The sequence below is a fragment of the Streptomyces sp. NPDC047880 genome (genome assembly GCF_040706515.1).
Lineage (GTDB): Bacteria > Actinomycetota > Actinomycetes > Streptomycetales > Streptomycetaceae > Streptomyces.
Genome location: NZ_JBEZOK010000030.1, coordinates 1 through 111,599 on the forward strand (window position 1 = coordinate 1; position 111,599 = coordinate 111,599).

Annotated in this window: 92 protein-coding genes and 1 riboswitch; of the genes, 29 read left to right on the forward strand and 63 right to left on the reverse strand. The window is 72.0% G+C overall.

The features are described 5' to 3' along the window. Positions 1–406 precede the first annotated feature (406 nt). Positions 407–856, forward strand: a complete 450-nt coding sequence (locus AB0937_RS32950; RefSeq protein ID WP_234850737.1) for a PTS glucose transporter subunit IIA — start codon at positions 407–409, stop codon at positions 854–856. Positions 857–936: 80 nt separating this feature from the next. Continuing rightward, positions 937–2,607 carry a phosphoenolpyruvate--protein phosphotransferase gene (ptsP, locus tag AB0937_RS32955; RefSeq protein WP_366716977.1) on the forward strand — a complete coding sequence of 557 codons (1,671 nt, stop codon included), beginning with the start codon at positions 937–939 and terminating at the stop codon, positions 2,605–2,607. 67 nt (positions 2,608–2,674) lie between these two features. Here ptsP and AB0937_RS32960 read toward each other — a convergent pair whose 3' ends face one another. Both AB0937_RS32960 and AB0937_RS32965 read right to left on the reverse strand, forming a co-directional pair. Then, positions 2,675–3,565: a hypothetical protein gene (locus tag AB0937_RS32960; RefSeq protein ID WP_366716979.1), complete on the reverse strand. Its 891-nt coding sequence runs from the start codon at positions 3,563–3,565 to the stop codon at positions 2,675–2,677. Positions 3,566–3,720: 155 nt separating this feature from the next. Then, the gene (locus tag AB0937_RS32965; RefSeq protein WP_366716981.1) at positions 3,721–5,688 is read right to left on the reverse strand and encodes an acetoacetate--CoA ligase; all 1,968 of its coding nucleotides are present in this window, start codon (positions 5,686–5,688) and stop codon (positions 3,721–3,723) included. Between the two features lie 211 nt (positions 5,689–5,899). On the opposite strand from AB0937_RS32965, the gene AB0937_RS32970 reads away from it, so the two are divergent. Beyond that, positions 5,900–8,266, forward strand: a complete 2,367-nt coding sequence (locus tag AB0937_RS32970; protein ID WP_366716983.1) for a TIM-barrel domain-containing protein — start codon at positions 5,900–5,902, stop codon at positions 8,264–8,266. Between the two features lie 94 nt (positions 8,267–8,360). Here AB0937_RS32970 and AB0937_RS32975 read toward each other — a convergent pair whose 3' ends face one another. Both AB0937_RS32975 and AB0937_RS32980 read right to left on the reverse strand, forming a co-directional pair. Further along, positions 8,361–8,897, reverse strand: coding sequence for an NUDIX domain-containing protein (locus tag AB0937_RS32975; protein WP_366716985.1), 537 nt, complete (start codon positions 8,895–8,897; stop codon positions 8,361–8,363). Between the two features lie 47 nt (positions 8,898–8,944). Then, a complete protein-coding gene (locus AB0937_RS32980; RefSeq protein ID WP_366716987.1) occupies positions 8,945–9,754 on the reverse strand; it encodes a M15 family metallopeptidase in 810 nt (269 codons plus the stop codon). Between the two features lie 672 nt (positions 9,755–10,426). On the opposite strand from AB0937_RS32980, the gene AB0937_RS32985 reads away from it, so the two are divergent. Both AB0937_RS32985 and glpK read left to right on the forward strand, forming a co-directional pair. Continuing rightward, positions 10,427–11,221 carry an MIP/aquaporin family protein gene (locus tag AB0937_RS32985; protein ID WP_366716989.1) on the forward strand — a complete coding sequence of 265 codons (795 nt, stop codon included), beginning with the start codon at positions 10,427–10,429 and terminating at the stop codon, positions 11,219–11,221. Between the two features lie 19 nt (positions 11,222–11,240). Next, entirely contained in the window at positions 11,241–12,761 is a 1,521-nt protein-coding gene (gene glpK / locus AB0937_RS32990; RefSeq protein ID WP_366716991.1) for a glycerol kinase GlpK, read from the forward strand. An 81-nt stretch (positions 12,762–12,842) separates the two neighbouring features. Here glpK and AB0937_RS32995 read toward each other — a convergent pair whose 3' ends face one another. Genes AB0937_RS32995 through AB0937_RS33015 form a run of 5 tightly spaced genes read right to left on the reverse strand, consistent with a single transcriptional unit; the run spans position 12,843 to position 21,074 of the window. Then, positions 12,843–13,448: an ATP/GTP-binding protein gene (locus AB0937_RS32995; RefSeq protein WP_361119493.1), complete on the reverse strand. Its 606-nt coding sequence runs from the start codon at positions 13,446–13,448 to the stop codon at positions 12,843–12,845. Further along, positions 13,429–17,127: a hydantoinase B/oxoprolinase family protein gene (locus tag AB0937_RS33000; RefSeq protein ID WP_366716994.1), complete on the reverse strand. Its 3,699-nt coding sequence runs from the start codon at positions 17,125–17,127 to the stop codon at positions 13,429–13,431. The genes AB0937_RS32995 and AB0937_RS33000 overlap by 20 nt, the downstream gene beginning before the upstream one ends. Before the next feature lie 24 nt (positions 17,128–17,151). Next, on the reverse strand, positions 17,152–17,547 hold the full coding sequence (locus tag AB0937_RS33005) for a DUF742 domain-containing protein (protein ID WP_366716996.1): 396 nt from the start codon (positions 17,545–17,547) through the stop codon (positions 17,152–17,154). Positions 17,548–17,556: 9 nt separating this feature from the next. Next, positions 17,557–17,991 (reverse strand): roadblock/LC7 domain-containing protein, encoded by a 435-nt coding sequence (locus AB0937_RS33010; RefSeq protein ID WP_102910026.1) that lies wholly within the window; start codon positions 17,989–17,991, stop codon positions 17,557–17,559. Beyond that, on the reverse strand, positions 17,988–21,074 hold the full coding sequence (locus AB0937_RS33015; protein WP_366716998.1) for a nitrate- and nitrite sensing domain-containing protein: 3,087 nt from the start codon (positions 21,072–21,074) through the stop codon (positions 17,988–17,990). Before AB0937_RS33015 ends, AB0937_RS33010 begins: the two co-directional genes overlap by 4 nt. A 401-nt stretch (positions 21,075–21,475) precedes the next feature. Between AB0937_RS33015 and AB0937_RS33020 the strand changes: the two genes are divergently transcribed. After that, positions 21,476–22,057 carry a hypothetical protein gene (locus tag AB0937_RS33020; RefSeq protein WP_366717132.1) on the forward strand — a complete coding sequence of 194 codons (582 nt, stop codon included), beginning with the start codon at positions 21,476–21,478 and terminating at the stop codon, positions 22,055–22,057. A gap of 242 nt (positions 22,058–22,299) precedes the next feature. Beyond that, a complete protein-coding gene (locus AB0937_RS33025) occupies positions 22,300–23,859 on the forward strand; it encodes an amino acid permease (RefSeq protein WP_366717000.1) in 1,560 nt (519 codons plus the stop codon). Between the two features lie 115 nt (positions 23,860–23,974). On the opposite strand, the gene AB0937_RS33030 is transcribed toward AB0937_RS33025, so the two are convergent. From AB0937_RS33030 to AB0937_RS33045, 4 genes are all read right to left on the reverse strand, one after another. Continuing rightward, positions 23,975–28,606: a hypothetical protein gene (locus tag AB0937_RS33030; RefSeq protein WP_366717002.1), complete on the reverse strand. Its 4,632-nt coding sequence runs from the start codon at positions 28,604–28,606 to the stop codon at positions 23,975–23,977. A 46-nt stretch (positions 28,607–28,652) separates the two neighbouring features. Continuing rightward, a complete protein-coding gene (locus AB0937_RS33035; RefSeq protein WP_366717004.1) occupies positions 28,653–29,534 on the reverse strand; it encodes a hypothetical protein in 882 nt (293 codons plus the stop codon). Between the two features lie 31 nt (positions 29,535–29,565). Continuing rightward, a complete protein-coding gene (locus tag AB0937_RS33040; RefSeq protein ID WP_366717006.1) occupies positions 29,566–31,092 on the reverse strand; it encodes a hypothetical protein in 1,527 nt (508 codons plus the stop codon). A 99-nt stretch (positions 31,093–31,191) separates the two neighbouring features. Continuing rightward, the gene (locus tag AB0937_RS33045) at positions 31,192–31,887 is read right to left on the reverse strand and encodes a GntR family transcriptional regulator (RefSeq protein WP_366717008.1); all 696 of its coding nucleotides are present in this window, start codon (positions 31,885–31,887) and stop codon (positions 31,192–31,194) included. Between the two features lie 184 nt (positions 31,888–32,071). On the opposite strand from AB0937_RS33045, the gene AB0937_RS33050 reads away from it, so the two are divergent. The 5 genes from AB0937_RS33050 to AB0937_RS33070 are packed head-to-tail and all read left to right on the forward strand — an operon-like array spanning position 32,072 to position 36,457. Beyond that, the gene (locus AB0937_RS33050; protein ID WP_366717010.1) at positions 32,072–33,373 is read left to right on the forward strand and encodes an MFS transporter; all 1,302 of its coding nucleotides are present in this window, start codon (positions 32,072–32,074) and stop codon (positions 33,371–33,373) included. After that, complete coding sequence (locus AB0937_RS33055) at positions 33,370–34,203, forward strand: putative hydro-lyase (RefSeq protein WP_366717012.1); 834 nt, start codon at positions 33,370–33,372, stop codon at positions 34,201–34,203. Before AB0937_RS33050 ends, AB0937_RS33055 begins: the two co-directional genes overlap by 4 nt. Before the next feature lie 15 nt (positions 34,204–34,218). Beyond that, on the forward strand, positions 34,219–34,977 hold the full coding sequence (locus AB0937_RS33060) for a 5-oxoprolinase subunit PxpA (RefSeq protein WP_366717014.1): 759 nt from the start codon (positions 34,219–34,221) through the stop codon (positions 34,975–34,977). Then, positions 34,974–35,591: an allophanate hydrolase subunit 1 gene (locus tag AB0937_RS33065; protein ID WP_366717016.1), complete on the forward strand. Its 618-nt coding sequence runs from the start codon at positions 34,974–34,976 to the stop codon at positions 35,589–35,591. Before AB0937_RS33060 ends, AB0937_RS33065 begins: the two co-directional genes overlap by 4 nt. Beyond that, entirely contained in the window at positions 35,588–36,457 is an 870-nt protein-coding gene (locus AB0937_RS33070; RefSeq protein WP_366717018.1) for a biotin-dependent carboxyltransferase family protein, read from the forward strand. Before AB0937_RS33065 ends, AB0937_RS33070 begins: the two co-directional genes overlap by 4 nt. Before the next feature lie 204 nt (positions 36,458–36,661). On the opposite strand, the gene AB0937_RS33075 is transcribed toward AB0937_RS33070, so the two are convergent. From AB0937_RS33075 to AB0937_RS33095, 5 genes are all read right to left on the reverse strand, one after another. After that, the gene (locus AB0937_RS33075) at positions 36,662–37,567 is read right to left on the reverse strand and encodes an SGNH/GDSL hydrolase family protein (protein WP_366717020.1); all 906 of its coding nucleotides are present in this window, start codon (positions 37,565–37,567) and stop codon (positions 36,662–36,664) included. Further along, positions 37,564–38,757 carry a glycosyltransferase gene (locus tag AB0937_RS33080; protein WP_366717022.1) on the reverse strand — a complete coding sequence of 398 codons (1,194 nt, stop codon included), beginning with the start codon at positions 38,755–38,757 and terminating at the stop codon, positions 37,564–37,566. Before AB0937_RS33080 ends, AB0937_RS33075 begins: the two co-directional genes overlap by 4 nt. Next, the gene (locus tag AB0937_RS33085) at positions 38,754–39,881 is read right to left on the reverse strand and encodes a glycosyltransferase family 1 protein (protein ID WP_366717024.1); all 1,128 of its coding nucleotides are present in this window, start codon (positions 39,879–39,881) and stop codon (positions 38,754–38,756) included. Before AB0937_RS33085 ends, AB0937_RS33080 begins: the two co-directional genes overlap by 4 nt. A gap of 186 nt (positions 39,882–40,067) precedes the next feature. Next, entirely contained in the window at positions 40,068–41,486 is a 1,419-nt protein-coding gene (locus tag AB0937_RS33090; protein ID WP_366717026.1) for a HEAT repeat domain-containing protein, read from the reverse strand. Positions 41,487–41,786: 300 nt separating this feature from the next. Then, positions 41,787–42,179 (reverse strand): ankyrin repeat domain-containing protein, encoded by a 393-nt coding sequence (locus tag AB0937_RS33095; RefSeq protein ID WP_366717028.1) that lies wholly within the window; start codon positions 42,177–42,179, stop codon positions 41,787–41,789. A gap of 298 nt (positions 42,180–42,477) precedes the next feature. Between AB0937_RS33095 and AB0937_RS33100 the strand changes: the two genes are divergently transcribed. Next, the gene (locus AB0937_RS33100) at positions 42,478–42,672 is read left to right on the forward strand and encodes a hypothetical protein (protein WP_030843336.1); all 195 of its coding nucleotides are present in this window, start codon (positions 42,478–42,480) and stop codon (positions 42,670–42,672) included. Between the two features lie 52 nt (positions 42,673–42,724). Next, the gene (locus tag AB0937_RS33105) at positions 42,725–44,560 is read left to right on the forward strand and encodes a hypothetical protein (RefSeq protein ID WP_366717031.1); all 1,836 of its coding nucleotides are present in this window, start codon (positions 42,725–42,727) and stop codon (positions 44,558–44,560) included. A 61-nt stretch (positions 44,561–44,621) separates the two neighbouring features. Here AB0937_RS33105 and AB0937_RS33110 read toward each other — a convergent pair whose 3' ends face one another. Beyond that, on the reverse strand, positions 44,622–46,121 hold the full coding sequence (locus tag AB0937_RS33110) for a PLP-dependent aminotransferase family protein (RefSeq protein ID WP_366717033.1): 1,500 nt from the start codon (positions 46,119–46,121) through the stop codon (positions 44,622–44,624). Between the two features lie 101 nt (positions 46,122–46,222). Here AB0937_RS33110 and AB0937_RS33115 point away from each other — a divergent pair, with 101 nt between their 5' ends. From AB0937_RS33115 to AB0937_RS33130, 4 genes are all read left to right on the forward strand, one after another. Further along, a complete protein-coding gene (locus tag AB0937_RS33115) occupies positions 46,223–46,876 on the forward strand; it encodes a hypothetical protein (RefSeq protein ID WP_366717035.1) in 654 nt (217 codons plus the stop codon). Continuing rightward, positions 46,873–47,643, forward strand: coding sequence for a glycerophosphodiester phosphodiesterase (locus AB0937_RS33120; RefSeq protein WP_366717037.1), 771 nt, complete (start codon positions 46,873–46,875; stop codon positions 47,641–47,643). Before AB0937_RS33115 ends, AB0937_RS33120 begins: the two co-directional genes overlap by 4 nt. Before the next feature lie 48 nt (positions 47,644–47,691). Next, positions 47,692–49,038 (forward strand): MFS transporter, encoded by a 1,347-nt coding sequence (locus AB0937_RS33125; RefSeq protein WP_366717039.1) that lies wholly within the window; start codon positions 47,692–47,694, stop codon positions 49,036–49,038. A 266-nt stretch (positions 49,039–49,304) separates the two neighbouring features. After that, positions 49,305–49,679, forward strand: a complete 375-nt coding sequence (locus AB0937_RS33130; protein ID WP_030247095.1) for an RNA polymerase-binding protein RbpA — start codon at positions 49,305–49,307, stop codon at positions 49,677–49,679. 118 nt (positions 49,680–49,797) lie between these two features. Here the strand turns inward: AB0937_RS33130 and fxsA are convergent, their stop codons facing one another. The 4 genes from fxsA to AB0937_RS33150 all read right to left on the reverse strand — a co-directional run bounded on the left by fxsA (position 49,798) and on the right by AB0937_RS33150 (position 54,034). Continuing rightward, the gene (gene fxsA / locus AB0937_RS33135) at positions 49,798–50,373 is read right to left on the reverse strand and encodes an FxsA family membrane protein (RefSeq protein WP_366717041.1); all 576 of its coding nucleotides are present in this window, start codon (positions 50,371–50,373) and stop codon (positions 49,798–49,800) included. 88 nt (positions 50,374–50,461) lie between these two features. Continuing rightward, positions 50,462–51,265: a polyprenol monophosphomannose synthase gene (locus AB0937_RS33140; protein WP_366717043.1), complete on the reverse strand. Its 804-nt coding sequence runs from the start codon at positions 51,263–51,265 to the stop codon at positions 50,462–50,464. 535 nt (positions 51,266–51,800) lie between these two features. Then, on the reverse strand, positions 51,801–53,402 hold the full coding sequence (locus AB0937_RS33145) for an amidohydrolase (RefSeq protein WP_366717045.1): 1,602 nt from the start codon (positions 53,400–53,402) through the stop codon (positions 51,801–51,803). A 191-nt stretch (positions 53,403–53,593) separates the two neighbouring features. Then, positions 53,594–54,034, reverse strand: coding sequence for an Lrp/AsnC family transcriptional regulator (locus tag AB0937_RS33150; RefSeq protein WP_366717047.1), 441 nt, complete (start codon positions 54,032–54,034; stop codon positions 53,594–53,596). 203 nt (positions 54,035–54,237) lie between these two features. Between AB0937_RS33150 and AB0937_RS33155 the strand changes: the two genes are divergently transcribed. Next, positions 54,238–54,672 carry a hypothetical protein gene (locus AB0937_RS33155; protein WP_366717049.1) on the forward strand — a complete coding sequence of 145 codons (435 nt, stop codon included), beginning with the start codon at positions 54,238–54,240 and terminating at the stop codon, positions 54,670–54,672. Positions 54,673–55,049: 377 nt separating this feature from the next. On the opposite strand, the gene AB0937_RS33160 is transcribed toward AB0937_RS33155, so the two are convergent. Next, a complete protein-coding gene (locus AB0937_RS33160; RefSeq protein ID WP_366717051.1) occupies positions 55,050–56,222 on the reverse strand; it encodes an acyl-CoA dehydrogenase family protein in 1,173 nt (390 codons plus the stop codon). A 331-nt stretch (positions 56,223–56,553) separates the two neighbouring features. On the opposite strand from AB0937_RS33160, the gene AB0937_RS33165 reads away from it, so the two are divergent. Then, on the forward strand, positions 56,554–57,819 hold the full coding sequence (locus AB0937_RS33165; RefSeq protein ID WP_366717053.1) for a glycoside hydrolase family 18 protein: 1,266 nt from the start codon (positions 56,554–56,556) through the stop codon (positions 57,817–57,819). Positions 57,820–57,867: 48 nt separating this feature from the next. Here AB0937_RS33165 and AB0937_RS33170 read toward each other — a convergent pair whose 3' ends face one another. The 3 genes from AB0937_RS33170 to AB0937_RS33180 form a co-directional block, all read right to left on the reverse strand. Beyond that, positions 57,868–58,524, reverse strand: a complete 657-nt coding sequence (locus AB0937_RS33170) for a TetR/AcrR family transcriptional regulator (protein WP_366717055.1) — start codon at positions 58,522–58,524, stop codon at positions 57,868–57,870. A 75-nt stretch (positions 58,525–58,599) separates the two neighbouring features. Further along, positions 58,600–58,740, reverse strand: a complete 141-nt coding sequence (locus tag AB0937_RS33175; RefSeq protein ID WP_366717057.1) for an SCO1431 family membrane protein — start codon at positions 58,738–58,740, stop codon at positions 58,600–58,602. Between the two features lie 89 nt (positions 58,741–58,829). Next, positions 58,830–60,209 (reverse strand): peptidase C39 family protein, encoded by a 1,380-nt coding sequence (locus AB0937_RS33180; RefSeq protein WP_366717059.1) that lies wholly within the window; start codon positions 60,207–60,209, stop codon positions 58,830–58,832. Between the two features lie 222 nt (positions 60,210–60,431). Between AB0937_RS33180 and AB0937_RS33185 the strand changes: the two genes are divergently transcribed. Both AB0937_RS33185 and AB0937_RS33190 read left to right on the forward strand, forming a co-directional pair. Next, entirely contained in the window at positions 60,432–61,088 is a 657-nt protein-coding gene (locus AB0937_RS33185; protein WP_366717061.1) for a hypothetical protein, read from the forward strand. Positions 61,089–61,517: 429 nt separating this feature from the next. Then, a complete protein-coding gene (locus tag AB0937_RS33190; RefSeq protein WP_366717063.1) occupies positions 61,518–63,374 on the forward strand; it encodes an AAA family ATPase in 1,857 nt (618 codons plus the stop codon). 145 nt (positions 63,375–63,519) lie between these two features. Here AB0937_RS33190 and AB0937_RS33195 read toward each other — a convergent pair whose 3' ends face one another. The 10 genes from AB0937_RS33195 to AB0937_RS33240 form a co-directional block, all read right to left on the reverse strand. Then, a complete protein-coding gene (locus tag AB0937_RS33195; protein WP_366717065.1) occupies positions 63,520–64,596 on the reverse strand; it encodes a hemolysin family protein in 1,077 nt (358 codons plus the stop codon). Then, positions 64,593–65,927: a hemolysin family protein gene (locus AB0937_RS33200; protein ID WP_366717067.1), complete on the reverse strand. Its 1,335-nt coding sequence runs from the start codon at positions 65,925–65,927 to the stop codon at positions 64,593–64,595. The genes AB0937_RS33195 and AB0937_RS33200 overlap by 4 nt, the downstream gene beginning before the upstream one ends. A 248-nt stretch (positions 65,928–66,175) precedes the next feature. Then, the gene (locus AB0937_RS33205; RefSeq protein ID WP_366717069.1) at positions 66,176–66,631 is read right to left on the reverse strand and encodes a PH domain-containing protein; all 456 of its coding nucleotides are present in this window, start codon (positions 66,629–66,631) and stop codon (positions 66,176–66,178) included. A gap of 14 nt (positions 66,632–66,645) precedes the next feature. Then, a complete protein-coding gene (hisG, locus tag AB0937_RS33210; protein WP_185009028.1) occupies positions 66,646–67,494 on the reverse strand; it encodes an ATP phosphoribosyltransferase in 849 nt (282 codons plus the stop codon). A gap of 45 nt (positions 67,495–67,539) precedes the next feature. Beyond that, a complete protein-coding gene (locus AB0937_RS33215) occupies positions 67,540–67,812 on the reverse strand; it encodes a phosphoribosyl-ATP diphosphatase (RefSeq protein WP_019983911.1) in 273 nt (90 codons plus the stop codon). A 34-nt stretch (positions 67,813–67,846) separates the two neighbouring features. After that, the gene (gene ribH, locus AB0937_RS33220; RefSeq protein ID WP_185009030.1) at positions 67,847–68,332 is read right to left on the reverse strand and encodes a 6,7-dimethyl-8-ribityllumazine synthase; all 486 of its coding nucleotides are present in this window, start codon (positions 68,330–68,332) and stop codon (positions 67,847–67,849) included. Positions 68,333–68,352: 20 nt separating this feature from the next. Next, a complete protein-coding gene (locus tag AB0937_RS33225; protein ID WP_366717072.1) occupies positions 68,353–69,642 on the reverse strand; it encodes a bifunctional 3,4-dihydroxy-2-butanone-4-phosphate synthase/GTP cyclohydrolase II in 1,290 nt (429 codons plus the stop codon). Then, on the reverse strand, positions 69,639–70,280 hold the full coding sequence (locus AB0937_RS33230; RefSeq protein ID WP_366717074.1) for a nicotinamide mononucleotide transporter family protein: 642 nt from the start codon (positions 70,278–70,280) through the stop codon (positions 69,639–69,641). The genes AB0937_RS33225 and AB0937_RS33230 overlap by 4 nt, the downstream gene beginning before the upstream one ends. Then, complete coding sequence (locus AB0937_RS33235; protein ID WP_366717076.1) at positions 70,277–70,885, reverse strand: riboflavin synthase; 609 nt, start codon at positions 70,883–70,885, stop codon at positions 70,277–70,279. The genes AB0937_RS33230 and AB0937_RS33235 overlap by 4 nt, the downstream gene beginning before the upstream one ends. A 145-nt stretch (positions 70,886–71,030) precedes the next feature. Continuing rightward, positions 71,031–71,161, reverse strand: a riboswitch (FMN riboswitch). A gap of 268 nt (positions 71,162–71,429) precedes the next feature. Next, the gene (locus AB0937_RS33240) at positions 71,430–72,659 is read right to left on the reverse strand and encodes an ROK family transcriptional regulator (protein WP_366717078.1); all 1,230 of its coding nucleotides are present in this window, start codon (positions 72,657–72,659) and stop codon (positions 71,430–71,432) included. Positions 72,660–72,794: 135 nt separating this feature from the next. On the opposite strand from AB0937_RS33240, the gene AB0937_RS33245 reads away from it, so the two are divergent. Together AB0937_RS33245 and AB0937_RS33250 are read left to right on the forward strand one after the other, a co-directional pair. Further along, a complete protein-coding gene (locus AB0937_RS33245; RefSeq protein ID WP_366717080.1) occupies positions 72,795–74,000 on the forward strand; it encodes an MFS transporter in 1,206 nt (401 codons plus the stop codon). Positions 74,001–74,101: 101 nt separating this feature from the next. Further along, positions 74,102–75,499 carry a solute carrier family 23 protein gene (locus AB0937_RS33250; RefSeq protein ID WP_366717082.1) on the forward strand — a complete coding sequence of 466 codons (1,398 nt, stop codon included), beginning with the start codon at positions 74,102–74,104 and terminating at the stop codon, positions 75,497–75,499. Here the strand turns inward: AB0937_RS33250 and AB0937_RS33255 are convergent. Further along, positions 75,460–76,608 carry a glycoside hydrolase family 6 protein gene (locus tag AB0937_RS33255; RefSeq protein ID WP_366717134.1) on the reverse strand — a complete coding sequence of 383 codons (1,149 nt, stop codon included), beginning with the start codon at positions 76,606–76,608 and terminating at the stop codon, positions 75,460–75,462. The genes AB0937_RS33250 and AB0937_RS33255 overlap by 40 nt on opposite strands. Before the next feature lie 175 nt (positions 76,609–76,783). On the opposite strand from AB0937_RS33255, the gene AB0937_RS33260 reads away from it, so the two are divergent. Then, a complete protein-coding gene (locus AB0937_RS33260) occupies positions 76,784–77,494 on the forward strand; it encodes a DUF5995 family protein (RefSeq protein WP_366717084.1) in 711 nt (236 codons plus the stop codon). 4 nt (positions 77,495–77,498) lie between these two features. Here the strand turns inward: AB0937_RS33260 and AB0937_RS33265 are convergent, their stop codons facing one another. After that, positions 77,499–79,196 (reverse strand): NAD(P)/FAD-dependent oxidoreductase, encoded by a 1,698-nt coding sequence (locus tag AB0937_RS33265; protein ID WP_366717086.1) that lies wholly within the window; start codon positions 79,194–79,196, stop codon positions 77,499–77,501. Between the two features lie 47 nt (positions 79,197–79,243). Further along, complete coding sequence (locus AB0937_RS33270) at positions 79,244–80,032, reverse strand: carbon-nitrogen hydrolase family protein (protein WP_366717088.1); 789 nt, start codon at positions 80,030–80,032, stop codon at positions 79,244–79,246. A 317-nt stretch (positions 80,033–80,349) separates the two neighbouring features. Here AB0937_RS33270 and AB0937_RS33275 point away from each other — a divergent pair, with 317 nt between their 5' ends. Continuing rightward, a complete protein-coding gene (locus AB0937_RS33275; RefSeq protein ID WP_366717090.1) occupies positions 80,350–80,886 on the forward strand; it encodes a Repetin in 537 nt (178 codons plus the stop codon). Here the strand turns inward: AB0937_RS33275 and AB0937_RS33280 are convergent. The 7 genes from AB0937_RS33280 to rpe all read right to left on the reverse strand — a co-directional run bounded on the left by AB0937_RS33280 (position 80,855) and on the right by rpe (position 88,312). Then, positions 80,855–82,051 (reverse strand): MFS transporter, encoded by a 1,197-nt coding sequence (locus AB0937_RS33280; RefSeq protein ID WP_366717092.1) that lies wholly within the window; start codon positions 82,049–82,051, stop codon positions 80,855–80,857. The two genes, AB0937_RS33275 and AB0937_RS33280, sit on opposite strands and share 32 nt — an antisense overlap. A gap of 136 nt (positions 82,052–82,187) precedes the next feature. Further along, positions 82,188–82,640 carry an Lrp/AsnC family transcriptional regulator gene (locus tag AB0937_RS33285; RefSeq protein WP_352101059.1) on the reverse strand — a complete coding sequence of 151 codons (453 nt, stop codon included), beginning with the start codon at positions 82,638–82,640 and terminating at the stop codon, positions 82,188–82,190. Positions 82,641–82,650: 10 nt separating this feature from the next. Next, the gene (locus AB0937_RS33290) at positions 82,651–84,120 is read right to left on the reverse strand and encodes an amino acid permease (RefSeq protein WP_366717095.1); all 1,470 of its coding nucleotides are present in this window, start codon (positions 84,118–84,120) and stop codon (positions 82,651–82,653) included. Between the two features lie 454 nt (positions 84,121–84,574). Next, positions 84,575–86,017 (reverse strand): GuaB1 family IMP dehydrogenase-related protein, encoded by a 1,443-nt coding sequence (locus AB0937_RS33295; protein ID WP_366717097.1) that lies wholly within the window; start codon positions 86,015–86,017, stop codon positions 84,575–84,577. 108 nt (positions 86,018–86,125) lie between these two features. After that, positions 86,126–86,479, reverse strand: a complete 354-nt coding sequence (locus AB0937_RS33300; RefSeq protein ID WP_366717136.1) for a barstar family protein — start codon at positions 86,477–86,479, stop codon at positions 86,126–86,128. Between the two features lie 24 nt (positions 86,480–86,503). Then, positions 86,504–87,547 carry a sugar-binding domain-containing protein gene (locus AB0937_RS33305; RefSeq protein ID WP_366717099.1) on the reverse strand — a complete coding sequence of 348 codons (1,044 nt, stop codon included), beginning with the start codon at positions 87,545–87,547 and terminating at the stop codon, positions 86,504–86,506. Between the two features lie 78 nt (positions 87,548–87,625). After that, positions 87,626–88,312, reverse strand: a complete 687-nt coding sequence (gene rpe / locus AB0937_RS33310) for a ribulose-phosphate 3-epimerase (RefSeq protein ID WP_366717101.1) — start codon at positions 88,310–88,312, stop codon at positions 87,626–87,628. A gap of 131 nt (positions 88,313–88,443) precedes the next feature. On the opposite strand from rpe, the gene AB0937_RS33315 reads away from it, so the two are divergent. Beyond that, entirely contained in the window at positions 88,444–90,585 is a 2,142-nt protein-coding gene (locus AB0937_RS33315) for an MMPL family transporter (RefSeq protein ID WP_366717103.1), read from the forward strand. Here AB0937_RS33315 and AB0937_RS33320 read toward each other — a convergent pair. Together AB0937_RS33320 and fmt are read right to left on the reverse strand one after the other, a co-directional pair. After that, the gene (locus tag AB0937_RS33320) at positions 90,566–91,984 is read right to left on the reverse strand and encodes a transcription antitermination factor NusB (RefSeq protein WP_366717105.1); all 1,419 of its coding nucleotides are present in this window, start codon (positions 91,982–91,984) and stop codon (positions 90,566–90,568) included. The two genes, AB0937_RS33315 and AB0937_RS33320, sit on opposite strands and share 20 nt — an antisense overlap. Positions 91,985–92,093: 109 nt before the next feature. Further along, positions 92,094–93,026: a methionyl-tRNA formyltransferase gene (gene fmt / locus AB0937_RS33325; RefSeq protein ID WP_366717107.1), complete on the reverse strand. Its 933-nt coding sequence runs from the start codon at positions 93,024–93,026 to the stop codon at positions 92,094–92,096. A 354-nt stretch (positions 93,027–93,380) separates the two neighbouring features. On the opposite strand from fmt, the gene AB0937_RS33330 reads away from it, so the two are divergent. Further along, complete coding sequence (locus AB0937_RS33330; RefSeq protein ID WP_366717109.1) at positions 93,381–93,926, forward strand: hypothetical protein; 546 nt, start codon at positions 93,381–93,383, stop codon at positions 93,924–93,926. A gap of 247 nt (positions 93,927–94,173) precedes the next feature. Here the strand turns inward: AB0937_RS33330 and AB0937_RS33335 are convergent, their stop codons facing one another. The 14 genes from AB0937_RS33335 to pyrR all read right to left on the reverse strand — a co-directional run bounded on the left by AB0937_RS33335 (position 94,174) and on the right by pyrR (position 110,763). Beyond that, entirely contained in the window at positions 94,174–96,339 is a 2,166-nt protein-coding gene (locus AB0937_RS33335) for a primosomal protein N' (protein WP_366717111.1), read from the reverse strand. Positions 96,340–96,444: 105 nt separating this feature from the next. Beyond that, the gene (gene metK, locus AB0937_RS33340) at positions 96,445–97,653 is read right to left on the reverse strand and encodes a methionine adenosyltransferase (protein WP_366717113.1); all 1,209 of its coding nucleotides are present in this window, start codon (positions 97,651–97,653) and stop codon (positions 96,445–96,447) included. Between the two features lie 236 nt (positions 97,654–97,889). Further along, a complete protein-coding gene (gene coaBC / locus AB0937_RS33345) occupies positions 97,890–99,092 on the reverse strand; it encodes a bifunctional phosphopantothenoylcysteine decarboxylase/phosphopantothenate--cysteine ligase CoaBC (protein ID WP_366717115.1) in 1,203 nt (400 codons plus the stop codon). Positions 99,093–99,206: 114 nt separating this feature from the next. Further along, on the reverse strand, positions 99,207–99,479 hold the full coding sequence (gene rpoZ, locus AB0937_RS33350; protein ID WP_003988945.1) for a DNA-directed RNA polymerase subunit omega: 273 nt from the start codon (positions 99,477–99,479) through the stop codon (positions 99,207–99,209). A 68-nt stretch (positions 99,480–99,547) separates the two neighbouring features. Continuing rightward, positions 99,548–100,141, reverse strand: coding sequence for a guanylate kinase (gene gmk / locus AB0937_RS33355; protein ID WP_051814725.1), 594 nt, complete (start codon positions 100,139–100,141; stop codon positions 99,548–99,550). Positions 100,142–100,199: 58 nt separating this feature from the next. Further along, positions 100,200–100,523, reverse strand: a complete 324-nt coding sequence (locus AB0937_RS33360) for an integration host factor (RefSeq protein WP_003977346.1) — start codon at positions 100,521–100,523, stop codon at positions 100,200–100,202. 277 nt (positions 100,524–100,800) lie between these two features. After that, positions 100,801–101,646 (reverse strand): orotidine-5'-phosphate decarboxylase, encoded by an 846-nt coding sequence (gene pyrF, locus AB0937_RS33365; protein WP_366717118.1) that lies wholly within the window; start codon positions 101,644–101,646, stop codon positions 100,801–100,803. Next, positions 101,643–102,749 carry a quinone-dependent dihydroorotate dehydrogenase gene (locus AB0937_RS33370; protein WP_366717120.1) on the reverse strand — a complete coding sequence of 369 codons (1,107 nt, stop codon included), beginning with the start codon at positions 102,747–102,749 and terminating at the stop codon, positions 101,643–101,645. The genes pyrF and AB0937_RS33370 overlap by 4 nt, the downstream gene beginning before the upstream one ends. Before the next feature lie 70 nt (positions 102,750–102,819). Further along, positions 102,820–106,128, reverse strand: coding sequence for a carbamoyl-phosphate synthase large subunit (gene carB, locus AB0937_RS33375; protein WP_366717122.1), 3,309 nt, complete (start codon positions 106,126–106,128; stop codon positions 102,820–102,822). Beyond that, positions 106,121–107,263, reverse strand: a complete 1,143-nt coding sequence (gene carA / locus AB0937_RS33380; RefSeq protein ID WP_366717125.1) for a glutamine-hydrolyzing carbamoyl-phosphate synthase small subunit — start codon at positions 107,261–107,263, stop codon at positions 106,121–106,123. The genes carB and carA overlap by 8 nt, the downstream gene beginning before the upstream one ends. Beyond that, the gene (locus AB0937_RS33385) at positions 107,260–107,829 is read right to left on the reverse strand and encodes a hypothetical protein (protein WP_366717127.1); all 570 of its coding nucleotides are present in this window, start codon (positions 107,827–107,829) and stop codon (positions 107,260–107,262) included. Before AB0937_RS33385 ends, carA begins: the two co-directional genes overlap by 4 nt. Then, positions 107,826–109,112, reverse strand: coding sequence for a dihydroorotase (locus tag AB0937_RS33390; RefSeq protein ID WP_234845091.1), 1,287 nt, complete (start codon positions 109,110–109,112; stop codon positions 107,826–107,828). Before AB0937_RS33390 ends, AB0937_RS33385 begins: the two co-directional genes overlap by 4 nt. 5 nt (positions 109,113–109,117) lie before the next feature. After that, complete coding sequence (locus AB0937_RS33395; RefSeq protein WP_031138961.1) at positions 109,118–110,095, reverse strand: aspartate carbamoyltransferase catalytic subunit; 978 nt, start codon at positions 110,093–110,095, stop codon at positions 109,118–109,120. A 101-nt stretch (positions 110,096–110,196) separates the two neighbouring features. Beyond that, on the reverse strand, positions 110,197–110,763 hold the full coding sequence (pyrR, locus tag AB0937_RS33400) for a bifunctional pyr operon transcriptional regulator/uracil phosphoribosyltransferase PyrR (RefSeq protein WP_366717130.1): 567 nt from the start codon (positions 110,761–110,763) through the stop codon (positions 110,197–110,199). Positions 110,764–111,029: 266 nt separating this feature from the next. On the opposite strand from pyrR, the gene bldD reads away from it, so the two are divergent. Beyond that, the gene (gene bldD / locus AB0937_RS33405; protein ID WP_018570201.1) at positions 111,030–111,533 is read left to right on the forward strand and encodes a transcriptional regulator BldD; all 504 of its coding nucleotides are present in this window, start codon (positions 111,030–111,032) and stop codon (positions 111,531–111,533) included. Positions 111,534–111,599: the final 66 nt, after the last annotated feature.

The following is a 111,599-nucleotide window of genomic DNA, read 5'->3' on the forward strand; positions in this document are numbered from 1 at the left end:
GGCGTTGACTTTTGGCACGCTGTTGAGTTCTCAAGGAACGGTCGCTTCCTTTGTACTCACCCTCTCGGGCTTTCCTCCGGGCGCTTCCCTTCGGTGCTCCAAACTCTATCAGTGTTTTTCCGGCCCTCCGACCACCGTCCTGCAGGCATGCAGAAGGCGACCCAGAGATAGGATCTGACAAGTTGGTTGCTGCCCGGCCGGCACGCGAGTGCGTCGCTCAGCCCCAGGCAGGAGTACGACTGTACACGCGGCCTCGGAGCCGGTGCAAATCACTTTGGGGTATGGTCTAGACCACTTCGGAGTGCTCGCGCGGAACCGGCACTTCAGGTGACATACGCTGCTGAACAGTGTGCCGCCCGGTGCCACAGGGGCGGCCATATCGATCTCCACCCCTGGGAGGCTTCCCATGACCACCGTGACGTCCCCGCTCGCAGGACGCGCCATCGGACTGGCAGCAGTGCCGGATCCGGTCTTCTCCGGGGCCATGGTCGGCCCGGGCACCGCGATCGACCCCGTACGTGAGCCCTCCGAGGCCGTCTCACCCGTGGACGGCGTCATCGTTTCCCTGCACCCGCACGCGTTCGTCGTCGTCGACGAACACGGACACGGCGTGCTCACCCACCTCGGTATCGACACCGTGCAGCTCAACGGCGAGGGCTTCGAGCTGCTCGTGAACAAGGGCGACACCGTCCGGCGCGGTCAGGGTGTCGTCCGCTGGAACCCGGCGGCCGTCGAGGCCGCCGGCAAGTCCGCGATCTGCCCGGTCGTAGCGCTGGAGGCCACGGCCGAGGCCCTCTCCGATCTTCGCGACAACGGCGATGTGAAGGCCGGCGACAGTCTCTTCCTCTGGAAGTGACTCCTGTGCCGTCCTGTGAGACGGCGAGTACGACAACCACCGCGGCGGCGGCGGCCGCCGCTCTATCGGAGACGGGTGAGATGGAGACAACGCTGCGAGGCGTCGGCGTGAGCCACGGTGTGGCCATCGGCGAGGTTCGGCACATGGGAACGGCGGTGCTCGAGCCGCCCGCGAAGCAGATACCGGCGGAGGAAGCGGAGCGCGAACAGGGGCGCGCCCGCAAGGCCGTCGAGGCGGTGGCGGCGGACCTGATGGCGCGGGGCAACCTGGCCGGCGGGGAAGCCCAGGCGGTGCTCGAGGCGCAGGCCATGATGGCCCAGGACCCCGAGCTGATGGCCGATGTGGAGCGGCGGATCGCCGTCGGCAGCACGGCGGAGCGCGGAGTGTACGACGCGTTCGCCTCTTACCGCGAGCTGCTGGCGGGAGCCGGTGAGTACCTCGCCGGACGCGTCGCCGACCTCGACGACGTGCGGAACCGGATCGTCGCCCGTCTGCTGGGCGTGCCGATGCCGGGCGTCCCCGACAGCGACGAGCCCTACGTTCTGGTCGCCCGTGACCTCGCGCCGGCCGACACCGCGCTGCTCGACCCGACCCTGGTGCTCGGCTTCGTCACCGAGGAGGGCGGGCCGACCAGCCACAGCGCGATCCTGGCCCGGGCGCTCGGGGTACCGGCCGTGGTGGCGCTGCCGGGTGCCGGTGAGCTCGCCGAGGGCACGATGATCGCCGTCGACGGCAGCACGGGAGAGATCTTCGTGGAGCCGAGCGACGAGAAGAAGGCACAGCTCGAAGCGGCGGCTGCCGAGCGGAAGGCCGCGTTGGCGGCCTCAACCGGCCCCGGTGCCACGGCGGACGGTCACAAGGTGCCGCTGCTCGCGAACATCGGCGGCCCCGCTGATGTAGCGGCCGCCGTCGAGGCGGGTGCCGAGGGAGTCGGTCTCTTCCGTACCGAGTTCCTCTTCCTGGACGACAGCAAGCAGGCGCCTTCCGAGGAGAAGCAGGTCGCCGCGTACCGGCAGGTGCTCGAGGCGTTCCCCGAGGGGCGTGTCGTGGTGCGGGTGCTGGACGCGGGTGCGGACAAGCCGCTCGACTTCCTCACGCCGGCCGATGAGCCGAACCCTGCGCTCGGTGTGCGGGGTCTGCGGACGCTGCTCGACCACCCGGAGGTGCTGCGCACCCAGCTGACCGCGCTCGCGAAGGCGGCCGAAGGGCTGCCGGTCTACCTCGAGGTCATGGCCCCGATGGTGGCGGACCGTACGGACGCCCGGGCTTTCGCGGACGCCTGCCGTGAGGCCGGGCTGCGGGCGAAGTTCGGCGCGATGGTGGAGATCCCGTCCGCCGCGCTGCGGGCCCGCTCGATCCTTCAGGAGGTCGAGTTCCTGTCGCTGGGCACGAACGACCTCGCCCAGTACACCTTCGCCGCCGACCGTCAGGTGGGTGCGGTGTCCCGTCTGCAGGATCCCTGGCAGCCTGCCCTGCTCGACCTGGTGGAGCTGTCCGCCGAGGCAGCCAAGGCCGAGGGCAAGAGCTGTGGCGTCTGCGGTGAGGCCGCGTCCGACCCGCTGCTCGCGTGTGTACTGACCGGTCTGGGTGTCACCTCTCTCTCGATGGGTGCCGCGTCGATTCCCTACGTCCGGGCGACGCTGGCGAAGTACACGCTGGCGCAGTGCGAGCGTGCCGCCGCGGCGGCACGGGCGACGGACAGCGCCGAGGAAGCGCGCAGCGCGGCGCAGGCGGTGTTGTCGGGCGAGTAGGCCTGGCCGGTCCGTCGGCGATTGCCCGGGAGGGGCGCTCCACTGTGGTGGGGCGCCCCTCGCGCGTTCAGTGCCGGTGTCCCTGAGCCGGGTTCTCCTCCCCCAGATCGGGCGGCGCGCAGTAGTCGACGTTGGATTCGGGGGCGATCAGGTCGCCGGATTCGACGTCGGTGCAGTAGGCGTCGAAGACCTCTCCCGCGGTGAGGGGTTCAAGACCGTAGGCGCGCACGCGCCAGCCGTAGACACGGTCGGGTGTGCCGGGGGCGGTGGCGCGGATGACGAGTCCTCCGGGGCCTTCGGTGGCCAGGCCGAGGGCCAGGACCGTGGTGAACTCGAGGGCTTCGGTCTCGTCCAGTTCCAGGCCGGCTCCGTCGTCGGTGATGTGGAGGGCGGCGACGAGGGGTTCGGGTGAGCCGGTGACACTGCAGACGAGGTGGCGATGGCCCGGTGGTGCCGTGTCGAGGATGCGGACGAGGAGTTCCGCGGCTCGGGTGAAGGCGGCGCGTCCGATGTCCTCGCCGCAGGAGGTGCAGGCGCCCAGGCGGGCGAGGAGGGTGCTGGCGTACTCCCAGGTGGCATGCCGGACGGCCTCGTCCACGAGGGCCGGGAGGAGGTCGGCCAGCGGGCGGCCGTCGTAGGGAAGGGTGGGGCCTGTCGCCGCGATCTGCGCGGTGAAGCGGGATCGGCTCGACGGTTCGTCGGGGTCCAGGTCCTTGCGGGTGCAGAACTCTGCGTACTCCTCGGGGTCGAAGAGCGCCACGGTGGTGTGGCTGCCTTGCAGCGCCCTGGTCCTGAGGAGGGCCTCCACCTGTTTCAGATAGGTCGCGTGGTCGTGGAAGGTGAAGCTGCGGTAGCGCCGCATGGCCCGGAAGTCGTGCTCGTCGGCCAGCAGGCCGATGGTGCCGGTCATTTCGCGGTGCAGGACGCGTCGCATGGTCCGGTGGTCGGTGTGCGTCATCGTTCCCCCTGTGCACGGTCGATCAATGTTCACTCACAGTAATCGCCACCGCTGACAGTGAGGTCAGGGTCGGTGATCGCGCGGGGGATTGCTGACGGAGAGCGCAGGTCACAGGGAGGATGCGCCGTGACCTGCGCTCTGAGGGGCGAGCGGCGTCAGGAGCGTTTGCGGGCCAGATCCTCGTAGAAGTTCAGCAGGCCCAGGTCGTCGATGGAGCCGGGGTTGACCGCCTTCTCCAGGGGGGTGCCTTGGAGGAGGCGTTTGACGGGGACCTCGATGCGCTTGCCGGTGAGGGTGTGCGGGACGCCGGGTACTTCGATGATCTCGTCGGGGACGTGGCGCGGTGACAGTTGTTCGCGGATCGTCTGCTTGATGCGGTTCAGCAGGGTCTCGTCGAGGACTGCTCCGGGGGTCAGGTGCACGAAGAGGGGCATCCAGTAACCGCCGTCCGGCTGCTCGATACCGATGACGAGGGACTCCTTGATCTCGGGGAGGCGTTCGACGGCTTCGTAGATGTCGGCGGATCCCATGCGGACGCCCTGGCGGTTGAGCGTGGAGTCGGAGCGGCCGTGGATGACGACGGATCCGCGGGACGTGAGGGTGATCCAGTCGCCGTGCCGCCATACGCCTGGGTAGGTGTCGAAGTAGCTGTCGTGGTAGCGACTGCCGTCGGGGTCGTTCCAGAAGTGGATGGGCATCGACGGCATGGGGTTGGTGACCACGAGTTCGCCGACCTCGTCGACGAGGGGGCTGCCGCTGGGGTCCCAGGACTGCAGGTCGGTGCCGAGGCAGGGGGCCTGGAGCTCGCCGACGTGGACCGGGAGGGTCGGTACGGCTCCGGCGAAACAGGAGCACACGTCGGTGCCGCCGCTGACGGAGGCGATCCACAGGTCGTCGCGGACCTCGTCGTGGAGCCAGCGGAATCCGTCGGGGGGCAGGGGCGAGCCGGTGGTGGCGACACACTGCACGGAGGAGAGGTCGAAGTCCCGGGACGGGTGCACGTCGGCCTTGCGGCAGGCCATGACGTAGGCGGCGGAGGTGCCGTAGAGAGTGGCTTTCGTGCGTTCGGCGATTCGCCACTGTGCGCCGGTGTCGGGGTAGCCGGGGCTGCCGTCGTAGAGGACGATCGTGGTGCCCGTCAGCAGGCCGGAGACGAGGAAGTTCCACATCATCCAGCCGGTCGAGGTGTACCAGAAGAAGCGGTCCTCGGGGCCGAGGTCGCAGTGCAGGCCGAGTTGCTTGAGGTGCTCGACGAGGATGCCGCCCTGGGACTGGACGATGGCCTTGGGCAGGCCGGTCGTGCCGGAGGAGTAGAGCACCCACAGCGGGTGGTCGAAGGGCACCTGCTCGTAGACGGGGTCCGCGTCGGAGGAGGTGAGGGCCGACCACTCCAGGGCGCCCGCGGGGGGCTCGGTGCCGAGGAGCGGGATGTGGATCACGGCGCGCAGGGTGGGCAGTTCCCGGCGCAGTTCGGCGACCACCTCGCGTCGGTCGTGCTCCTTGCCGCCGTAGCGGTAGCCGTCGACTGTGAAGAGCACGACGGGTTCGACCTGCTGGAAGCGGTCGAGGACGCTGCGGGCGCCGAAGTCGGGCGCGCAGGAGGTCCAGACGCCGCCGACCGCGGCCGTGGCGATGAGCGCGACCACCGCCTGCGGGACGTTCGGGAGGTAACCGCTGACGCGGTCGCCGGGGCGCACGCCGAGGGCGCGCAGTTCGGCTGCCAGTGAGCCGACCTGGCGGCGCAGCTCGGCCCAGGTGACGGGGCGTGGTTCGTGGGTCTCGTCGACGTGCAGGAGGGCCGGTTCGTCGGCGCGGGTGGCGGCCGCGCGCAGGGCGTGTTCGGCGTAGTTCAGGGTCGCTCCGGGAAACCACTCGGCGCCCGGCATCGAGCGGTCACCGAGCACGCGCGCGCAGGGGTGCGAGAAACGGACGTCGAACCACTCGGTGACGGCTTTCCAGAAGGTGTCCAGCTCGTCGACGGACCAGCGTTGCAGGGCCGCGTAGCCGCCTTCGGCGGGGGCGCCGTGGTGCTCGGCGGCCCAGGCCTGGAACCTGGTGATCCGGGCGCGGGCGATGCGCTCGGGGTCGGGCTGCCAGAGCGGCTGGGGACTAACGGTCGACATGGTCGGCTCCCGGACTGTGCGCGTCGTGTGCGTCCTCCGCGCACGGGCTGGGGTGTGCGCGTGAGCGGCTGGCACGGACAATGCCATGTGATCGACTTCGCCACCAGGGCGCGCCCCACATAGTCCGTGTCGTGAAGATGTGGTCTTGGCACGGGTGAACGGCAGTTGAACGACACGCCCGCGCTGGGCCGTGAGTGGCAGGGTGAGCAGCATGAACGGTCGTGACCTGGTGCGTTCGATGAAAGCGGTGGCTTCGGTGGGGGCGGCGCAGGGTGTGCGTACCGTACGAGCAGCGTGGCGCAGGCGCCGGGCCGACGCCACCGGGCTGCCGGCGCGCGGGGCCGAGCGGGCACGGGTGCCAGGGCCCGTGGCGGACGTGGAGCCGCAGCCGGGGGGTGGTGTCGTCCGGTTCAGCCGGTCGGAGCTGCGGATCCTGGTCGCGGTGAACGGGGCCGTGTTCTGGGGGTGGGACGGAGCGGGGCCCGAGCCGTCCTACGCGCTGGCCGGCCGTGCTCCGGAGCCGGATCCGCGGGCGGTCCTGGAGCCGGACAAGGACGGCGGCTGGCGTGTGGTGGCCGAGCGGGTGACCGTAGTGGTCTCGCGGCACGGCGCGGTGGAGGTGCGGACTCCGGGTGGTGTGACTCTGCGGCGTGATCTGCCGCCGCGGTGGTGGGAGCCGGTCGGCGGCGGCCTTTCGAGGTGGATGCAGCGGTCGGAGGTGGGCGCGGACGCGCGGTTCTTCGGGCTCGGGGGGCGTAGCTCGGGTCCCCGGCTGCCGGACGGAACGTACCGGCTGTGGAACACCGATCCCGGCCGTGCGTTCGCGTCGGAGACCGACCCCTTGTACATCACGATGCCGGTGCAGGTGGTGGTGTCCGACGGCGGTACGCATCTGGTGTTCCACGACAACGCGTGGGACGGCACGGTGACGCTGCGGGAGGGCGAGGAGGGTGGGGGTTCCGGGCACGACCGGGTCGGGACGAGCGAGCTGCGGATGGACGGAGGCCCGCTGCGCTGCTGGGTGATGGTGGGCACGCCCGCGCGCGTGCTGCTCGCCTGGGCGTCGCTCACGGGGGCTCCGGCGCTGCCGCCCGCGTGGGCGCTCGGGCACCATCACGCGCGGTGGGGGTTCGGCAGCGAGCAGGAGGTCCGGCGGATCGTCGCGGGCTACGTTGAGCGCGGTTTGCCGCTGGATGCCGTGCACCTGGACATCGACCACCTCGATGCGCATCAGGTGTTCACCGTCGACCATGACCGATTTCCCAAGCTGCCGGTCCTGGCCGAGGAGCTCGGGCGGGACGGGGTCCGGCTGGTGTCGATCGTCCCCCCGGCCGTGAAGGCCCTGCCGGGGGGCGCGGTGTACGACGCCGGGGTGGCCGCGGACGCGTTCGTGCGGGACGCCGCCGGGGAGGTGGTGGAGGGTGTCCTGTGGCCCGGGGAGGTGGTCTGGCCCGACTTCACGCACGCGCGCGTGCGGGAGTGGTGGGGCGGTCTGTACGAGGAGCGGCTCGCGCAGGGCTTCTCGGGTTTCTGGCACGACATGAACGAGCCCACGTCGTTCACCGCCTTCGGTGAGTCGACGCTGCCGCGTTCGGCCCGGCACTCCCTGGAGGGGTGGGGCGGTGATCATCGTGAGGCGCACAACGTGTACGCGCTGTGCATGGCCAGGGCGGGCTTCGAGGGGGTGCGCCGGCTCGCGCCCGAGGAACGGCCGTTCCTGTTCTCCCGTTCCGGGTGGGCCGGGATGCAGCGCTACGGAGGGACGTGGTCGGGGGACGTGGCCACCGGCTGGCCCGGGCTGCGGGCGTCCTTGGCGCTGGTGACAGGGCTCGGGCTGTGCGGTGTCCCGTACTCGGGGCCGGACATCGGGGGTTTCGACGGGGATCCGTCGCCGGAGCTGTATCTGCGCTGGTTCCAGCTGGGCGCGTATCTGCCGCTGTTCCGTACGCACGCGAGTCTGCGGGCGGGTCGCAGGGAGCCCTGGGAGTTCGGTCGCGAGGTGTTGCAGCACGCGCGCGTGGCGCTCGTCGAACGCCAGCGGCTGCTGCCGTACTTCATGACGCTGGCGCATCTGGCGCGGCGTACGGGAGCGCCCTATGTGCGGCCCGTGTGGTGGGGGGCGCCCGAGGATCGGTTGCTGCGCGACTGCGAGGACGCCTTCCTCCTGGGTGACGGCCTGCTGGTGGCACCGGTGCTGGACCCGGGCGCCGTCCGACGTGCCGTGCGGCTGCCACGGGGGCGCTGGTACGACGTCGCGACGCAGCAGGCGTACGAGGGGCCGGGGCAGGTGCTGGTCGACGCGCCGCTGTCGCGGATCCCGGTGTTCGCGCGCGCGGGTGCCGTGCTTCCGGTACGCGGGGAGGACGGGGGGCTGGAGCTGGAGGTGTGGGCGCCCGCCCGGGGACGGACCGGGGGCGGGCTGGTCGTGCCGGACGGGGGCGAGGGGTGGGACGAGCCGGAGATCGAGCGCTACACCGCTCGGTGGATGGGCTCCCGGGTGGTCGTCGAGCGGGAGGGTGAGGACGGCGGGGGCACGCCGCTCTACCCGGTGCGCGTCCGAGGGATCCGGGAGCCCTGAGCTGTCCGGCCGGGGAGGGACCAGCTCCGGGGGAAGCGAGCGACGAGCCACCTGGCCCAGGAGAGATGAGCTCCGTGGGCCGGGAGGGACGAGCTCACATGTAGCGGCCCTCGAACCACGCGCGTGCGGCCAGGGTGTGCAGGGGGAAGGCGAGTTCCTCGGGCCTGCGCAGGAGCGTCCAGCCTTCCGTCTCGTCCGTGGCGGTCGAGGGGGGCAGGCCCTCGGCCGGGCGTTCCGGGAGGAGGCCGAACAGCAGGAGGTGTCCGTCCGGGGAGCTCATCGCGTCGGCGAGCCGGACGTCACGGCCGGCCGCGTCGATGCCGGTCTCCTCGCGGAGTTCGCGTATGACGGCCTGCCGCCAGTCCTCCCGGTCGTCGATGTAGCCGCCGGGCAGCGCGATGCTCCCGCGCGCGGGAGGGATGGTTCGGGTGATGACGACCAGGGCGGTGCCCTTGGTGTCGTACACGGGCTGCAGGGCCACTGCGACCGGCAGCGGGTTGCGGTAGGCCACGGCCCCGCACACCTGGCAGGTGCGGGGCCAGCCGGTGATGCCCTCTCCGTAGGGCGCACCGCAGCTCGAACAGTGTGAGTTCGGCACGGAGTTGGAAGCGGAGTGCTGAGATTCGGACACGCGGCGGACTGTAGCCGATCACGCAGAGGGCGCCGTGGCCAGGCTGCTCAGTGGGCGCCGGTGAGCGACGTGCGGGACACAGGGAAGTCGAAGTAGGTGTCCGGATAGGCCTCTGGTTTGAAGGTGTAGTGCCACCACTCCTCCGCCAGGTTCACGAAGCCGAGGCCTTCCAACGTGCTCTTGAGCAGCAGCCTGTTGGCGCGCTGTCGGCCCTGGACGCGAGGGTCGAGGGTGTGCGAGAGAGTGTCGAAGCAGTCGAAGCCGGTCCCCATGTCGACCGAGTTGTCCGGGAACCGCTCGCCCTTGGGCGCGAAGCACGGCACCAGGGGCTCCCTCTGGTGGTAGGGCCGGGTCGGCTTCGCCGGGAGCCTGACGAGTGTGACGTCCAGGGTCGAGCCGCGGCTGTGGCCGGATTTCGCCGCGATGTAGCCGTCTGCGAACAGTCGCGTCTTGTCGACGTTCGGGTAGAACTCGGCCTTCATCGCCTGGTCGCCGAGGTCCTCGGCCCAGCGGACGAAGTGGTCCACCGCGGGCTGGGGCCGGTAACAGTCGTACACCTTGAGGGTGTAGCCCTTGCGCAGGAGCTTGCGCTGGGCCTTGTGGAGGGCTTCGGCGGCGGGTCGGGTGAGGATGCAGAGGGGCTGCCTGTAGCCGTCGATGCGCTCGCCCACGAAGTTGTGCGGGGTGACGTAGCGCATCTCCTGAATGATCGTCGGGTCCACGCTTCTCAGTGCCACGAAGTCCTTCGGTGCCTTGGGATCGGTGCCGGCGTGGGCGGTCGGGGTGAGGGCGGTCGACGCCGGCAGGAGGGCGACCGCGGTGAGCAGAGCACGTGCCACGGTGGTGAGTCGTGTCATGTACCTGCGTCTACCAGGAGCGCGGACGCCAAGGGAAGGAGCCGCGCGCGAAGGGGCCGATGGCGCCAAGCCTCGCGGGCGCACGTGCGGGAGAGCGGGGCGTGCCCATGCGGGTGCTCCATAAACGCTGGGTCATGGCCCCGCCGATCTCCTGCGGTTGAGAAACCGCCAGGTCAGGTGGATGCTGGACACTAGCAAGCGAGGAGTCAGGCACAGCTGGGCTCTGGCCCCGGGCGGGGCTCGGCGCGCGCCGGACACCATCAGCCAAGCCTCGCGTGGCGGGCCCGCGCGAGTCCGACCAGATCTGAACAACGACCCGACCGGGCGCCGCCGTGGCCGAGCAAACCGGCCCGTCGGTCCGGCGCGAGCTCGGTGACCGTCCGACGCCAACCGTTGCGGTCGGCTACCTTGACGCCCTTGGGGTGCCGGTGAACACTTCCGGTGTCAGTCGACATCGCCGTACATAGTCGGCGCATTCCGGCACAGCGGCGCGAAAGTGCGCCTGCGCCAAGGCCCTCTCCCTCACGGGCGATCCGGCTGCGACGGCACGCTCGTCACGGATGCCGGGCGGGGCGCGGGATCTCCCTGCCTTCGGCTGAAGTAGCCACGGGATACGCACCCTGCAGGTGAGGACCGGGGCGGATCGCCCCGGGCCAAGGCTGAGGAGCAGCCATGACTAACGGAGATATTTTCTTCGGCGAGATGATCGGCACGGCGATTCTGATCCTGTTCGGTGCCGGTGTGTGTGCCGCCGTCACCCTCAGATTCTCGAAAGCACGGGCCTCCGGGTGGATCGTGATCGCGTTCGGCTGGGGCTTCGCCGTGCTGGCCGGCGCGTACACCGCCGCTCCCCTTTCCGGAGGGGTCATCAACCCTGCCGTCACCTTCGGCCTGGCCGTCGACACCGGCGTGTGGAGCAAGGTCTGGGTGTACCTCCTGGGCCAGATCACCGGCGCCATGATCGGGGCCGTCCTGTGCTACCTCGTGTACTACGCCCAGTTCGCGGCCAACGTGCGGAAGACGGGCACCACGGAGGGCACGGCGGACGAACCGATTCCGACGCTCGGGATCTTCTCGACCGTCCCGGAGATCCGGAACCCGATCGCCAACCTGATGACGGAGATCCTCGCCACCATCGCTCTGGTGTTGCCCATCCTGGCCCTGGTCGGGCAGGACAGGCACGTGGAGGGCATCGGCATCGGCCTGATTCCCGGGGGCGGCGGCATCTACGGATCCGGTATCGCGATCCTGCTGGTGTCCTTGCTGGTCGTCGGTATCGGCCTGTCCCTGGGTGGGCCCACCGGGTACGCCATCAACCCGGCGCGCGACCTCGGTCCGCGCATCATCCACGCCATCCTGCCGATCCCGAACAAGGGCACGTCCGACTGGGGCTACTCATGGATCCCCGTCGTCGGTCCACTGATCGGCGGCCTGCTCGGTGGCGTCATCTACAACGCAGCCTTCTGATCCAGCCGAAGGGGTAGCCATGACGGACAACTCCGCGAAGTACGTCGCAGCCATCGACCAGGGCACCACGTCGAGCCGCTGCATCGTCTTCAGCCAGGACGGCGCGATCGTCGCCGTGGACCAGCGCGAGCACCGCCAGATCTTCCCGAAGCCCGGCTGGGTGGAGCACGACGCCACCGAGATCTGGTCGAAGGTGCAGGCGGTGGTGGCGGGAGCGCTCGCCAAGGCCGGTCTGAGGGCCGACCAGCTGAGCGCGATGGGCATCACCAACCAGCGCGAGACGACCCTCCTGTGGGACCGGGCGACCGGCAAGCCGGTGCACAACGCCATCGTCTGGCAGGACACGCGGACGGCGGCGCTCTGCAACCAGCTGGGCGGCTCGGACGGGCAGGACCGCTTCCGCGAGCAGACGGGTCTGCCGCTGGCGACCTACTTCTCCGGGCCCAAGGCGGCCTGGCTGCTCGACAACGTGCCCGACCTGCGGGCCCGGGCCGAACGCGGCGAGATCGCCTTCGGCACGATGGACTCCTGGCTGATCTGGAACCTCACGGGCGGCACGGACGGCGGGCAGCACGTCACCGACGTGACCAACGCCGGGCGCACCATGCTGATGAACCTGGAGACCCTGCAGTGGGACTCCTCGATCCTCTCGGCGATGAACGTCCCCGAGGCCATGCTGCCCGAGATCCGGTCCTCCTCCGAGGTGTACGGCACCGCCGTGGGCCAGCTCGCCGGGGTCCCCGTGGCCTCCGCGCTGGGCGACCAGCAGGCCGCCGTGTTCGGCCAGGCCTGCTACGACGTGGGCACCGCGAAGAACACGTACGGCACGGGCAGCTTCCTGCTGCTCAACACCGGCAACCGCCCGGTGCCGTCGAAGAGCGGTCTGCTGACGACCATGGGGTACAAGATCGGCACTGAAGCGCCGGTCTACTGCCTGGAGGGCGCGATCGCCATCACGGGCGCGCTCGTCCAGTGGTTCCGGGACCAGCTCGGCATCATCCGGACGGCCGACGAGATCGAGCCCCTTGCGGCGAGCGTCGAGGACAACGGCGGCTCGTACATCGTGCCGGCGTTCTCCGGCCTGTTCGCGCCGTACTGGCGCTCCGACGCGCGTGGCGTGATCACCGGACTCACCAGGTACGTCACGAAGGCGCACCTCGCGCGCGCGGTGCTGGAGGCGACGAGCTGGCAGACCCGCGAGGTCGTGGACGCCATGTACCAGGACTCCGGGGTGCACATCACGACCCTCAAGGTCGACGGCGGCATGACGAAGAACAACCTGCTGATGCAGCACCAGTCGGACGTGCTCGACGTGCCGGTGGTGCGGCCCAAGGTCTCCGAGACGACCTGCCTGGGTGCCGCGTACGCGGCCGGTCTGGCCACCGGCGTGTGGAACGACACGGACGAGCTCAAGGCCCACTGGCAGAAGGACGTCGAGTGGACGCCGAACATGGAGGCGTCGGTACGGGACCGCGAGTACCACAACTGGCGCAAGGCCGTGGAGAAGAGCTTCGGCTGGGAGGAGGGCGGCGACAGCTGACCACGCGCGCGTGGAGCGTCGTTTCCGGATGCGGCACGTACCCCGTTCGGCGGTACGGGCCGCTCCGGTCGTCCGGGGGCGTCAGCCGGTCACGGCCTCACGGCGGTCCGCCGCGTACGCCATGGCGTGCTGGACGACACCGATGAGTGCTTCCTTGACCGATTCGCGGTCGCGGGCGTCGCACATCATGAGCGGCACACCCTCGTCCAGGTCGAGAGCCTGGCGGACGTCGTCGACGGGGTAGCGGGGGGCGCCCTCGAAGCAGTTGACGCCGACGAGGAAGGGGATGGAGCGCCGCTCGAAGTAGTCGACCGCGGCGAAACAGTCCTCCAGGCGGCGGGTGTCGGCGAGGACGACGGCTCCGAGGGCGCCTTCGGAGAGTTCGTCCCACATGAACCAGAACCGCTCCTGCCCGGGCGTGCCGAAGAGGTACAGCACCAGGTCCTCGCGCAGGGTGATCCGGCCGAAGTCCATGGCCACGGTCGTCGTGTGCTTGCCTTCCACCCCGCTGGTGTCGTCGACCGGGCGGCCGGCCTCCGTGAGCAGTTCCTCGGTGCGCAGCGGCCTGATCTCGCTGACCGCGCCGACGAGCGTGGTCTTGCCCACGCCGAAGCCGCCGGCCACGAGGATCTTGAGCGTGACGGGCTCGACCGGAGGCTTGCCGCGCTCAGAACGCCCGAAGATCATCGATTTCTTCTCCTGCTTGATGGGGGTCGGGCGACTGCGGGCCGTAGCCTCCGCCGCCCGGGGTTTCGATGACGAGTACGTCGCCGGTGACGAGGTCCGCGGAGTCGCTGCCTCCCAGTTCGGTCACCGTGCCGTCGGTGTGCTCCACCCGGTTGGCGCCGAGAGCGCCCGGCTCGCCGCCCGCCATGCCGTACGGGGCGACCCGGCGGTGCTGGGACAGGGTGGAGACAGTCATGGGTTCGAGGAAGCGGATCCGGCGGACGGCGCCGTCCCCGCCGTGCCACCGGCCGGCGCCGCCGCTGCCGCGCCGGACGGCGAACTCCTCGAGGCGCACGGGCAGTCGCCACTCCAGGACCTCGGGGTCGGTGAGGCGGGAGTTGGTCATGTGGGTCTGGACGACGGGTGCGCCGGGGAAGCCGTCGCCCGCGCCGGAACCGGAGGCGACGGTTTCGTAGTACTGGTGGCGCTCGTTGCCGAAGGTGACGTTGTTCATGGTCCCGGAGCCCTCGGCCTGCACGCCGAGCGCCGCGTACAGGGCACCGGTGACGGCCTGGGAGGTTTCCACGTTGCCCGCGACGACGGCGGCGGGCGGCTCGGGGGCGAGCAGGGAGCCGGGTGGGACGACGATGCTCAAGGGGCGCAGACAGCCGTCGTTGAGGGGGATGTCGTCGGCGACCAGGGTGCGGAAGACGTAGAGGACGGCCGCGTTGACGACCGAGAAGGGCGCGTTGAAGTTGGTCGGCAGCTGCGCGGACGTGCCGGTGAAGTCAATGGTCGCGGCGCGGCGTCCGCGGTCCACGCGCACGGCCACGCGGATGACGGCACCCGAGTCGGTCTCGTAGGCGTACTCCCCGTCGTCGAGGGCGTCGATGACGCGGCGTACAGCTTCTTCGGCGTTGTCCTGCACATGCCTCATGTAGGCCTGGACGACGTCGAGGCCGTAGTCCTCGATCATGCGGCCGACCTCGTCGACGCCCTTGCGGTTGGCGGCGATCTGGGCGCGCAGATCGGCGAGGTTGGTCTGCGGATTGCGTGAGGGGTGGGGCGCCTCGGTGAGGAGGCGGAGGGTCTCCGCCTCACGGAAGCGGCCGTTCTCGGCGAGCAGCCAGTTGTCGAAGAGGACGCCTTCCTCCTCGATGGTGCGGCTGCCCGCGGGCATGGAGCCGGGCGCGATGCCGCCGATCTCGGCGTGGTGACCACGCGAGGCGACGTAGAAGAGGATCTTCGGATCCCGCTCTTCGCGCTCCCGATCATCACTCTCCGTGCCGGTTGCCGGTGTCGTGTCGAAGACCGGCGTGATCACGGTGACGTCCGGCAAGTGGGTGCCGCCGTGGTACGGGTCGTTGACGGCATAGGTGTCGCCCGGGCGCATGCGGGGGCCGCGCCGGCGGATGACCTCCTTGACGCTGGTGCCCATGGAGCCCAGGTGGACGGGGATGTGCGGGGCGTTGGCCACCAGATTTCCGTCCGGGTCGAAGAGGGCGCAGGAGAAGTCCAGGCGCTCCTTGATGTTGACGGACTGGGCGGTGGATTCGAGGCGGGCGCCCATCTGCTCGGCGATCGACATGAAGAGGTTGTTGAAGACCTCAAGCAGAACTGGGTCGACTCTCGTGTCGAGTTCGGAACTCTGCGTAATCGCGGTGCGTTCCATGACCAGATGCCCGTCGTCGGTCGCCGCGGCCCGCCAGCCGTCGTCGACGATGGTGGTGGAGCCGGCTTCGGTGATGATCGCCGGGCCGGTGACGGTGTCGCCGGGGGGAAGCTCCTCGCGGCGGTGGAGGGGCACCTCGCGCCAGGTGCCGCCCGTGTGGAGGCGGACGGTCCGGGGCGCTGCCGAGCCGTGGCCGGAGCCGCGTGGGGGCGTTGCGCCGGAGGCGGCTTCGTAGGGGGCGAGAGCGGACAGATCGGGGGGTGCGGTGATGCCGGTGGCTTCGACGGAGAGGGCTTCGACGACGATCGGGCGGTCGAGCGTGAAGGAGTACGTGGCGCGATGACGTTCTTCGAAGGCGTGCCGCATCGCGCCGGGCTCGGTCAGCTCGACGGTGAGGGTGGTGTCGGTGCCGTCGTAGCGGAGCTCCGCGCGGCGGGTGATCGCGATGTGCTCCTCGGGGACGTCCTCGGCGAGGAGTTCGGCGCGGGCCGCCGCTTCCAGGTCCTCGGCGGTCTTGTGGACGCCGGGCATCGAGGCGGGTTCGAGGAGGGCTTCGACGGACTGCTCGCGCATGGCGGTGGTGTCGGCGAGGCCGATGCCGAGTGCGGACAGGACCCCGGCCATCGGGGGCACGAGAACGGTGCGGATGCCGAGGGAGTCCGCGACCATGCAGGCGTGCTGGCCGCCCGCGCCACCGAACGTGGTGAGGGCGTAACGGGTGACGTCGTGGCCCTTCTGCACGGAGATCCGTTTCACGGCGGACGCGATGTTGGCGACGGCGATCTGCAGGTATCCCTCCGCGACCTGTTCCGGCGTGCGGTCGTCGCCGGTCCGCTCGCCGATCTCGCGGGCGAGAGCGGTGAAGCGGTCCCGGACGAGTGTCTCATCGAGGGGCTCGTCGCCGCTCGGGCCGAACACGTGCGGGAAGTGGGCGGGCTGGATGCGGCCGAGCATGACGTTGGCGTCGGTGACGGCGAGCGGCCCGCCGCCGCGGTAGCAAGCGGGCCCCGGCTCCGCGCCCGCCGAGTCCGGCCCTACGCGGTAGCGGGAGCCGTCGAAGTGCAGGACCGACCCGCCGCCGGCGGCGACGGTGTGGATGTCGAGCATGGGGGCGCGCAGCCGGACGCCGGCGATCTTGCTGGTGAAGACCCGCTCGTAGGTGCCGGCGAAGTGGGAGACGTCGGTGGAGGTGCCGCCCATGTCGAAGCCGATGACCCGGTCGAATCCGGCGAGCTGGGACATGCGGGCCATGCCGACGATGCCGCCGGCCGGCCCGGACAGGATGGCGTCCTTCCCGCGGAACGTCCCGGCCTCGGTGAGGCCGCCGTTGGACTGCATGAACATCAGCCGTACGCCTTCGAGCTCGTCGGCGACGTGGCGGACGTAGCGGCGCAGCACGGGCGAGAGGTAGGCGTCGACGACGGCGGTGTCCCCGCGGGGCACGAGCTTCATCAGGGGGCTGGTCTCGCTGGAGAGCGAGATCTGCGGGAAGCCGATGCGGGCGGCGAGCTCTCCGACGGCCTGTTCGTGGGCCGGGTGGAGGTGGCTGTGCATGCAGACCACGGCGACGGCGCGGATCCCGTCGTCGTACGCCTCCCGGAGGGGCCCGGTGAGGGCGTCCAGATCGGGGGCGCGCAGGACGGTGCCGTCGGCGGCGATGCGCTCGTCGATCTCGACGACCCGTTGGTACAGCAGCTCGGGCAGCTCGATGCGGCGGGCGAAGATGCTCGGGCGGTTCTGGTAGGCGATGCGCAGGGCGTCGCGGAAACCCCGGGTGATGAGCAGGAGGGTGCGCTCCCCCTTGCGCTCCAGGAGGGCGTTGGTGGCGACGGTGGTCCCCATGCGCACGCTGTCGACGGGGTCGCCGGAGCCGGCCAGCAGGGTGCGGACGCCCTCCACCGCGGCGTCGGCGTAGCGTGCGGGGTTGTCCGAGAGCAGCTTGTGCGTGAGCAGCCGGCCGTCCGGGCGACGGGCGACGACGTCGGTGAAGGTGCCGCCTCGGTCCACCCAGAACTGCCAGCCAGTCACGTCAGTACCCCGCTTCCGCGCTGCTCACAGCGCCCGGAGGCCGTTGATCACGTCGCGCAGAATACTCTCGTCCGGCAGCTCGGCAGGGGGTACGGGCCGGTTCACATGGACGAATTCCGCGTCCACGAGATCTCCGACCAGGACCCGTACCACTCCGATCGGCAGGTCGAGTTCCGCCGCGAGTTCGGCGACCGACTGCGGGATGTCACGGCACAGTTCGACGATGTCCACGTGCTCCGGGGAGAGCATGTGGTCGGTTTCCGGATCGTCCGCCTGCGGTTCCGCGACCACGACCGCGATCAGGTCCAGGCGGTGCTGGCCCTGGCTGCTGGTGCGGCCGCGGGTCATGGCGTACGGGCGGACGACCGGTCCGGCCTCGTCGTCGAACCAGTGGCTTCTTCCCTGACCGTCAGCGCTCATGTCATCCCACTACCCGCCTGCGGGCAGATCGGTGCGCGGTGCGGCGGCCAGATGCACGCCCACCCGCTTCACCAGGAGCGTCATCTCGTAGGCGACCTGGCCGACGTCCGAGTCGGCGTCCGAGAGGACGGCGAGGCAACTGCCGTCGCCGGCCGCCGTCACGAACAGGAAGGCGTCGTCGAGCTCGACGACCGTCTGGCGGACGTTGCCGGCCTCGAAGTGGCGTCCCACGCCCTTGGCGAGGCTGTGGAACCCGGAGGCGACGGCAGCGAGGTGCTCGCTGTCCTCCCGGGTCAGGTCCTTGGACACGCCCGTCGGCAAACCGTCGCCGGAGAGCACGAGGGCCTTGCGGATGCTCGCGACACGGTCCACCAGATCGTCGAGGAGCCAGTTCAGCTCCCCCTTGCTGGTCGCGGTGTGGCCGGTCGCCTTCGGTGCGGTCATCGACCGTCCCCCTCTGTCGTTCCTTGTGGTGCTGCGCCGGTGTGGGCGGCATCGCCCGCGGCGTTCTCCTCACGGCCGCGCTGCCAGCCACGCTGGAGCGATGCCATGCGGCTGCGTACTTCCGCCGCGTCGCGTTCGACGGGCTCGGCCGTGCCCGCGCCGGACGGCGCGGAGCTCCGCTTCAGCTGCGGGGCCAGGTTGGCCTGCCGGACGCGCCGGGGCAGCGGCGCGGTGCCGGAAGCGGGTTGTGTCGCGGAGCCGGTTCCCCGGGGCGCGTCGCCGGGCCCGGTCTCCTGGTTCGAGGCGCCGCCGGTGGTGGCCTGCGCGGAGCCGGGGCGCTGGTCCGGCCGGGCCGGGCCGCTGGCGGCGATCTCCGCGCGGCGGGTCCGCCTCGGCAGGGCGGACGGCTCCGACCGGTCGCCGGCGCCGCCGGAGGGGGCCGGGGACTCCGTCTGGTCCCGCTGGTCCTCGTTGCGGCCCACAGCGCCGATGCCACGGCGGGCAGGGTCCGTCCCGCGACGGCGGGCCGGCAGCGGCGGCGGTGCCTCCGGCAGGGCTTCGCCCCGACGGCTGCCGGCCGAAGGGCTCTCGGTGCGGCCCCTGGCCGGAACGGCGGGCGCGGGTTCGGGCCCTGACCGGCCGGGGTCCCGGCTGGTGGTGGGCTCCTCGCCCCGGCGGCGTGACGGGAGCGCGGAGGTGGGGCCCACGTCCGTTCGGCCGGTGGCCGGGGTGGTGCCCTCGTCCGTCCTGCCCCGCCGTGGGCGCTGCTCGGTCACCGGGCGTCCATGGGAGCTGACCAGCTTGGGGGTGTTGCGGCGGGGAAGTGCGAGCGGGTCGCTCAGCTCGGCGCCGCCGCCGGTCCGGTTCCCTGCGCTGCGGGCGTCGGCGGGCTGCCGGCGCGCATCGGTGCGGCGGCCTGCGGACTCGTCCGGGTCACGGGTGAGGGAGTGGCGGTGGCGGAACAGGCCGCCGTGTTCACTGTCCTCGTCCTCGATGGCGCCCGGGAAGTCTTCCACGGTGCCGAGGTCGACGGGGGCCTCCAGCTCGACCGGGCCGTCCAGCAGGGAGGCGGGCAGACCGGGGCGCTGCGCGGGCGCGTGGGACAGTGCGGCGCGGCGGCTGTCCTGCGGCTCCTTCTCCGGGGCGAGCTGGGGGCGGTCGAGGCGGAATCCGATGCCGTTGGTGTCCGGGACGTCGTCGGTGAGCAGCGTGTCGGGGATGAAGACCACGGCGGTGGTGCCGCCGTACGGGGAGGGCTGGAGGGAGACCCTGACGTTCTGGCGCTGGGCGAGCCGGCTGACCACGAACAGGCCGAGACGGTCGGTGTCGGACAGTTCGAACTCCGGTGTCTCGGCGAGCCGGAGGTTGGCGTCCAGGAGCGCCTCCGCGGCCATGCCGAGACCACGGTCGTGGATCTCCAGGGTGAAGCCGTTGGCGACCCGCTCACCGAGGACCTGGACGGCCGTGTGGGGCGGGGAGAAGACCGTGGCGTTCTCCAGGAGCTCGGCCACGAGATGCGTGATGTCAGCGACGGCCGGGCCGGTGATGGCGTTGCGGGGAAGGCGGCGGACCTCGATGCGCTCGTAGTCCTCGACCTCTGCGACGGCGGCGCGTACGACGTCCATGAGCTGTACGGGTTTGCGCCACTGGCGGGAGGGTGCGGCACCGGAGAGGATCACAAGGCCCTCGGCGTGCCGGCGCATGCGCGTGGTCAGGTGGTCGAGGCGGAACAGGTCGGCGAGTTCCTCGGTGTCCTCGGTCCGGCGCTCCATGGCGTCGAGCAGGGTGAGCTGCTTGTGGAGGAGGACCTGGCTGCGGCGCGCGAGGTTGACGAAGACCTCGGATACGCCGGCGCGCAGTTCGGCCTGCTTGACGGCGGCTTCGACGGCCGCGCGCTGCAGGGTGTTGAGGGCCTGGCCGACCTCGCCCATCTCGTTCTTGTCGTATTCGAGGCGCGGGACCTCGGTCTCGACGTCGACCTGTTCGCCCGCGGAGAGGCGGCGCATGACGCTGGGCAGGCGCACTCCGGACGCTTCGTGGGCGTCCAGGCGCAGTTGCCGCAGATCGCGGATCAGGGTGCGGCCGACGCGTACGGAGAGGAAGAGGGACAGCAGGAGCGCGATCAGGCCGAGAGCCCCGGCGATGACGGCCTCGGCGATGACGCCGACGGCCACGGGGTGGACGCGGTCCTGGTAGCGGTCGTTGGCCTGGTCGTTGAGAGTGCCGAGCTCGTCGAGCACGTTGCCGGCGGCGCTGTCCCAGCTCTTGGCGGAGACGCCGCGGGGGGTGCCGGCGCCGGAGGAGACGGCTGCTTCCTCGGCCACGCGCAAGGGGGCGGAGGAGGCGTTCTTCCAGAAGCTCTGGTAGCGGTCGCGCTCGGCCACGGGCAGCAGCGGCAGGTTGACGTCGTACATCAGGGTGCGCTGGGCCACGAGGTCGGAGATGTCCCGCTCCTCGGAGTGGGAGATCCTGCCGACGATCAGGGCGGAGCCGAGGAGGGCGTCCTCCCGGGAGAGCAGCTCGCGGGCGCGGGCGAGATTGACCAGGGCGCGGTACTGCTTGTCCAGTTCGATGTTGTCGACGACGTGCAGGTTGGCGAGCAGGACGTAGCAGGGGTCGACGAGCCGGTTGTAGAGGTCCAGGGCCTGGGCGCGGTTGACGGTGCCGTCCTCGACGCTGCGGCGCAGCGACTCGATGCCGTCGAAGCCGTCCAGGACGGCGGTGAGCCGCTCGTCGGTGTCCGCGCCCATCGCGTCCCGCACATCGGGGTTCCGGGCGTTGTCGCGGATGCCGCTGATGGCCTCGTCGGTGGCGGTACGGCTGCGCCGGAGCGCGGCGAGGCCGTCGGAGGAGCGGGGGTCTGCGAGGTGGACGAGGGTCTGGCGGCGTTCTTCCTGGAGGACGCGGACGGTGTCCTCGATGGGGTAGCCGATCTTCTCCACCACGGACGACACGTTGAACAGGTCGGCCGCCTCGCGTCCCGTGAGCACGGTGGCGAAGGTCCAGATCGCGGTCAGGGACACAAGCGGCACGAGAAGCAGCGCCACGATCTTCCGGCGGACGGACTTCCCGCGAAAGCGCATGGCCTCCCCCTGCTCGGACCCCCTGCTACCGGGGGTACACATGTGCGTCAACAAACGGCGCGAGCCTACTACCGACCCACAGGGAACTCGAAGACCGGTCCGGAACCTGAACTTCCGCGCCAGCCACGAGGCATGGCGAGTTGTCCGGGCATTACGGGAGTTGTCTCCCCGTAATCGATGGTGGCGACGCGACCCAACACCCGAACGCTGTTCGGGCGGTTGGCTGAAACTTTTCGATTTCCGGGAATCTTCGTGAGCGGTCGTTCGTCCTTCTCCACGGGAAACGGGGGCGGAATCGGCCACAGGAGCCGCGATGCGCACCTGGGCGGCGTAAGACAGCGCAAGCCGGGCAGCCACTGGGGAGCACGGGTCTTCGGATGCGAGCGAGCGGTCTGCTGGCGGTGGGGAGTGACACGGTGATGGGCACGGCGGAACGGCGCGGTGCGCCCAGGACGGGTGGGGCGCAGCTGACGGGGCATCGGGACCTCGGAGCCAGCGGACGCGACACCCCCGAGGCAGGGACGGAGCCCCCGGGACAGGAGAGCAAGTTTCCGGCTCACCGGGCGGGTCACGGCGCTCGCGAGCAGCAGCACTACCGGCCCCTGTGGGTCGAGGAGCCCGCGCGGCGGCGGCGCTTGCCGGATCCGGTGCGGTCGGCGGCCGTGCGGGCGGTTCTCCTCATAGCCGTGACTCTGCTCCAGGCCATGGTGGCCTTCCTGTGCACGATGGCCGGGTCCTGGCTGGCATTCCCCATGGTGATCAGCAGCGTGGTCAGCACGATCGCGGCCACGTGGGGAGCGCTCGACGTGTGGGTGACCCGCCAGGTCTGGAACCAGCGCCACGGCGTGGTGTCCATGCCGAGCAGTACCGCGCGGGCCTTGCGGCGAGAGCGGCGCCGGACCCGGCGGCAGGAGCGTGCCGCCGAGCGCGCACAGGGGCGGATACGCCGGCGGGGTGGGACCGGGCAGTTGTCCCACTCGTGAGACATGGCGGCTGGGTACGGGGTGAAGAACATCGCCCCGCGGCCTGTGGCTGGGTCAGGCCTGGGTGTGCCGGGCGGGCGAGCCGCCCTCCTTCGAGGAGACAGTCGCGCGCGGCGGGCGAGCGGCTCGGCGGCATGGCCGCGATCAAGTGAGACGAAGCACATCTGGCGCAACACCCGCCTCGCCCCTCAGGGTTGGTTCAACTGATCGAACCCGCCTGAGCAACCCAGCGAGGAACCGCCATGAGAACAACCCCGCAGTCCACCGCCCCAGACGGCCGGGACGACGCCGAACTCACCGAGTTCGGCTACAGACCCGAGCTGAAACGCACGCTCGGCAACTTCCACACCTTCGCCGCGGGGATCAGCTACATCTCGATCCTGACCGGCACCTTCCAGTTGTTCTACTTCGGCTACGGCAGCGGCGGCCCGGCCTACTGGTGGTCGTGGCCGATGGTCTTCGTCGGGCAGTTCATGGTCGCCCTCTGCTTCGCGGAGCTCGCCGCCCGCTATCCCGTGGCGGGTTCCGTCTACAACTGGTCGAAGAAGATAGGCAATCCACATCTGGGCTGGCTCGCCGGCTGGATGATGCTGATCGCCTCGATCGTCTCCATATCGGCCGTCGCGCTGGCCTACCAGCTGACGCTGCCGCAGATCTCGTCGTTCTTCCAGTTCGTGGGGGACGGCACCGGTACGTACGACGTGGCGACCAACGCGGTCATCCTGGCCGCGGTGTTGATCCTGTTCACGACTCTCGTGAACGCCTTCGGCGTCAAGTTGATGGCACGGATCAACACGGCGGGCGTGTTCATCGAGTTGATCGCCACCGTCGTATTGATCATCCTGTTCGCGGTCCACATCACGCGCGGTCCGCAGGTCGTCCTGGAGACGCACGGCACCGGCGCGGGCTACGGAAACGGCTACCTCGGCGCCTTCCTGGTGGCCTCGCTGGCCTCGGCGTACGTCATGTACGGCTTCGACACGGCCGCGTCGCTGGGTGAGGAGTCCCTGGACCCGACCCGGAACGCGCCGCGCGCCATCATCCGGGCGATCGTGGCCTCCTTCGTCCTGGGTGGCCTCATCCTGCTCCTCGCGCTGATGAGCGTGTCCAGCCTGAAGGGCGAGAAGCTGTCCACGGACGGCCTGCAGTACATCGTGCTGGACGTGCTCGGCCCGACGGCCGGCAAGGCGATGCTGTGGTGCGTGCTGATCGCGGTGACCGTGTGCGCCCTGGCCGTGCACACGGCGGCGGTCCGGCTGGCGTTCGCGATGGCCCGCGACAACAACCTGCCGGCGTCCTCGAAACTGGCCCGGTGCCACCCGCGGTTCCAGACGCCGGTCCTGCCGACCGTGATCATCGGGATCCTGGCGCTGGCGATACTGGTGGTCAACATCCGCCAGCCGCAGATCTTCACCGTCGTCACCAGCATCGGCATCATCATGATCTACCTTGCCTACCTGGGGGTCACGGTGCCGTTGCTGGTCGCGCGGCTGCGCGGGAAGTGGCAGCCTGCGGAGGGGGGCCGGTTCTCCCTGGGCCGGTGGGGCCTTCCGGTCAACATCCTCGCGGTCCTGTGGGGCGCGGCCATGACCCTCAACCTGATCTGGCCGAGGTCCGCCGTCTACAACGCCGCGGCCCCCTACCACTGGTACCTGCGCTGGGGCGCGGTCCTGTTCGTCGCCGTCATCGCGGGCGGCGGCTTCGCCTACTACTGGTTCGTCCAGCGGCACCGGACGGGCGTACTCGCGGAGCACCGTTCCGAGGCGCCGGCCACCGCGCCCGTCGCACCGGCGGCCGACTGAAGGCTGACGGGAACCATGAGGACACCTGAGTCCGGCCACGTCGTCATCGGCGGCACCGCGGGCGACGTCGTGGCGGCCCGGGTTTCCCAGGACCCTTCCAGGAGGACGCCGCGGGCTAGGAGACCGGGCGTTTGTACATCCTGGTGGCCGTGATCTCGCTGTGGACCGCCTCCCCCGCCTGGGGCTGCTGCGGCAGGCCCGGGCGGAGGTGCTCCTCGACGCTGATGTACTTGAGGCCCGCCCTCAGGTCGGCGTCGTTGCGCATGCGGATGACCAGGGGGAACTCGGCCAGCGCGGTGGTGTCGAACAGGCCCGTGGTGTACAGGAGCTGCACCCCGAGGGCGTCCGACACCGCCCGCTGGAGTTCCAGCAGGTACGTGGCGTTGGCGCGGCCGATGGGGTTGTCGAGGAACAGCGTGCCGGCGTGCCGGTGCTTGTCGCGGCCCCGGTCGTTCGACCGCAGGGCGGCCATCGTGCAGTACAGGGCGATGGCGGCGGTGAGGAGCTGCCCGCCGGAGAAGACGTCGCCCATCTGCCCGACGGGGACCCGCTCGGCGCGCAGCACCGCGTCCGGCTTGAGGATCTCGACGGCGACGCCCTTGGGCTGGAGAGCGGCGGCGACGCCCCGCAGCAGCAGGGACATGCCGTCGCGGCGCAGGTCGGAGTTCTTCTTGACGGCGGCGCGGGTCGCCTCGTCGATGACCTCGCCGAGTCGCTCGGTGAGGGTGGCCTGGTCGGGTTCCTCGAAGCGGATGCGGAGGAACTCCTGCCCCGACCACTCGCCGAGACCCTCCGGGAGACGGGAGAGCCGCTGGGCGGAGCGCAGGGTGGCCAGGGCCGACTCGACCAGGCCGCGCAGACGGTCCACGATCGAGTCGCGGTTGCGTTCCAGCTGCTCCAGTTCGTCGGTGAGGACGCGCAGGCGGGGTGCGAAGGCGTCCGCCCACTTCTGGGCGTGCTCGGGCAGTGCGGAGGCGGGCAGTTCGCGGATCTGCTGCCGGGCCGGGGTGCGGACCTGCTCGTAGCGGGTGGAGTTGGCGTGCCGGACGAGGATGTCGCTCGCCTCGCGGACGGCGGCCTCGGCGGCGGACAGGTCGGCGGCGCAGCCGCGCAGGGAGCGCCGGGCCTCGGCGGCCGCCTGGCGGGCCTCCTCCGGGCTGCCGGCATAGGGCTCGGGCTCCTCGTGCTCCTCGTCCGTGGCGTGCTCGCGCAGCAGGTCGCGGAGCATGGCGGCGATCTCGTCGAAGCCGCTCGCCGCGTCCTCGGCGGCACGGTGGGCGTCGAGGAGTTCGGCATGCGCCTCGCGTGCCTGCTCCAGCGCCTCGGTGCGGGAGGCGAGTTCGGCCGTGGCGGAGCGCAGCAGGGTCTGCGCGTGTTCGGTGTCGCGCGGCTCAAGGTCCTCGGGGAGGTCCGTGTGGGTCGCGGCGTCGTCGGCGGGAGCGAGGCGTTCGGCCTCGCCGCGCAGCCGCCCGAGCTGCTCGCTCGCGGTCGACATCCGCGTCTCCAGAAGCTGCACCAGCTCCTCGGCGCGGGCGGCGGCGGCCTGGCGGCTGGGGCCGTCGGAGCCGTCAGGTGATTCGAGGAGCTGCTCCGCGCGGGTGCGGACCTTGTTGCTCAGCCGGTCCAGTTCCGCTCGGGCCGCGCTCTCGTCGCTCTCCGCGCGGGCCTGCTCGGCGCGCAGGTCGGCACCCACGCCGACCTTCTCGTACAGCTGGGACGCGGCCCGGTAGGCCTCGCGCAGCGCGGGCAGGGAGGCTTTGGGCGTCCGCTCCTCGTCCTCGGGTACGTCGTCGGGGGCGCCCGCGATCTCGGAGCGCTCGGCGCGCAGGGCACGGGCGGTGCGGCGGGTGTCGTCCGCGGCGCGCTGGGCGGCGCGCCGGTCCTCGTCGGCGGCCCGGGCCCGTTCCAGGCAGGCCTGGGCGCTCGCCTCGGACTCGGCCGCCTCGTCGGCCAGGTCGCGCAGTTTCACCTGCCAGCCCGCCCGCTCGCGCAGCCGGAAGGCGAGCCCGGCGAGGGCGTCGGCGGAGCGGCGGGCCTTCTGCGCTGCTTCCTGCCGCTCGTCCCGGAGGCGCGCGGCCTCGGCGGCGACCTCGTCGGCCTCGGCCCGGACGGTGCGGGCCTCGGCGAGTTCGGCCTCCGACTCCTCGGCGAAGTCGCGGGTGTCGTGAGCCGCACGGGCCAGTTCGGTCAGCCGGCCGGCGGGGCAGCCGGTGCGCCAGGAAGCGAGCCGGGCGGCCAGCTCGCGGTCCTTGCCGAGCCGGGCGGCGAGCCTGCGGATCTCCTCGTCCCGCTCGGTCGCCCGGGCGCGCAGCGCCTGCCGCTCCTCGTCGGCGGCGTGCTCGTCGTGCATGGCCGGGTTCGGCGGGACCAGGAACACGTCGCCGCTGTCGGTGTCCGGAGCAGGCGTCGGGGCGAGCAGGGCGGCGGCGGTGCCGACCGCCACGGCGGAGCGGGGCAGCAGCGCCGCGTCACCGAGGGCCTCCCGGGCGCGTGCGTGGGAGTCCGGGTCGGTGATGATCACGCCGTCGACCAGCTCGGGCCGGGCGGCCAGCACGCGCGCGTGGTCGGCCGGGTCGACGGCCTGGGCGAGGTAGCGCCAGCCGGGCAGCGCGGGGATGCCGTGCTCGCCGAGGAACTCGACCGTGGCCAGGACGTCCGGTCCGGGCGGCAGGAGTCCGCCGTCGCCGAGTGCGCCGAGGATCCGGGAGTCGTCCGCGGCGGCCGTGCGCAGGTCGAACAGCTGCCGTTCGGCGGAGGAGACGGCGTCGTCGAGCAGGTCGCGCAGCTCGTCGGCGAAGCGGTCGAGTTCTTCGGCGGTGAGTCCCTGCGCGCCGGCGGCCGGCTGCGCGGTGGGCTCACCGTCCGTGTCGTGGCGGGGCTGGGGAATGCCCGGGCGGGCCTGAGGGGTCAGGCTGAGCAGTTCCGCCAGCCGCTCCTCCCCCGCCAGCGCCTCGGCGGTGCGGCGCTCGGCCTCGTAGGACCGCTCCGCCGCCGTGGCCGCGTCGGCCGCGCGGGCCGCGGTCAGTTCCGCGCGGGACTCGGCGGACGCGGCTTCACGGGCCTGCTCCGTGGCGCGGCGGGACGCCTCGCGGGCCGCGTCCCAGGCGGCGACGGCGGTCTTCTCGGCGTCGCTGGCGGCCAGGGCCGCGCGGGCCGGGTCGGCGTCGGGTGCGGAGTCGTCGAGCCAGCCTGCGCGGACCGCCTCGGCGGTCTCCTGCTCGACCTCGGCGAGGCGCTGCTTGAGGTGCCCGATCTCGCTGCGGGCGCGCTGGGCCTGGGTGGCGGCGGCGGTGGAGTCCCGGTAGGCCGCGTCGCTGACCTCCTGGAGGGCGGCGGAGCGCTCCTCCTCCTCGTTGGCGTGGCTCTCCGCCTTCTCCGCGGCCGCGTGCAGGGCCCGTACGAGGTCGACGGCGGCCTTGGAGCGGGCGGCCAGGGCGGGTGCGGCGTCGCGCTCGGCCTCCTGGATGGCGGCGGACACGCGGGTGACGCGGTCGGAGGCGGCGCGGTGGCGCAGTACGGCCTCGGCGGCCTGCCACGCCGAGTACAGGGTGCGGGCGTCGGCGAGTTCGCGCTTCTGCGCGGCGGCGGACTTCTCGGCTCCGGCGAGCGCCAGCGAGGCGTGCCGGTAGGCGAGTTCGGCGGCGATCAGCGCACTGCGCTCGCGGGCCGACTCGGCGTGGGTGACGGCGTACGCGGCGGCGGTGACGCGCTGGGCGAGGTCGGCGGCCCGGGCCCGCTCCTGCACGCCGCGCGCGGACAGCCTGCGTGCCAGGGTCCGGGTACGGCGTTCGGCTGCGGCGTGGATGTCCCGCGCGCGTGAGCGGGTCCCGGCGGCCTCGACGATCCGCCCGAGGAGGTCGGCGGACCCGGCGGTGAAGTCGCGTTCGGCGATCAGCTCGGCGCGCCGGCCCAGCTTGTTGCCGAAGCCGCTGACCAGGTCGGCGAGCCCGTCGGTGTCACGGGTGTCGGTGACGGCGCGCAGCAGCAGGTCGGTGAAGTCGGAGTCCTTCTTGACGGCGAAGAGCCCTGCCGCCTCGCCCTCGTCGGCGTTCATCTCGCGCTGGTAGCGGAAGAGTTCGGGGTCGAGGCCGAGGTCGCCGAGGTGCTCGATCCAGCGGTCGTGGGTCTCCTCCCAGTGCACCTCCAGGTGCGGGTAGGTCTTGCCCGCCTCCGTGAGGGCGTCGCGGAAACCCTTCATGGTGCGGCGCCGCCCGCGGGCACTGGACTGACCCTCGGCCGGGGCCCGTACGGCGGTCGCCTCGGCCACGGGGAGGTTGTCGAGGCTCAGTCCGGGGCCGGGGCGGAAGGAGTACCAGGCCTCGGCGAACTTCCTCGGGTCGTTGGAGACCTGCCGTCCGCGCCACTCGCTGACCTTGCCGACGACGACGCACTCGCCGGTCAGCACGTGCTGCCACTCCAGTGCGACGTGTCCGCAGTCGTCGGCGAGCAGGAACTTGCGCAGCACGCCGGAGCTGGCGCCGCCGAGGGTGTTGCGGTGGCCCGGCAGCATCACGGAGAAGATCAGCTTGAGCAGCACCGACTTGCCGCCGCCGTTCTCCAGGAAGAGCACGCCGGCGGGCGCGGGCCGGCGCGGCGGGCCGACCGGCTCCTCCTCGAAGAACTCCGCCTGCGTGGGCGCGGGGTCGGGCACGACCTCGCCCACGCCCCGCAGGTCTAGCACGGTGTCGGCGTAGCGCGCACCGGCGGGACCGATCGAGTAGAGACGGACCCGGGACAGCTCGTACATGGCGGACTCTCGTAAGTCTTCGTGAAGTTCGTGAAGTGGGGGTGGTTCAGGAGGAGTGGAAGGGCAGCCCGGCGTCGGCGACCAGTTCCAGGTCGTCGCTCTCCTCGGCGGGCAGCAGCGTCGGCGTGCCGTCGGTGACCGGGACGACGCCCAGGTCCAGCAGCTCCGCCAGGGCGGCGCTGCCGGCCATGTCGCGGACCTGGAGCTGGTAGCGCGCGGTCGTGCGGTACGTGCCGCCGTGGTCGTCGCCGGTGCGCTGCAGGAAGCCGGACTCGGTGAGGAACGCGGCGGCCTTGGCGACGATGCCGGTGGTCGAACCGGCCAGGCGGCGGGCGTCCTTGGTGGCGCCGGTCACGCTGCGCCGCACCCAGATCCGCCAGGCTGCCTCGAGTCCGGGGGCGTCGGTGGCCGGGTCGGTGTTCTCGCCCTGCTCCTCGGCGCGCTCCTCCAGCCGGCGGCAGGCCTGCCGGACGAAGGCGTCGACGCCGTTGACCGTGACCCGGCCGATGTAGCCGTCGTCGGCGAGGTCCTCGGGGCGTGGGAACGCCATGGCTGCGACGGCGAGATGGGCGAGCCCGTGCAGGAACCGGTCGCCGCCGTCGGCGGACGTACGACGCGCGTAGTCACCCATGCGGACGGCGAACACCGAGTCCTCGGCGGCGGTCACGGCCATGCCCGCGCGCGGGGACACCTCCAGCACGATCAGCCCCAGCCCGGTCGCCACGGCGTCCGCGAGCCGCGCGAAGGGCGGGTCCTCGCGGTACCTGCGGAGCAGGTCCGCGTACTCCTGGTCGCGGGCGGGCTGCAGTTTGGGCTGCAGCCCGAACGACACGAGCCGAGCCGCATCGGCGGCGTCGGCGGGAGTGACGGCGGCTCCGGCCACGGGGGCCGGTCCGTCCGGCTCGCTCCACTCGACATGCTCGCTCACGGTCGGGACTCCTTGTGCCATGCGTACTGGTTCATGCCGCTTCCGTCCGGTCCGCCGCCATTCCCGCGGCGTCCAGCAGGGCGGTGCCGACGATCAGGTCCGCGCCGCCGAACTCCGGGTCGTCGAGCTCGGTCCCGTCGTCCACGGCGAACAGCAGCTTCTGCTCGCCCTGGCGGTAGGCCGTGCCGACCGGCGGGCTGGCGGCGTGCACCGCCAGCAGGGCCACCAGGTACGGCAGCTCGGGATCCTGCCGCCGGGCCTGCGCCAGCAGCCCCGACAAGCGGCGCGGCGCGTCCGCCGGCAGGTCGAGGAGCTCCTGCGCGGCCGCCAGCTGCTCCTCGCTGAACCGGCTGTCGTCCGGTGTGGCGATCAGGTCGGGCTCGGGCATCTCCGCGCCCAGGTGCTCCCGCTCCACGGGCGGTGTCAGCAGTATGTCGACCAGGTCGCCGACCCGGACGGACACCGGCGTGCGCAGCCCGGTGCCGCGGCCGAAGAAGGCGTCGGTGACACGGACGGCCTGCTCCAGCGGCAGCGGGAGGACGGGCGAGAGGAGGTGTCCGTAGAGGTCTGTTCCCGAGGTCGTCATCGGGGTGGCGAAGGCCTGCCGGTCCTGTTCGGCACGGAACAGCGGTCCGGCCTCCAGCAGCCGGGACTGCAGCTGGGTGTGCCGGCGGATGCAGTCCTTGACGATGTCGACCAGCTCGGCGGTGCGGCGCTTGTGCTCGGGGTCCTCGGACTCGTCGCGCGCCTTGCGGATGTTCGTGAGGATCGCGTTCTCGTGGCGGTAGCGGTCGGCCACGTGCTCCAGGGCCTCGGCGATCATGTCGGGCACGGCGGAGAGCCAGTCCACCGCGCGTACGTTGCGCCGGGTCGCGTCCAGGGCGCGGCGCAGGGTTTCCGAGTACTGCACGGTGCGGTAGCGGGCCTGTTCGGCGGCGAGCTGGGCGTCGGCGAGCCGGCCGCGGCTGATCAGCACCTCCAGCTTGACCTCGGCGGCGATCTGCGCGCTGGTGACGTCCGTGTCGAGGGCGCCGACGAGGACGTTGACCGCCTCGTCCGTCGTGCGGAGGTAGACCGTGCCGCCGGGGCCGGGGACCTCCTCGAGCAGCTTGAAGTCGTAGTCCCGGCGCACATAGCTGCCGTCCGCGCCGAACGTGCCGTAGACCGCGCGGAAGCCGCGGTCGACGCTGCCGACGTTGATCAGGTTCTCCAGGACCCAGCGGGCCACGCGTTCGTGCTCGGCGGCGGGGCGCTGCGGTGCCTGGGCGGCGATGCGCGGGATGAGGCGGGCGACGATCTGGTCGTGGTCCGCGCCCGTGTCGAAGTCCATGTTCAGGGTGACCAGGTCGATGGCCGCGAGGGCCACCTCCGACATGCCGTACACCGAGTACTCGCCGGCCAGGTTGGCCTTGCGCGCGTCCAGGTCGTGCAGCGGCGCGGTGCAGGCGAGCGCGCGCAGGCGGCGCGCCAGGCCCTCGTCGGCGGCCGGCCCCGGAGCGGGGCGCGGCCCCGCGCTGAGCTGGGGCGGAACGCTGTCCGTCGATGCAGGCGAAGTCACGGTGCACAGACTAGGTCCTGCATCTGACAACCGCCCAAACGACGCGGGTGCGCCCCGCTGAGCCACGCCCCTCAGCGGGGCGCCCCCGGGCCGCGGCCCTCAGCCGTCCTCGCCGACCCGCCGCCGGTACACCTCGACCACGCGCTCCAGCGAGTCGTCGAGGTACCCGGCGAGCAGGCGCTCGGCCTTCTCGCGGTCGCCGCCCTGTAGCGCCTCCAGAATGGCGACATTTCGTGCGATGTACGGCTCGTGCAGTCGCTGCGGCTCGTCCACCACGTGGAAGGCCAGCCGCAGTTCGGCGAAGACGCTGCGCATCAGCTCGGCGGTGCGCTCGCTCGCGGCGAGGGCGACCAGCTCCCGGTGGAAGTGGATGTTCGCGGTACCCACCGCCTTCCAGTCACCTTCCCGGGCCGCCGCCCGCCCCTGCGCGACCGCCCCCGCGAGCCCTTCCAGGCCGTAAGGCGGCTCACCGAGGCCCCGGACGACGGCGCACTCGACGAGCCGACGGGTGCGGTAGATGTCCTCGACGTCGTCGACGGTCAGGACCCGGACGAAGACGCCCCGGTTCAACTCGTGGACGAGCAGGCGCTCGTGCGTGAGCAGCCGGAACGCCTCGCGCAGCGTGTTGCGCGAGACGCCGAGCGCGCCGCCGATGCTGTCCTCCGACAGACGGGTGCCGGGCGGGAAGTAGCCCTCGGCGATCCGGCTCCTGAGGATGTCCGAGACCCGTTCCGCGGTGCTGGTGCGCCCCAGGAGAGCCCGGTCGTCGGCGAGGTCCTTCAGCTGCTCTGCCATGCCGGAATTCAATCGCAGATCACAAGAACGAACCAACATGGGTATTGAGGGATCGTTGAACAATCCTCTACGGTGCTACGCACAGCGTCGCGGCGGCGGGCCGGTTTTCCTCCACGGCCCCGACCGCCTCCGTACGGCACGGCTCACCCCGAAGCACCCTCCGTCCTCCCTCTGCGAGGTGCCCATGAGCACGACCCCTCCACGTGAGGCCCTGACCGACGACACACGCCCCGCTACCACCGAACGCACCCCGGACGACGGGGCGTTCGGCTGGCTGCGCGCCCTGGGACCGCGCGGCCGCCGCGCCTTCGCCGGTGCTTTCGGCGGCTATGCCCTGGACTCTTACGACTACTTCACGCTGCCGCTCAGCATGGTCGCGCTGTCCGCCTACTTCGGTCTGAACAGCGGCCAGACGGGCCTGTTCACCACGGTCACGCTGGTGGTCTCCGCGGTCGGCGGCGCCCTCGCGGGCGTGCTCGCGGACCGCGTGGGCCGGGTGAAGGCACTGATGCTCACGGTGATCACGTACGCGGTGTTCACCGTCGCCTGCGGCTTCGCGCCCAACTACGAGACGCTGCTGGTCTTCCGCGCGCTCCAGGGCCTCGGCTTCGGCGGCGAGTGGGCGGTCGGCGCGATCCTGGTCGCCGAGTACGCGAGCGCCAGGAACCGGGGGCGCACGCTGGGCGCGATCCAGAGCTCCTGGGCCGTGGGCTGGGGCCTCGCAGTGATCGTCTACACCCTGGTCTTCTCGGTGGCCGGCGACGACCTGGCCTGGCGCATCATGTTCTGGACCGGGGCGCTGCCCGCGCTGCTCGTCATCTGGCTGCGGCGCAGTGTGCACGACGCCCCCGAGGCGGCCGCTGCTCGTGAACAGAGCGCGGAGAAGGGCTCGTTCACGGCGATCTTCAAGCCCGGCCTGCTACGGATCACCCTCTTCGCGGGACTGCTCTCGACCGGGGTCCAGGGCGGCTACTACACGCTGGCCACCTGGGTGCCGACGTATCTGAAGTCCGAACGCGACCTGTCGGTCGTCGGCACCGGCGGCTATCTGACGTTCCTCATATCGGGCGCCTTCATCGGCTACCTGACCGGCGGCTACCTCACCGACAAGCTGGGCCGGCGGCGCAACATCTGGCTCTTCGCCCTGCTGTCGGCGCTGTGCATCCTGGCGTACGCGAACATCCCGAGCGGGGCCAACACCCTGCTGCTGGTGCTCGGTTTCCCGCTCGGGTTCTGCATGTCGGCGATCTTCAGCGGCTTCGGGTCCTACCTGAGCGAGCTGTACCCGACGGCGGTGCGCGGGACGGGGCAGGGCTTCACGTACAACACCGGCCGCGCGGTGGGTGCCGTGTTCCCGACGACGGTCGGGTTCCTGGCCGACAGCTGGGGCGTCGGCGGCGCCCTGGTCTTCGGAGCGATCGGCTACGGCATCGCGGCGCTGGCACTGCTCGGGCTGCCGGAGACGCGCGGGAAGGAGCTCGCGTGAACCCCGCCGGCACCGGGACCGAGGACCGTCCCGTCGTCCTCGTCGACGAGCACGCGCACGCATGGAGCCCCGTGACGGCCCGGGCCCGCTTCCGGGACGGCCTGACGGGCCCCACGGCCGGGGTCGCCGCGGGCCACACCCAGGCCAACCTGATCTCGGTCCCCGCCGACTGGGCCTACGACATGCTGCTGTTCTGCCAGCGCAATCCCAAGCCCTGCCCGGTCCTCGACGTCACGGACGCCGGCTCCTGGAGCACCGTCCTGGCCGACGGCGCGGACCTGCGCACCGACCTGCCGCGCTACCGGGTGTGGCGGGACGGCGAGCTGGTGGACGAGCCGACGGACGTGCGCGCGTACTGGCGGGACGACCTGGTGTCGTTCCTCATCGGGTGCAGCTTCACCTTCGAGTGGGCACTGGGCGAGGCGGGTGTTCCGATCCGCCACGTCGAGCAGGGCCGCAACGTCCCGATGTACGTGACGAGTCGGCAGTGCCGGCCGGCGGGGCGGCTGCACGGGCCGCTGGTGGTGTCCATGCGGCCGGTGCCGCCCCGGCACCTGGCGGCGGCGATCCGGGAGAGCAGCCTCATGCCGGCGGTGCACGGCAGCCCCGTGCACTGCGGCCATCCCTCGGGCCTCGGCATCGACGACCTCGGCCTCCCCGACTTCGGGGACCCGGTGGACGCCGAGCCGGACGACATCCCGGTCTTCTGGGCCTGCGGGGTGACCCCGCAGGCGGCCGTGACGGCCTCGCGTCCGCCCTTCGCCCTCACGCACGCCCCGGGGCAGATGTTCCTCACCGACGCCCGCGACGAGCAGTACCGCGTGGCCTGACAGGAGACACCGCACATGACCTCGATCGACCTGAACGCCGACCTCGGCGAGGGCTTCGGCCGCTGGCGGCTCACCGACGACGAACAGCTGCTGTCCGTCGTCACCAGCGCCAACGTGGCATGCGGCTTCCACGCCGGGGACGCCGCCACCATGCGCCGGGTGTGCGAGCTGGCGGCCGAGCGCGGGGTCCGGATCGGCGCCCAGGTGTCCTACCGGGACCTGGCCGGGTTCGGGCGGCGCGCCATGGACGTGCCGCCCACCGAACTGGCGGCGGAAGTCGCCTACCAGATCGGCGCGTTGGAGGTCTTCGCGCGCGCGGCCGGCGCCCGCGTCGCCTACGTCAAACCGCACGGCGCGCTCTACAACCGGGTCGTGCGCGACGAGGACCAGGCCGCCGCGGTCGTCGACGGCGTGCTCCTGGCGGACGCCGCGCTGCCCGTCCTCGGACTGCCCGGCTCGCGCCTGCTGGAGCTGGCCGGGAAGGCCGGACTGCCGGTCGTCACCGAGGCGTTCGCGGACCGGGCGTACACCGACGAGGGCACCCTGGTGCCGCGCGCCCTGGAGGGGGCCGTCGTCACCGACCCGGACGCCGTCGTGGAACGCTCCCTGGGCCTGGCCCGTTCCGGCGAGGTCGTCTCCCGCTCGGGGACGCGGGTCGAGGTCCGCGCGCGTTCACTGTGCCTGCACGGCGACACCCCGGGCGCGGTGGAACTGGCGCGCCGGGTGCGCGAGCGGCTGGAGGCCTCGGGGGTCCGGGTGGAGGCCTTCGCATGAACGTACTGCCCGTCGGCGAGGACGCCCTGCTCGTCGAGGTCTCCTCGGACGACGAGGCCCAGGCGCTGCACGCGGAGCTGCTGCGGCGCCGTGCGGAGGGATCGCTCGCGGCCCGCGAGATCGTGCCCGCGGCCCGCACGGTGCTCCTCGACGGCCTCGACGCCCCGGCCCTGCTGGCCGCCGAACTGTCCGCCGCCGACCTGCCGCCCGCTCCCCCACGCGCGCGTGACGTCGTGGAGATCCCGGTGCGGTACGACGGCCCGGACCTGGCCGACGTCGCCGCCCACTGGGGCGTGCCGCAGAAGGAGGTCGCCCGCATCCACGGTGACACCGAATTCCGGGTCGCCTTCTGCGGCTTCGCACCCGGCTTCGGCTACCTCACCGGTCTGCCACCGCGCTACGACGTCCCGCGCCGGGCCACTCCGCGCACTGCCGTCCCGGCGGGGTCGCTCGCCCTGGCGGGCCCGTACACGGGCGTGTACCCGCGCTCGTCGCCGGGCGGCTGGCAGTTGATCGGCACGACGGACGTGGTGCTGTGGGACCACGCGCGCGTACCGGCCGCGCTGCTGTCGCCGGGCACGCGCGTGCGGTTCGTCCCCGAGGCAGGGTCATGACGGACCGCGCGCTCGCCGTCGTCCGGGCCGGGGCCCTCACGACCGTGCAGGACTCGGGCCGCCCCGGTCACGCCCATCTCGGCGTGCCCCGCTCCGGGGCCCTGGACCGGCCCGCCGCGGACCTCGTCAACCGGCTCGTCGGCAATCCGCCCGGGGCTGCCGTGCTGGAGACGACCCTCGACGGCTGTGCCGTACGCCCTCGTTCGACCGTCACGGTGGCGGTGGCGGGCGCGGCCTGCCGGGTCACGGTGGACGGACGGCCCGTCGCCTGGGGCGCTCCGGTGCGCGTGCCCGCGGGGGCGCTGCTGGACGTCGGTCCTGCCGTGTCGGGCGTACGCGCCTACCTGGGGGTCTCCGGAGGTGTCGCGGTCGAGCCCGTGCTCGGCAGCCGGTCCACGGACCTGCTGTCGGGGCTCGGTCCGCCCCCGCTCACGGACGGCACGGTGCTGCCTCTGGGGCGACCGGCCGGCGGGCACGCGCGCGTGGACGTCGCCCCGCAGCCGGCGCCACCGGCCGAGCTGGTCCTCCGGGTGACACTCGGCCCGCGGGACGGCTGGTTCACCCCCGGGGCCGTGCGCACCTTCGTCACCCGGGCGTTCTCGGTGTCCTCCGCGAGCAACCGCATCGGGCTGCGCACGGAAGGACCCGCCCTGGAGCGGGCCCGGCCGGGCGAGCTGCCCAGCGAGGGCATGGTGCTGGGCGCCGTACAGGTCCCGCCGGACGGCAGGCCGGTGGTGTTCCTCGCCGACCATCCGACCACCGGTGGCTACCCGGTGATCGCCGTGGTCCGCGCGACCGACCTCCCGGCCGCCGCCCAGGCGGTCCCCGGCACACCGGTCCGCTTCGTGGCGGTACGCCGCCGCTAGGCCCGTCGTCCGCATCTGTCCGGACGACCGGTCCCAGGTCGTGTCCGCACAGTCCCGTCGTCCGCCCGGAAGGCGGGCCGCGCGGCGTCTGGTGCGTGCTCCCGGCGTGCCGGGCGGAGACCCTCGTACTGGACTCGGGGCTTCGCCCGGTGCGGCGAGTGGGGCCCCTGCTCGAAGAGCTTGCGGAAGTGCCAGGCGCCCGGCTCAGGCCGCGTCCCGCTGCTCCGTCACCGACAGGGCGGCGAGCGCGGCGGACACGGCGGCCGCGGCCCTCAGGTCGAGCCGGGCGCTCGTGCCCCGGGCGCGGTGCCGGAGTTCGTCGGCGGCCAGGGTCAGGAGCTGGGGCAGCAGGTCGGTGCAGCGACGCGCCACCCACCCGGTGCCGGCCGTGGCAAGCCACCACAGGCTCGCCGAGGTGGTCGGGCCGGGGAACTCGGGCTCGGGCGAGGGCGCGGGCCCCGTGGCGAGGCCGTGCTCGGCGAGCAGCGTGTGGAAGCGCAGGGCGAGTTGCCGGTGCCCGCGTTCTCCGGGGTGCAGCCGGTCCGCGCTCCACAGGGCACGGTCGGTGGTCCAGTCGCCCTCGCACGTGTGCAGGTGCAGCGCCCCGTACCGCTCGGACAGGGCGTGCACCACCGTGTTCACGGCCCGTTGCCGCCGGGCCAGCGGGTGGGCGAGGGCCCCCGGCAGGCCGAGCATCGTGCCCGGGCCGGGCAGGCACGCGGTGAGCAGGACCGCCCGCTGCACGGTGCAGGCCGCGTACACCTGGTCGAGGCGGGCGGCCACGGCCCGGATGTCGAAGGTGCAGCGCAGGGTGTCGTTGACGCCGACGACGACGGACACGAGGTCGGGCCGCGGCTCCAGCGCGGCGGGCAGCTGCCGCTCCAGCACGTCCCTGGTCTGTGCGCCGCTCATCGCGAGGTTGGTGAACGCGACCGGCTCCTCGGCGAGCCCGTCCGCGAGCAGCGCCGCCCAGCCGCGCCACGACCCGTCCCCTCTGGGGTCCCCCACACCCTCGGTGAGCGAGTCCCCGAGGGCCACGAACCGCAGCGGCGCCCCGAACCGGGGGGATCCCTCGAACCGCGAAGGCTCCTCGAACCGCCGGCGTCTCATGCCACACCCCCGCGCGGGAACGGCCGGACCGGGCGCACCGGGACGGCCGCGTCGTGCGCGGTGAGGAACGCGTCGACCGCCGCGTCCCAGCCGAAGCACTCCGCACGCGCGCGTGCCGCCTCGCGCCGGTCCGCCTCCAGGCGTTCCAGCAGCTGGTCCACGGCGTCCGCGAAGGCCTCCCCGTGGTCCGCGGCGACGGCCCCGGCGGAGCCGATCACCTCCGACAGCGCGGACGACGCGCTCGCCACCACGGGCGTGCCACAGGCCATGGCCTCCAGCGCGGCGAGGCCGAAGGTCTCGGCGGGCCCCGGTGCCAGGGCCACGTCGGCGGACGCCTGGAGCGCGCCGAGCAGCCCGCGGTCGCAGACGTGCCCGAGGAAGGTGACCGGCAGGGCGCTGTCGCGCGCACGCTGTTCGAGCCGGCCGCGCAGCGGACCGTCCCCGGCCACGACCAGCACGGCCCGCCGCCCGCGCCGCCGCAGCGTCTCCAGGGCGTCCAGCGCCGTACCGGGGCGCTTCTCCACGGACAAGCGCGAGCACATCACGAGCAGCGTCTCGTCCCCACGCGCGTGCCGGGCCCGCACCTCGGCGTCGCGCAGCGCCGGGTGCCGCTGCACCAGGTCGACGCCGAGCGGTGCACGGACGACGTTGCGGGCCCCGATCCGCACGAACTCCCGCTCGGCGAACTCGGTGGTGCACACCACGCGCGAGTAGGTGCGGGCCGTACGGACGTTGAGGGCGTCGGCGGCGCGACGGGCGGCTCCCTCGGGCACTCCCCAGGTGCGCAGCACCCCGTCGGCCGTCTCGTGGGAGACCATCACGGACGGGACCCGGGCACGCCGCGCCCACCTGCCGGTCCACCTCAGGGTCGTACGGTCGGACACCTCCAGCCGGTCCGGCGCGAGCTCCTCCAGGAGCCGGGCCACCCGCCTCCTGTCGGCGAGGACGCGGTACCCGCCGGTGCCGGGCAGCAGCGGCCCGGGGAGGGTGATCACCCGCCCCTGCTCGGTGTCGTGGTCGCTCCCGCGCTCGCCGGGTACGACGAGGACGGGCTCGTGTCCGGCGCCCTTGAAGCCCTTGCCGAGTTCGCGCAGAGCGGTGCGCAGTCCGCCGGACGAGGGGGCGACGAAGTTGGCGAGCCGGACGATCCGCAGCGACTGACGGCCGCTGCCGGGCCGGGAGCCGCTCATGCCGCCACCGCCGTCCGGCGCCCGGTGAGCACCTTCGTGTAGTGGCCGATCAGCCGGTCGCCGACGGCCGCCCAGGTACGGCCCTCGACGGTGACGCGTCCGGCGGCGCCGAAGGCGGCCCGCAGCCCGGGGTCGGCGGCCAGCGACCGCACCGCGTCCCGGACGGCGGTCGCGTCACACGGCGGCACGAGCAGGCCGGTGTGCCCGTGGGCGACCAGGTCCAGCGGTCCGCCCGTGGCGGGCGCCACCACCGGCAGGCCGCTGGCCATGGCCTCCTGGACCGTCTGGCAGAAGGTCTCGAAGGGGCCCGTGTGCGCGAAGACGTCGAACGAGGCGAAGAGCCGGGCGAGGTCGTCACCGGTGCGCCGGCCGAGGAGGACGGCGCCGGGCAGGGCCTGTTCCAGGCCGGGACGGCTGGGGCCGTCACCGACGATCACGACCCGGACGCCCTCCAGGCCGCAGACGCCGGCGAGGAGTTCGACCTGCTTCTCGGGAGCGAGCCGGCCGACGTATCCGACGATCAGCTCGCCGTTCGGGGCGAGTTCGCGGCGCAGTGCCTCGTCGCGCCGGTCCGGCCGGAAACGCTCGGTGTCCACGCCGCGCGGCCACAGCTCGACCCGGGGCACCCCGTGGGTCTCCAGGTCGCGCAGGGCGGCGCTGGACGGGGCGAGGGTGAGGTCGGCGGCGCCGTGGACGGAGCGGATGCGCCGCCAGGCGGCGGCCTCTCCGGCGCCCATGTAGGTGCGGGCGTAGCCGGCCAGGTCGGTCTGGTAGACGGCGACGGCGGGGATGCCGAGGCGGGCGGCGGCGGCCATACCGCGTACGCCGAGGACGAAGGGGCTGGCGAGGTGGACCACGTCGGCACGGTGCTCGACGAGGGTGGCGGCCAGGCGGCGGCTGGGGAGGGCGACACGGACCTGGGGGTAGCCGGGGAGCGGAAGGGACGGGACGTGGACGACGGGGCACGGCGCACAGGAGTCGGGCTGGTGCCCGGGTGCGGGGGCCGGGGCGACGACGACGGGGGCGTGGCCGCGCGCGGCGAGGTGCCGGGCGGTCTGGAGCGCGCAGTGGGCCACGCCGTTCACGTCGGGGGGAAAGGATTCGGTCACGATGACGACGCGCATACCGGTGTTGTCGCCGTGCCGGACGTGGCCGCGTCAACGTGGATCTTTCCGGCCGAGGAACGTCCCATGAGCGTTCCGATGCGCACCCCAGCAGGTCAGGGGGTGTCCATGCCCTCCTGACCCGCGGGTCATTCGCAGTTCACCCTGGAGGCGCGCATCCGCCCCGGCATCCTCATCGGGAGGGGGTCACACAGCGGTCCCCTCGGGACCGATGCGGCTGCGTACGGCCGTCTGGACCTCGGCCTCCTCGGCCGGGTCGGAGGCGAGTCGGCGCAGTCGCTCGACGACGCGGGTGTCTCCGGTCTCGGCGTGCCGGGCGGCGATCTCGCGGGTGGTCTCCTCGCAGTCCCACAGGCACTCGACGGCGAAGCCGGTGGCGAAGGAGGGGTCGGTGGCGGCGAGGGCCCGGGCGGCCCGGCCGCGCAGATGGGAGGAGGCGGTCTCGCGGTAGATGTGGCGCAGCACGGGTGCGGCGCAGGCGATCCCCAGCCGGCCGGTGCCGTCCACCAGGGTCCACAGGGCCGGCGCGTCGGGACCTTCGCCCCGTACGGCCTCCCGTAGCGCCGCGAGGACCAGGTCACGGTCCTGGACCCCGCCCCGGCAGGCGAGCACGCGCCCGGCGGCGGCGCCCAGCGGATCCGGGCGCCGGGCCCAGCCGCGCGCCCGGTCCACGGCTGCCAGGGAGCGCATCCGCTCGAAGGCGTCGACGGCAGCGTCCACGACGAGGGCCGAGCCGTCGGCCACGGCGCCCTCGATCAGGTCGAGGGCCTCGGGATCGTTGCCGTCGGCGAGGTACCGCAGAGCCGTGCACCGTGCACCGTCGGTGCCCTCCTTCGCCGCCTGCACGATCTCGGCCCGGTCCTCGGGCCCCGCCACGGCGCTGAGACAGCGGGCGGCCGGCACATGGAGGGCGGCTCCGCGCTCGATGCCCTGCTGGGCCCACGCGAAGACGGCTTGCACGCTCCAGCCCGGGCGGGGTCCGGAGGGTCGCATCTGTCGCTGCCAGCGGTCGAAACAACCCGTCTCGTGCGCGGCACGCACACGTACGGCGACGGATGCGCGCGGATCCTCCGCCCACAGCCGCCACGGACGGGGCTCGAAGGCGTCCCGGACGGTGGCGGCCAGCTCGGCGTCGCCCTCCGGGCCGGCCGGGAACCGGGCGAGGACGGGCGCGGCGAGCGCGCGCAGCCCCGCGTCGTCGTCTCTGAGGGCGAGCTCGTCGAGGGCCCAGGCCCAGTTGGAGCCTTGGGCGGCGTACCTGCGCAGCAGCTCGAGCGCGTCCCGCCTGCCGTAGGAGGCGAGGTGCCCGAGGACGGCGAGGGCGAGCCCGGTGCGTGACTCGTCGCCGTCGAGTACGTCCTCGGCACAGAAGAGATGGGCCTCGACCTCGTCCAGCTCGCCGTTCAGGTCGAGGTAGAGGCGGGCGTAGTAGAGGGAGCGGTTCTCCACCTGCCAGTCGTGGCGGGGATCGCGCAGCACACAGTGGTTCAACGCCGCGAGCGCTTCGGGGCGCGGGGCGGTGAGCGCGTGCAGCGTGCCGTCACCGCGGCCCCGCTGAAGCAGGCCGAGCAGCGTACCGCTGGGCGCTATGACCGGATCGAACATGGGAAACAGCCTCACATCAAGCGTCGACGCAACCGGGGACGTGTACTACCTGGCCGCGTGACAACACGTCGGAGTGCCCGCCGTTTCCTGCTTGCTGTAGACCATCTTCCTCTGCCTCTCGTCGGTGGCCCTTGCGGACCGCGTCACGGCCCGCGCGGTGCGGCAAAACCTGCCCAACCATCACGTCCGTGAACCACGTCGTCATGATGACTCGGCACTTCCGTCTGCCGCGACCGAAATTTCGGCGGCCCTTTACCGCCTCCCCCGTTTTCGTTGTCGTTCCAGGTCAGACCGGTCGGCTCAGTGCTCGCCGAACAGTTCGAGCAGTTCCGTCCGGCCGAACATCCGGGCGGTGTCGAGCGCCGAGGGCGTGCCCGCGGACGGGTCGGCGCCGCCCTCCAGGAGGACCTTGATCACATCCGTCTCGCCCTTGAAGACGGCCCCGGCGAGCGGGGTCTGGCCTCGGTCGTTCACACGGTCGGCCTCGGCGCCGCGCTCCAGCAGCGCGCGCACCGCGCCGGAGTGGCCGTGGTAGGCGGCGAGCATCACGAGCGAGTCGCCGCGGTCGTTGGTGAGGTTGGCCGGAACGCCCGCGTCGACATACGCGACGAGCGGCTCGGTCTGTCCCCGCCGGGCCAGATCGAAGATCTTGGTCGCCAGCTCCACGACCTCGGGGTCGGGGACTTCGGTCATCGGGCGGACCGCCTCTCCACTACGCATCGCCTTCGGTGCGTACGCCTGCGAGGGGCGCAGCCGTACGAGTGAATCGCCAGGGTACTGGCTCGCGCGGCACATGACCCGATGTGCCCGAGGTAAAGATCAGCACAGACCCGGACAAGCGCAGCAGGCCGGCCCGGCCGGACCCGGGGCCACTCCGCCACTCGGGGGAAATAGTCAGAATTTCACCCAGTTGCACCTTTTATCGTATGGATACATCCTGTGAGCCTGGAAGTACTCATGGTGACTGTCCCCGCGAACCAGGAGAACTCAAATGATCCTCTCCATCTCAGGTGTGGTCCTGCTCGGCATCGTCGTCTTCATCTTCTTCCGCAAGGACGGACTGAAGGCGTCGCATGCCGTGGTCGCCATGCTGTTCGGCTTCTACCTGGCCAGTACGGCCATCGCCCCGAGCATCAAGGCGGGCGGCGAGAGCCTGGCGAGCCTGCTCGGCGGGATCAAGTTCTGACGCCCCCGCTCCCCGTACGCATCCCGCCCGTACGCACTCACTGGAGGCAGTAGTGGCCCGGCGCCCCCTCCCCCGCATTCTGAGCAACGGCAGCGCGCAGCTCGCCCGGAGCCGGGAGCTGGCCCGCACGGCCGCCGACAGCGCCACCGACGTCCTCCACCCGCTGATCACGATCATGCGGGGTCTGCGCCGGCTGGCAGCGGCCGGGCGGCGCAGATGGACCGAGACTCCCAAGGAGCGACGGGGGGCGCTGCTTTTCCTGGTGGCCTCCGTGATCCTGGTCGTGGCACTGGTGCCGTACGGACCGCTGCTCGCCGCCATCACCCTGATGGCGGCGGCGGCCTGGCAGGGCCGGGACCGCTCCACGGCGGCGCCGGACGGGCCCGACGAGTCGCAGACCCAGCGGCTCAAGTCGCTGTACGAGGCGCTCGTGCCGTACTTCTCCGCCGCCGAGGACCCCGAGCCGCTGTACTCCCACGGCGGCGCGTGGGACAAAGCCTTCCCCACCTACGCCTTCGACGGCGGCGGGCGGATCGCGCAGCTGGTGGTGCGCTACCCGGCGTACTTCACCGACGGCGAGGCCGAGGCCCGCGCCCGGATCGAGCACCTCCTCGCGGCCAAGTCGGGCCGGGGCCGTGAATACCACTTCACGTGGGACGAGGAGGGCAACCAGTTGACGGTCGGTGTGCTGCTGCCGCTCCCCGTCGACATCGCCGCTCAGCGTTTCGTCACCACCCCCGGCGAGACGGTGCTGGGCTTCACCGACCCCACCCGGGTCCACCGCACGCTCCCCGTCACCCACGGGGAGCAGCAGCGAGACGTGCCGCCGGTCGTCTGGCGCACGGGCCTGCGCTCCACCGAGCCGCACCTGCTCGCGCTCGGCCAGCCGGGCAGCGGCACCTCCACGCTGCTGCGGTCCATCGCCCTTCAGGCCCTGCAGCACGGCGACGTGGTGATCGTCGACGGCGGCGGCACCGGCGAGTACGCCTGCCTGACCGGCCGGGACGGCGTTCTGGCGGTCGAGGCCGGGCTGGCCGGGGTCACGGCCAGTCTGGAGTGGGCCGCGACCGAGACCGAGCGCCGCCTGATCGCCGCCAACCGCGCCCACCAGGCCGGCGACCCGCCGCCCGCCGACACCAAGCGCCCCCTGTGGATCCTCCTCGACCGCCCGACGGCCTTCACGCACCTGGCCGCCGCGGACGGCCGCAAGGACCCGCAGTCCCTCCTTCAGGTCCCCCTCCGGCACGGCCGCCCCGCGAACGTGACGGTGGTCGTGGCCGACCAGCTGGACAGCGTGGACGCCCTCAGCGATCCGGTACGCCAGCACACCCGCGCCCGCGTGGTCCTGGGCCCGGCCACGGCCGACCAGCTCGAATCGGTCCTGGGCGCGCTCCCGCCCACCACTTTGATCGACGAGCTCCCGCCAGGCCGCGGCTACGCCCGCCTGGGCACGGGCCCGGTCCACCGCCTCCAGGTCCCGGCCACGCCGAACCCCTACGACGACGCCACACCCGACGCCCTCTGCGAGACGGTTCTGGCCCTCCTCCCGCCGCGCACGGACCCGGCGGACGGGGAGACGATCCCGGAGCAGGAGCAGGACTGGTCGGAGGGCGAGGCGGAACCGGCGTCGACGGAAGCGGAACCGGAGCAGGTGCCGGCGGAACCGCAGAAGACGGAGGCCGTGCAGGTCCTGGCCGAGGAGCCCGCACCGGACCATGTGCCGGACCCAGCCGAAGAAGCCACGCCGCACCCGGCCCCCGCCCTGACCGCGAAGCCCGCACCGGACCACGTGCCGGACCCAGCCGAAGAAGCCACGCCGCACCCGGCCCCCGCCCTGACCGCGAAGCCCGCACCGGACCACGTGCCGGCTCTGGCCAAGGAGACGTAGCCGCGGCCTACGTGCCGCCGGGGGCGCACAGCCCTCGGCGGCACCGTCCGCACCCGGTGCCCTACGCCACGAACGTACGCGGCGCCTCCGCGCTCCCCACCGCGCCGCTCTCCACGAGTCCCGCCGCCGCTGCCAGTCGCACGGCCGCCTCCTCGGCCACCGCCCCGCCCACGGTGAACGGCAGCCGCACATATCCCTCGAACGCCCCGTCGACCCCGAACCGCGGCCCGGACGGCACCCGCACGCCCACGCGCTCCCCGGCCTCGGCCAGCCGCGACCCGGACAGACCCCCGGTCCGCACCCAGAGCGTCAGCCCGCCCCGGGGCACCTCGAACTCCCACGCGGGCAGCTCCCGCCGCACCGCGGCCACCAGCTCGTCCCGGTTCGCCCGCGCCTGCTCCCGGCGCACCTCCACGGCCTGCTCCCAGCCCCCGGTCCCGAACAACCAGTGCACCGCCAGCTGCTCCAGCACCGGCGTGCCTAGATCGGCGTACGCGCGGGCGGCGACCAGACTGCGGATGACGTCCGGCGCGGCCCGCACCCACCCGATGCGCATCCCGGCCCAGAAGGCCTTGCTCGCCGACCCCACCGTGATCACCGTCGACCCGGCCGGGTCGAAGGCACACACCGGCCGCGGCATCCGTACCTCCGGGTCGAGCCACAGCTCGCTCATCGTCTCGTCGGCGATCAGCACGGTGCCCGCGGACCGCGCCGCGTCCACCAGCCGTCGGCGCTGATCCTCGTCCGCGAGCGCCCCGGTCGGGTTGTGGAAGTCGGCGACGACGTACGCGATGCGCGGAGCGGCGTCCCGCAGGACCTGCCGCCAGCGGTCCATGTCCCACCCGGTGAGCCCCTCGGCCATGGCGACGGGCACCAGCCGCGCCCCGGCCTCCCGCATCAACTGGAGGATGTTGGCGTAGGAGGGCGACTCGACGGCGATGCGCTCCCCGCGCCCGGCGAACAGGTGGCAGATGGCGTCGATGGCGCCCATCGCTCCGGTCGTCACCATGATCTGCTCGGGCATGGTCGGGATCCCGCGGGCGGTGTAACGCTCGGCGATCATGGCCCGCAGCGCGGGCAGCCCGGCGGGATAGTCGCCGTGCGTGTGCGCGTAGGGCGGAAGTTCCTCCAGGGCGCCCTGGACGGCCCGGGTGAGCCAGGGCTCGGGGGCGGGGAGTGCGGCGCAGCCGAGGTCGATCAAGGAGCCGAGGGCCTCCGGCGGCAGCGGTTCCAGCCCGCGCGCGGGCAGCGGGTTCCCGGCAGGAACGGCGGTCCAGCTCCCCGCACCGCGCCGGGACTCCAGGAATCCCTCGCTGCGCAGCGCCTCGTACGCCGCGGCGACGGTGGTACGGCTGACGGACAGGGAGAGGGCGAGTTCGCGTTCGGCGGGCAGCCGGGCGGCCACGGGGACGCGCCCCTCGAGCACCAGCAGGCGGATGCCGTCGGCGAGCGCGCGGTAGGCCGGCGGGCGGCGCGTGCCGGGTCCCGCCGAACGGTCCTGCTGGGAGCTGAGGAGCCGGGCGAGCTGCGCCGCACCCACGGCCGAGGTCCATTCAGCCATCGAAATCAGTCCACCTTCCCCGGATTGGCCATGGATGGCCTCTCCATCCAAGCCACAGGGTGTCATGCATCAGTCCACTACCACCACAGGGGGGCACCATCATGTCCACGCGCGAGGGTCTCGCCCGGCGGCTCGTCCAGCTCTACGCCGGTCTCGCGCTGTACGGGGCGAGCTCGGCACTGCTCGTCCGGTCGGGGCTCGGGCTGGAGCCGTGGAACGTGCTGCACCAGGGTCTCGCCGAGCTGACCGGCCTGTCGATCGGCGTCGTCCTCACCCTGGTGGGCGCCCTGGTGCTGCTTGCCTGGATCCCGCTGCGTCAGCGGCCGGGCCTGGGCACGGTCTCCAACGTGCTCGTCATCGGCATGGCGATGGACGCGACGCTGGCCCTGGTGCCCGACGCGCACGGCGTGACGTCGCGCATCACGCTGATGGTGTCGGGGATCGTCCTGAACGGGGCGGCGACCGGCCTGTACATCGCGGCCCGCTTCGGGCCGGGCCCGCGCGACGGCATCATGACGGGGCTGCACCGGCTCACGGGCGTCTCGATCCGCCTGGTCCGCACGGGCATCGAGCTCACGGTCGTGGCGACCGGCTTCACCCTCGGCGGCACCGTCGGGATCGGCACCCTGCTGTACGCCCTGGCGATCGGCCCGCTCGCCCAGTTCTTCCTGCGCCTGTTCGCCGTCCCCGCGGCATCCGGCGGCAGCAGGGCCGTTGCCGCCGGTCAACCCCGAGGGGCGATACTGCGTCTGTGACCCCGCGGATACGCCATCCCTACCTCGACCATCCCGGCCCGATCGCCTTCGCCCACCGGGGAGGGGCCGCGGACGGCCTGGAGAACACGACGCGGCAGTTCCGGCGTGCCGTCGAGGCGGGTTACCGGTACATCGAGACCGACGTCCACACCACCCGGGACGGCAGGCTCGTCGCGTTCCACGACGCGACTCTGGACCGGGTGACGGATGGCGCGGGCCGCATCGCCGAGCTTCCGTGGCGCGACGTACGGCAGGCCCGCGTGGCGGGCGAGGAGCCGCTCCCCCTCTTCGAGGAACTCCTGGAGACCTTTCCCGACGTGCGCTGGAATGTGGACGTCAAGGCGGAGGCGGCCCTGCTGCCCTTCCTGGACCTGGTCGGGCGGACGAACTCCTGGGACCGGATCTGCCTCGGGTCGTTCTCCGAGGCGCGGGTGGTGCGCGCCCAGCGGCTGGCGGGCCCGCGCCTGGCCACGTCGTACGGCACGCGGGGCGTGCTCAACCTGCGGCTGCGCTCCTGGGGACTGCCGGCGGCGGTGCGCCGCTCCGCGGTGGCCGCGCAGGTGCCCGAGGTCCAGTCCGGCATCCAGGTCGTGGACCGGAGCTTCCTGCACGCCGCCCGCGCGCGCGGGCTCCAGGTGCACGTGTGGACCGTCAACGACGCCGAGACCATGCACCGGCTCCTCGACCTGGGCGTGGATGGCATCATGACCGATCACATCGGCACACTGCGCAAGGTCATGGAGGACCGCGGCGTCTGGGTCCCCTAGACGCCGGGCACGTCGCCTCCGCGCGCTCACGGGGAAGCGAGGGCACGGGTGGGCAACGACACCGTGCGGACACCACCGGCCGACGGGGCCGCGGAACTGAGACGCGAACAGCGCGGCTGGTACTTCTACGACTGGGCCTGCTCCGTCTACTCGACGAGCGTGCTCACCGTGTTCCTCGGCCCCTATCTGACCTCGGTCGCCAAGGCGGCCGCGGACCCGGACGGGTACGTCCACCCCCTGGGCATCCCGGTGCGCGCCGGGTCCTTCTTCGCCTACTCGGTGTCCCTGTCGGTGATCGTGGCCGTGCTGGTGATGCCCCTGGTGGGCGCCGCCGCCGACCGCACCGGCCGCAAGAAGCCCCTCCTCGCGGCCGCCGCCTACACCGGCGCCACGGCCACGGCGGCCATGTTCTTCCTGGACGGCGACCGCTATCTGCTGGGCGGGGCCCTGCTGGTCGTCGCCAACGCCGCGCAGTCCGTGGCGATGATGCTCTACAACTCCTACCTGCCGCAGATCGCCCCGCCCGACCAGCGGGACGCGGTGTCCTCCCGCGGCTGGGCCTTCGGCTACGCGGCGGGCGCGCTGGTCCTCGTGGCGAACCTGGTCCTCTACACCGGGCACGACCGCTTCGGCCTCTCCGAGAGCGCGGCGGTGCGCATCTGCCTGGCGTCGGCCGGTCTGTGGTGGGGCGCGTTCGCCCTCATCCCGCTGCGGCGGCTGCGCGATCGCCGGCCCGCCGGCCGGGAAGCGGCCCTTCCCGGCTTCCGGCAGCTGGCGGCGACCGTCCGCGACATGCGCCGCCATCCGCTGACGCTGGCCTTCCTGCTCGCGTACCTCGTCTACAACGACGGCATCCAGACGGTGATCTCCCAGGCCTCGGTCTACGGCTCCGAGGAGCTCGGCCTCGGCCAGTCCCCCCTCATCGGCGCCGTCCTGCTGGTGCAGGTGCTGGCGGTGGCGGGCGCGCTGGCCATGGGCCGGCTGGCCCGGACGTACGGGGCCAAGCGCACGATCCTGGGGTCGCTCGTCGCGTGGACGGCGACGCTGGCGGCCGGGTACTTCCTGCCGGCCGGGGCACCGGTGTGGTTCTTCGTCCTGGCCGCCGGGATCGGCCTGGTCCTCGGCGGCAGCCAGGCACTGTCCAGGTCCCTCTTCTCCCATCTCGTCCCGCCGGGCAAGGAGGCCGAATACTTCTCGGCGTACGAGATGAGCGACCGCGGGATGAGCTGGCTGGGGCCGCTGCTGTTCGGGGTGACCTACCAGCTGACGGGGAGCTACCGGGACGCGATCGTCTCGCTGGTGGCGTTCTTCGTGCTCGGATTCGCCCTGCTCGCCCGGGTTCCGGTGCGGCGTGCGATCGGCGAAGCGGGGAATCCGGTTCCTGACAGGATTTAGCACTCGGAGCGAAAGGGCTGTAGTGTACGCGTTTGGCCTGCCAGGCGTACCGTTACTGCGCGTCAAAGATGCCGAAACGCTGGGTTAGATCTGTTATCAGATGTGACAAACCGGGCGCTGGTGGGTACAACAAGGGCGGCTACGACGGCGACGCATGACCCGGAACGGGACTCGGAACGGGAATCTTTACCGCCGACCGGACGTTGACCGGATGACGACGACAGCGACACCTGTCCTGTGGGCGACAAGCCCGGGAGGCACGATTCATGAGTGAGCGAGCTCTTCGCGGCACGCGCCTCGTGGTGACCAGCTACGAGACGGACCGCGGCATCGACCTGGCCCCGCGCCAGGCCGTGGAGTACGCATGCGAGAAGGGGCACCGGTTCGAGATGCCCTTCTCGGTCGAGGCGGAGATCCCGCCGGAGTGGGAGTGCAAGGTCTGTGGGGCCCAGGCACTCCTCGTGGACGGCGATGTCCCTGAAGAGAAGAAGGGCAAGCCCGCGCGTACGCATTGGGACATGCTGATGGAGCGGCGCACCCGTGAGGAACTCGAAGAGGTCCTCGAGGAGCGCCTGGCGGTGCTGCGTTCCGGCGCGATGAACATCGCTGTTCATCCCCGTGACAGCCGCAAGTCGGCATAGTCCTGCCAGGGCCTGGCCCGAACAACAGCGCATCAGAAGACCGCGGGCGCCGTACGAGAAGTACGGCGCCCGCGGTCTTCGGTGCGTCCGGCGCGCGGTGCGCGCAGACAGGAACGGCTCAGTGCGTCAGTGGCGGGCGCGGTGGCTGGGGAGTGTCGCCCGGCTCGTCCTTGATGACCTCGCCCTGGACGACCTTGCCGTCGGGCCGGTGGATGCGGGCCTGCTGGAAGGCACCGCCGAGGGAGCCCGCGCCGGCCTCCCGGAGTTTGCGCTCGAACGTGCGCTCCGCCGAGCGGCTCACGATCTTCTGGACCGGCGGCAGCAGCAGGAGCAGGCCCACCGCGTCCGACGCCAGACCCGGGATCATCAGCAGCAGGCCGCCCAGCATCATCAGGCCGTTGCCCTCGCTCTCGGGCCTGGCCGCTTCGGGCATCACGCCACTCTGCTGCTGTTGCAGCGCCTCGGAGAGCTTACGGAAGGCCCGTCGTCCGGCGCGCTTGATGACGACCGCGCCGAGGACGAGACCCGCCAGCAGGACGAGGAGGACCACCAGCCCGCTGGTCGCCCCCGCGACCAGCGTGAGCAGCCAGATCTCCAGCACGAGCCACGCTGCGACGCCCAGCGGCAGGAACGTACGCAGCCGGGAGCGCTTGGGCGGGGCAGGAGGCAGCGGGGTCTGGGCGCCAGTCGTCATGCCTCCAGTGTGCCTGGCCCAGGCTCAGCGCGGGATAAGGCCGCCATCAGCTGTTTCTGTGAGCGGCCGCCCCGTGAGCGGCGCGCGCTCACGCCGTCGAGGACTTGCCGCCGCGTCCCGTGACCTTGCCGACCCGCTCCCCCACGCCCCACGCCGTGACGCGCCACAGCGCCTCGACGAGGATGTCCCGGCTCATCTTGGAATCGCCGAGTTCGCGCTCGACGAACGTGATGGGCACCTCGATCACGTGGTAGCCGGCCCTGACCGCGCGGCGGGCCAGGTCGACCTGGAAGCAGTAGCCCTGGGAGGCGACCTCGTCGAGGCCGAGCCCCTCCAGGGTCTCGCGGCGGAAGGCGCGGTAGCCGCCGGTGATGTCGCGCAGCGGCAGATCGAGCGCCAGCCGGCTGTAGAGGCTGCCGCCCCGGGAGATCACCTCGCGGGACTTCGGCCAGTTCACCACCCGGCCGCCCGGCACCCAGCGGGAGCCCAGCACCAGGTCGGCACTCTTGAGGGCGGTGAGCAGACGGGGCAGTTCCTCGGGCTGGTGGGAGCCGTCGGCGTCCATCTCGATCAGCACGCCGTAGTCGCGCTCGAGGCCCCAGCGGAAGCCCGCGAGGTAGGCGGCGCCCAGGCCTTCCTTGCCCTTGCGGTGCAGCACGTGGACCTGGTCGTCCTCGACGGCCAGTTCGTCGGCCAGCTTGCCCGTGCCGTCCGGGCTGTTGTCGTCGGCCACGAGTACGTGCACCTCGGGGACGGCCTTGCGTACCCGGCCGACGATGCTCTTGATGTTCTCCGCCTCGTTGTAGGTCGGGATGATCACCAAGGCCGTGCCGAGCGGGCCGAACTTCCTCACCTGGGCTTCTCCCGCGAGGGTTCCGTCGCCGTCGTTCACTGCTGCCCCTTCATGTTCATACGCAGGGGTCCACCATAGTGGGCCCGGCCTGCGATGACGTGACAGGACGTTCGAATCGTGGTGCCGAATCCGAAAGACGGGGGTAACAGCGCGCACCCCGGGGGCGGACGTGCGGCGGATGGGGGCCCGGCGCCCTTCGGGCCGACCTGGGATCCGCTGGCTGCGGATCGACCGAAAGCCGTTGTCTACTGAGCGCGCGGGCCCCACCCGGGTCACACCTCCCCGACCGGCCGGAACGTTCCCTCGGCGCTGCGCCGGCCTGAGCCTGGCTCCCAGTGACGGTGCCCCGGTGCGGCACACCGTCCCTGACCCGGCGGCGCCGCGGCGAGTGCTCGGACGTTCCCCGGTCGGGCGTCCGGTGGTGGACTCGGCCGAACCTACCGGCCTCCTGCGGCCGCCTGTCAACAGCCGTTCGACCTGCGCATCTCGCGTCAAAGCCCTGGTCAGGGCCGAGGATACGCAGGTCGCGCGACGGGGGCGCGGCGCGCGACTTCATGCGCGCCACCCCCGTAGATCACTCGCCCGGCCCTACGAAGACCGTGCGTCCGCCCACCACGGTGCGCAGACAGACGGGCAGGTCGCGCCCCGGAGTGAGGTCGGGCAGACCGGGGGTGCCGGAGCGGGGATCCGTCGACCAGCGGGCGACGCGGTCGTCCGGGGCCTGGACGACGAGTTCGCCGGTGCGCCAGACGGCGTAGTCGGCGGGGGCGCCCGGGACCAGAACGCCCGCGTCGTCCCGTCCGACGGCCCGCCAGCCGCCGCGCGTGTGCGCCGTGAACGCGGCGCGCACGGAGACGCGGTGCTCCGGGGTGCGGTGGAAGGCGGCGGCCCGGACCGTGCCCCACGGGTCGAGCGGGGTCACGGGGCTGTCGGAGCCGAAGGCGAGCGGGACACCGGCGCGCAGCAGGGCCGCGAAGGGGTTCAGACCGCGTGCCCGCTCCGCTCCCAGACGCCGTGCGTACATGCCCTCCTCGCCGCCCCACAGGGCGTCGAATGCGGGCTGCACCGAGGCCGTGAGGCCGAGCTCGGCGAAGGCGGCGACCCCTTCCGGGGTGAGCATCTCGGCGTGTTCGACGCGGTGCCGGGCGGCCCGGACCCTGGCGAGCCCGACCTTCTCGGCGGCCGCGCGCACACCCTCCACCACGGAGTCCACGGCCGCGTCGCCGATGGCGTGGAAACCGGCTTGCAGGCCCGCCTCGGTGCAGGCCACGACGTGCGCCGCGACCGCATCGGCGTCCAGGTAGGCGATGCCGGTGTGCGCGGCGTCGGCGTACGGCTGGTGCAGACAGGCCGTGTGCGAGCCGAGGGCGCCGTCGACGAACAGGTCTCCCGCGGCGCCGGTCGCGCCCAGTTCCCTCGCCTTGGCTACGTCCTGCTCGGCCCAGTAGCCGACGACACGCGGCCCGGGCTCCTCCCCCGCGAGGCGCAGCAGGCCGGTGAAGTCGTTCTCGGAGGAGATCTCCGGCCCGGCGCACTCGTGGAGCGTGCCGATGCCGAGCGACGCGGCGTGCGCGAGCGCGACGCGCTGCGCCTCGGTGCGCTGCCGGGGCGTCACGGCCGCGAACGCGGCGGCCCGCACGGCGTGGTGGGCGTCGGCGGTGAGCGGTCCGTCCACCCGGGCGACGTCGGGCACCAGATCGAGCAGGGCGGTGCTCACGACCGCCGAGTGGACGTCGATCCGGCTGAGGTAGAGGGGCCGGTGTCCGGTGGCCTCGTCGAGTTCGGCGCGCGTCGGGGGCCGGCCTCCGGGCCAGCGGGCCGCGTCCCAGCCGTGCCCGAGCAGCACCCGGTCGTCCGGGCGGGCGGCGGCGAAGTCCCTGACGAGGGAGAGGGCGGCCTCCAGCGTGGGGGCGCCGGAGAGGTCGAGCCCGGTCAGGGCCAGGCCGGTGGCAGTCGTGTGCACATGCGCATCGGTGAACGCCGGGGTGACCAGCGCCCCGTCCAGGTCGACCACCTCGTCGACCCCGTCCGCGAAACCGTCGGCGGCCCCTTCGGATCCCACCCAGGCGATCTGTCCCCGCTCCACGACCATCGCGGTGGCGAAGGGGTCGGCGGGGCTGTGGACCTCTCCACGGCGGAGAAGAACGGTTCTGGGCGGGGCGGTGGACTCACTCATGCAGCACAGTCTCACAGGGACGGGGGCGACTCCTGAACCAGGGGCGCGGGGACCGGCGTGGTCGACCCCGCACGACCCGCACACCCGGCATGACCCGCATGAACCGCACGACCCGCGACCCGCACCCCCTCGCACGGCCCGCACACCTCGCACGACCGCCGCGCGCACGACCCGCAGGCGATAACCGGCGCTCAGATCAGCGGCGGCCGCGCCTCGTACGGTGTGGACAGCACCACCGTCGTCCGCGTCGACACCCCCGCCAGCGACCGCACCCGCGCCAGCAGCTCCTCCAGCTCGTGCGGCGTCGCGACCCGCACCTTCAGGATGTAGTTCTCGTCGCCGGCGACACTGTGGCACGCCTCGATCTCCGGCACGCCGGCCAGCCGGTCCGCGATGTCGTCCGGTGCGCTGGGGTCGAACGGTTTCACCGAGATGAACGCCGTCATCGGCAGCCCCACGGCCTCAGGGTCGACGACGGCGGCATAGCCCCGGATGACGCCCCGCTGCTCCAGCCGCCGCACCCGCTGATGCACGGCCGACGTGGACAGCCCCGTGGCCTTGCCCAGGTCGGTGTAGCTCATCCGCCCGTCCTTGACGAGCAGCTGCACGATCTGTCGGTCCAGCTCCTCCATGGCGCAAGAACCTACAGTGCGGTTGATCTCCTCGGACACCCGAGGAGCCCAGGAGGGCATCTGCGCAGGGCATGTGACGAACGCCACAGGCCTCGAACAGTCTCCGTGATGTTCTCGTGATTACCGCCCAGGGGGGACGGGAAGTGCTTGCTGTGGCCGAGGCCGCAGTGCCTGTGACGGCCCAGTCCGAGGGGGAGATCCCAATGCAGAGTCTTAAGCGCCCTGGTCGCACCGCACCCAAGCGGCAGCAGCTCGTCGTCGAGCCCGAGCCGGAGGGCGTCGAACCCGACGTCTTCGACGACGAACTCGACGCCTACGACACGTTCGAGATGTTCCGGGTCGTCTGCCCGGACTGCGCGCAGCCCATCGCCCTGCTGGCGGACGAGGAAGTGCTGCCGGAGCACGCGATGTGCGCCTCGCCGTGGAACCCCTTCGGGCTCACCGTCTGCGCCGGAACCGGCCGCAGGGCCACGGACGCCCGCCCCGCGGACGAGTCCGTGGAACCCCAGGAGCAGGACACCGCACTGCTGCTGACGCTCCCTCAGGGGCTCGACTGGCGGACCCAGCCCTTCTCGCACGTCGGCGGCCCGGGGTCACGCCCCATCAGGGTTCCTGTCTTGCGCCGCCAGGCGGCCTGAGCGCGGACTCTCATCGCCCGCCCGCCCCACCCCCGTAGCTGCCCCGCACCACGGCCCGCAGACCGCCGTGGTGCGGTTCAGTGTGCGCGCGGCCGCGCGCGGCACTGAACGAACGCCCGATTCCACCTTCCGGTGACCTGTCCGGGGTTTGCCGCGTTGCCCTGGCATGACCCCCATCTCCTCAGCGACAGGGCGTCAGCGCCTCCTGTACGTCCCGCCGCCCGCAGAATCGGTTCGGCCGACTCCGCCCCGCTACCAGGACCCGCCGATCTACCGCGACTTGATGCGCACGTGGGCCGACGGCGGCCGCACCCTCCCGGGCCGGCACGACCCGGAGTGGATGCGGCTCTCAGCCCCCTGGCGGGGCCTCGACCAGTTCAGCGTCCCTCTGGACCGACGAGATGACGGGCGATGACCATCCGCTGGATCTGGTTGGTGCCCTCCACGATCTGCAGCACCTTGGCCTCGCGCATGTAGCGCTCGGCCGGGAAGTCGGCGGTGTAGCCGTAGCCGCCGAGGATCTGCACGGCGTCGGTGGTGACCCGCATCGCCGTGTCGGTGCAGTGCAGCTTGGCCATGGCGGCCTGCTTCGCGAACGGCCGGCCCGCGTCCTTCAGCCGTGCCGCCGCGAGGTAGAGCGCACGCCCGGCCTCGATCTGGGTGGCCATGTCGGCAAGCATGAAGCGCAGTCCCTGGAAGTCGGCGATCGGCTTGCCGAACTGGCGCCTCTCGGCCGCGTAGGCCACCGCCTCGTCGAGCGCGGCCTGCGCCACGCCGATCGCGCACGCCGAGATGCCGAGCCGCCCCGAGTCGAGCGACGACAGGGCGATCGCGAAACCCTGCCCCTCCTCGCCGATGCGCCGGTCGTCGGGGATCCGGACGCCGTCGAAGTGCACCTGGGCGGTGGGCGAGCCCTTCATGCCCATCTTCTTCTCGGGCACCGCGGCGCTCACGCCCGCCGCGTCTCCCGGCACCAGGAAGGCCGTGATCCCGCGCGGCCCCTCCTCGCCGGTGCGGGCCATGACCGTGTAGAAATCGGCGATCCCGCCATGGGTGATCCAGGACTTGGTGCCGGTGATCACCCAGTCGTCGCCGTCGCGCACGGCCTTGGTGCGCAGGGCCGCCGCGTCCGATCCGGAGTGCGGCTCGGAGAGGCAGTAGGCACCGAGCAGGCCGCCGCCGAGCATCGCCGGCAGGTGCTCGACCTGCTGCTCCTTGGTGCCGTAGGCGGCGAGGGCGTAGGAGGCCAGGGAGTGCACGCTGACCCCGAGGCCGACGGTGAGGCGGGCCGCGGCGAGTTCCTCCAGGACCTGGAGATAGACCTCGTAGGGCTGGTCGCCACCCCCGTACTCGGAGTCGTACGGCAGGCCGAGCAGCCCGGAGCGGGAGAGCAGTGTGAACAGCTCACGCGGGAAGCGGCCGGCGTCCTCCTCCTCGGCCGCCTTCGGGGTGATCTCCTGCTGCGCGATGTCGCGCACGAGCGAGATCAGGTCCCGGGCCTCCTCCGTGGGCAGTTGTCGGTCCACCGGCTGCGGGGCGCGGTCGGGCATGGCGACGCTCTCCTCCCTGTCGGGCACTGGCGGACGGGCCCATGGGTGGGGGCGACGCCGCCGGGTCGTTCTGGTGCCTGGCCGATGCTTGCAGTCCCGGGTCTCGGAAGCTGCTGACCAGCGGCTGTGCGCTGTGAGTATGCCCGATCGGAGGCATCGAGTCACCAGTTAACGACCGCTTACTTCAAGAAATGGCCGACTGCGTCCGGGGCGGCGAAATTGGTCCGCACCATTGACCAACTGGTCTAGTCCTCCTACTGTTTCGCTCCACCGATTCACCGCGTTCATGCCAATCGGCGCGCGTTCCCCTCTCCCCACGAGGAGACACCGGATGCACACCCCCCACCGTTCCCGCTTCCGGACCATCCTGTCCGCGGCCTGTTGCGCCGCCCTCGGCGCCGGCCTGCTGGCCGGCGCGGGCACCTCCGCCACCGCGGCGACCTCGGCTCAGGAGGCCGCCGCAGCATCGAAGGCCGCTCCCCGGGCCGAGGCCGCCGGATCCAAGGTCATCGGGTACTTCACCGAATGGGGCACCTACGACCGCAAGTACTACGTCAAGAACATCGAGACGTCCGGATCGGGCGGCAAACTCACCCACATCAACTACGCCTTCGGCAACGTCACCGGCGGCAGGTGCGCCATGGGCGACGGCTACGCCGCCACCGACCGGGCCTACACCGCCGCCGAGTCCGTCGACGGCAGGGCCGACACCTGGGACCAGCCGCTGCGCGGCAATTTCAACCAGCTGCGCAAGCTGAAGCAGAAGCACCCGAACCTCAAGGTCCTGTGGTCCTTCGGCGGCTGGACCTGGTCGGGCGGCTTCGGCGAGGCCGCGAGGAACCCGGCCGCCTTCGCCCAGTCCTGCTACGACCTCGTCGAGAACTCCAAGTGGGCCGACGTCTTCGACGGCATCGACATCGACTGGGAGTACCCGAACAGCTGCGGCGCCACCTGCGACACCAGCGGCAAGGCGGCCTTCCGCACCCTCATGCAGGCGCTGCGGGCCAAGTTCGGCGCGCGGAACCTCGTGACCGCGGCGATCACCGCCGACGCCACTCCGGGCGGCAAGATCGACGCGGCGGACTACGCGGGCGCCGCCCAGTACGTCGACTGGTACAACCCGATGACGTACGACTTCTTCGGCGCCTGGGACGCCACCGGCCCCACGGCCCCCCACTCGCCACTGACCTCGTACCCCGGCATTCCCAAGGCGGACTACCACAGCTCGGCGACCATCGCCAAGCTCAAGGGCCTCGGCATCCCCGCCTCGAAGCTGCTGCTCGGCATCGGCTTCTACGGCCGCGGCTGGACCGGCGTCACCCAGGCGGCCCCCGGCGGCACCGCGACCGGCCCGGCGGCGGGCACGTACGAGCAGGGCATCGAGGACTACAAGGTGCTCAGGACCAGGTGCCCGGCGACGGGGACGGTGGCCGGCACGGCGTACGCCAAGTGCGGTGCCAACTGGTGGAGTTACGACACCCCCGCGACCATCGGCACGAAGATGGACTACAAGAACCGGCAAGGCCTGGGCGGCACGTTCTTCTGGGAGCTGAGCGGCGACACGGCGAACGGCGAGCTGATCAGGGCGATCAGGTAGGAGACCGCCACAAGGGCGGAGGGCCTGCGGCGGCCTTCCGCCCCTCGCTCACAGGACCCGGCGCGCGGGTTGCGGCGCCGAGTGGGCGGGGTCGAGTTCCTCGATCGCGCGCAGGGCACCGCCGAGGGTCTTCACCAGCAGCTCGCACATGGTGTCCCGGGCCAGCTCGGGACGGTCGATCCATTCGAGCGTGGCACCCTCGACGCCGCACACCCAGGACAGCAGGCCCATCCGGGCCAGCGGGGTGATGTCGGCACGGCCGTACGCGCCCTCGGCGATGGTGGTCACGACGGCCTCGCGCACTCCGTCACGAATGGCGTGCACCTCGGTGTCGAAGCCGACGCCGCCGCTCACGATCGTGCGGTACGCGGCATGGTTGTGTTCGGCGTAGCGCAGATAGCTGTCGATGGTGCGCTGGACCCGGTCGACCGGGGGCAGTTCCAGACCGCTCGCCGCGAGGGTCAGCAGCTCGGCGACCGAGTCCTGCACGATGGCCAGGTAGTAGCCGCGCTTGGACTGGAAGTAGTAGTAGATCAGCCCCTTGGCGACGTGCGCCTGCCGGGCGATGTCGTCCATCGACAGGGCGTCGTAGGACGTGTCGGCGAACAACCTCCGCCCGATGGCGATGAGTTCGGCACGGCGCGCCATCGAGCGCTCGGTGCCGCGGGCTCTGGGGCGCGCGGCAGGCTGGGGACTGATATTCAATTTCGACCCTGGTCTCAACGGGCGGGGTGGGACCTCCGCAGTATGGCAGGCCTCACCCCTGGGCCGTGGGTCAGGTCACAGCAGCCCGAGCCGGGTCACGAGCATCGCGACGACCACGACGAGGATCCAGCCCAGGACGTGCTCGACGATCTTCGGGCCGTCGTCCCGGGGGCCGCCGGTGCGGGCGCGGAGGGCGGTGGCTGACTGTGCGGTCATGGCTGCTCACTGGGTAGCTGGTGCGGACGGACTCCCCCCGGAGTCCGTCCACCTTGCCAGCCGAGGCGGCCTCGCGGCCGTAAGGCCGGTCACACGCGGACGCCGACCGCCGCCAGTGCCTTGCGCTGGGCCGCGCTCGGGCGCGCCGGGAAGTAGAGGTAGCAGACGCCGCCGGTGCCCGAGACCACCTTGCCTGAGGCGTTGTACCTCTTGGTCCTGAGCCAGATGTTCTCCCATTCGCGCCGCCGGTAGACGCGCCGCACGGCCTCGTTGGTCGCCGAGAACGGATCGTTGGCGATCACGTCGCCGTCGGCCGTGAAGCCGACGACGGTCATCAGGTGCCCGGCGGTGCCGTACCCGGCGCCGGTCAGCTCCTCCTTCAGGAACGACTGGGACGTTATGGCCGGGATGCCCGCAGCGATCAGCGTCTCCAGGTCGGCGAGGGAGGCGAGCCGGGTGACGACGCCCTGCAGGTCCTTGAACGTGGCCGCGTACGCGGCGTTGAACGGCCAGTTGCCACACCCCGCGTACTGGTAGTCGTAGGTGAAACGGGCCGCGTGGCACACCTGCGGGTCGGCGTACGCGGGATCGACCCAGTCCAGTTGTTCCCCGGTGAGCCGGCCGCCCCAGTACTCGATGATCATCTGGGAGGAGGTCGGGCTGCACCAGGCCTCGCCGCCGTTGTCGTACTCGGGGTACTGGCCCTTGTGGATCTCCTGCGAGTAGCGCGGCACGGCCAGTTCCTTGACGAGGCCGGGCCGGGAGGCCGGGACGGTGAACCGGTCGGGCACGTCGGAGCCCATGACGCCGAGCCGCCACACCGTGGGGGTGAGCTTGGTGCCGGGCTTGCGGTAGAGGGTCAGGCGCAGCCGGCAGGAGGCGAGGCGCAGGCCGCTGGACGGGTCGTCGATCGCGAGCGTGTCGGTCCAGACACTGCTCCTGTCGTCGCTCTGGCCGTCGACCGACGTGCGCCGGATGTCCCGGTCGCCGGCCGCCCAGCGGCCCATGACGTACCAGGGCGTGCTGGAGCCGTCCGTGTAGGTGCCCTTGATCTCGACTTGGATCCAGGTGCCGGCGGGGGTGCGGGCGTTCCAGGAGACGATCGCCTCGGTGGCGGGGACGGCGAGCCGGTGGACGGGCGACGTCCAGGTGCCGTACTCCCAGGCGGCGGTTTTGCCGGTGTGCGGGTCCGTGTACCGGACCGTCCCGGCGGCCTTCGCGATCACCACACCCGGGCGGGTGCCCGCCACGGCCCGGGTGCCCTTCGCCGTGCCGCCGGACCAGTCGCCGTACGAGAACCAGGAGCGGTTGCCGACGGTGCGGGCCGGGACCGCCCGGGCGGGGTCGGCGGTGTCGGTCGTCATCGGAGCCTCGGGGTCGGCTGCCGCCGGGCCCGCGCCCGCGGTGACGGCGGCGGCCACCGCGGCGGCCAGGACGGTTCTGCGGGACGGCTGTTCAGCTCTGCGCATGGCGGGGCCCCCGGATGTCGGAGTCGGGCAGGTGCGGGACAGGTCCGCGCACGGCGGTCATATCCGTGCGTGCGCCACATATGAGCACAGCCCGCCCCGTCCTGCCAGCACTTCGACGCGCGCCGCGCCCACCAATATTGGCGTCGACCAGTGGCACCCGGGGCGGACCCGCCGGCCTGCGGCATCCGCGGGGCGGACGCCCTCGTTAGAGTGCTGAGCGAGATGAATCCGCCCTTCCGCCCCGCGCCGGGCCCCGCCGTCCGTGATCTGGCCGCCCGGATCCGCCGCCTGGCCCCCTCCTGCGGCCCGGTCCGGCTCATCGGCGTCGACGGGCACGCCGGATCCGGGAAGAGCACGTTCGCCACAGAGTTGGCCGCGGCGCTGGGCGGTGTGCCGGTACTGCGCCTCGACGACGTCGCGAGCCACGACGCGTTGTTCGACTGGACCGGACGCCTGCTGGACCAGGTCGTCGAACCGTTCGCCCGGGGCCGCACCGCGCACTACGCCCCCTACGACTGGAGGGCCCGCCGTTTCGGCTCCCCGCGCCCGCTCCCGCCCGCGCCGGTGGTCCTCGTCGAGGGCGTCGGTGCGGGACGAAGGGCGTTGCGCGCGCACCTGGCCCTGCTGCTGTGGATGGAGCTGCCGTGCGAGGAGGCCTGGGCGCGGGGCCGCTCACGGGACGGGGAGGAACAGCGGGAGTTCTGGGACGGGTGGGTCCCGGCGGAACGCCGGCATTTCACCGACGACCCCTCGCGGCCCTTCGCCGACCTCCTGGTACGGCAGCGGGACGAGGGATACGAGGTGCTCGCGGGACCTGCCGGGACGGTTGGCACGGACCAGCCCCTCACGCACGGTGACGGACCGCCCGCTGTGTGCTGAACTTGTGAAAGGCCTTGCGGGGCATCTTGCCGGAGTGCTCCAACTCGGCTTGACCGCTGGGCCGTACAGGTCTTACGTTCTCAATGAGCGGCATCGGAGCCGCCCACAGACGCGAAGCCCCCGGTTGTTCCCCCGTGATCGGGGGCTTCGTTCTGTCTTCTTCCGGATTTCCGGCCGCCGCCGGGCGCCGAGCGCTCACCCAGCGTCACCGCGCACGCGTCCGCCGCATCCGCTCCCACCTCGCCGAACGCCCCGTGAGGCACCCTACGGGGGCGCCGCCCCCGCGGGTACGATGCCCTCGTTGCGACCTGCGGACGGTTGCTTCGGCACGGTGCAACTCCGGTCCGTGGCACAGCGGTTCGAGCAGGGCAGCCGGCTGGGGGACGGCTCGTTGGCATACCGACGGGGGCACGGTTTGTGGGGGACGTGATGGACTTCGGCACGCAGGGCCCACAGGCCCCGGCCGACCTCGCATGGCTGCGAGGCGTGGACGCCTACACCATGGGCGCGTATCCGCAGGCGGAGGAGGAGTTCCGGGCCGCCGTGCGGATGGACTCCGGGATGGCCGACGGCTGGCTGGGACTGCACGCGCTGCGCGTGGACACCACGACCGCGCTGCTGCGGATGTTCCGGCACCGGGACCGCTTCGGCGAGCAGCGCACCCGCTACCGCCGTGCCCTCAACTCCTGGTACTGGCTGGGCTGGTGGGTGCAGCCGGTGCTGGAGAGCCCCCGTGATCTGCTGCTCGCGCACGCCTCCCACTGGCTGGACGGCCGGCACGTCCCCGAGCTGGACCGGGCCCTCGCGGGGCTGCCGCCCGTGGACACCGACCACCAGGTCCGCTTCCTGCACTCCTGCCGCGCCTATCTGGTCAAGGACTGGGAGCAACTGGTCCGCCACACCGACCCCCTGCTCGACGACCCGATGCTCGGCATCGAGGCGGGCCTGTTCGGCGGCATGGCCCGGGTGCGCCTGGAGATGTACGGCCAGGCCGAACCCCTGCTGTCGGCCGCGCTGATGCGCTGCCGCAGCGAGCAGCCCCAGCGCAAGGAGCTGCGCTACTGGCTGGCCCGGGCGCACGAGGGCACCGGCCGCAGCGCCGCCGCCCTGCCCCTGTACCGGGCGGTGCACCGCGTCGACCCCGCCTTCATGGACACCTCCGCCCGGCTCGCCGCCATCGCCGAGGGCGACGGGTACGACGACGCCACCGACCTCGCGGCGATCACGCTCACCGGCGCGGGTCAGGACGCCGTGGACGGGCCGGACGCATTCGACCCGCTCTTCGGTCCGGAAGGGCGCGATCTGCGACTGCCCGATCCCGAGCCGCCGATCGCTCCCCTGCCGCCGGTGGCGGGCCCGCCGTTCCGCGAGCGGAGCGGCCCCGCTCCTTCCCTGCCCGCCGGACCCACCGACCCTGCGTTACTGGAGGAGGCGCTCGCCGAGCTCGAACGCATGGTGGGTCTGGAGCCGGTGAAACGCCAGGTCAAGGCGTTGTCGGCGCAGCTGAACATGGCCCGGCTGCGCGCCGGGCAGGGCCTGCCGGTCCAGCCGCCGAAACGCCACTTCGTCTTCTCCGGCCCCTCCGGCACCGGCAAGACCACCGTCGCCCGCATCCTGGGCCGGGTCTTCTACGCCCTCGGACTGCTCGGCGGCGACCACCTGGTGGAGGCGCAGCGGGCCGACCTGGTCGGGGAGTACCTCGGGCAGACGGCCGTGAAGGCGAACGAACTGATCGACTCGGCCCTCGGGGGTGTCCTCTTCGTCGACGAGGCCTACTCCCTGTCCAACTCGGGCTACGGCAAGGGGGACGCGTACGGCGACGAGGCTCTGCAGGTGCTGCTGAAGCGGGCGGAGGACAACCGGGACCACCTGGTGGTGATCCTGGCCGGCTATCCGGAGGGCATGGACCGCCTGCTCGCCGCGAACCCCGGGCTGTCGTCCCGCTTCACCACCCGCGTCGACTTCCCCTCGTACCGGCCGCTCGAACTCACCGAGATCGGCAAGGTGCTCGCGGCCGGGAACGGCGACCTGTGGGACGAGGAGGCCCTCGACGAGCTGCGGTCCATCGCCGGGCACGTGGTGGACCAGGGGTGGATCGACGAGCTGGGCAACGGGCGGTTCCTGCGGACACTGTACGAGAAGAGCTGCGCGTACCGGGATCTGCGGCTGTCCGTGTACCCCGGGGCGCTGGGGCGGGACGATCTGGCGACGCTGCGGTTGCCGGATCTGATGCAGGCGTACGGAGAGGTGCTGTCGGGGCGGGGGCCCCAGGATCCGTCGGCGTGAGTTCATCGGCCGCGGGCCGGTGGGACCGGTCGCGCAGTTCCCCGCGGCCCCGGACAGGTGGGCGCGGCTCGCCTGCCTTCACGGCACCCACCCAGGGGCGCGGGGGAACTGCGCGACCAGCCCCCACGCGCCCGCAGCTGCGGTGCTAGGTCGCCAGCACCTCTTCACCGGACCTCGGCTCGGTCAGCCTCACCTCGCGCACCTGCCGGTGCGCGGGATCCCGCACCTCCCCCACCAGCAGCTCCAGCACGTCCTCCAGGGCGACGAGGCCCAGCACCTTCCCCGACCCGTCCGCGACCTGCGCCAGATGCGTCGCCGCGCGCCGCATCACCGTCAGCGCGTCGTCCAACGGCAGCTCGGACCGCAGGGTCGTCATGGGGCGCCACAGGTGCTGCGGCACGGCCCGGTCCGAGTCCTCCAGGTCGAGGACGTCCTTGACGTGCAGGTAGCCCATGAACGCGCCGTTGTCGGCGGCGACCGGGAACCGGGAGTAGCCGGTGCGGGCCGTGAGCTCCACGATCCGCCCGGGGGTGACCGACGGGCTGACCGTCACCAGCGACTCCCGCTTGAGCAGGACGTCCGTCACCGGGCGGGAGCCCAGTTCCAGGGCGTCCTCCAGGCGTTCGGCCTCCTCCGGGTCGAGCAGACCCGCCTGGCCTGCGTCCTCCACCAGCCGGTTGAGCTGTTCGCTGGTGAAGACGGCCTCGACCTCGTCCTTGGGTTCGACGTGGAAGAGCCGCAGGATGCCCTGGGAGACCGCGCCGAGGGCGGCGGTGATCGGCTTGCAGAAGCGGGCGAACCAGACCAGGCCGGGGCTGAGCCACAGCGCGACCTTCTCGGGGGCCGCCATCGCCAGGTTCTTCGGGACCATCTCGCCGATGACGAGGTGGAAGAAGACCACGGCGGCGAGGGCGATGACGTAGGTCAGCGGGTGGATCATGCCGTGCGGCAGGTGGATCCACTCGAAGACCGGCTCGAGCAGGTGCGCGACCGTCGGTTCGGCGACCGCGCCCAGGGTCAGCGAGCAGACGGTGATGCCGAACTGGGCCGCCGCCATCATCTGCGGAAGCCGCTCCAGCCCGTAGAGGACCTGCCGGGAGCGGGCCGTGCCGAGCGGTTCGATCTGGCTGCGGCGTACGGAGACGAGCGCGAACTCGGCGCCGACGAAGAAGCCGTTGGCGAGCACGAGCAGCGCGGCGAAGAGAAGCTGGAGCACGCTCATCGGACGGCCTCCGCCATGGAGACCATCGGGGCGGTCCGCACCAGCCGGATCCGCTCCGCGCGGTAGTGGCCGACCTGGCGCACCGACAGCCGCCAGCCGGGCAGTTCCGTCTTGTCGCCGACGGCCGGGATACGGCCCAGCAGGTCGGCGATCAGGCCCGCGACGGTCTCGTAGGGGCCCTCGGGCACCTCGAGGCCTATGCGCTGCAGGACGTCGACGCGGCAGCTGCCGTCGACGTCCCAGGCGGGCTTGCCGTCCTCCGGCGGCGCGGCGGCCAGCTCGGGCAGGTCGTGTCCGTCGTGCTCGTCGCGGACCTCGCCGACGATCTCCTCGACGATGTCCTCCAGCGTGACGACACCGGCGGTGCCGCCGTACTCGTCGACGACGACCGCGATGGGCTGCTCGCTGCGCAGGCGGGTGAGGAGCGGCCGGACGGGCAGCGTCTCGGGGACGAGCAGCGCCGGGCGTGCGATGCGGCCGACGGGGGTGCGCAGCCGGTCCTGGACGGGCACGGCCAGGGCGTCCTTGAGGTGGGCCATGCCGACGACCTCGTCGATCTTCTCCCGGTAGACGGGGAAGCGGGACAGGCCGGTGGCGCGGGTCAGGTTGACGACGTCCTCGGCGGTGGCGGAGGACTGCAGGGCGCTGACCTTCACGCGCGGCGTCATCACGTGCTGTGCGGTGAGCTCGCCCAGCGACAGGGTGCGGACGAACAGGTCGGCCGTGTCCTGTTCCAGGGCGCCGGCCAGGGCCGAGTGGCGGGCCAGGGAGACGAGTTCGCCGGGGGTGCGGGCGGAGGCCAGCTCCTCGGCGGGCTCGATGCCCAGGGCGCGCACGAGCCGGTTCGCGACGGCGTTGAGGCCGGCGATGACCGGCCGGAACAGCCGGGCGAAGACGTGCTGCGGGCCCGCGACGAAGCGGGCGACCTGCAGCGGCCGGGACACCGCCCAGTTCTTGGGCAGCAGCTCGCCGATCACCATCTGCACGGCGGAGGCCAGCAGCATGCCGACCACGACCGTGACACCGGAGACGGCGCCCTCGGGGATGCCGATCGCGGTGAACGGGCCGTGCAGCAGCCGGGCGAGCGCCGGTTCGGCGAGCATGCCGACGACGAGGGAGGTGATGGTGATGCCGAGCTGGGTGCCGGAGAGCTGGAAGGACAGTTCCTTGAGCGATTCCACGACACGCTGGGCGCGCCGGTCGCCCTCGGCGGCGGCCTTCTCGGCCTCGGGCCGCTCGACCGTCACGAGTCCGAATTCGGCCGCCACGAAGAATCCGTTGGCGAGGATCAGCAGGAACGCGGCTGCGAGGAGCAGCAGGGGGGTGGTCATGATGCCGCCGCCTCCGCACGGTCGTGGACCTCGAACACGGGGTCCGCGCTATGTCGGCAGGGGGCGGCGCAGGTACTGCAGGACGATCCGTCCATCGCCGGAGAGGGTCACTCCTCGGTTAGCAGGTGGCCCCGTCGCGCCGGGCGGTGCGGCAGGGGCGAAGGCGCGTCCGTTCGCGCCTCCGCCCAACAGATTAATCAAGACACCGCCCGGTAGGGCAGTGGCGACCGGCGTGAGCTTCCCCCGGGTCAGCCCCGGTGTCCCTCGGGGTCCGCCGCGGAACGGGCCTCGACGAGGGCCCGCAGGGCACGGGCGTCGGCGATGGCGCGCTGCTTGGCGAGGCCCGGCTGGATGCCCAGAGCAGGCAGGCTGGTGCCGTCGCTGAGGTTGAGGAACACCCAGGGGTCGCCGGGCCGGAGGGTCACCTGGAGGATCTCCGCCCACTCCAGCCGGCGCTTGTTCGTGAGATTGACGACAGTCACGCCGTCCTCGTCGACGGCGACCTTGGGCCGCGCCAGCAGGAGCAGCACGGCGTCCAGCAGGAGCGCCGTGAAGACGAAGCTGGCCCGCTCGCCGGGGCTGAGCTGCTTCAGCAGCATCGCGACGGCCGTGATCACGACGAAGATCGCGACGGCCGCGGTCAGCAGCACCACGCGGGTGCTGCCCGGCCGGAACGTGACGGGCAGGGTGGGCAGATCGGACATCTCGCGTACGCCCCTCAGAGACGGCAGGCGTGGATGGCCGTGGTCAGGATGGCCCGGGCGCCGATGTCGTACAGGTCGTCCATGATCCGCTGGGCTTCCTTGGCCGGGACCATCGCCCGGACGGCGACCCAGCCCTCGTTGTGCAGCGGGGAGACGGTCGGGGACTCCAGGCCGGGCGTGAGGGCGACGGCCTTCTCCAACTGCTCGACACGGCAGTCGTAGTCCATCATCACGTACGTCCGGGCGACCAGGACGCCCTGGAGGCGGCGCAGGAACTGCTGCACCTTGGGGTCGTCGGCGTCCGCGCCGGTGCGGCGGATCACGACGGCCTCGGACTGCATGATCGGCTCGCCGGCGACCTCCAGGCCCGCGTTGCGCAGCGAGGTCCCGGTCTCGACGACGTCGGCGATGACCTGGGCGACGCCGAGCTGGATGGCGGTCTCGACGGCACCGTCGAGGTGGACGACGGAGGCGTCGATGCCGTGTTCGGCGAGGTGGGCCGCGACGATGCCCTCGTAGGAGGTGGCGATCGTCTTGCCCGTCAGGTCCGCCAGGCCGCCGATCGTGCCGGGCTTGGTGGCGTAGCGGAAGGTGGAGCGGGCGAAGCCGAGGGCGAGGATCTCCTCGGCTTCGGCGCCGGAGTCGATGAGCAGGTCCCGGCCGGTGAGGCCGATGTCCAGCTGCCCGGAGGCGACGTAGATCGCGATGTCGCGGGGGCGGAGGTAGAAGAACTCGACCTCGTTCACCGGGTCGACGATCCGCAGTTCCTTGGACTCGCGGCGCTGCTGGTAGCCGGCCTCATGCAGCATCTCCGCCGCAGGGCCGGACAGGGAACCCTTGTTGGGGACGGCGATGCGCAGCATGAGGTCGGCTTCCTTTGCGTGGTGTGGGACGGGAACGGGTGCGGCTCAGAGGTGGGCGTAGACGTCGTCGAGGGAGATGCCGCGGGCGACCATCATCACCTGGACGTGGTACAGCAGCTGCGAGATCTCCTCGGCGGCGGCTTCCTTGCCCTCGTACTCGGCGGCCATCCACACCTCGGCGGCCTCTTCGACGACCTTCTTGCCGATGGCGTGGACGCCCTTGCCGACCAGTTCTGCGGTGCGGGAAGTGGCGGGGTCGCCCTGGGCGGCCTTGTGCTGGAGCTCGGTGAAGAGCTCCTCGAACGTCTTCTTGGACATGGTGACGCTCAGCCTATGCCACACCCGCCTTCCGTCAGCGCCAGGGTTCGGATACTGAGCGGAGGGTGGCCGCGGTCGCCACCGCCGCCGTCACCGCCTCGTGCCCCTTGTCCTCGTTCGAGCCCTCGATTCCGGCGCGGTCCAGGGCCTGCTCCTCGGTGTCGCAGGTCAGCACGCCGAAGCCGACGGGGACGCCGGTGTCGACGGAGACCTGGGTGAGGCCCTGGGTCACGCCCTGGCACACGTACTCGAAGTGGGGGGTTCCGCCGCGGATGACGACGCCGAGGGCGACGATCGCGTCGTAGCCGCGGCCGGCGAGGACCTTGGCGACGACCGGGAGCTCCCAGCTGCCGGGGACCCTGAGCAGGGTCGGCTCGTCGATGCCCAGGTCGTGCAGGGCGCGCAGGGCGCCGTCGACCAGGCCGTTCATCACCTTCTCGTGCCACTGTGCCGCGATGACGGCGACCCGGAGGTCACCCACATTGCGTACGGACAGCTCCGGTGCACCCTTGCCGCTCACGTTGCTCCCTCTGTGCTCTCTTACTGGTTGCCGCAGGCCGGCACGGTGGTCGTGTCCAGCCAGGGCAGGTCGTGGCCCATCCGGTCCCGCTTGGTGCGCAGGTAGCGGAGGTTGTGCTCGCCGGCGTTCACGGGCATCGGCACGCGGGCCTTGACCGCGATGCCGTGGCGGACGAGCGCGTCGGTCTTGTCGGGGTTGTTGGTCAGCAGGCGGACGCCGCGCACGCCGAGGTCGGCGAGGATCTGCGCGCCTGCCGCGTAGTCGCGGGCGTCGGCGGGCAGGCCGAGTTCGAGGTTGGCGTCGAGGGTGTCGCGACCGCGTTCCTGGAGTTCGTAGGCGCGCAGCTTGGACATCAGGCCGATGCCGCGGCCCTCGTGTCCGCGCAGGTAGACCACGACGCCCCGGCCCTCCTCCTGGATGCGGGCGAGGGAGGCGTCGAGCTGGGGGCCGCAGTCGCAGCGGGCCGAGCCGAAGACGTCGCCGGTGAGGCATTCGGAGTGGACGCGGACGAGGACGTCCTGGCCGTCGCCGATCTCGCCGTGCACCAGGGCGACGTGTTCGACGCCGTCGACGATGGAGCGGTAGCCGTGGGCCGTGAAGGTGCCGTGGGCGGTGGGCAGTTGGGTCCTGGCCTCGCGGCGGACGGTGGGCTCGCTGCTGCGGCGGTAGGCGATCAGGTCCTCGATGGAGATGATCGTCAGGCCGTGCTTGCGCGCGAAGGGGATCAGCTCGGGCAGGCGCAGCATCGTGCCGTCCTCGCCTGCGATCTCGACGATGGCTCCGGCCGGGCGCAGGCCCGCGAGGCGGGCGAGGTCGACGGCGGCCTCGGTGTGGCCGTTGCGGGTGAGGACGCCGCCGGGCCGGGCGCGCAGCGGGAAGATGTGGCCCGGGCGGACGAAGTCGCGGGGTTCGGAGACCCCGTCGGCGAGCAGCCGGAGGGTGGTGGCGCGGTCGGAGGCGGAGATACCGGTGCTCACGCCGTGCGCGGCGGAGGCGTCGACGGAGACCGTGAACGCGGTCTTCATCGACTCGGTGTTGTCATCGACCATCTGCGGGAGCTTCAGCCGGTCCAGTTCGTCGCCCTCCATGGGGGCGCAGATCAGGCCGCGGCACTCGCTCATCATGAAGGCGACGATCTCGGGAGTGGCCTTCTCCGCGGCGATGACGAGGTCGCCCTCGTTCTCCCGGTCCTCGTCGTCGACGACCACGACGGGGCGGCCGACCGCGATGTCGGCGATGGCCTGCTCCACGGGGTCGAGCGTGAAGTGCTCGACGTCGTCGGTGCTGTACAGGGCGGTTGTGGCGCTCATGCCGGCGCTCCTTCCAGGGTGGGCCGCGCGGCCAGCCGCGAGCGCAGCCACCAGTCGCGCAGGCCCCACAGGACGAGCGCGCCGTAGATGACGTAGACGAAGCCGGAGAAGGCGTAGCCGTTGGCGAAGTTGAGGGGGACGCCGACGAGGTCGACGAGGAGCCAGGCGAACCAGAACTCGACCATGCCGCGGGCCTGGGCGTACATGGCGACGATGGTGCCGACGAAGATGTACGCGTCCGGCCAGGGGTCCCAGGACAGGGTCGGGTACGCCGTGAAGAGCACCGCCACCGCGACCGTGCCGACGGCGGCCGCCGCGACCATGGCCGCGCGCTCGCGCCAGGTGGCGAACCGGACGGCGATGTGGCCGTCTTCTCCCTGTCCCTTGCCGCGCTGCCACTGCCACCAGCCGTACAGGGCGACGATCATGACGACCGCCTGCTTGCCCGCGCTGCCGGTGAGGTGGCCGAAGAAGGCGCCGAAGAGAATGAGGCCGGCCAGGAACTGCACGGGCCAGGTCCAGATGGAACGCCGCCAGCCGAGGGCGAGGGCGGCCAGGCCGAAGAGGTTGCCGACCATGTCGGACCAGAGGATGTGCTGCCCGAAGAGGACGAACGCCTCGGAGTTCAGCGTGTTCACCGGCCGGCCTCCTGTGCGCGGTCGCCCAGCATCCGCTCGACGTACTTGGCGATGACGTCCACTTCGAGGTTGACCGGGTCGCCGGGCTGCTTGTGGCCGAGCGTGGTCAGGTCGAGGGTGGTGGGGATGAGGCTGACCGTGAAGTGGTCGGGGCCGGCGTCGACGACGGTGAGGCTGATGCCGTCGACGGTGATGGAGCCCTTCTCGACGACGTACCGGGTGAGGTCCGCGGGCAGGGAGATCTTCACGATCTCCCAGTTCTCGGAGGGCTTGCGCTCCAGGATCTCGCCGGTGCCGTCCACGTGGCCCTGCACGATGTGCCCGCCGAGGCGTTCGCCGACGGCCATGGGGCGTTCGAGGTTGACGCGGGAGCCGGCCTTCAGGGCGCCGAGGCTGGAGCGGTTCAGGGTCTCGGCCATGACGTCGGCCGTGAACTCGTCGCCCTCGTGGTCGACGACCGTGAGGCACACCCCGTTCACGGCGATCGAGTCGCCGTGCTTGGCGCCTTGGGTGACGACCGGTCCTCGCAGGCGGAATCGACAGGCGTCGTCGAGGGTCTCGACGGCGGTGACCTCGCCCAGCTCTTCGACGATTCCGGTGAACACTTCCCGGGTCCTCCTGCCTCTTCGGGCACGGACTCCGGGGCTGTCGATGACGACAGAAATCACGAGCAGGGACACCGGGGACTACGCCGGACGGAGCCCGTCACGACGGACGGACTTCTCGGCGGCGCGCACGAATGCCCGCTCGCCGCGCACTGCCTCCCATCCGGACTTTAACCGTCGGTCCAGGAATTTCACCTGGTCAACCGGCCGCTGGAGGCGACCGGGTCGCGGACTGTAACCGCCGGTTCGGACTTTCACCGACCCCGGAGTGCGCTGCTACTGGTACAGGGCCAGTGTGCCACGCCTGATCGACGTGCAAAGAGGCGAAGCGTGTGGGCTGCCTCACAGAACGTGTCGCCCCCCTTCCCCAGCGCGACAGGCGCCCCAACTGCCGCACCGGCCCACCCTCTTGCGACCCGGGGTATTGGTACACACCTATTGACGATGTGGTCTAGTCCTTTCTAAGGTCGTCGTCAGGGTCGGCTCACCCCCACGGACCGGCCCGGCGGCGGTGACGACGGCCCTTGCCCGCCGTCGGGCCTTCTCAGCCGCGGCCGCTCCCCGGTGCGAACAGTTCCTCCTGAGCGCGGTCCCGGGCCGTCAGCAGCGCACCACGCAGGACCGCGCCACCACCCAGGTCGGTGGCGCGTACTTCCGTGGGCAGCGGCGTCATCCGGGCCAGCCGGTCCTGCACCCGCTGGGCGAGCTCGACGCCCCCGGCCCGGCCGACTTCCCCGCCGAGGACCACGCAGCCGGGGTCCAGGATCGCGACGACCGAGGCGACGCCGACGGCCAGACGGTCGGCGAGGGCGTCGAGGAAGGCGACAGCCGGAGCGGGCCCGTCGAGGGACTCGGCCTCCTGCTGCCGCACCTGGGCGACCGCCCCCCGCACCACGTCGACGGCAGCCCGGACCACCCCCACCTCGGACGCCTCCGGCGAAACCCCGTGCTCCGCGGCCAGTTCCACGACCGCAGCCGACGCGGCCAGCGAGTGGAAACCGCCCTCACAATCCGTCGAACTCGGCAACGCGGCCGTGCCCGGGACCGGGAGGAAGCCGATCTCGCCGGTGCCGCCGGACGCGCCGCGGCGGAGGGCGCCGTCGAGGACCACGGCCGCTCCCGTGCCGTGACCCAGCCACAGCAGGACGAAGGTGTCCCGATCCTGGGCCGCCCCGTCGCGCTGCTCGGCCAGCGCCGCGAGGTTGGTCTCGTTCTCGACGCTGACACGGGCCTCGGGCAGCCGCTCCTGAAGGGTGGCGACGAGCCGGCGGTGCCACTGCGGCAGTCCGGTGGAGTGGCGCAGTTCGCCATTGGCCGGGTCGATCAGGCCGGGCGCCCCGATCCCCACGGTGTGCAGACGGTCGGCACCGGCCTCCTTCGCCACGCGCTCGACCAGCGTGACCGCCTGCTCCACCGCGGGGCCCGTGCCCGTGTCGCCCCCGATCGGCACCGACGCCTCGGCCAGCACCCGCCCGACCAGATCCGCGACGACCACGGCGACACCCTCGGTTCGCACGTCGAGGGCGGCCAGGTGCGCCCGGTCGGCGACGATGCCGTACACCTTCGCGTTGGGGCCGCGCCGCTGCTCGCCCGCCTCGCCGACCACCGCGACCAGTCCGGCGGCGGTGAGGCGTTCGACGAGGTCGGCGACGGACGGCCGGGACAGACCGGTCAGCTGTTTCAACTGCCCCGCCGTCAGCGGGCCTTCCTGCTGGAGCAGCCGCAGGGCGAGCCGGTCGTTGATGGCCCGGGCGGTGCTCGGTGATGCGGGCATGCGCGGATCCTCCCAGATCGGCGGAGCCGTCGACCGTGACCGACGGAAAAGCCCCCTTATTATCAGGCAGGGTTCCTGATAGTTTACGCCCGCATCAGTCAGGAACACGGCAGAAGCCTGGAGGGGGACCGCAGAATGGGCAACGTGGTCGACGAACTGCGCGAGGTGAAGCGGTCCCGGTACGCCGTGGCCGCGGTGTTCGCCGTACACGGCGCCGTGACCGGCTCGTTCGCGACCCGTGTGCCGTGGATCCAGGATCACGCGGGGGTGAGCGCGGGCCAGTTGGGGATCGCGCTCGCCTTCCCGGCGCTCGGCGCGTCCGTGGCGATGCCGCTCGCCGGCAGCATCACCCACCGCTTCGGCGCCCGGAACGCACTGCGCGGACTGATCGCCCTGTGGACGATGTCGCTGGTCCTGCCGTCCCTCTCCCCCAATCTCCTGACCCTCTGTCCGGCCCTGTTCACGTACGGCGCGACGGCCGGCATGGCCGACGTGGCGATGAACGCGCTGGGCGTCGAGGTCGAGAACCGTCTCGGGCGGTCGATCATGTCCGGGCTGCACGGCATGTGGAGCGCGGGCGCCCTCGCCGGTTCGGCGGCCGGCACCCTCGCCGCACACCTCGGGTCGGATGCCCGGCTGCACCACGTCCTGGCCGCCGCGGTGCTCACCGTCGTCGGTGTGGCGTCCTGCCAGTGGGTCCTCGACCTGCAGCCCGCCGAGGACGAGGAGCCGCCGCCGCGCTTCGCGCTGCCGCCCCGCTCGGCGCTGCTCATCGGTGCCATCGGGTTCTGCGCCGTGTTCGCGGAGGGCGCGAGCCTGGACTGGTCTGCGGTGTACCTGCGCGAGCAGCTGGAGACCTCCGCCGGTCTCGCGGCGGCGTGCACGACGGGCTTCACGCTCACCATGGCCGTCGCCCGGCTCGCCGGCGACCGGGTCGTGGACCGCTACGGCGCCGTGCGGACGGTGCGGGCGAGCGGTGTGTTCGCCGTCCTCGGCGGGCTGCTGATCGTCGTCGCGGACCATCCTGCGGTGGCCATGAGCGGCTTCGCGCTGATGGGTCTCGGCATCGCCGTCGTCGTGCCGCTGTGCTTCGCCGCGGCGGGCCGCAGCGGCTCCAACCCCAGCCTGGCCATCGCGGGAGTCGCGACCATCACGTACACCTCGGGGCTGATCGCGCCGAGCGCGATCGGCATGCTGGCGCAGGCCACCAGCCTGATGGTGTCGTTCTGCCTGGTGACGGCACTGTCCTGCGGCCTGGTGGCGTTCGCGGGCGTACTGCGCCCCGGCGAACGCACGAAGATCGGCCGGACGGAAGCGGCGGTTCCCGACCGGCGGCCCTGAGCGGACACGCGACCGTCCAGGAAGCCCGGGTCACCGCCTGCCCCGGCGGACCCCGACAATGGTCCGGACACGCGCAGGCACGACGAAAGCGAAACCGCACCATGGATCTCGGCGTCCGCTGGAAACTGCACGGCGACGGACGCACCCCGGCGCCCGGCGCGGTGGTCCGGCCCGACGAGCGGCTCTCCTGGCCCCGCACGGCCGGACTCGGCGCTCAGCACGTGGTGGCGATGTTCGGGGCGTCGTTCGTCGCGCCGGTCCTGATGGGCCTGGACCCGAACCTCGCGATCATGATGTCGGGCGTCGCGACGATCGTGTTCCTGCTGGCCACCCGCGGCAGCGTGCCCAGCTACCTGGGCTGCTCGCTCTCCTTCGTCGGTGTGGCGGCGGTCATCCGGGCGCAGGGCGGCAGCAGCGCGACCGTCACGGGAGCGGTGTTCGTCGTCGGGGGCGCGCTGTTCCTGGTGGGGCTCGCCGTACGGCGGTTCGGGGCGCGGATCATCCACGCCGCGATGCCGCCGATCGTGACCGGCGCGGTGGTGATGCTGATCGGCTTCAACCTGGCACCGGTGACGGCCTCGACGTACTGGCCGCAGGACCAGTGGACGGCTCTGCTGGTCATGCTGTTCACCGGTCTTGCGGTCGTGTGCCTGCGGGGCTTCTGGTCCCGCATCGCGATCTTCCTGGGGCTGGACTTCGGGTACGGCATCTCCTGGGTCTTCGACCTGGTCTTCGGCAAGATCCACTCGGTGGACGCGAGCGGCCGGCTGACCGACCACTGGCGGCTCGACCTGTCCGGCGTGGGCAAGGCCGACTGGATCGGGCTGCCGACCCTGCACGCCCCGTCGTTCGAATGGTCGGCGATCCTGGTCGCCCTGCCGGTCGTCATCGCCCTGGTCGCGGAGAACGCCGGGCATGTGAAGGCGGTCGGCGAGATGACCGGCGACTCGCTCGACGACAAGCTCGGCACGGCGATCGCGGCCGACGGCGTCGGCTCCATGCTGTCCACGGCGGTCGGCGGCCCGCCCAACACCACGTACTCCGAGAACATCGGCGTGATGGCCGCGACCCGCGTGTACTCGACGGCCGCGTACTGGGCCGCCGCCGGATTCGCCCTGCTGTTCGGCGTCTGCCCGAAGTTCGGCGCCGTGGTGGCGGCGATCCCGGGCGGGGTGCTCGGCGGCATCACCGTCATCCTGTACGGCATGATCGGTCTGCTGGGCTCGCAGATCTGGATCAACGCCAAGGTGGATCTGCGCAATCCGCTGAACCTGGTCCCCGCTGCGGCGGGCATCATCATCGGCGTCGGCAACGTGTCGCTGAAGTTCACGGACACGTTCTCGCTGAGCGGCATCGCGCTCGGCACGGTGGTCGTCATCACCGGCTACCACGCCCTGCGGGCCTTCGCACCGGCCCACTTGAAGACACAGGCGCCGCTGCTGGACGAGGGCACCTCCTCCTACGACGACGCCGCCGCGCCGGACGACGCCAGGTCGTAGGCGTAGGAGGCCGTGAAGGTCCCCGGCCTGCCCTTGCAGCCGTCCGACTCCCCCGGCAGCTTGACCCACAGGTAGGCGTCGATCCGCGGCGCGCCGGTGTTCAGCGTCGGGGTCCGGCCGAGTTTGCGGCCGGCCGGGTCGCACCACTCGCCGTCGGCCGGGGCGCCGTTGCCGTTGCGGCTGGTGTCGATGACCGCGCCCAGACCCGCCGGGCCGCCGAGCGCGTCGAGGACTTGCCGGTCGTAGGCGATCTCGTCGGCGGTGGTGTGGAAGTTGGAGACGTTGCTGAAGATGCCGTCGGACATCTCGGGCGAGGCGGCACCGGCCTGTCGCAGCCAGGCGGCCTGCTTGCCGGGCGCGTTCCAGCCCGAGTGCCCCGCGTCGAAGTACACCCGGGCCCGGGGGTTGGCGGCCTTCAGCACGCGGCCGGCCCGGGCCAGCGAGGCGAAGCGGTCGGCGCGTTCCGCCGCGGAGAGGCACTCGGCCTGGGCGACCGAGTCCGGCTCCAGGACGACGATGACCTCGCCGGAGCCGAGCCCCGCCGCGAACAGGTCGATCCAGGCGTCGTAGGCGTCCAGGCCGGGCGCCCCGCCCTGGGAGTGACCGCCGCAGTCCCGGCCCGGGATCGCGTAGGGCACCAGGACGGGCACCCGGCCCGTCGCGGCGCCGCCCGACGTGACCGCGGCGACCCGGGCGGTGACGGTCTGCGGGGAGTGGTCGGCGAACCAGACGGCCGCCGGCTGCTCGGCGATACGGGACGCGATGACCGCGTGCCGCGGGTCGCCGGAGTGGGAGCGGACCCACTCCAGCACCTGGGAGTCGGGGTGGCGGTAGAGCCGCCCGGGCACGGTGGTGGGCGGCTCCCGCTTCGTCTCAGTCCTCGACGGCGCGGGGCTCTGCGTCCGCCGTACGGACGGCGACGGCGAGGGCGAGGCGGGCCCGGCGGTGGCCGGGGCGGACGACGACGGCACGGCCGGCAGGGGCGCAAGGCGGGGCGACGCCGACACCTCGGGGGGTGCGGCCTCGTCCGAGGCCCGCCTGTCGTCGAACGCGGCGAGAACGCCCGCGACCGCTCCGGCCGCCACGACGAGCGAGGCCGCCACGACCATCGCGCCGCGCCGGGCGGCGCGCCTGCGACCGGCCCTGCGGGCGGCCAGGCGCTGGGCACGCGAGCCTGACACGGTGTTGCTCCCCCTCCCCCTGCGGCGGGCGGAGTTCCCCCGTTTCGGGGAAGCGCCGGGCCTGCCGGTACTCCCGCCAGCCTAGAGCTGCGACTCTGCCCGCATGCCGCGATGCGAACAAGTCCCCCCGGCCGTGGACACCCCGGTGGACGCCGTCATCTCCCGGATGCGCGCCCTCGACGCGGCCCTGCACCCACGGGACGGAGTGGCGGTCTTCAACCGTGTCTACCTCGCTGTGACGGAGGCGGTGGACCGGTACGTCGACGCCGGCCGGTTCGCGGACGCCCATGCCGCGATCACGCTGGACGTACGGTTCGCGCAGCGGTACCTCGCGGCCGTCGGGACGGCGGCGGACGAGGGGCGTCCGCCCGCCTGCTGGCGGCCGCTGTTCCAGTTCCGCCGCCACCCCGGGGTACGTCCCCTGCAGTTCGCGCTGGCGGGCATCAACGCGCACATCGGGCACGATCTGGCGCTGGCCGTCGTGGACACCTGCCGTACGCTCGGCTGCGCTCCCGTCGATCTGGAGGACGAGTTCGACATGGTGGGCGATCTCCTCGTCTCGCTGGAGGAGCGCATCCGCGACGATCTGATGCCGGGGCCCGACCTGTTGCGGATCGCCGACCCGCTGACCCACCTGCTCGGCTCCTGGAGCCTCGACCGCGCCCGGGACGCCGCGTGGACGGCGGCCCGGGCTCTGTGGGTCCTGCGTGAACTCCCCGATGTCGCCGCGGAGTTCACGGAACGCCTGGACACGGCGGTGGGCTTCGCGGGGCGCATGCTGCTCACGCCCCTGGCCGAGCCCGGGTTCAGCTGATCCCCTAGTCCTCCGGCAGCTCGACGGGCGCGATCTCGTCGTAGACGTCGCCGGGGCCCGGGTTGGTCGGGTCGGTCGCACCGCCCAGGTGGTGCATGACGCCCCAGACCGCGTTGAGGGCGGTCTGGATCGCGCCCTCGGCCCAGCCGGCGGTCCAGGAGATGTCGTCACCGGCGAGGAAGATGCCGCGCTTGTCTGCCGGCAGCCGGTCCTGCATGAAGTGCGTGAACAGGCGCCGCTGGTAGCGGTAGTGTCCGGGCAGGTTGGCCTTGAACGCGCCCATGAAGTAGGGCTCGTTCTCCCAGGAGACCGTCACCGGGTTGCCGATGATGTGCTTGCGGATGTCGACCTTGGGATAGATCTCGCCGAGCGACTTCAGCATGACCTCCAGCCGCTCGTTCGCGGACAGCGGCAGCCACTTCAGGCTGTCGTCGCACCAGGTGTAGGAGAGGCAGATGACGGCGGGCTTGTCCGGGCCGTCGTCGAGCAGGTACGTGCCGCGCGTCATACGGTCGGTGAGCGTCATCGACATGACGTCCCGGCCGGTCTCCTCGTCCTTGTCCAGCCAGAAGGGGCGGTCCACCGGCACGAAGAGCTTCGAGGACTCCATGTAGTGGGTGCGCTCGATCGCGGTCCAGTGGTCGATCGGGAAGAGCGAGTCGTCGCAGGCGATCTTCGACAGCAGCATCCAGGACTGGGCGGTGAAGATCGCCGCCTGGTAGGTGCGGATGTCGCCGTGCGCGTCCGTCACCGTGATGCGGTTGCCGGCGGTGCGGTGCAGCCGGGTCACGGCCGGGCGGGGCTCGCCGCCCTCGTGCAGGGTCGCGAGCGATGTCCCCTGCGCCCAGTGGACGATCTTCTGCGGCTCGCGCTCCCACAGGCGCAGCGGCAGCTGCTGGGAGCCGCCGACGATGCCGCGGTGGTGGTCGTCGGCCTCGGTGTAGACGACGCGCAGGATCTCCAGGATGGAGTTCGGGAAGTCGGTGTCCCAGCCGCCCGTGCCGAAGCCGACCTGGCCGAAGATCTCGCGGTGGCGGAACGACTTGAACGCCTCGGAGTCGCACAGGAAGCCGTAGAAGGTCTGGTTGTCGAGCTTCTCGACGAGCTTGGACCAGATCTCGCGGATGCGCGGCACGTCCCGCTCGCGCAGGGCGCGGTTCATGTCGGAGAAGTCGGCGCCCTCCTCCAGGCACCGGCCCCAGGCCTCGGCGACGTCACGGTAGACCTGCGGCAGGTCCTCGATCGTCTCGGCGTAGTGCGACTCGCCCTTGAGGTCGACGACGGTCGACGGGGTGGCCTCGGAGAGGGGGTTGGGGAACGGCCGCGTCTGCAGGCCGACGAGGTCGATGTAGTGCTGCAGGGCCGTGGAGGACGGCGGGAAGCGCATCGCGCCCATCTCGGCGGTGAGGGACGCGTCGCACCCGTCGAAGCCCACCGTGCGCAGCCGCCCGCCGATCTGGTCGGCCTCGTACACGACCGGCTTGAGGCCCATCTTCATCAGCTCGTACGCGGCGACGATGCCGGACAGGCCGCCGCCGATGACCGCGACCTCCGTGCCGTGCTCGGTCGCGGGTATCTGCCCGAGGCCCGCCGGGTGGGCGAGGAAGTCGTCGTAGGCGTACGGGAAGTCCGGGCCGAACATGGTGATCGGCGGCTGCTGCGCGTCAGCGTGCTCGACGGCGTTGGGCACGGTGGACGTCATGGGGTACGGACTCCTTGCACAGAGACGTTCGGGCGGTTCAGGGGGTTTCAGACGAGCGAGCCGTACAGGCCGGGCCGCCGGTCCCGCAGATACGGGTTGTTCTCGCGCGATGCGGCGAGGAGGGCCGGATCGACGTCGGCGAGCACGAGTTCCTCACCGCGTCCGGCCCGGGTCCGGGCGACCCCGTCGGGCCCGGCGAGTGTGGACAGCCCGACGAACTCGAACTCCCCTTCCGGGCCGACCCGGTTGACGTACGCGACGTACATCTGGTTCTCGAAGGCCCGGACCGGGATCACCGACTCGGCGACGAACTGGAACGGGTGCATCTGCGCGGTCGGGACGACGAGCAGGTCGGTGCCGGCCAGGGCGTGGGCGCGGACGTTCTCCGGGAACTCCACGTCGTAGCAGATCAGGAGACCGATCCGGAGGCCGTCGATCTCGGCCTGGACGACCGGCAGGTCCCCGGGGGTGAAGTGGTCGTGCTCGAAGCAGCCGAAGAGGTGCGTCTTGCGGTGGTTGGCGAGCCGGGTGCCGTCGGCGGAGATCAACTGGACGGAGTTGAACACGGCCTCGCCGTCCCGCTCGGGGTAGCCGTAGGCGATCGCCAGGCCGTGGCGGGTCGCGATCTCGGCGACGGCGTCCGCGCAGTCGCCGTCGGCGGGCTCGGCGAGCCGGCCGATCTCGTCGCCGATGGCGTACCCCGTCAGGAACAGCTCGGACGTGATCAGCAGCCCGGCGCCCTGGGCGGCGGCCCGGCCCGCGGCCTCGTCGAGGACCTTGAGGTTCTCGACGGTGGAGCCGGGGCGGCCGGAGCTCTGGAGCAGGGCGGTGCGCATGCGTGATCCTCACCGGGCGAAGGGCGGTCGGGGGCCCACGGGGTCGTTGGAGGGGCCATGTAGACGGTACGGGCGGCTGACCAGGGCGGACAAGAAGGAGCCGTTGCGCGCCCGGGAACGGTTCATTGCGTCCGCAGGGGGCCGGGCGGCGATTCGTTGCGCGCTTCACGTCGGACCCCGGCTCCTCCTCAGAGGGCAGCTCCGCGTGCTCTTGCCCGCCGTACGGCGGAGGTGGGGTCCCGCCCTGGGCGCGATGTCCTGCCCCCGCCGGGCCGGGAGAGTAAGGGATGTCCACTTGACCTGCGGAAAGGAACGCAATGAAGCGCCGTACGAAGATCGTCGCGCTCGGCTCCGCGCTGCTGCTCACGGCCGGGGCGGCCTCCGCCGCGACCGCGTCGGACACGCCCCGGCAGCGGGAGGCCGCGGCCCTCACAGGCACCGCCAAGCTGTACCGCTCGGCCGGGGACGACATCACGTTCTCGTTCGACGCGCACCTGGCGGCGAAGGACAAGGCCGATCCGACGAAGGCGACCGGCACCTTCGAGTTCAGCCACTACCTGGACGACTTCGGCGCCCGGGCCAAGGTCGAGGTCGACTGCCTGCTCACCGGCGGCAAGGTGGCCGTCGTCTCCGGTGTCATCACCGACTCCGACCTGCCGGGCGCCGAGGGCAAGCGGGTCGGCGTGACCGTCCACGATCTCGGCCGCCACGACCGGCTGGGCTACAGCTGGGCCTCGACCGGCCGCCCCGGCGCGGGCAACGAGCCGCCCAAGTGCGTGAGTTCCGCCCCCTTCGAGAAGGTCGAGAAGGGGACGGGCGACTTCACGGTCGTGCCGTGGCAGCCCGAGCTCTAGCCGGCGCCAGGGCCGTCACCAGGTAGGGGATCGCCAGTACCGCGAAGACGGTGCCGTGTGCCAGGTCCGTGCCGAGCAGCGCGTACACGCCGAACGTGGCGATCGTCGCCAGCTCGGTCCCCAGGCTCGCCACCGAGGTGAGGGTGGCCCGGCGGGATTCGTCGATGCGGTGCTGGAGACGGACGTCGGCGAGCACCTCGGCCAGCTGGAACGCCGCGAAGGCGAGGCCCACCAGGGCGATCCCGGCGAGCGACCGGGACGTGGCGCCCACGGCGAGGGCGAGGGCGCCGCCCGCGAGCAGCGCGGAAAGCCCCCTCGTGCCGAGGCGTTCGGCCGGCCCGGCCAGGAGGCTGCCGACGGTGACAGCCGCCCAGATCAGCATGACGAGGTAGGGCACCGTCGTCTCGGCGACGCCGATGTCGCGGACCAGCAGGGGGGTGTATTCGTCGAGCGCGCCCCACACCGCGGCCACGGCCGGGACCAGCAGCAGGGCGCCGCGCACCGAACGGTCCCTGCGGACCTCGGCGAGTCCGGTCCGCAGGGTCGTCGCCCAGCCGTCCCCGGTGGTCCCCGGCCGCGTCCGGTGCTCGGGGAACCGGGTCGCGGTGACCGCGGTCAGCACACAGGCCAGGAGGCTGGCGGCGCCCACGGCCGTGTAGCCGCCCTCCGCGAGGACGGGCCCGGCGAGGCCGGTGGCGGCCACGGTGCCCAGCAGCCGGGCGGCCCGGGCCCGGCCCATGACCGGGGCGTACCGGTCGGCGGCGCCCAGCCGGTCCAGCTCGTCGTAGACCAGCGCTTCCAGAGCGCCGGAGCCGAGCGCCCCGCCCGCGCCCCACAGGACGAAGCCGGCCGCGAAGGCCCCGTACGACGGGACGGCCACCCACAGCGCGAAGCCGGTGGCGGTGAGCAGCGGGCCGATCCACAGCAGCCTGCGGCGTGACATGGCGTCGGCCCAGGCGCCGGAGGGCACTTCGAGCACCACACCGGTGACCGACCACAGGGCGAACAGGGAGGAGATCTGCCAGACCGACATGCCGGTGTCGGCGAACAGCAGCGCGTACACCGGGTAGAGCAGGACGAAGTCGTCGAGGAACGCGTAGGTGTACAGCGTGCGCGTCAGGCGGCGGACGCCGGTGGCGGGCACGCGTGCGGGTGTGAGTGTCATGGGGCCTTCCCGGAAGGACGGATCGGACGCCGGAGGTACGGCGGCCGAGGCGGCCCTCGGGAGGCACGGCTGGTGGATCAATGTCGCCAGGTCATGACACCCAGGCTAGAGGTGTGTCGTGGAGCGGGCCACGGAGTTACGTGGGCGACCCGGACGAGAAGCGCCGCAGCAGCGGCGACAGCACGAGCACGGACTTGGTCCGCTCGACGAACGGCTCACCGGCGATCCGTTCCAGGACCCGTTCGAAGTGGCGCATGTCGGAGGCGAAGACCTGGGCGACCGCGTCCGCGTCCCCGGTGACGGTGGACGCGGCCACGACCTCCTGGTAGCGCTCCAGGCCCCGCTGGATGGTCTCCGGGGACGTGTTGCCCCGGCAGTAGATCTCGACGAACCCCTCGGTCTCCCAGCCGAGGGCGCCCGGGTCCACGCGGACGGTGAAGCCGGTGATGGCTCCGGTGGCCCGCAGCCGGTCCACGCGCCGCTTCACGGCGGGCGCGGACAGGCCGACGAGTGAGCCGATGTCGGCGTAGGAGCGGCGGGCGTCCTCGGCGAGGGCGTGCACGATGCGTTCGTCGAGATCGTTCAGCACAGTGGGTCGTTCACTTTTCGGATGGCGCGAGTCGGGAACGGCGGTAGCCGTACAGGAAGTAGAACACGAGCCCGGCCGCCATCCAGACACCGAAGACCACCCAGGTCACGGTCGACAGGCTGCCCATCATCCAGATGCAGAAGGCGAAGCCCAGCGCGGGCAGGACCGGCGAGAGCGGCACCCGGAAGGTGCGCGGCATGTCCGGCTTGGTCCGGCGCAGCACGACGACGGCCACGTTGACCAGCGCGAAGGCGAACAGGGTGCCGATGCTGGTGGCGTCGGCGAGCTCCGCGAGCGGGATCGCGGCGGCCAGCACACCGCAGAACAGCGACACGATCAGGGTGTTGGCGCGGGGGGCGCCGGTCTTCGGGTGGACCCGGCCGAACACCTTCGGCATCAGACCGTCGCGGGACATGGCGAAGAGGATGCGGGTCTGGCCGTACAGCACGGTCAGCACCACGCTCGCGATGGCGATGACGGCGCAGAACGCCAGCAGCGTGCCCCAGAAGGTCTGCCCGGTCACCTCGCGCATGATCTGGGCGAGGGCGGCCTCGGAGTCGGTGAAGTTCTTCCAGGGCTTGGCGCCGACGGCGACGGCCGCGACGAGGACGTACAGCGCGGTGACGATGACCAGCGACAGCATGATCGCGCGGGGCAGGTCGCGCTGCGCGTTCTTGGCCTCCTCACCGGCGGTGGAGGCGGCGTCGAAACCGATGTAGGAGAAGAACAGCGTGGCACCGGCGGCACTCACGCCGGCCATGCCGAGGGGCATGAAGTTCTCGTAGTTGCCCGAGCGGAAGCCCTGGACGCCGATGGCGCAGAACATCACCAGCGCGGCGATCTTCACGACGACCATGACGGTGTTGGCGCGGGCGGACTCGCGGGCGCCGCCCAGCAGGAACGCCATCGCGAGCAGGACGACGATCAGCGCGGGCAGGTTGAACACGCCGCCGTCGCCGGGCGGGGCGGACAGGGCGGCCGGGATGGTGACGCCGATGGTCCCGTCGAGCAGCTCGTTCAGGTACTCGCCCCAGCCGACGGCGACGGCGGCGACGGACACGCCGTACTCCAGGACCAGGCACCAGCCGCATATCCAGGCGATCAGCTCGCCCATCGTTGCGTACGCATACGAGTACGAGGAGCCGGAGACCGGGATCGTTCCGGCCAGCTCGGCGTAGGACAGGGCCGAGAACAGGGCCGTGAGACCGGCGATCACGAAGGAGAGGGTGACAGCGGGGCCCGCCTTGGGGACGGCCTCGCCGAGGACGACGAAGATGCCGGTGCCGAGCGTGGCGCCGATGCTGATCATGGTCAGCTGCCACAGCCCGAGGGTGCGGCGCAGTGACCCACCCTCACCCTGGCCACCTTCCGCGACCAGGCGTTCCACCGGCTTGCGGCGCATGAGGCGCGCGCCGAATCCGGGGGGTGCGGAGGCCGCCGTGGGGCCTGGGTTCTGCGGGGGTGCGCCTTGGTCGAGCACGCGCTGGCTCCTTTTCGCTGCCGGTCAGGGCGGCGGGGACCGCGGGCACCCTTGAGCAGGGACCCACCGAGCGGAGTCCCCGCCACGCCACGTACGAGGCGACAGCCTACGAGCATCGGCGTTGCTGGTGAAATGCAGCAACCTTGCGCATACCTGCAAGATCATTGCGTTACCGGGGGATGTGCGGGTGTTCGTTGCGGGGCGGCTGTCGAGTGTTGCATCCGGAGCCGCCGGAGGGCTTTCGCGAGGAACACGCAGGAGTGGGCCCGCTCCTGTCGGACGCCGTCGGCGGTCACGGGGACCCAGCGGCCGACGTATGCCGCGGCGTCTCGATGTGGCCGTCCTGCACTCGGCGACCTCCATGCGCCGACGGTAGGGGCCGCGTACGCGAGAACGGCCCTTGTCGACCCGCCGGGCGGGTCGACAAGGGCCGATGCGAGGGACGTTCAGGCCGTCAGCTCCAGCTGGCGTGCAGGGGCTTGCCCTCCGCGTAGCCGGCGGCGCTCTGGATGCCGACGATGGCCTTCTCGGCGAACTCCTCCAGGGAGCCGGCACCGGCGTAGGTGCAGGAGGAGCGGACGCCCGCGATGATCGAGTCGATCAGGTCCTCGACGCCCGGGCGGGCCGGGTCGAGGAACATGCGGGAGGTGGAGATGCCCTCCTCGAACAGCGCCTTGCGGGCGCGGTCGTACGCCGACTCCTCGGAGGTGCGGTTGCGCACGGCCCGGGCGGAGGCCATGCCGAAGGACTCCTTGTAGGCGCGGCCCTGGGCGTCGTGCTGCAGGTCGCCCGGGGACTCGTAGGTGCCGGCGAACCAGGAGCCGACCATCACGTTGGACGCGCCGGCCGCGAGGGCCATGGCCACGTCGCGGGGGTGGCGGACACCGCCGTCGGCCCACACGTGCTTGCCGTACTTCCTCGCCTCGGCGGCGCACTCCAGGACGGCGGAGAACTGCGGCCGGCCGACGCCGGTCATCATGCGGGTGGTGCACATGGCACCGGGACCGACACCCACCTTGACGATGTCCGCGCCGGCCTCGATCAGGTCGCGCACACCGGCGGCGGCGACCACGTTGCCCGCGACGATCGGCACCTGCGGGTCGAGGTCGCGCACCAGCTTCAGGGCGCTGATCATCGACTCCTGGTGGCCGTGCGCGGTGTCGATGACGAGCGCGTCGACGCCCGCGTCCAGCAGCTGCTGGGCCTTGCCCGCGACGTCGCCGTTGATGCCGACGGCGGCGGCGATGCGCAGCCGCCCGTGGGCGTCGGTGGCCGGCTTGTAGAGCGTGGCGCGCAGGGCGCCCTTGCGGGTCAGGATGCCGGCCAGCGTGCCGTCCTGGTGGACCGCGGGGGCGTAGCGGCGGTTGGCCTGGTCGAGGGTGCCGAAGGCCTCGCCCGGGTCCATGTCCGCGTCGATGAGCAGCAGGTCCCGGGACATGACCTCGGCGAGCTGGGTGAAGCGGTCCACGCCGGACAGGTCGGCGTCGGTGACCACGCCGACCGGCTTGTGGTCCCCGTCGACCACGACACCGGCGTTGTGCGCCCGCTTGGGCAGCAGGGCCAGCGCGTCCGCGACCGTCTGGTGCGGGAACAGGATGATCGGGGTGTCCAGCACCAGGTGCCGGTTCTTCACCCAGGAGACGACGTCGGTGACCACGTCGATGGGGATGTCCTGCGGTATCACCACGAGGCCGCCGCGGCGGGCCACGGTCTCGGCCATGCGGCGCCCGGCGATGGCGGTCATGTTGGCGACGACGAGCGGGATGGTGGTGCCCGTGCCGTCCGGGGAGCTGAGGTCGACGGCCTGCCGCGAGCCCACCGAGGAGCGGCTCGGCACCATGAAGACGTCGTCGTACGTCAGGTCGTACCCGGGCTGGATGTCATTGAGGAAACGCACGTGCTGCACATCCCAGTCGATCAGAGGTGACCCCCGGACCGGCCGGCCAGGGGGAAAGAGCACGTACTTCATTCTCCCATGCCGGGCCCCCGATCGACCCCCAGCGGATCATCCAGGCTGGTCAGGGGGCCTCTCGGAGGATTCTCCAAGGCCGAGGGTGACGAACAGCCCCGGTCCCCGGTCGGTCGCCTCGGCGAAGATCTCCTCGGCGACCTGCCACTCGTCGGGCCGCGTCCCGGCGTACTTCCGCCAGCCCTGGACGACGACCAGGAGCCCCCGCTCCCCGGCTCCCTCGGGCCAGAGGGCGGGGTCGGACAGACAGTCGGCGAGGGCGTCCCAGTTGCGGCCGAACCAGTCGGGCAGGGCCAGGTCACGGGCGCAGCGGTCCATGAGGCCCGCCTTGTCCGTGACCCCGTCCAGGTCCAGGACGACGACGATCCGGCCCGCCGGGTCGTCCGGCACCCCGGACCTCTGGCCGGCCACGCGTCAGACCCCGTCCGGGTCGGAGCGGTTGAGCGCGGACTTCGGCGTCGGTCCGGCCGTCATGAGGTAGTCGGCCGCCGACGTGTCCGTCACCAGGCTGGTGACGAGCCCGGAGCGCAGCACCGCGTCGATCGCGGGCCCCTTGCGCTGTCCGCCCGCGATCGCGACGACCTCGGGGATCCGGCGGAGCTGGTCGGCCTTCACCGTGATGCACCGCTCGCCCAGGTCCCGGCCGACCCGGCGCCCCTCGGCGTCGAAGAGGTGCGCGGACATCTCGGCGGCGACACCGAGGGAGGCGTAGTGCGCGCGTTCCTCGTCGCTGAGCATGTCGTGCACCGTGGAGATGCCCGGCTCCCAGGAGCCGATGGAGACGCAGGCGACGGTGACCTTGTCGAAGTGCTCGAAGGCCCGGGCGATCCCCGTCTGGTTGCGCAGCGCCGTGGCCGTGGCCGCGTCGGGCAGCAGCATCGGAGCGTAGATGGGGTGGGCGTCGCCGCCGGACACCTGGGCGGCGCGGCGTACGGCCTCGACCGAGCCGCGTTCGGCCGTCCCGGCGTCGTAGACACCCGTCAGCTGCACCACCGTGCACGGGGGCAGCCGGTCCAGCGCCGCCGCCATGTGGATGGTGGAGCGGCCCCAGGCCAGGCCCAGCACATCCCCTTCGTTGACCAGTTCGCCGAGCAGGTCGGCGGCCACTTCTCCCAGGTTCTCGGGGTCGGGCGTCTCCTCGGCTTCGGCCGGGGACTCGACCACGACGGCGTGCCTGAGGCCGTAGCGGGCGCGGAGCGCGTCCGAGCGCTCGGCGTCCAGTTCGGCGGGCACACGGATCTCGATCCGTACGAGATCCCGTTCGAGGGCGGTTTCCAGGACCCGGGCCACCTTGAAGCGGCTGACGCCGAACTCCTCCGCGATCTGGATCTTGGACTTGCCCTCGAGGTAGAAGCGGCGGGCCATGGCCGCCGCCTGCACCAGCTCAGCGGGTCCCATCCGCATGGCTGACCGGCCCGCCGACATACCCGACACGGCGTTCTCCTCACTGCTGTTCACACTCTGGATTCGCCGTTCATCCTTGCAGATGTGGCGCGGTTGATCAGCCCTGATGAGAGCCGTTCACTTTGCTGTGGCTCAGTGGTTGCAGGCCCAGGTGGCCTTCGCCGTCGCCGCCTCGGCCTGGGTGCGTAGTGCACGTACCGCCTCTGCCGGGTCGTTTGCCCCGTAGACCGCCGATCCGGCCACGAAGACGTCGGCTCCGGCGTCCGCGCACTGCTCGATGGTGGACGCGGAAACTCCGCCGTCGACCTGGAGCCAGAGCTCCAGTCCGTGCTTGCTGATCAACTCGCGGGTACGGCGAATCTTCGGAAGCATGATGTCGAGGAAGGCCTGTCCCCCGAAGCCCGGTTCGACCGTCATGATCAGCAGCATGTCGAGCTCGGGGAGCAGGTCCTCGTACGGCTCGATGGGAGTCGCGGGCTTCAGTGCCATGGAGGCCCGGGCGCCCTTGGCCCGGATCTCCCGGGCGAGCCGGACCGGTGCGGCGGCGGCCTCGACGTGGAAGGTGACGGAACCGGCCCCCGCTTCCACGTACTGGGGCGCCCACCGATCGGGGGCCTCGATCATCAGATGGCAGTCCAGCGGGGTGTCCGTCGCACGGGCCAGCGACTCTACGACCGGCACGCCGAGCGTGAGGTTCGGGACGAAATGGTTGTCCATCACGTCGACGTGGAGCCAGTCGGCTCCCTTCACGGCCTTCGCCTCGTCCGCGAGGCGGGCGAAGTCAGCGGACAGGATGCTGGGGTTGATCTGCGCGGCCATGTCCTAAGACTGCCATGCCCCGTGGGGGTTGTGAGCATCGGACCCAGGTGGTCTGCCGGGTGCGGGGCTCATGTGGCTTTTCGCGCAGTTCCCCGCGCCCCTCATGGGACGTCCTCGCGGAGGGGGCCGGCATGAAGCAGGGCGTCGCGCATCTCGTCTGCGGCCGGCGGGCCAAGTGGCTCGTGCTGGTCTTCTGGGTGGTCGTGCTGCTCATCGCGGCGCCGCTCGCCATGAAGCTGACCGACGCGCAGGACAACGACGCCGCGTCGTGGCTGCCGGGGTCCGCGGAGTCGACCCAGGTGCTGCAGATCTCCGAGGACTTCCGGCCGGAGCAGATCCCGGCGGTGGTGATCTACGCGCGGGCGAGCGGTCTGACGGCGCAGGACCGTGCCGAGATCGCCGAGGACGTACGGCAGCTCAAGCAACTGCGCGACCACGGCATCATCGGCGAGCAGACGCGCGGGCCGGTGTTCGACCGGCAGGCCGATCCGCGCGCGGCCCAGGTCTTCGTGCCGATCATGATGGACGAGGAGGGCTGGGAGCGGATCTCACCGGCCGTGGACTCCATCCGGGACGACGTCGGCACGGGCGGCGACGGACTGGCCGTGCACATCACGGGCCCGGGCGGCACGTCCGCGGACTTCGCCGAGGCCTTCGAGGGCATCGACTCGACCCTGCTGTTCGCGGCGATGGCGGTCGTCATCGTCATGCTGCTCATCACCTACCGCAGCCTGACGCTCCTGGTGGTCCCCCTGGTCTCGGTGGTCTGCGCCCTGTTCACCGCGCAGGCGCTGATCTATCTGCTGGCCGAGCACGGCGGCCTGACGGTCAACGGCCAGAGCGCCGGCATCCTCACGGTGCTGGTCTTCGGAGCCGGGACGGACTACGCCCTGCTGCTGGTGGCCCGGTACCGGGAGGAACTGCGCCGCCACGAGGACCGCCACGAGGCGATGGCCCTGGCCCTGCACCGCGCCGGCCCGGCCGTGATCGCCTCCGGCGCGACGGTCGTGCTCAGCATGCTGGTGCTGCTGGTCGCCGAGATGAACTCCACGAGCGGCCTGGGCCCGGTGGCGGCGATCGGTGTCGCCGTCGCGCTGGTGGCGATGATGAGCCTGTTCCCGGCCCTGCTGGTGATCTTCGGCCGCTGGATCTTCTGGCCGGTCGTCCCGCGCTACGGCACGCCCGACCCCACCGAGCGCGGTGTGTGGGCGCGCACGGGGCGCCGTATCGCCCGCCGGCCGCGGATGATCTGGGCGGTGACGGCGCTCGCCCTGGCGGTCTGCTCGCTGGGGCTGATCCAGCTGCGCGCGGAGGGCATCGGCAACGCGGACGCGTTCACCGGGAAACCGGACTCGATCACCGGCCAGGAGGTGTCGGCACGCTACTTCCCGGCGGGCAGCGGCGATCCCCTGGTCATCGTCAGCAACCAGGCTCAGGCCGTGCAGGTGGGCCGCGCGGTCGCCGGGACACCGGGCGTGGTCCCCCAGTCCCTCGGTCTGCCACCCGGCACCAAACCGGCCTTCGAGGGCAAGGTCCTCTTCGAGGCCACCATGACCGCCCCCGCGGACAGCGAGGCCGCCAAACAGACGGTCGAGCGGGTACGGGACGCCGTGCACGCGGTGCCGGACGCCGACGCCAAGGTGGGCGGCGGTACCGCGGCCCTGCTGGACATGGACGAGGCGACCACGCACGACAACCTGCTGATCATCCCGCTGGTGCTGGTGGTCGTCCTGCTGATCCTGTGCGGCCTGCTGCGCGCCCTGATCGCCCCGCTGCTGCTGATCGGCACGGTGATCCTGTCGTTCACGGCGGCCCTCGGCATCAGCGCGCTCGCGTTCCGGTACGTCTTCGACTACGCCGGCGAGGCGACCGACTTCCCGCTGTTCGTCTTCGTCTTCCTGGTCGCCCTGGGCATCGACTACAACATCTTCCTGACCACCCGCATCCGCGAGGAGGCGGCCCGCCAGGGCACCAGACCCGGCGTGGTCACGGGCCTCGCCGCCACGGGGGCCGTCATCACCTCCGCCGGTCTGGTCCTGGCCGGCACCTTCGCCGCCCTCGGCACGCTCCCGATGGTCGCCTTCGCCGAGATCGGCTTCACGGTCGCCCTCGGTGTCCTCATCGACACCTTCATCGTCCGTTCGGTCCTGGTGACCGCACTGTTCCTGGACGTCGGGCCGAAGGTGTGGTGGCCGCACCGGCTGGCGCGCCACGACGGCGGCCCGCCGGACCGGGCGGCGGTGGGAGCGGGGGTCAGCCGGTCCGGCGAATGAGCGCCAGGTACATCGCGTCCGTCCCGTGCAGATGCGGCCACAGCTGTACGTCGGGCCCCTCGCCCAGGTCGGGTACACCGGGCAGCAGCGGCCGGGCGTCGACGAGCTCGGTCTCCGGGTGCTGCTTGAGCACGTCGGCGACGACGGCCCGGGTCTCGGCGAGGTGCGGCGAGCAGGTCGCGTAGCCCACGACCCCGCCGACCCGCACCGACTCCAGGGCGGTGCGCAGCAGCCCGCGCTGCAGCGGCGCGAAGCCCTCGAGGTCCTCGGGACGGCGCCGCCAGCGCGCCTCGGGGCGACGGCGCAGCGCGCCGAGGCCGGTGCAGGGCACGTCGACCAGGACCCGGTCGAAGCTGCCCGGCCGCCATGCCGGGCGCGTCCCGTCGGCGGCGATCACCTGGTACGGACCGGGGTTGCCGTCCAGCGCCCTCGCGACGAGGCCGGCGCGGTGGGTCTGCTTCTCGGAGGCGACGAGCAGGGCGCCCCGCTCGGCGGCCAGCGCGCCGAGCAGCGCGGCTTTGCCACCGGGCCCCGCGCACCCGTCCAGCCAGCGCCGGTCGGGCCCGTCCAGGGGCGCGTTGGCCAGAGCGATCGCCACGAGCTGGCTGCCCTCGTCCTGCACGCCCGCCCGTCCGTCCCGCACGGCCGCGATCGCGCCCGGCTCACCGCCCTCGGTCAGCCGGACGGCATAGGGCGACCAGTGGCCCGCCACGGCGGCGTCCTCGTCGAGCAGTTCCTCGGCGGTGGCCCGCCCGGGCCGTGCCACGAGGGTCACCTCGGGCCGCTCGTTGTCGGCGCGCAGCAGTTCCTCGATGCCGTCGCGCCCGCCGCCGAGGGAGTCCCACAGCGCGGAGACGACCCACCGGGGATGCGAGTGGACGACGGCGAGATGGTCCTCGGGGTCCTCGTCGTACGCCGGCGCGACCCGCTCCAGCCAGCCGTCCAGGTCGTCCTGCGCGACCTTGCGCAGCACGGCGTTGACGAACTTGGCCCGTCCGTCGCCCAGCACGACCCGCGCGAGCTCGACGGTGGCGGACACCGCCGCGTGCGTCGGGATCCGCGTGCCGAGCAGCTGGTGTGCGCCGAGGCTCAGCACGTCCAGGACCGGCGGGTCGACCTCCCCGAGCGGCCGGTCCACACAGGACGACAGGATCGCGTCGTACGTCCCCTGCCGCCGCAGCGTCCCGTACACCAGCTCGGTGGCGAGCGCCGCGTCCCGGGCGTCGAAGTCGTCCCTCTCGCGCGCCTTGCGCAACAGGGGCGGGAGAACGAGGTTGGCGTAGGCGTCCCGCTCGTCCACGGCCCTCAGCGCCTCGAAGGCGAGGATGCGGACGGGGTCCTTCTTGGGCCGGCGGTAGGGCTTGCCTGACGTGCGGGCTCGACGGGGCTGTTCGCTCACGAAAAAGGTGCTCCGGGGGTGAGAAGAAGTGCGCCGTCCAGCCTACGCCGCCGGGTGCGCGGCGGAGCGGCTGCGGGGTGCCGGGCCGTGTCAGGGCCCTGCTCCCGGCTCATCCTCCGAGCTGCTCGCCCTCGCCGATCCGCACGCCGCGGGCCCAGTCCGCCGCCCGCATCGGCTTCTTGCCCTGGGCCTGCACCCACAGCAGCTCGACGCCGTACGAGCCGGTGCCGGCGTACACGTTGTTCTTCCCTGCGGCGATCTGTCCCGGGGCGAGGTCCGTCCGGTCGGGCACGGGGGCGACCTGGATGAGCTTGAGCCGCTCGCCGCGGAACGTGGTCCAGGCGCCGGGGGCCGGGGTGCAGCCCCGCACCATCCGGTCGACCCGCAGCGCGGGCGCGCTCCAGTCCAGGTGCGCGTCCTCGACGTTGACCTTCGGGGCGAGGCTGATCCCGTCGGCCGGCTGCGGTACGGCCTTCAGGGTGCCGTCCTCGATGCCGTCCATGGTCGCCGCGAGCAGCCCGGCACCGGCGAAGGCGAGCCGCGTCAGCAGGTCCCCGCTGGTGTCGGTGGCCCGGATCTCCTCCGTCACCGTCCCGTACACCGGGCCGGAGTCGAGCCCTTCCTCGATCAGGAAGGTGGACGCCCCGGTGATCTCGTCGCCGGCCATGATGGCGTGCTGCACGGGCGCGGCGCCGCGCCAGGCAGGCAGCAGGGAGAAGTGCAGGTTGACCCAGCCGTGCGCGGGGATGTCGAGCGCCACCCGGGGCAGCAGCGCTCCGTAGGCGACGACGGGGCAGCAGTCCGGCCCGATCTCCCGCAGCCGCTCGAGGAACTCGGGGTCCTTCGGCTTCACCGGCTTCAGCACCTCGATCCCGGCCTCCTCCGCCCGCTCGGCGACGGGCGACGCGACGAGCCGGCGTCCGCGCCCGGCCGGGGCGTCGGGCCGCGTGACGACGGCGGCCACCTCGTGCCGCCCGGAGGCGAGCAGAGCGTCCAGAGCGGGAACGGCGACCTCGGGTGTACCGGCGAAGACGAGCTTCATGGGGTGGTGGGGGCCTCTCGGGCGGGGGCGATGACGGGCGGGCACAAGTTTAGGAGCCGTCGCGGGGAAAGCCGCCAACGGGCGCCCGGACCCACGGGAGAGAACCGGCCTCTTGACGGACGGTTATGAGCGGTGCGGGGGCGACCAAAGAACCAACGGGGGCGACGGACCGAGCCAACGGAGCCAAAAGGCCGAAGGCGGAAGGCGCACACCCCGCGCAAACGGGCGCACGCACGAGCCCCCACGCCCCCACACCGTGACCCGCGGAGCGAATCCGCGTTGTCAAGACAGAGTTGACCACAAAGGGCCGCGACGCGGCCCATTCCTTTCAACGCCGGTTCGAGAGGCTTGTTCATGGCCGACCATGCACCCCACGACGCCCAGGCTCGGGCCAGCCTGCACTTGCTGGTGCGGGACATCGAGCGGGTCCGCCGGCAGGTGGACGCACTGCGCACCCTCACCGCCCAGCTGGGCAACGTCTACCGCCCGCGCCGCTCCGGCCCCTCCACGGGCTTCGTCGTCTACGGACGTGCTCCCGCCCCGACGGTACGTCTCGCCCAGGAGCTGCGGGACAGCGTCGAGACCCTGGTCACGGCGGCCGTGGACTTCGACCGCTCGCTCGGCTTCTCGTGGGACGCCGTGGGCTCCGCGCTCGGAGTCACCAAACAGGCGGTGCACCGCCGTTACGGCGCCCGCCGAGCCACGGCCCAGTCGGCCGCGCCCGAGCCGGAGCGCACGCCGGAGCCGACGGGCGGCCGCTCGGTCAACGTGACCACCGGCCTGCCCTCGGTGCCGACGGTCCCCGCGGCCCGTTCCATGCCCACACAGCCCACGGCCGGCAGCCCCTCCCTCCGCGACGAGGTCAGGCCGACGGCCTTCCCCGGCCCGCGCAGCGGCTGACGAGCCCTCTGCTCCGCCCTCTCGGAACGTGTCCGGGAGGGCAGCCGCGTATCAGGACCGTAATCCGTCCGGACGGTCCCCTCCGTTCGGGACGGCTGACCCGACGTCGCCGGGCGTGGCCCGGACGAGGACGCGATGAGCGCGCCCCGGGCCCCCGAGGCACATGCGGGGGCTGGGAACAACCTCCCGAGGGACGCCACGGGACGGGGAGACCTCCCTGGGTGGAGCAGGCCGCTCCGGCGTCCGCTCACCCGATGTCGGCCGGGTCGATCCGCACCCAGACCCCAGCCCCGCTTCCGGCTCCTCCTCCGCTCCCCCGGGCCATCCGCGCGGCCTGCGCGGCCTTGAGCGCGGACGCCAGCGCGGCGCCGCTGCCCGGCGGCACCCGCAGCAGCGCCCGCTCCCACTGCTCCCCGGGCGGTGGCGCCCCCGTCCGCCGCGGTCGTCCGGCACCGGAAACGGGCAACGGCACCGGCCCCAACACTTCGGCCTCGGGCGGAAGTTCGGCAGCACGGAGGAAATCGGCCACCGCCTCCGGAGGACCCGACACGGCCGCCATCCGCGACACCGGTGGGAATCCCAGCTCGGCCCGCTCGGCGAGTTCCCGCACCGCGTGACCGACGGGATCCCAGCGGACGAGCGCCTGCACGGGCCGCAGCGTCGGCTCGGCCACGACCACCACCGTGCCGCCGGCCGACTGGGGCCGGACGAGGGACGCGGCCGCGATCCACCGCCGCAGCGCGTCCTCCCCGGCCCGCAGGTCGGGCCGTCCGAGCATGGCCCACCCGTCGAGCAGCAGCGCAGCCGCGTACCCGCCCTCGGCGACCGGCTCGGCCCCCGGCGTGCTCACCACCAGCGCGGGCGCCCCCGGCACCGTGTCGAGCACGTGCTCGCGCCCCGAGGTGCGCACGGGTACGGCGGGGAAGGCCCGGCCCAGTTCCTCGGCGGTCCGCCGTGCCCCGACGACCGAGGCGCGCAGCCGGTAGGACCCGCAGTGCGGGCAGTGCCAGCGGCTCTCCTCGCGCCCGCACCACCCGCAGTTCAGGGCGCCGCCGTCCGGCGCTTCCAGCGGCCCGGAGCAGTGCCGGCAGCGCGCGGGCGCCCGGCAGTTGGCACAGGCCATGCGCGGCACGTACCCCCTGCGAGGCACCTGCACCAGCACCGGGCCGGTCCGCAGACCCTCCCTGACGGCCTGCCAGGCGAGGGTCGGCAGCCGCGCGGCCCGGGCGGCCTCGTCCCGGGCGAGATCCTGGTCCCCGACAGTCCGTACGAGCGGGGCCGCCTGCCGCACCTGCTCCCGCCCGGCGACGAGCGGCCGCGCCCAGCCGCTCTCGACGAGCTGCGCGGCCTCCACCGTGCAGCCCCAGCTCCCCAGCAGGAAGCCGCACTTGTCCTGGGCGGCGCGCAGCAGGAGCACCTCGCGGGCGTGCGGCTGCGGGGCGTGCTGTTCGCTGTGGCTGTCGTCGCCGTCGTCCCAGAGGGCGACCAGACCGAGGTCCTGGACCGGCGCGAACATGGCGGCCCTGGTCCCGATCACGGCCCGCACGGAACCGCGCCGCACCGCCAGCCACTGCGCGTACCGCTTCTCGGGGCCGGCGTCCGCGGTGAGCACCGCGTGCCGCCCCTCCCCCAGCAGGGAGGTCAGGGCGGCGTCGACCCGGGCGACCGCCCGCCCGTCGGGCAGGACGGCGAGCGCCCCGCGCCCGGAGGCCAGGGTCGCGGCGACGGCCCGGGCCAGCTCCTCGCTCCACTGCGGCCCGGGCAACGCGTTCCACACGGCCCGGGGCGCCCCGCCGGCGGCCAGGGACTCCAGGAAGGCCGTACCCCGCTCGTACCGCTGCCAGGAGCCCGCCCCGGGTGCCGGGGGCGGGGGCAGCGGGTCGGGTGAGGGCCGCTGCTCGGCCCGGGCGTTGCGCGGCGGGACGGCGAGCTGCAGGACGTCGGCGAGACTGCCCGCGTACCGGTCGGCGACCGCCCGGGCCAGCCCCAGCAGTTCCCCGCTCAGCACCCGCTCCGGCGACACGACCTGGGCCAGGGCGGCCAGCGGCCCGGAGTAGTCGGACGCGGCCAGCCGCTCGACGAGGTACCCGTCGATCAGCCCGCCGCCCTCGCGCCGCCCTTCGCGCACACGATGCCGCCCGGCCCCGAACCGGACGCGCACCCGCACGCCCGGCTGGGCGTCCGCGTCCAGCTCCTCGGGCACGGCGTAGTCGAAGTACCGGTCGAGGTGGAGCACGCCCTTGTCGACCAGGACACGCGCGACGGGCAGCTCCTTGGCGAGCGCGGCCCCCCGCCAGGTCCGCGGCTTGGCCCGGGGTGCGCCGGCCTTGCGCACACTGTCCCGGATGAGCGCGAGCTGCTCGGGCGGCGCGCCCTGCGCACCCCGCCCCGCCGGTTCGTTCTCGCTGCTCACGCTTGCATTCTTACCAAACGCCACTGACAAACGGGGGTGCCCGGGAGGCGACCCGGACACGGCGAAGCCCGGCCCCGAGAGGGGCCGGGCTTCACATCCGGGGACTTACAGCCCCGCCGCCTTGCGCAGCGCGTCCACGCGGTCCGTCCGCTCCCACGTGAAGTCGGGGAGCTCGCGGCCGAAGTGGCCGTACGCCGCGGTCTGGGAGTAGATCGGGCGGAGCAGGTCGAGGTCGCGGATGATGGCGGCCGGGCGGAGGTCGAAGACCTCGTCGATCGCCTTCTCGATCCTGTCCGTGTCGATCTTGGCGGTGCCGAAGGTCTCGACGAACAGGCCCACCGGCTCGGCCTTGCCGATCGCGTACGCGACCTGGACCTCGCAGCGGGTCGCGAGACCCGCGGCGACCACGTTCTTCGCGACCCAGCGCATCGCGTACGCCGCGGAGCGGTCGACCTTGGACGGGTCCTTGCCGGAGAAGGCACCGCCACCGTGCCGGGCCATGCCGCCGTAGGTGTCGATGATGATCTTGCGGCCGGTCAGGCCGGCGTCACCCATCGGGCCGCCGATCTCGAAGCGGCCGGTGGGGTTGACCAGGAGACGGTAGTTCTCCGTCTCGAGCTTGATGCCGTCGTCCAGCAGCGCCTTCAGCTCGGGCTCGACCACGAACTCCTTGATGTCCGGAGCCAGCAGCGAGTCCAGGTCGATGTCGGAGGCGTGCTGCGAGGAGACGACGACGGTGTCCAGACGGACCGCCTTGTCGCCGTCGTACTCGATGGTGACCTGGGTCTTGCCGTCCGGGCGCAGGTAGGGGATGGTGCCGTTCTTGCGCACGTCGGACAGCCGCTTCGACAGGCGGTGCGCCAGGAAGATCGGCAGCGGCATCAGCGTCGGCGTCTCGTCCGTCGCGTAGCCGAACATCAGGCCCTGGTCGCCGGCGCCCTGCTTGTCGAGCTCGTCCTCGTCGCCCTCGACGCGCTTCTCGTAGGCCGTGTCCACGCCCTGGGCGATGTCCGGGGACTGCGCACCGATGGACACCGACACGCCGCAGGACGCGCCGTCGAAGCCCTTCTTGGAGGAGTCGTAGCCGATTTCGAGGATCTTGTTCCGGACCAGCGTCGCGATGTCCGCGTACGTCTTGGTCGTGACCTCGCCGGCCACGTGCACCAGGCCGGTCGTGATCAGGGTCTCGACGGCGACCCGGGAGGACGGGTCCTCACGCAGGAGCGCGTCGAGGATGGTGTCGCTGATCTGGTCAGCGATCTTGTCGGGGTGACCCTCGGTCACGGACTCCGAGGTGAAAAGGCGACGGGACACAACGCTCCCTGAGGTTGCAGCGGCTGCTGGCTGATCATTGGCGGACGGCGGGGGCTGCACCCGGCGCCGTCCGTGGAACAGTTTACGGGTCACGCTTCGGCCACGGTCCCCCTGTCTCGCCACTCGGGAGTGCTGTGACCTGCGGCACGGGCATTCTGCCCAATGGCGAGCTGCATTGGCCAGAGGCGCCACGCCGGGGTCCAGCCGTTTTCGAGCGGGTCCGGGGCGGTCGGACATCAGCGCAGGCGCTCGGCCACCAGATCCCAGACGGTCTCGGCCAGGGCTTCCTTGGGCCCGTGCGCCACGGCGGTCTCGCTGCCGTCGGCGCCGAGCACGACCGCCTCGTTCTCCTCGGAGCCGAAGGTCTTGCGCTCGCCCACCTCGTTCACGACCAGCAGATCGCAGCCCTTGCGCTTGAGCTTGGCGCGGCCGTTGGCGAGGACGTCGTCCGTCTCCGCGGCGAAGCCGACGATCACCTGTCCGGCGCGCGCCCGGTCCGCGGAGATCTCCGCGAGGACGTCCGGGTTCCGCACCAGGGTGATCGGCTCCGGCTCCTGGCCGTCCTTCTTCTTGATCTTCCCGGCCGCGTACGCCGCGGGGCGGAAGTCCGCGACCGCGGCCGCCATCACCACGGCGTCGGCGTCAGGGGCGGCACGCAGCACGGCCTCGCGCAGCTGCACTGCGGTGCCGACCGGGACGACGTCGACACCGGCCGGGGCGGGCAGGGTGCTGTTGGCCGCGATCAGCGTGACGCGGGCGCCTCGGGCGGCGGCGGTGCGGGCGAGGGCATAGCCCTGCTTGCCGGAGGAGCGGTTGCCGAGGAACCGGACGGGGTCGAGGGGCTCGCGGGTGCCGCCGGCGCTGACGACGACGTGCCGGCCCGTGAGGTCGGGCTCGGTGACGCCCCGGGCCAGCACGCGGCGGCAGACCTCGAAGATCTCGCCCGGGTCGGGCAGCCGGCCCTTGCCGGTGTCGGCGCCGGTGAGGCGGCCCACGGCCGGCTCGATGACGAGGGCGCCGCGGCGGCGCAGCGTCGCCACGTTGTCCTGGGTGGCCGGGTGCTCCCACATCTCCGTGTGCATGGCGGGGGCGAAGACCACCGGGCAGCGGGCGGTGAGCAGCGTGTTGGTGAGGAGGTCGTCGGCGAGGCCGTGGGCGGCCTTGGCGAGCATGTCGGCGGTGGCGGGGGCGACGACGACCAGGTCGGCGTGCTGACCGATGCGGACGTGCGGGACCTCGTGCACGTCGTCCCAGACCTCGGTGGAGACCGGGTTGCCGGACAGCGCGGACCAGGTGGCGGCGCCGACGAAGTGGAGCGCGGAGGCCGTGGGCACCACGCGCACGTCGTGGCCCGACTCCGTCAGCCGCCGCAGCAGCTCACAGGCCTTGTACGCGGCGATGCCACCGCTGACCCCCAGAACGACCTTCGGCTTGTCCACGTCTCTCCCCGGACCTCGGCAACCGGCACACCGTACGACTCCATGACACACCACAGGCCCGGCAGTCGGCCTGCCGGGCCTGTGGATAAGTCAGCGTCAAGCTGTAAATCCTACTTACTGCGCCGGGCCCTCGACGGCCTCGGACGTCAGGAGCCCCGCGTTGATCTCGCGAAGGGCGATCGAGAGCGGCTTCTCGTGGACGTGGGTGTCGACGAGAGGACCGACGTACTCGAGGAGACCCTCGCCGAGCTGCGAGTAGTACGCGTTGATCTGGCGGGCACGCTTGGCCGCGTAGATCACGAGGCTGTACTTCGAGTCGGTGGCCTCGAGGAGCTCGTCGATCGGCGGGTTGATGATGCCCTCGGGCGCGGAGATGGAAGAGGACACGCTCTACCTTCCGATGGATGGGAAAGATTCTGTCGGGGTGATCGGCCGACCGGAATGATCAGCGATGGTCACACGACGTCCATCAAGGCTAGCAGCTCGCGTGCCACGTCCTCGACGGAGGTGTTGACCAGGGTGGTGTCGAACTCCGGCTCCGCCGCGAGTTCGATCTTCGCCGCATCGAGCCGGCGCTCGATCACCTCGGGCGGTTCGGTGCCCCGCCCGGTGAGTCTGCGCACGAGCTCCTCCCAGGAGGGGGGAGCCAGGAACACCAGCTGGGCCTCGGGCATCGACTCGCGGACCAGTCGGGCGCCCTGCAGGTCGATCTCGAGGAGGACGGGCTCGCCGTTCTCCAGGCGCTCCTGCACGGCCGCTCGCGGCGTGCCGTAGCGATTGCCGGCGAACTCGGCCCACTCCAGCAGTTCCCCGTTGGCGATGAGCTTGTCCATCTCGTCGTCGGAGACGAAGAAGTAGTGGACTCCGTGCTGCTCGCCGGGGCGGGGCTTGCGGGTCGTGGCCGACACGGAGAGCCAGACCTCGGGGTGTTCCTTGCGCATATGAGCGACGACCGTGCTCTTGCCGACCCCGGAGGGGCCGGAGAGCACGGTCAGCCGCGGACGTACGTCCGGGGGTACGGGGGACGTCCCCCGGGGTGTTGCAGCCATGCAGCGATTATCCAGCAATCGCGGAGTGCCCGGGACTCGCTTCCCCGGACTAGCCGGTTCAGGAGCCGGTGCTGCCGAACTCGCGCTCCAGGGAGGCGATCTGGTTGGAACCGAGGCCACGCACGCGGCGGCTCTCGGAGATGCCGAGTCGCTCCATGATCTGCTTGGCGCGGACCTTGCCCACGCCCGGCAGCGACTCGAGGAGGGCGGAGACCTTCATCTTGCCGATGACGTCGTTCTCCTGGCCCTGCTTGATGACCTCGTGAAGGGAGGCGCCGGAGTGCTTGAGTCGATTCTTGACCTCGGCCCGCTCCCGGCGAGCCGCGGCGGCCTTTTCGAGCGCGGCTGCGCGCTGTTCAGGGGTAAGGGGCGGAAGAGCCACGCCTACGTCACCTCGGATGTCGAACTGTCGGATACGGACCGGTGAGGAACCTAGTCGCCCCACACCTGGGGAGCCACGAGCAACACACGCTTGCCCGTTCTCTCGTCGGAGACTAGCGGGCAAGTCCGCCGGAGTCATTGAGAACAGCGGAAAAGTCCTGGTCAGCCTTCATCTGAACGGACATTTAGGACATACTGCCCCGGATTTGAGGATGTATTCAGACTCAAGCCGGCCCCGGACCACTCATCGGAGGTCTCACCGGAAGGTCTGGACCGCCTCACGAAGACGTCACGGCATGGCGGATCTGCTGTGCGAAGCGCTCCGCGGCGTCACGCAGAGCGACCGTGTCGGGACCGTGGCGTAGCACTCCGCGGCTGACGTTCGGCACCACGTTGCGCACCGCCGTGCCGAAGACCCCTGGAAGATCGGCCGGCGTGGCGCCCTGGGCGCCGATGCCGGGCGCCAGGAGGGGCCCGTTGATGTCCAGGTCGTACGTCGACAGATCACCGAGGGTGGCACCCACCACCGCGCCGAAGGATCCCAGCGGCTCCTCCCCCGCGTTCTCGGCCGCGAGGTGCGCCAGCATCGTCGCTCCGACGCTCCGGCCGTCGGCCCGCACCGCGTGCTGGACCTCGCCGCCCTCCGGGTTGGAGGTCAGCGCCAGCACGAACAGTCCGGCGCCGCTCTCCCGGGCCAGCGCGACGGCCGGGCTGAGCGATCCGTAGCCGAGGTACGGGGAGACCGTCAGGGCGTCGGAGAACAGCGGCGCGTCCTTGTGCAGGAAGGACTCGGCGTACGCGGCCATGGTGGAGCCGATGTCACCGCGCTTGGCGTCCATCACGACCAGCGCGCCCGCCGCCCGCGCCTCGGCGACCGACTTCTCCAGCACGGCGACGCCGCGCGAGCCGAAGCGCTCGAAGAACGCGCTCTGCGGCTTGAGCACGGCGACCCGGTCGGCGACGGCCTCGACGACCGTGCGGCTGAACCGCTCCAGGCCGGCCACGTCGTCGTTCAGGCCCCACTCGGTGAGCAGGGAGGCGTGCGGGTCGATGCCGACGCACAGCGGGCCGCGCTCGTCCATGGCCCGGCGCAGGCGTGCGCCGAAGGGTTCGAGACCACTCATGCCGTCTTCCTCACGTCGGCGCCCACCGCGTCGGCGAGCGTGGCGTAGGGGCTGGTGGCCAGGCGTGCGGCGAGCCCCTTGTGGATCGCGCGGCCCCAGAAGGGCCCCTCGTAGATGAAGGCGCTGTAGCCCTGGACCAGCGTGGCACCAGCCAGGATGCACTGCCAGGCGTCCTCGGCGTTCTCGATGCCGCCGACGCCCACCAGGGTGATCCGGTCGCCCACGCGCGCGTAGAGGCGGCGCAGGACCTCCAGGGACCGCTCCTTCAGGGGCGCTCCGGACAGGCCGCCGGTCTCCTTGACCAGGGCGGGGCCGGACCTCAGGCCGAGTCCCTCGCGCGCGATGGTGGTGTTGGTGGCGATGATGCCGTCCAGGCCGAGTTCCACGGCGAGGTCGGCGACGGCGTCGACGTCCTCGTCGGCGAGGTCCGGCGCGATCTTGACCAGGAGCGGGACGCGACGGGCGGGCACCGTGCGGTCGGCGGCCTCGCGGACGGCGCTCAGCAGCGGGCGCAGGGCCTCGGTGGCCTGGAGGTTGCGCAGGCCGGGCGTGTTCGGCGAGGAGACGTTGACGACCAGGTAGTCGGCGTAGGGGGCGAGCCGCTCGGCGGACTTCACGTAGTCCGCGACGGCCTCCTCCTCGGGGACGACCTTGGTCTTGCCGATGTTGACGCCGACGACCGGCTTGAAGACCGGAGTGCGGGAGGCCAGGCGGGCGGCGACGCGGAGCGAGCCGTCGTTGTTGAAGCCCATCCGGTTGATCAGGGCCCGGTCCGCGACCAGGCGGAACAGCCGCTGCTTGGGATTGCCGGGCTGGGGCTCGCCGGTGACCGTGCCGATCTCGACGTGGTCGAAACCGAGCATGGCCATGCCGTCGATGCCGACGGCGTTCTTGTCGAAGCCGGCCGCGAGCCCGAAGGGGCCGTGCATGCGCAGCCCGAGGGCTTCGGTGCGCAGCTCCTTGTAGCGGGGCGCGAGGGCGGCCGCGAGGAAGGTGCGCAGCACGGGCACGCGGGCGGCCAGGCGGATCCAGCGGAAGGCCAGGTGGTGAGCCTGCTCCGGGTCCAGCCGCTTGAAGACGAGACGGAAGAAGATCTTGTACATGATGTCCTCACGAGGACGTGGCGTCCTCACGAAGAGGGGGACACCGTTTCCGGTGTCCCCCTCGGGGCTGCTAGTCGCGGGCCGCGGTCAGGTGCTCGGCGTGTTCCTGGAGCGATCGGACGCTCACGTCGCCGCGGTTGAGGGCGTCGATGCCCTGGACCGCCGCCGCGAGGGCCTGGACCGTCGTCAGGCAGGGCACGGAGCGTGCCACGGCCGCCGTACGGATGTCGTAGCCGTCGAGGCGGCCACCGGTGCCGTACGGGGTGTTGACGATGAGGTCGACCTCGCCGTCGTGGATGAGCTGGACGATGGTCTTCTCGCCGTTGGGACCGGTCCCCTCGGACTGCTTGCGCACGACGGTGGCGTTGATGCCGTTGCGCTTGAGGACCTCGGCGGTGCCGGACGTGGCGAGCAGCTCGAAGCCGTGCGCGACCAGCTCGCGGGCCGGGAAGATCATCGAGCGCTTGTCGCGGTTGGCGACCGAGATGAACGCGCGGCCCTTGGTGGGCAGCGGTCCGTAGGCGCCGGCCTGCGACTTGGCGTAGGCCGTGCCGAAGACGGAGTCGATGCCCATGACCTCGCCGGTGGAGCGCATCTCCGGGCCGAGGACCGTGTCGACGCCGCGGCCGTGGATGTCGCGGAAGCGCGACCACGGCATGACCGCCTCCTTGACGGAGATCGGCGCGTCGAACGGCAGCTCGCCGCCGTCGCCGTTGGCCGGGAGCAGGCCCTCGGCGCGCAGCTCGGCGATGGTCGCGCCGAGCGAGATGCGGGCGGCGGCCTTGGCCAGCGGCACCGCCGTCGCCTTCGAGGTGAAGGGGACCGTCCGGGACGCGCGCGGGTTGGCCTCCAGGACGTAGAGGATGTCGCCGGCGAGCGCGAACTGGATGTTGATCAGGCCGCGGACCCCGACGCCCTTGGCGATGCCCTCCGTGGAGGCGCGCAGGCGCTTGATGTCGAAGCCGCCGAGCGTGATCGGGGGCAGGGCGCACGCCGAGTCGCCGGAGTGGATGCCGGCCTCCTCGATGTGCTCCATGACGCCGCCGAGGTAGAGCTCCTCGCCGTCGTAGAGGGCGTCGACGTCGATCTCGATGGCGTCGTCGAGGAACCGGTCGACGAGGACCGGCCGCGACGGGCTGATCTCGGTCGACTCGGCGATGTACGCCTCCAGGCGCGTCTCGTCGTAGACGATCTCCATGCCGCGTCCGCCGAGGACGTAGGAGGGGCGGACCAGGACCGGGTAGCCGATCTCGTCGGCGATGGTCTTGGCCTCGGAGAAGGTCGTGGCGGTGCCGTGCTTGGGGGCGGGGAGGCCGGCCTCCTTGAGGACCCGGCCGAAGGCGCCGCGGTCCTCGGCCGCGTGGATGGCCTCCGGGGAGGTGCCGACGATCGGCACGCCGTTGTCCTTCAGTGCCTGCGACAGGCCCAGCGGGGTCTGGCCGCCGAGCTGCACGACGACGCCCGCGACCGGTCCGGCCTGCTGCTCGGCGTGCACGATCTCCAGCACGTCCTCCAGCGTCAGCGGCTCGAAGTACAGGCGGTCGGAGGTGTCGTAGTCCGTGGAGACGGTCTCCGGGTTGCAGTTGACCATCACGGTCTCGTAGCCCGCGTCGCTGAGCGCGAAGGAGGCGTGGACGCAGGAGTAGTCGAACTCGATGCCCTGGCCGATGCGGTTCGGGCCGGAGCCCAGGATGATCACGGCCGGCTTCTCGCGGGAGGCGACCTCCGTCTCCTCGTCGTAGGAGGAGTAGAAGTACGGCGTCTTCGCGGCGAACTCGGCGGCGCAGGTGTCGACCGTCTTGTAGACCGGGCGGATGCCGAGGGCGTGCCGGACCTCGCGGACGACGTCCTCGCGCAGGCCGCGGATCTCGCCGACCTGCTGGTCGGAGAAGCCGTGCCGCTTGGCCTCGGCAAGGAGGTCGGCGGTCAGCTCGGGGGCCTCGGCCAGTTCGTCGGCGATCTCCTTGATGAGGAAGAGCTGGTCGACGAACCAGGGGTCGATCTTCGTGTACTCGAAGATCTCCTCGGGCGTGGCGCCGGCCCGGATGGCCTGCATGACGGTGTTGATGCGGCCGTCGGTGGGGCGGACCGAGTCGCGCAGCAGCTGGTCCTTGTCGCCCGGCTCGCCGACGAAGGTGAACTGGCTGCCCTTCTTCTCCAGCGAGCGCAGCGCCTTCTGGAACGCCTCGGTGAAGTTGCGGCCGATGGCCATGGCCTCGCCGACCGACTTCATGGTGGTGGTCAGCGTGCTGTCGGCGCTCGGGAACTTCTCGAAGGCGAACCGCGGGGCCTTGACGACCACGTAGTCGAGCGTCGGCTCGAAGGAGGCCGGGGTCTCCTGCGTGATGTCGTTCGGGATCTCGTCGAGGGTGTAGCCGACGGCGAGCTTGGCGGCGATCTTGGCGATCGGGAAGCCGGTCGCCTTGGAGGCGAGCGCCGAGGAGCGGGAGACGCGCGGGTTCATCTCGATGACGATGACCCGGCCGTCCTCGGGGTTCACCGCGAACTGGATGTTGCAGCCGCCGGTGTCGACACCGACCTCGCGGATCACGGCGATGCCGATGTCGCGCAGGGTCTGGTACTCGCGGTCGGTGAGCGTCATCGCGGGCGCGACGGTGATCGAGTCACCGGTGTGGACGCCCATGGGGTCGAAGTTCTCGATGGAGCAGACGACCACGACGTTGTCGTGCTTGTCGCGCATCAGCTCCAGCTCGTACTCCTTCCAGCCGAGGATGGACTCCTCCAGGAGCACCTCGGTGGTCGGGGAGAGCGTGAGGCCCTGGCCGGCGATGCGGCGCAGCTCCTCCTCGTCGTGCGCGAAGCCGGATCCGGCGCCGCCCATGGTGAAGGAGGGGCGGACGACGACGGGGTAGCCGCCGAGCGTGTCCACGCCGGCGAGGACGTCGTCCATGGAGTGGCAGATGACCGAGCGGGCGGACTCGCCGTGGCCGATCTTCTGGCGTACGGCCTCGACGACCTCCTTGAAGAGGTCGCGGTCCTCGCCCTTGTTGATGGCCTCGACGTTCGCGCCGATCAGTTCGACGCCGTACTTGTCGAGGGTCCCCGCCTCGTGCAGCGAGATGGCCGTGTTGAGGGCCGTCTGGCCGCCCAGGGTGGGCAGCAGCGCGTCGGGGCGCTCCTTGGCGATGATCTTCTCGACGAACTCGGGGGTGATCGGCTCGACATAGGTGGCGTCGGCGATCTCCGGGTCGGTCATGATCGTCGCCGGGTTGGAGTTCACCAGGACGACCCGCAGGCCCTCGGCCTTGAGGACGCGGCACGCCTGGGTGCCGGAGTAGTCGAACTCGGCGGCCTGGCCGATGACGATCGGGCCGGAGCCGATGACCAGGACGGACTGGATATCGGTGCGCTTAGGCACGCTGGCCCTCCATCAGGGATACGAAGCGGTCGAACAGGTAGGCGGCGTCGTGGGGACCGGCTGCCGCTTCGGGGTGGTACTGGACGCTGAAGGCGGGGCGGTCGAGGAGCTGGAGTCCCTCCACCACGTTGTCGTTCAGGCAGACGTGGGACACCTCGGCGCGGCCGAACGGGGTCTCGGAGACCTGGTCGAGCGGGGCGTCGACGGCGAAGCCGTGGTTGTGCGCGGTGACCTCGACCTTGCCGGTCGTGCGGTCCTGCACCGGCTGGTTGATGCCGCGGTGGCCGTACTTCAGCTTGAAGGTGCCGAAGCCGAGCGCGCGGCCCAGGATCTGGTTGCCGAAGCAGATGCCGAACAGCGGGGTGCCACGCTCCAGGACGCCCTGCATCACGGAGACGGGATGGTCGGCGGTGGCCGGGTCGCCCGGGCCGTTGGAGAAGAAGACGCCGTCCGGGTTCACCGCGTAGATGTCCTCGACGGTGGCGGTCGCCGGGAGCACGTGCACCTCGATGCCGCGCTCGGCCATGCGGTGCGGGGTCATGCCCTTGATGCCGAGGTCGACGGCGGCGACGGTGAACTTCTTCTCGCCGATGGCCGGGACGACGTACGGCTCGGTGGTGGCGACCTCTGCGGAGAGGTTCGCGCCCTTCATCTGGGGCGCTTCCTGGACGCGGGCCAGCAGTGCGGCGTCGTCCCGGACGGCGTCGCCGCTGAAGATGCCGACGCGCATCGCGCCGCGCTCGCGCAGGTGGCGGGTGAGGGCGCGGGTGTCGATGCCGCTGATGCCGACGACGCCCTGGGCGTCCAGTTCCTCGTCCAGCGTGCGCCGGGAGCGCCAGTTGGACGGCACGCGCGCGGGGTCGCGCACGACGTAACCGGAGACCCAGATCTTCCTGGACTCCATGTCCTCGTCGTTGACGCCGGTGTTGCCGATGTGCGGGGCGGTCATCACGACCACCTGGCGGTGGTAGGAGGGGTCGGTGAGGGTCTCCTGGTAGCCGGTCATGCCGGTGGAGAACACCGCTTCGCCGAAGGTCTCCCCCACGGCCCCGTAGGCGCGGCCGCGGAAGACCCGGCCGTCCTCCAGGACGAGTACGGCGGGAGTCCTGGCGGCTCCCCTGGTGGAGGTGGTCATCGTTCGGCGCCTTCCTTGCTGTGCGTTTCGATCATCGAGGTGAGGGCCGCGACCCACTCGTGGTGCTCGGCGGCGTGGTCGGAGCGGAAGCCGGAGTCGATCAGCCGGTCGCCGTGCTCCCAGGTGACGACGAGCAGGCCGCCCTCGGTGAGCACCTTGCCGGCGATGCCCTTGTCGAGGCGGGCCTCGCGCAGGGCCGCGGCCGGGACGAAGAAGTCGTCCGCGCCGGGGCGTACGACGTCGAGGCCGGCGTCCGTCAGGGTCAGCTCGGCCCTGCTGCGGGTGCCCAGGCCGCGCGCGACGATGCGGTCGAGCCACTGCCCGGCGGTGGTGGAGCCGTGGTAGCGGCCGCTCATGGTCAGGCGCGCCGGGCCCGGCTCGTCCGGGGTGGCGGGCAGCTCGGGCAGGTCGCCCTGGAGGGTGCCGCGCCACTTCCAGCCCTCGCGCATCAGCCAGTAGACGAGCGCGACGAACAGGGCGAGGCCGACGACCCAGCCGATGCGGGCGGCCCAGTCGGTCACTTGCGCCGATTCCTTCTCGGCGGCGAGCAGGAGTACAGGTGTCACGTGAGCTTCCCGTCGACGAGCGTGGCCTTGCCCCGCAGCCACGTGTGCGTCACACGGCCCGGCAGCTCACGTCCCTCGTAGGGGGTGTTGCGGCTGCGCGAGGCGAAGCCCGCGGGTTCCACGAGCCCACGGTATGCCGTGTCGACCAGGGTGAGGTTGGCGGGCTCACCTGCCGAGACGGGACGGCCGTGGCCCGTGGCCTGTCCGATCTGCGCGGGCTTGACGGACATCCGGTCGGCGACGCCGGCCCAGTCCAGCAGGCCCGTGTCCACCATCGTCTCCTGCACCACCGACAGCGCGGTCTCCAGGCCGACCATGCCCATGGCGGCCGCGGCCCACTCACAGTCCTTGTCCTCGTGGGGGTGCGGGGCGTGGTCGGTGGCGACGATGTCGATCGTGCCGTCCGCGAGCGCCTCGCGTAGGGCCATGACGTCGCGCTCGGTGCGCAGCGGCGGGTTGACCTTGTAGACGGGGTTGTAGGTGCGCACCAGCTCATCCGTGAGGAGGAGGTGGTGCGGGGTGACCTCGGCGGTGACCTGGATGCCGCGGGACTTGGCCCAGCGGACGATCTCCACGGAGCCGGCGGTCGACAGGTGGCAGATGTGGACGCGGGAGCCGACGTGGTCGGCGAGCAGGACATCCCGGGCGATGATCGATTCTTCGGCCACCGCGGGCCAGCCGCCGAGGCCCAGCTCGGCGGAGACGACGCCCTCGTTCATCTCGGCGCCCTCGGTCAGCCGCGGCTCCTGGGCGTGCTGCGCGACGACACCGCCGAAGGCCTTCACGTACTCCAGGGCCCGTCGCATGATCACGGCGTCGTGGACGCACTTGCCGTCGTCGGAGAAGACGGTGACCCCGGCGGCGGACTCGTGCATGGCGCCCAGTTCGGCCAGCTTCCTGCCCTCCAGGCCGACGGTGACGGCGCCGATGGGCTGGACGTCGCAGTAGCCGTGCTCCTTGCCGAGCCGCCAGACCTGCTCGACCACACCGGCGGTGTCGGCGACCGGGAAGGTATTGGCCATGGCGAAGACGGTGGTGAAGCCGCCGGAGGCGGCGGCGCGGGTGCCGGTGAGGACGGTCTCGGAGTCCTCGCGGCCGGGCTCGCGCAGATGGGTGTGCAGGTCGACCAGGCCCGGCAGCAGCACCTTGCCGTCGGCCTCGACGACCTCCGCGCCCTCGGCGGACAGCCCGCCGCCCACCTCGGCGATGGTCCCGCCGTCGATCAGCACGTCCTGCGGCGCGCCGCCCAGCACCTTGGCACCACGGATCAGGGTCTTGCTCATCTGTCTTACTTCTCCTCGGTGCGGGGGTGGGTGACGGCGGGTTCGTTCCCACCGAGCAGCAGGTACAGGACAGCCATCCGGATGGACACTCCGTTTGCGACCTGCTCGACGACGGTGCAGCGGTCGGAGTCGGCGACCTCGGCGGTGATCTCCATGCCGCGGACCATCGGGCCGGGGTGCATCACGATGGCGTGCTCGGGCATCCGGGCCATGCGGTCGCCGTCGAGGCCGTAGCGCCGGGAGTACTCGCGCTCGGTCGGGAAGAAGGCGGCGTTCATGCGCTCGCGCTGGACGCGCAGCATCATCACCGCGTCGGACTTGGGCAGCGTGCTGTCGAGGTCGTAGGAGACCTCGCAGGGCCAGGTCTCGATGCCGACCGGCAGCAGGGTGGGCGGGGCGACGAGGGTGACCTCGGCGCCGAGGGTGTGCAGCAGGTCGACGTTGGAGCGGGCGACCCGGCTGTGCAGGACGTCGCCGACGAGCGTGATGCGCTTGCCCTCGAGGTCCTGGCCGAGTCCGGCGTCGGGGCCGATCAGGCGGCGGCGCATCGTGAAGGCGTCCAGCAGGGCCTGGGTGGGGTGCTGGTGGGTGCCGTCGCCGGCGTTGACGACGACAGCGTCGATCCAGCCGGAGTTGGCGAGGCGGTACGGGGCTCCGGAGGCGCCGTGCCGGATGACGACGGCGTCGACGCCCATGGCCTCCAGGGTCTGGGCCGTGTCCTTCAGGGACTCGCCCTTGGAGACGCTGGAGCCCTTGGCGGAGAAGTTGATGACGTCCGCGGACAGCCGCTTCTCGGCGGCTTCGAAGGAGATGCGGGTCCGGGTGGAGTCCTCGAAGAAGAGGTTGACGATCGTGCGGCCGCGCAGGGTCGGCAGCTTCTTGATCGGCCGGTCGGCGACCCGGGCCATCTCCTCGGCGGTGTCGAGGATCAGGACGGCGTCGTCGCGGGTGAGGTCGGCGGCCGAGATGAGATGACGCTGCATCTGTCAGGCTCCGTAAGGCAGTTCATTCGGGAGAATCGGGGCAGACGGGCGCGCCGGGGGCGCAACCGGGCGGGCGTACGACGCGGCGTACGCCTGGAGCGCTACTGCGGGGTCGGCTTGGCACCGAGCAGCACGGTGTCGCGACCGTCCTCCTCGGCGAGCTGGACCTTGACCGTCTCCCGCAACGACGTGGGGAGGTTCTTGCCGACGTAGTCGGCGCGGATGGGCAGTTCGCGGTGTCCGCGGTCGACGAGTACGGCGAGCTGCACCGCGCGCGGGCGCCCGAGGTCGTTCAGGGCGTCGAGGGCGGCGCGGATGGTGCGGCCGGAGAAGAGCACGTCGTCGACGAGGACGACGAGTCTGCCGTCGAGGCCGTCACCGGGGATCTCGGTGCGGGCCAGCGCGCGCGGCGGGTGCATGCGCAGGTCGTCGCGGTACATGGTGATGTCGAGCGAGCCGCACGGGACCTTGCGCTCGGTGATCTGCTCGAGCTTGTCGGCGATGCGCCGGGCGAGGAAGACGCCCCGGGTCGGAATGCCGAGGAGCACCACGTCGTCGGCGCCCTTGGCGCGTTCGACGATCTCGTGGGCGATGCGGGTCAGCACGCGCGCGATGTCGGGCCCTTCGAGAACGGGCCGGGCATCGGACTGCGTGTCGTGCGTGTCCATACGAAACGGACCTCCTTCTCCGCCTCACGGGACGGACCTTAAAGGACGTCGAGATTGCGCCATACACGGTAGCAGGTCCCCGAGATCGCCCGTACGGCCCCCTCGGATCACCCATCCGGCGCAATGGCAGGGCGATACCACGGAAGAGTCGGTGCGGACCATTCGGCTTGACGCGGCAGAGTAACGCTGCGTAACCTCACAGTGAGTTACCAGCCGCGCGGCCTGGCACCCACGCCAGACGCGTCGACACAGTGCCGGGGAGCTATATGTCCAGCGAATACGCCAAACAGCTCGGGGCCAAGCTCCGGGCGATCCGCACCCAGCAGGGCCTTTCCCTCCACGGTGTCGAGGAGAAGTCCCAGGGACGCTGGAAGGCGGTCGTGGTCGGTTCGTACGAGCGCGGCGACCGTGCCGTGACCGTGCAGCGCCTTGCCGAGCTGGCAGACTTCTACGGCGTTCCGGTGCAGGAACTGCTTCCGGGCACGACCCCGGGCGGGGCCGCCGAGCCGCCGCCGAAGCTGGTCCTGGACCTGGAGCGGCTGGCCACGGTGCCGGCCGAGAAGGCGGGTCCCCTCCAGCGCTACGCGGCCACGATCCAGTCGCAGCGCGGTGACTACAACGGCAAGGTGCTGTCGATCCGCCAGGACGACCTGCGCACACTGGCCGTCATCTACGACCAGTCGCCGTCCGTCCTCACGGAGCAGCTGATCAGCTGGGGTGTCCTGGACGCGGACGCGCGCCGCGCGGTGGCGTCCCACGAGGAGGCCTGACCGCTCCGCGGGTCCCAGCAGAAACGTGCCGCCGGGGTGGCCGAAACCGTATGGTTCTCGGCCACC

Excerpts from the sequence above, each read along its gene's own strand:
- AB0937_RS33195 (WP_366717065.1), bottom strand. The coding sequence starts at position 64,596 with ATGAGCGTGCTCCAGCTTCTCTTCGCCGCGCTGCTCGTGCTCGCCAAC.
- AB0937_RS32960 (WP_366716979.1), bottom strand. The coding sequence starts at position 3,565 with ATGACGCACACCGACCACCGGACCATGCGACGCGTCCTGCACCGCGAA.
- AB0937_RS33075 (WP_366717020.1), bottom strand. The coding sequence starts at position 37,567 with ATGAGACGCCGGCGGTTCGAGGAGCCTTCGCGGTTCGAGGGATCCCCC.
- pyrR (WP_366717130.1), bottom strand. The coding sequence starts at position 110,763 with ATGGACACGCACGACACGCAGTCCGATGCCCGGCCCGTTCTCGAAGGG.
- pyrF (WP_366717118.1), bottom strand. The coding sequence starts at position 101,646 with ATGAGTGGTCTCGAACCCTTCGGCGCACGCCTGCGCCGGGCCATGGAC.
- AB0937_RS33240 (WP_366717078.1), bottom strand. The coding sequence starts at position 72,659 with ATGCCCGCATCACCGAGCACCGCCCGGGCCATCAACGACCGGCTCGCC.
- AB0937_RS33270 (WP_366717088.1), bottom strand. The coding sequence starts at position 80,032 with ATGCGCACCGCCCTGCTCCAGAGCTCCGGCCGCCCCGGCTCCACCGTC.
- fmt (WP_366717107.1), bottom strand. The coding sequence starts at position 93,026 with ATGAAGCTCGTCTTCGCCGGTACACCCGAGGTCGCCGTTCCCGCTCTG.
- AB0937_RS33080 (WP_366717022.1), bottom strand. The coding sequence starts at position 38,757 with ATGAGCGGCTCCCGGCCCGGCAGCGGCCGTCAGTCGCTGCGGATCGTC.
- AB0937_RS33370 (WP_366717120.1), bottom strand. The coding sequence starts at position 102,749 with ATGTACAAGATCTTCTTCCGTCTCGTCTTCAAGCGGCTGGACCCGGAG.
- AB0937_RS32970 (WP_366716983.1), top strand. The coding sequence starts at position 5,900 with ATGAACGGTCGTGACCTGGTGCGTTCGATGAAAGCGGTGGCTTCGGTG.
- AB0937_RS33095 (WP_366717028.1), bottom strand. The coding sequence starts at position 42,179 with ATGACCGAAGTCCCCGACCCCGAGGTCGTGGAGCTGGCGACCAAGATC.
- AB0937_RS32950 (WP_234850737.1), top strand. The coding sequence starts at position 407 with ATGACCACCGTGACGTCCCCGCTCGCAGGACGCGCCATCGGACTGGCA.
- AB0937_RS33260 (WP_366717084.1), top strand. The coding sequence starts at position 76,784 with ATGCCGCGATGCGAACAAGTCCCCCCGGCCGTGGACACCCCGGTGGAC.
- AB0937_RS33250 (WP_366717082.1), top strand. The coding sequence starts at position 74,102 with ATGGATCTCGGCGTCCGCTGGAAACTGCACGGCGACGGACGCACCCCG.
- AB0937_RS33070 (WP_366717018.1), top strand. The coding sequence starts at position 35,588 with ATGACGGACCGCGCGCTCGCCGTCGTCCGGGCCGGGGCCCTCACGACC.
- AB0937_RS33115 (WP_366717035.1), top strand. The coding sequence starts at position 46,223 with ATGTCCACGCGCGAGGGTCTCGCCCGGCGGCTCGTCCAGCTCTACGCC.
- AB0937_RS33225 (WP_366717072.1), bottom strand. The coding sequence starts at position 69,642 with ATGAGCGCCACAACCGCCCTGTACAGCACCGACGACGTCGAGCACTTC.
- AB0937_RS33130 (WP_030247095.1), top strand. The coding sequence starts at position 49,305 with ATGAGTGAGCGAGCTCTTCGCGGCACGCGCCTCGTGGTGACCAGCTAC.
- ptsP (WP_366716977.1), top strand. The coding sequence starts at position 937 with ATGGAGACAACGCTGCGAGGCGTCGGCGTGAGCCACGGTGTGGCCATC.
- AB0937_RS33005 (WP_366716996.1), bottom strand. The coding sequence starts at position 17,547 with ATGAGCGCTGACGGTCAGGGAAGAAGCCACTGGTTCGACGACGAGGCC.
- rpe (WP_366717101.1), bottom strand. The coding sequence starts at position 88,312 with ATGGCCGCGCAGATCAACCCCAGCATCCTGTCCGCTGACTTCGCCCGC.
- AB0937_RS33395 (WP_031138961.1), bottom strand. The coding sequence starts at position 110,095 with ATGCAGCGTCATCTCATCTCGGCCGCCGACCTCACCCGCGACGACGCC.
- AB0937_RS33045 (WP_366717008.1), bottom strand. The coding sequence starts at position 31,887 with ATGGCAGAGCAGCTGAAGGACCTCGCCGACGACCGGGCTCTCCTGGGG.
- AB0937_RS32995 (WP_361119493.1), bottom strand. The coding sequence starts at position 13,448 with ATGATCTTCGGGCGTTCTGAGCGCGGCAAGCCTCCGGTCGAGCCCGTC.
- hisG (WP_185009028.1), bottom strand. The coding sequence starts at position 67,494 with ATGCTGCGCATCGCCGTCCCCAACAAGGGTTCCCTGTCCGGCCCTGCG.
- AB0937_RS33160 (WP_366717051.1), bottom strand. The coding sequence starts at position 56,222 with ATGCCCGACCGCGCCCCGCAGCCGGTGGACCGACAACTGCCCACGGAG.
- AB0937_RS33090 (WP_366717026.1), bottom strand. The coding sequence starts at position 41,486 with ATGTTCGATCCGGTCATAGCGCCCAGCGGTACGCTGCTCGGCCTGCTT.
- AB0937_RS33025 (WP_366717000.1), top strand. The coding sequence starts at position 22,300 with ATGAGAACAACCCCGCAGTCCACCGCCCCAGACGGCCGGGACGACGCC.
- AB0937_RS33205 (WP_366717069.1), bottom strand. The coding sequence starts at position 66,631 with ATGTCCGATCTGCCCACCCTGCCCGTCACGTTCCGGCCGGGCAGCACC.
- AB0937_RS33255 (WP_366717134.1), bottom strand. The coding sequence starts at position 76,608 with ATGGTCGTGGCGGCCTCGCTCGTCGTGGCGGCCGGAGCGGTCGCGGGC.
- AB0937_RS33010 (WP_102910026.1), bottom strand. The coding sequence starts at position 17,991 with ATGACCGCACCGAAGGCGACCGGCCACACCGCGACCAGCAAGGGGGAG.
- AB0937_RS33085 (WP_366717024.1), bottom strand. The coding sequence starts at position 39,881 with ATGCGCGTCGTCATCGTGACCGAATCCTTTCCCCCCGACGTGAACGGC.
- AB0937_RS32985 (WP_366716989.1), top strand. The coding sequence starts at position 10,427 with ATGACTAACGGAGATATTTTCTTCGGCGAGATGATCGGCACGGCGATT.
- AB0937_RS33150 (WP_366717047.1), bottom strand. The coding sequence starts at position 54,034 with ATGGAGGAGCTGGACCGACAGATCGTGCAGCTGCTCGTCAAGGACGGG.
- AB0937_RS33265 (WP_366717086.1), bottom strand. The coding sequence starts at position 79,196 with ATGACGTCCACCGTGCCCAACGCCGTCGAGCACGCTGACGCGCAGCAG.
- AB0937_RS33275 (WP_366717090.1), top strand. The coding sequence starts at position 80,350 with ATGAAGCGCCGTACGAAGATCGTCGCGCTCGGCTCCGCGCTGCTGCTC.
- AB0937_RS33155 (WP_366717049.1), top strand. The coding sequence starts at position 54,238 with ATGCAGAGTCTTAAGCGCCCTGGTCGCACCGCACCCAAGCGGCAGCAG.
- AB0937_RS33185 (WP_366717061.1), top strand. The coding sequence starts at position 60,432 with ATGAATCCGCCCTTCCGCCCCGCGCCGGGCCCCGCCGTCCGTGATCTG.
- AB0937_RS33200 (WP_366717067.1), bottom strand. The coding sequence starts at position 65,927 with ATGACCACCCCCCTGCTGCTCCTCGCAGCCGCGTTCCTGCTGATCCTC.
- AB0937_RS33390 (WP_234845091.1), bottom strand. The coding sequence starts at position 109,112 with ATGAGCAAGACCCTGATCCGTGGTGCCAAGGTGCTGGGCGGCGCGCCG.
- AB0937_RS32965 (WP_366716981.1), bottom strand. The coding sequence starts at position 5,688 with ATGTCGACCGTTAGTCCCCAGCCGCTCTGGCAGCCCGACCCCGAGCGC.
- AB0937_RS33030 (WP_366717002.1), bottom strand. The coding sequence starts at position 28,606 with ATGTACGAGCTGTCCCGGGTCCGTCTCTACTCGATCGGTCCCGCCGGT.
- AB0937_RS33245 (WP_366717080.1), top strand. The coding sequence starts at position 72,795 with ATGGGCAACGTGGTCGACGAACTGCGCGAGGTGAAGCGGTCCCGGTAC.
- AB0937_RS33280 (WP_366717092.1), bottom strand. The coding sequence starts at position 82,051 with ATGACACTCACACCCGCACGCGTGCCCGCCACCGGCGTCCGCCGCCTG.
- AB0937_RS33145 (WP_366717045.1), bottom strand. The coding sequence starts at position 53,402 with ATGAGTGAGTCCACCGCCCCGCCCAGAACCGTTCTTCTCCGCCGTGGA.
- AB0937_RS32980 (WP_366716987.1), bottom strand. The coding sequence starts at position 9,754 with ATGACACGACTCACCACCGTGGCACGTGCTCTGCTCACCGCGGTCGCC.
- AB0937_RS33065 (WP_366717016.1), top strand. The coding sequence starts at position 34,974 with ATGAACGTACTGCCCGTCGGCGAGGACGCCCTGCTCGTCGAGGTCTCC.
- gmk (WP_051814725.1), bottom strand. The coding sequence starts at position 100,141 with ATGGCTGCAACACCCCGGGGGACGTCCCCCGTACCCCCGGACGTACGT.
- AB0937_RS33060 (WP_366717014.1), top strand. The coding sequence starts at position 34,219 with ATGACCTCGATCGACCTGAACGCCGACCTCGGCGAGGGCTTCGGCCGC.
- AB0937_RS33215 (WP_019983911.1), bottom strand. The coding sequence starts at position 67,812 with ATGTCCAAGAAGACGTTCGAGGAGCTCTTCACCGAGCTCCAGCACAAG.
- AB0937_RS33180 (WP_366717059.1), bottom strand. The coding sequence starts at position 60,209 with ATGCGCAGAGCTGAACAGCCGTCCCGCAGAACCGTCCTGGCCGCCGCG.
- AB0937_RS33050 (WP_366717010.1), top strand. The coding sequence starts at position 32,072 with ATGAGCACGACCCCTCCACGTGAGGCCCTGACCGACGACACACGCCCC.
- bldD (WP_018570201.1), top strand. The coding sequence starts at position 111,030 with ATGTCCAGCGAATACGCCAAACAGCTCGGGGCCAAGCTCCGGGCGATC.
- AB0937_RS33110 (WP_366717033.1), bottom strand. The coding sequence starts at position 46,121 with ATGGCTGAATGGACCTCGGCCGTGGGTGCGGCGCAGCTCGCCCGGCTC.
- AB0937_RS33190 (WP_366717063.1), top strand. The coding sequence starts at position 61,518 with ATGGACTTCGGCACGCAGGGCCCACAGGCCCCGGCCGACCTCGCATGG.
- AB0937_RS33330 (WP_366717109.1), top strand. The coding sequence starts at position 93,381 with ATGGCCGACCATGCACCCCACGACGCCCAGGCTCGGGCCAGCCTGCAC.
- AB0937_RS33165 (WP_366717053.1), top strand. The coding sequence starts at position 56,554 with ATGCACACCCCCCACCGTTCCCGCTTCCGGACCATCCTGTCCGCGGCC.
- AB0937_RS33315 (WP_366717103.1), top strand. The coding sequence starts at position 88,444 with ATGAAGCAGGGCGTCGCGCATCTCGTCTGCGGCCGGCGGGCCAAGTGG.
- carA (WP_366717125.1), bottom strand. The coding sequence starts at position 107,263 with ATGACCACCTCCACCAGGGGAGCCGCCAGGACTCCCGCCGTACTCGTC.
- AB0937_RS33015 (WP_366716998.1), bottom strand. The coding sequence starts at position 21,074 with ATGCGCTTTCGCGGGAAGTCCGTCCGCCGGAAGATCGTGGCGCTGCTT.
- glpK (WP_366716991.1), top strand. The coding sequence starts at position 11,241 with ATGACGGACAACTCCGCGAAGTACGTCGCAGCCATCGACCAGGGCACC.
- AB0937_RS33100 (WP_030843336.1), top strand. The coding sequence starts at position 42,478 with ATGATCCTCTCCATCTCAGGTGTGGTCCTGCTCGGCATCGTCGTCTTC.
- fxsA (WP_366717041.1), bottom strand. The coding sequence starts at position 50,373 with ATGACGACTGGCGCCCAGACCCCGCTGCCTCCTGCCCCGCCCAAGCGC.
- AB0937_RS33175 (WP_366717057.1), bottom strand. The coding sequence starts at position 58,740 with ATGACCGCACAGTCAGCCACCGCCCTCCGCGCCCGCACCGGCGGCCCC.